100 protein-coding genes, 4 tRNA genes and 3 pseudogenes (1 of these 107 running past the window's edge) are annotated in these 111,905 nt (G+C 72.6%); 51 read left to right on the plus strand and 56 right to left on the minus strand.

Going from position 1 to position 111,905, the window contains the following annotated elements; translation table 11 throughout:
• Positions 1–158: 158 nt before the first annotated feature.
• The 4 genes from ACZ7KX_RS09110 to crcB (ACZ7KX_RS09125) form a co-directional block, all read right to left on the minus strand.
• Complete coding sequence (locus ACZ7KX_RS09110; protein ID WP_470325933.1) at positions 159–2,408, minus strand: DEAD/DEAH box helicase; 2,250 nt, start codon at positions 2,406–2,408, stop codon at positions 159–161.
• A 1,057-nt stretch (positions 2,409–3,465) separates the two neighbouring features.
• Complete coding sequence (gene crcB / locus ACZ7KX_RS09115; protein WP_470325934.1) at positions 3,466–3,840, minus strand: fluoride efflux transporter CrcB; 375 nt, start codon at positions 3,838–3,840, stop codon at positions 3,466–3,468.
• The gene (locus ACZ7KX_RS09120; protein WP_470325935.1) at positions 3,837–4,259 is read right to left on the minus strand and encodes a DUF190 domain-containing protein; all 423 of its coding nucleotides are present in this window, start codon (positions 4,257–4,259) and stop codon (positions 3,837–3,839) included. The genes crcB (ACZ7KX_RS09115) and ACZ7KX_RS09120 overlap by 4 nt, the downstream gene beginning before the upstream one ends.
• Positions 4,256–4,795, minus strand: coding sequence for a fluoride efflux transporter CrcB (gene crcB / locus ACZ7KX_RS09125; RefSeq protein ID WP_470325936.1), 540 nt, complete (start codon positions 4,793–4,795; stop codon positions 4,256–4,258). The genes ACZ7KX_RS09120 and crcB (ACZ7KX_RS09125) overlap by 4 nt, the downstream gene beginning before the upstream one ends.
• Before the next feature lie 70 nt (positions 4,796–4,865).
• Between crcB (ACZ7KX_RS09125) and ACZ7KX_RS09130 the strand changes: the two genes are divergently transcribed.
• The 6 genes from ACZ7KX_RS09130 to ACZ7KX_RS09155 all read left to right on the plus strand — a co-directional run bounded on the left by ACZ7KX_RS09130 (position 4,866) and on the right by ACZ7KX_RS09155 (position 7,255).
• On the plus strand, positions 4,866–5,207 hold the full coding sequence (locus ACZ7KX_RS09130; protein ID WP_350526321.1) for a metallopeptidase family protein: 342 nt from the start codon (positions 4,866–4,868) through the stop codon (positions 5,205–5,207).
• A 148-nt stretch (positions 5,208–5,355) separates the two neighbouring features.
• A tRNA-Glu gene (locus ACZ7KX_RS09135) sits at positions 5,356–5,428 on the plus strand.
• A gap of 63 nt (positions 5,429–5,491) precedes the next feature.
• A tRNA-Asp gene (locus ACZ7KX_RS09140) sits at positions 5,492–5,565 on the plus strand.
• Positions 5,566–5,591: 26 nt separating this feature from the next.
• Positions 5,592–5,665, plus strand: a tRNA-Phe gene (locus ACZ7KX_RS09145).
• 227 nt (positions 5,666–5,892) lie between these two features.
• Positions 5,893–6,438, plus strand: a complete 546-nt coding sequence (locus tag ACZ7KX_RS09150; RefSeq protein WP_470325937.1) for a Uma2 family endonuclease — start codon at positions 5,893–5,895, stop codon at positions 6,436–6,438.
• Positions 6,439–6,745: 307 nt separating this feature from the next.
• On the plus strand, positions 6,746–7,255 hold the full coding sequence (locus ACZ7KX_RS09155; RefSeq protein ID WP_470325938.1) for a DUF3995 domain-containing protein: 510 nt from the start codon (positions 6,746–6,748) through the stop codon (positions 7,253–7,255).
• On the opposite strand, the gene ACZ7KX_RS09160 is transcribed toward ACZ7KX_RS09155, so the two are convergent.
• Positions 7,185–8,291 (minus strand): alpha/beta hydrolase family protein, encoded by a 1,107-nt coding sequence (locus ACZ7KX_RS09160; protein WP_470325939.1) that lies wholly within the window; start codon positions 8,289–8,291, stop codon positions 7,185–7,187. The two genes, ACZ7KX_RS09155 and ACZ7KX_RS09160, sit on opposite strands and share 71 nt — an antisense overlap.
• A gap of 75 nt (positions 8,292–8,366) precedes the next feature.
• Positions 8,367–9,287, minus strand: coding sequence for a zinc-binding dehydrogenase (locus tag ACZ7KX_RS09165; RefSeq protein ID WP_470325940.1), 921 nt, complete (start codon positions 9,285–9,287; stop codon positions 8,367–8,369).
• A gap of 157 nt (positions 9,288–9,444) precedes the next feature.
• Between ACZ7KX_RS09165 and ACZ7KX_RS09170 the strand changes: the two genes are divergently transcribed.
• From ACZ7KX_RS09170 to ACZ7KX_RS09180, 3 genes are all read left to right on the plus strand, one after another.
• Positions 9,445–10,404: a LysR family transcriptional regulator gene (locus tag ACZ7KX_RS09170; protein ID WP_470325941.1), complete on the plus strand. Its 960-nt coding sequence runs from the start codon at positions 9,445–9,447 to the stop codon at positions 10,402–10,404.
• Between the two features lie 201 nt (positions 10,405–10,605).
• The gene (hrpA, locus tag ACZ7KX_RS09175) at positions 10,606–14,589 is read left to right on the plus strand and encodes an ATP-dependent RNA helicase HrpA (RefSeq protein ID WP_470325942.1); all 3,984 of its coding nucleotides are present in this window, start codon (positions 10,606–10,608) and stop codon (positions 14,587–14,589) included.
• 131 nt (positions 14,590–14,720) lie between these two features.
• A tRNA-Asp gene (locus ACZ7KX_RS09180) sits at positions 14,721–14,794 on the plus strand.
• A gap of 349 nt (positions 14,795–15,143) precedes the next feature.
• Here ACZ7KX_RS09180 and bldC read toward each other — a convergent pair.
• Positions 15,144–15,350: a developmental transcriptional regulator BldC gene (bldC, locus tag ACZ7KX_RS09185; protein WP_014137253.1), complete on the minus strand. Its 207-nt coding sequence runs from the start codon at positions 15,348–15,350 to the stop codon at positions 15,144–15,146.
• A gap of 487 nt (positions 15,351–15,837) precedes the next feature.
• The gene (locus ACZ7KX_RS09190; RefSeq protein ID WP_470325943.1) at positions 15,838–16,773 is read right to left on the minus strand and encodes a DUF8083 family protein; all 936 of its coding nucleotides are present in this window, start codon (positions 16,771–16,773) and stop codon (positions 15,838–15,840) included.
• A gap of 207 nt (positions 16,774–16,980) precedes the next feature.
• On the opposite strand from ACZ7KX_RS09190, the gene ACZ7KX_RS09195 reads away from it, so the two are divergent.
• Entirely contained in the window at positions 16,981–18,138 is a 1,158-nt protein-coding gene (locus tag ACZ7KX_RS09195; RefSeq protein WP_470325944.1) for a Glu/Leu/Phe/Val dehydrogenase dimerization domain-containing protein, read from the plus strand.
• 384 nt (positions 18,139–18,522) lie between these two features.
• On the plus strand, positions 18,523–18,780 hold the full coding sequence (locus ACZ7KX_RS09200; RefSeq protein WP_350523757.1) for a DUF3073 domain-containing protein: 258 nt from the start codon (positions 18,523–18,525) through the stop codon (positions 18,778–18,780).
• A 158-nt stretch (positions 18,781–18,938) separates the two neighbouring features.
• On the opposite strand, the gene purM is transcribed toward ACZ7KX_RS09200, so the two are convergent.
• From purM to ACZ7KX_RS09215, 3 genes are all read right to left on the minus strand, one after another.
• Positions 18,939–20,027, minus strand: a complete 1,089-nt coding sequence (purM, locus tag ACZ7KX_RS09205; RefSeq protein WP_470325945.1) for a phosphoribosylformylglycinamidine cyclo-ligase — start codon at positions 20,025–20,027, stop codon at positions 18,939–18,941.
• Positions 20,028–20,126: 99 nt separating this feature from the next.
• Entirely contained in the window at positions 20,127–21,710 is a 1,584-nt protein-coding gene (purF, locus tag ACZ7KX_RS09210; protein WP_470325946.1) for an amidophosphoribosyltransferase, read from the minus strand.
• Positions 21,711–21,952: 242 nt separating this feature from the next.
• The gene (locus ACZ7KX_RS09215) at positions 21,953–22,798 is read right to left on the minus strand and encodes a diacylglycerol kinase family protein (protein WP_470325947.1); all 846 of its coding nucleotides are present in this window, start codon (positions 22,796–22,798) and stop codon (positions 21,953–21,955) included.
• Between the two features lie 126 nt (positions 22,799–22,924).
• Here ACZ7KX_RS09215 and ACZ7KX_RS09220 point away from each other — a divergent pair, with 126 nt between their 5' ends.
• Both ACZ7KX_RS09220 and ACZ7KX_RS09225 read left to right on the plus strand, forming a co-directional pair.
• Entirely contained in the window at positions 22,925–24,208 is a 1,284-nt protein-coding gene (locus tag ACZ7KX_RS09220) for an adenylosuccinate synthase (RefSeq protein WP_350523753.1), read from the plus strand.
• A 150-nt stretch (positions 24,209–24,358) separates the two neighbouring features.
• A complete protein-coding gene (locus ACZ7KX_RS09225) occupies positions 24,359–24,961 on the plus strand; it encodes a GNAT family N-acetyltransferase (protein WP_470325948.1) in 603 nt (200 codons plus the stop codon).
• A 107-nt stretch (positions 24,962–25,068) separates the two neighbouring features.
• Here ACZ7KX_RS09225 and ACZ7KX_RS09230 read toward each other — a convergent pair whose 3' ends face one another.
• Positions 25,069–25,224 carry a hypothetical protein gene (locus ACZ7KX_RS09230; protein WP_470325949.1) on the minus strand — a complete coding sequence of 52 codons (156 nt, stop codon included), beginning with the start codon at positions 25,222–25,224 and terminating at the stop codon, positions 25,069–25,071.
• 325 nt (positions 25,225–25,549) lie between these two features.
• Between ACZ7KX_RS09230 and ACZ7KX_RS09235 the strand changes: the two genes are divergently transcribed.
• The 3 genes from ACZ7KX_RS09235 (at position 25,550) to metG (ending at position 28,468) form a co-directional block, all read left to right on the plus strand.
• The gene (locus tag ACZ7KX_RS09235) at positions 25,550–26,398 is read left to right on the plus strand and encodes a helix-turn-helix domain-containing protein (protein WP_470325950.1); all 849 of its coding nucleotides are present in this window, start codon (positions 25,550–25,552) and stop codon (positions 26,396–26,398) included.
• Positions 26,395–26,595: a DUF397 domain-containing protein gene (locus tag ACZ7KX_RS09240; RefSeq protein ID WP_470325951.1), complete on the plus strand. Its 201-nt coding sequence runs from the start codon at positions 26,395–26,397 to the stop codon at positions 26,593–26,595. Before ACZ7KX_RS09235 ends, ACZ7KX_RS09240 begins: the two co-directional genes overlap by 4 nt.
• Before the next feature lie 139 nt (positions 26,596–26,734).
• Positions 26,735–28,468: a methionine--tRNA ligase gene (metG, locus tag ACZ7KX_RS09245; protein ID WP_470325952.1), complete on the plus strand. Its 1,734-nt coding sequence runs from the start codon at positions 26,735–26,737 to the stop codon at positions 28,466–28,468.
• 117 nt (positions 28,469–28,585) lie between these two features.
• Here the strand turns inward: metG and ACZ7KX_RS09250 are convergent, their stop codons facing one another.
• Complete coding sequence (locus tag ACZ7KX_RS09250; RefSeq protein WP_470325953.1) at positions 28,586–30,613, minus strand: serine hydrolase domain-containing protein; 2,028 nt, start codon at positions 30,611–30,613, stop codon at positions 28,586–28,588.
• A 254-nt stretch (positions 30,614–30,867) separates the two neighbouring features.
• Between ACZ7KX_RS09250 and ACZ7KX_RS09255 the strand changes: the two genes are divergently transcribed.
• On the plus strand, positions 30,868–32,211 hold the full coding sequence (locus tag ACZ7KX_RS09255; protein ID WP_470325954.1) for a sensor histidine kinase: 1,344 nt from the start codon (positions 30,868–30,870) through the stop codon (positions 32,209–32,211).
• Positions 32,175–32,825 (plus strand): response regulator transcription factor, encoded by a 651-nt coding sequence (locus ACZ7KX_RS09260; protein ID WP_350523745.1) that lies wholly within the window; start codon positions 32,175–32,177, stop codon positions 32,823–32,825. The genes ACZ7KX_RS09255 and ACZ7KX_RS09260 overlap by 37 nt, the downstream gene beginning before the upstream one ends.
• Positions 32,826–32,843: 18 nt before the next feature.
• On the opposite strand, the gene cutA is transcribed toward ACZ7KX_RS09260, so the two are convergent.
• Both cutA and ACZ7KX_RS09270 read right to left on the minus strand, forming a co-directional pair.
• Positions 32,844–33,173 carry a divalent-cation tolerance protein CutA gene (gene cutA / locus ACZ7KX_RS09265; RefSeq protein ID WP_470325955.1) on the minus strand — a complete coding sequence of 110 codons (330 nt, stop codon included), beginning with the start codon at positions 33,171–33,173 and terminating at the stop codon, positions 32,844–32,846.
• Between the two features lie 114 nt (positions 33,174–33,287).
• Positions 33,288–34,181: a class I SAM-dependent methyltransferase gene (locus tag ACZ7KX_RS09270; protein ID WP_470325956.1), complete on the minus strand. Its 894-nt coding sequence runs from the start codon at positions 34,179–34,181 to the stop codon at positions 33,288–33,290.
• A 349-nt stretch (positions 34,182–34,530) separates the two neighbouring features.
• Between ACZ7KX_RS09270 and ACZ7KX_RS09275 the strand changes: the two genes are divergently transcribed.
• Complete coding sequence (locus ACZ7KX_RS09275) at positions 34,531–35,586, plus strand: aldo/keto reductase (protein WP_470325957.1); 1,056 nt, start codon at positions 34,531–34,533, stop codon at positions 35,584–35,586.
• A 76-nt stretch (positions 35,587–35,662) separates the two neighbouring features.
• Here the strand turns inward: ACZ7KX_RS09275 and ACZ7KX_RS09280 are convergent, their stop codons facing one another.
• Both ACZ7KX_RS09280 and ACZ7KX_RS09285 read right to left on the minus strand, forming a co-directional pair.
• Positions 35,663–36,232 (minus strand): GNAT family N-acetyltransferase, encoded by a 570-nt coding sequence (locus ACZ7KX_RS09280; RefSeq protein ID WP_470325958.1) that lies wholly within the window; start codon positions 36,230–36,232, stop codon positions 35,663–35,665.
• A gap of 23 nt (positions 36,233–36,255) precedes the next feature.
• Complete coding sequence (locus tag ACZ7KX_RS09285) at positions 36,256–37,083, minus strand: NAD(P)-dependent oxidoreductase (protein WP_470326296.1); 828 nt, start codon at positions 37,081–37,083, stop codon at positions 36,256–36,258.
• A 178-nt stretch (positions 37,084–37,261) separates the two neighbouring features.
• On the opposite strand from ACZ7KX_RS09285, the gene ACZ7KX_RS09290 reads away from it, so the two are divergent.
• Positions 37,262–37,609: a winged helix-turn-helix transcriptional regulator gene (locus tag ACZ7KX_RS09290; RefSeq protein ID WP_470325959.1), complete on the plus strand. Its 348-nt coding sequence runs from the start codon at positions 37,262–37,264 to the stop codon at positions 37,607–37,609.
• Between the two features lie 51 nt (positions 37,610–37,660).
• On the opposite strand, the gene ACZ7KX_RS09295 is transcribed toward ACZ7KX_RS09290, so the two are convergent.
• On the minus strand, positions 37,661–38,083 hold the full coding sequence (locus tag ACZ7KX_RS09295; RefSeq protein ID WP_350523740.1) for a DUF350 domain-containing protein: 423 nt from the start codon (positions 38,081–38,083) through the stop codon (positions 37,661–37,663).
• A 139-nt stretch (positions 38,084–38,222) separates the two neighbouring features.
• The gene (locus ACZ7KX_RS09300; RefSeq protein ID WP_350523739.1) at positions 38,223–38,711 is read right to left on the minus strand and encodes an LURP-one-related/scramblase family protein; all 489 of its coding nucleotides are present in this window, start codon (positions 38,709–38,711) and stop codon (positions 38,223–38,225) included.
• 129 nt (positions 38,712–38,840) lie between these two features.
• On the opposite strand from ACZ7KX_RS09300, the pseudogene ACZ7KX_RS09305 reads away from it, so the two are divergent.
• The 4 genes and pseudogenes from ACZ7KX_RS09305 to ACZ7KX_RS09320 form a co-directional block, all read left to right on the plus strand.
• Positions 38,841–39,341: pseudogene (locus ACZ7KX_RS09305) on the plus strand (GNAT family N-acetyltransferase); the annotation flags it as partial.
• A 307-nt stretch (positions 39,342–39,648) separates the two neighbouring features.
• Positions 39,649–39,789, plus strand: a complete 141-nt coding sequence (locus tag ACZ7KX_RS09310) for a thioredoxin domain-containing protein (RefSeq protein ID WP_224281159.1) — start codon at positions 39,649–39,651, stop codon at positions 39,787–39,789.
• 21 nt (positions 39,790–39,810) lie between these two features.
• Positions 39,811–41,346: a recombinase family protein gene (locus ACZ7KX_RS09315; protein WP_470325960.1), complete on the plus strand. Its 1,536-nt coding sequence runs from the start codon at positions 39,811–39,813 to the stop codon at positions 41,344–41,346.
• Positions 41,347–41,970: 624 nt separating this feature from the next.
• A complete protein-coding gene (locus ACZ7KX_RS09320; protein WP_470325961.1) occupies positions 41,971–42,558 on the plus strand; it encodes a recombinase family protein in 588 nt (195 codons plus the stop codon).
• Between the two features lie 297 nt (positions 42,559–42,855).
• Here ACZ7KX_RS09320 and ACZ7KX_RS09325 read toward each other — a convergent pair whose 3' ends face one another.
• Complete coding sequence (locus ACZ7KX_RS09325; protein ID WP_470325962.1) at positions 42,856–43,029, minus strand: hypothetical protein; 174 nt, start codon at positions 43,027–43,029, stop codon at positions 42,856–42,858.
• 55 nt (positions 43,030–43,084) lie between these two features.
• Positions 43,085–43,297 (minus strand): hypothetical protein, encoded by a 213-nt coding sequence (locus tag ACZ7KX_RS09330; RefSeq protein WP_470325963.1) that lies wholly within the window; start codon positions 43,295–43,297, stop codon positions 43,085–43,087.
• Positions 43,298–43,591: 294 nt separating this feature from the next.
• On the opposite strand from ACZ7KX_RS09330, the gene ACZ7KX_RS09335 reads away from it, so the two are divergent.
• Positions 43,592–44,335 (plus strand): XRE family transcriptional regulator, encoded by a 744-nt coding sequence (locus tag ACZ7KX_RS09335; RefSeq protein ID WP_470325964.1) that lies wholly within the window; start codon positions 43,592–43,594, stop codon positions 44,333–44,335.
• 3 nt (positions 44,336–44,338) lie between these two features.
• Complete coding sequence (locus tag ACZ7KX_RS09340) at positions 44,339–44,809, plus strand: NUDIX domain-containing protein (RefSeq protein ID WP_470325965.1); 471 nt, start codon at positions 44,339–44,341, stop codon at positions 44,807–44,809.
• Positions 44,810–44,880: 71 nt separating this feature from the next.
• Here the strand turns inward: ACZ7KX_RS09340 and ACZ7KX_RS09345 are convergent, their stop codons facing one another.
• From ACZ7KX_RS09345 to ACZ7KX_RS09355, 3 genes and pseudogenes are all read right to left on the minus strand, one after another.
• Positions 44,881–45,732: an ImmA/IrrE family metallo-endopeptidase gene (locus tag ACZ7KX_RS09345; RefSeq protein ID WP_470326297.1), complete on the minus strand. Its 852-nt coding sequence runs from the start codon at positions 45,730–45,732 to the stop codon at positions 44,881–44,883.
• Positions 45,733–45,846: 114 nt separating this feature from the next.
• A pseudogene (locus ACZ7KX_RS09350) lies at positions 45,847–46,065 on the minus strand (helix-turn-helix domain-containing protein); the annotation flags it as partial.
• Positions 46,066–46,067: 2 nt separating this feature from the next.
• Entirely contained in the window at positions 46,068–46,874 is an 807-nt protein-coding gene (locus tag ACZ7KX_RS09355) for a hypothetical protein (RefSeq protein ID WP_470325966.1), read from the minus strand.
• 181 nt (positions 46,875–47,055) lie between these two features.
• Between ACZ7KX_RS09355 and ACZ7KX_RS09360 the strand changes: the two genes are divergently transcribed.
• Entirely contained in the window at positions 47,056–48,876 is a 1,821-nt protein-coding gene (locus ACZ7KX_RS09360; protein WP_470325967.1) for an NHL domain-containing thioredoxin family protein, read from the plus strand.
• 72 nt (positions 48,877–48,948) lie between these two features.
• Here ACZ7KX_RS09360 and ACZ7KX_RS09365 read toward each other — a convergent pair whose 3' ends face one another.
• Positions 48,949–50,256: a M18 family aminopeptidase gene (locus tag ACZ7KX_RS09365; protein ID WP_350523737.1), complete on the minus strand. Its 1,308-nt coding sequence runs from the start codon at positions 50,254–50,256 to the stop codon at positions 48,949–48,951.
• A gap of 415 nt (positions 50,257–50,671) precedes the next feature.
• Positions 50,672–52,501 (minus strand): acyl-CoA dehydrogenase, encoded by a 1,830-nt coding sequence (locus tag ACZ7KX_RS09370; protein WP_396551164.1) that lies wholly within the window; start codon positions 52,499–52,501, stop codon positions 50,672–50,674.
• A gap of 213 nt (positions 52,502–52,714) precedes the next feature.
• On the opposite strand from ACZ7KX_RS09370, the gene ACZ7KX_RS09375 reads away from it, so the two are divergent.
• Both ACZ7KX_RS09375 and ACZ7KX_RS09380 read left to right on the plus strand, forming a co-directional pair.
• A complete protein-coding gene (locus ACZ7KX_RS09375; RefSeq protein ID WP_396551162.1) occupies positions 52,715–53,218 on the plus strand; it encodes an SseB family protein in 504 nt (167 codons plus the stop codon).
• 196 nt (positions 53,219–53,414) lie between these two features.
• Positions 53,415–54,374, plus strand: a complete 960-nt coding sequence (locus ACZ7KX_RS09380; protein WP_396551161.1) for a pirin family protein — start codon at positions 53,415–53,417, stop codon at positions 54,372–54,374.
• 130 nt (positions 54,375–54,504) lie between these two features.
• Here the strand turns inward: ACZ7KX_RS09380 and ACZ7KX_RS09385 are convergent, their stop codons facing one another.
• The 3 genes from ACZ7KX_RS09385 to ACZ7KX_RS09395 form a co-directional block, all read right to left on the minus strand.
• Complete coding sequence (locus ACZ7KX_RS09385) at positions 54,505–55,326, minus strand: protein phosphatase 2C domain-containing protein (RefSeq protein ID WP_350523734.1); 822 nt, start codon at positions 55,324–55,326, stop codon at positions 54,505–54,507.
• Between the two features lie 318 nt (positions 55,327–55,644).
• On the minus strand, positions 55,645–56,262 hold the full coding sequence (locus ACZ7KX_RS09390; RefSeq protein WP_470325968.1) for a TIGR03086 family metal-binding protein: 618 nt from the start codon (positions 56,260–56,262) through the stop codon (positions 55,645–55,647).
• Positions 56,263–56,276: 14 nt separating this feature from the next.
• Positions 56,277–57,170, minus strand: a complete 894-nt coding sequence (locus ACZ7KX_RS09395; protein ID WP_470325969.1) for an alpha/beta hydrolase — start codon at positions 57,168–57,170, stop codon at positions 56,277–56,279.
• Between the two features lie 175 nt (positions 57,171–57,345).
• Here ACZ7KX_RS09395 and ACZ7KX_RS09400 point away from each other — a divergent pair, with 175 nt between their 5' ends.
• Positions 57,346–57,987 carry a TetR/AcrR family transcriptional regulator gene (locus ACZ7KX_RS09400; protein ID WP_470325970.1) on the plus strand — a complete coding sequence of 214 codons (642 nt, stop codon included), beginning with the start codon at positions 57,346–57,348 and terminating at the stop codon, positions 57,985–57,987.
• Here the strand turns inward: ACZ7KX_RS09400 and ACZ7KX_RS09405 are convergent.
• The 3 genes from ACZ7KX_RS09405 to ACZ7KX_RS09415 form a co-directional block, all read right to left on the minus strand.
• A complete protein-coding gene (locus tag ACZ7KX_RS09405) occupies positions 57,984–59,291 on the minus strand; it encodes an amidase (protein WP_470325971.1) in 1,308 nt (435 codons plus the stop codon). The genes ACZ7KX_RS09400 and ACZ7KX_RS09405 overlap by 4 nt on opposite strands.
• A 23-nt stretch (positions 59,292–59,314) precedes the next feature.
• A complete protein-coding gene (locus ACZ7KX_RS09410; protein ID WP_350523729.1) occupies positions 59,315–59,545 on the minus strand; it encodes a hypothetical protein in 231 nt (76 codons plus the stop codon).
• Positions 59,546–59,630: 85 nt separating this feature from the next.
• Positions 59,631–60,266: an ATP-binding protein gene (locus ACZ7KX_RS09415; RefSeq protein WP_470325972.1), complete on the minus strand. Its 636-nt coding sequence runs from the start codon at positions 60,264–60,266 to the stop codon at positions 59,631–59,633.
• A gap of 230 nt (positions 60,267–60,496) precedes the next feature.
• On the opposite strand from ACZ7KX_RS09415, the gene ACZ7KX_RS09420 reads away from it, so the two are divergent.
• From ACZ7KX_RS09420 to ACZ7KX_RS09470, 11 genes are all read left to right on the plus strand, one after another.
• Positions 60,497–61,345, plus strand: coding sequence for a hypothetical protein (locus ACZ7KX_RS09420; protein WP_470325973.1), 849 nt, complete (start codon positions 60,497–60,499; stop codon positions 61,343–61,345).
• 199 nt (positions 61,346–61,544) lie between these two features.
• Positions 61,545–62,300, plus strand: coding sequence for a YcnI family copper-binding membrane protein (locus tag ACZ7KX_RS09425; RefSeq protein ID WP_470325974.1), 756 nt, complete (start codon positions 61,545–61,547; stop codon positions 62,298–62,300).
• 77 nt (positions 62,301–62,377) lie between these two features.
• The gene (locus tag ACZ7KX_RS09430; protein ID WP_396551147.1) at positions 62,378–63,055 is read left to right on the plus strand and encodes an SCO family protein; all 678 of its coding nucleotides are present in this window, start codon (positions 62,378–62,380) and stop codon (positions 63,053–63,055) included.
• Positions 63,055–63,561, plus strand: a complete 507-nt coding sequence (locus tag ACZ7KX_RS09435) for a copper chaperone PCu(A)C (RefSeq protein WP_470325975.1) — start codon at positions 63,055–63,057, stop codon at positions 63,559–63,561. The genes ACZ7KX_RS09430 and ACZ7KX_RS09435 overlap by 1 nt, the downstream gene beginning before the upstream one ends.
• 12 nt (positions 63,562–63,573) lie before the next feature.
• Positions 63,574–65,583 carry a copper resistance CopC/CopD family protein gene (locus ACZ7KX_RS09440; protein ID WP_470325976.1) on the plus strand — a complete coding sequence of 670 codons (2,010 nt, stop codon included), beginning with the start codon at positions 63,574–63,576 and terminating at the stop codon, positions 65,581–65,583.
• Positions 65,584–65,597: 14 nt separating this feature from the next.
• Positions 65,598–66,929: an iron uptake transporter deferrochelatase/peroxidase subunit gene (efeB, locus tag ACZ7KX_RS09445; RefSeq protein ID WP_470325977.1), complete on the plus strand. Its 1,332-nt coding sequence runs from the start codon at positions 65,598–65,600 to the stop codon at positions 66,927–66,929.
• A 135-nt stretch (positions 66,930–67,064) separates the two neighbouring features.
• Positions 67,065–68,000 carry a prephenate dehydratase gene (gene pheA, locus ACZ7KX_RS09450; RefSeq protein WP_470325978.1) on the plus strand — a complete coding sequence of 312 codons (936 nt, stop codon included), beginning with the start codon at positions 67,065–67,067 and terminating at the stop codon, positions 67,998–68,000.
• Between the two features lie 517 nt (positions 68,001–68,517).
• A complete protein-coding gene (serS, locus tag ACZ7KX_RS09455; protein WP_470325979.1) occupies positions 68,518–69,792 on the plus strand; it encodes a serine--tRNA ligase in 1,275 nt (424 codons plus the stop codon).
• Between the two features lie 86 nt (positions 69,793–69,878).
• A complete protein-coding gene (locus ACZ7KX_RS09460; RefSeq protein WP_470325980.1) occupies positions 69,879–70,736 on the plus strand; it encodes an HAD family hydrolase in 858 nt (285 codons plus the stop codon).
• 271 nt (positions 70,737–71,007) lie between these two features.
• The gene (locus tag ACZ7KX_RS09465) at positions 71,008–71,739 is read left to right on the plus strand and encodes a FadR/GntR family transcriptional regulator (RefSeq protein WP_350523718.1); all 732 of its coding nucleotides are present in this window, start codon (positions 71,008–71,010) and stop codon (positions 71,737–71,739) included.
• Positions 71,740–71,802: 63 nt separating this feature from the next.
• Positions 71,803–73,041 (plus strand): CynX/NimT family MFS transporter, encoded by a 1,239-nt coding sequence (locus ACZ7KX_RS09470; RefSeq protein ID WP_470325981.1) that lies wholly within the window; start codon positions 71,803–71,805, stop codon positions 73,039–73,041.
• A gap of 168 nt (positions 73,042–73,209) precedes the next feature.
• Here the strand turns inward: ACZ7KX_RS09470 and ACZ7KX_RS09475 are convergent, their stop codons facing one another.
• The 6 genes from ACZ7KX_RS09475 to ACZ7KX_RS09500 form a co-directional block, all read right to left on the minus strand.
• Positions 73,210–73,926 carry an ABC transporter permease gene (locus ACZ7KX_RS09475; protein ID WP_470325982.1) on the minus strand — a complete coding sequence of 239 codons (717 nt, stop codon included), beginning with the start codon at positions 73,924–73,926 and terminating at the stop codon, positions 73,210–73,212.
• Between the two features lie 43 nt (positions 73,927–73,969).
• Complete coding sequence (locus ACZ7KX_RS09480; protein ID WP_470325983.1) at positions 73,970–74,887, minus strand: ABC transporter ATP-binding protein; 918 nt, start codon at positions 74,885–74,887, stop codon at positions 73,970–73,972.
• An 11-nt stretch (positions 74,888–74,898) separates the two neighbouring features.
• Positions 74,899–75,798, minus strand: a complete 900-nt coding sequence (locus tag ACZ7KX_RS09485; RefSeq protein WP_470325984.1) for an ABC transporter permease — start codon at positions 75,796–75,798, stop codon at positions 74,899–74,901.
• Positions 75,782–76,795, minus strand: a complete 1,014-nt coding sequence (locus tag ACZ7KX_RS09490; RefSeq protein ID WP_470325985.1) for an ABC transporter ATP-binding protein — start codon at positions 76,793–76,795, stop codon at positions 75,782–75,784. Before ACZ7KX_RS09490 ends, ACZ7KX_RS09485 begins: the two co-directional genes overlap by 17 nt.
• A gap of 219 nt (positions 76,796–77,014) precedes the next feature.
• Complete coding sequence (locus ACZ7KX_RS09495; RefSeq protein ID WP_470325986.1) at positions 77,015–77,611, minus strand: hypothetical protein; 597 nt, start codon at positions 77,609–77,611, stop codon at positions 77,015–77,017.
• Between the two features lie 140 nt (positions 77,612–77,751).
• Positions 77,752–78,639, minus strand: a complete 888-nt coding sequence (locus ACZ7KX_RS09500; protein ID WP_470325987.1) for an LLM class flavin-dependent oxidoreductase — start codon at positions 78,637–78,639, stop codon at positions 77,752–77,754.
• A 79-nt stretch (positions 78,640–78,718) separates the two neighbouring features.
• On the opposite strand from ACZ7KX_RS09500, the gene ACZ7KX_RS09505 reads away from it, so the two are divergent.
• The 4 genes from ACZ7KX_RS09505 to ACZ7KX_RS09520 all read left to right on the plus strand — a co-directional run bounded on the left by ACZ7KX_RS09505 (position 78,719) and on the right by ACZ7KX_RS09520 (position 81,651).
• On the plus strand, positions 78,719–79,033 hold the full coding sequence (locus ACZ7KX_RS09505) for a hypothetical protein (protein ID WP_470325988.1): 315 nt from the start codon (positions 78,719–78,721) through the stop codon (positions 79,031–79,033).
• A 31-nt stretch (positions 79,034–79,064) separates the two neighbouring features.
• Positions 79,065–80,309, plus strand: coding sequence for a hypothetical protein (locus ACZ7KX_RS09510; RefSeq protein ID WP_470325989.1), 1,245 nt, complete (start codon positions 79,065–79,067; stop codon positions 80,307–80,309).
• 236 nt (positions 80,310–80,545) lie between these two features.
• On the plus strand, positions 80,546–81,193 hold the full coding sequence (locus tag ACZ7KX_RS09515) for a DUF433 domain-containing protein (protein ID WP_470325990.1): 648 nt from the start codon (positions 80,546–80,548) through the stop codon (positions 81,191–81,193).
• Complete coding sequence (locus tag ACZ7KX_RS09520; protein WP_470325991.1) at positions 81,190–81,651, plus strand: DUF5615 family PIN-like protein; 462 nt, start codon at positions 81,190–81,192, stop codon at positions 81,649–81,651. Before ACZ7KX_RS09515 ends, ACZ7KX_RS09520 begins: the two co-directional genes overlap by 4 nt.
• 65 nt (positions 81,652–81,716) lie before the next feature.
• On the opposite strand, the pseudogene ACZ7KX_RS09525 reads toward ACZ7KX_RS09520, so the two are convergent.
• Positions 81,717–81,959 (minus strand): annotated as a pseudogene (locus ACZ7KX_RS09525) (LLM class flavin-dependent oxidoreductase); the annotation flags it as partial.
• 90 nt (positions 81,960–82,049) lie between these two features.
• On the minus strand, positions 82,050–82,961 hold the full coding sequence (locus tag ACZ7KX_RS09530) for a serine/threonine-protein kinase (protein WP_470325992.1): 912 nt from the start codon (positions 82,959–82,961) through the stop codon (positions 82,050–82,052).
• A gap of 116 nt (positions 82,962–83,077) precedes the next feature.
• On the opposite strand from ACZ7KX_RS09530, the gene ACZ7KX_RS09535 reads away from it, so the two are divergent.
• The 5 genes from ACZ7KX_RS09535 (at position 83,078) to ACZ7KX_RS09555 (ending at position 88,940) form a co-directional block, all read left to right on the plus strand.
• Positions 83,078–83,593, plus strand: a complete 516-nt coding sequence (locus ACZ7KX_RS09535) for an RNA polymerase sigma factor (RefSeq protein ID WP_350523708.1) — start codon at positions 83,078–83,080, stop codon at positions 83,591–83,593.
• Positions 83,590–84,450 (plus strand): hypothetical protein, encoded by an 861-nt coding sequence (locus ACZ7KX_RS09540; protein ID WP_470325993.1) that lies wholly within the window; start codon positions 83,590–83,592, stop codon positions 84,448–84,450. The genes ACZ7KX_RS09535 and ACZ7KX_RS09540 overlap by 4 nt, the downstream gene beginning before the upstream one ends.
• A 94-nt stretch (positions 84,451–84,544) precedes the next feature.
• Positions 84,545–85,222: a hypothetical protein gene (locus ACZ7KX_RS09545; protein WP_470325994.1), complete on the plus strand. Its 678-nt coding sequence runs from the start codon at positions 84,545–84,547 to the stop codon at positions 85,220–85,222.
• A 123-nt stretch (positions 85,223–85,345) separates the two neighbouring features.
• Positions 85,346–85,990 (plus strand): SIMPL domain-containing protein, encoded by a 645-nt coding sequence (locus tag ACZ7KX_RS09550; protein ID WP_470325995.1) that lies wholly within the window; start codon positions 85,346–85,348, stop codon positions 85,988–85,990.
• Positions 85,991–86,279: 289 nt separating this feature from the next.
• Positions 86,280–88,940 carry a S53 family peptidase gene (locus ACZ7KX_RS09555; protein ID WP_470325996.1) on the plus strand — a complete coding sequence of 887 codons (2,661 nt, stop codon included), beginning with the start codon at positions 86,280–86,282 and terminating at the stop codon, positions 88,938–88,940.
• Positions 88,941–89,039: 99 nt separating this feature from the next.
• Here ACZ7KX_RS09555 and ACZ7KX_RS09560 read toward each other — a convergent pair whose 3' ends face one another.
• Positions 89,040–89,228: a hypothetical protein gene (locus ACZ7KX_RS09560; protein ID WP_470325997.1), complete on the minus strand. Its 189-nt coding sequence runs from the start codon at positions 89,226–89,228 to the stop codon at positions 89,040–89,042.
• 230 nt (positions 89,229–89,458) lie between these two features.
• Between ACZ7KX_RS09560 and ACZ7KX_RS09565 the strand changes: the two genes are divergently transcribed.
• Positions 89,459–90,325, plus strand: a complete 867-nt coding sequence (locus ACZ7KX_RS09565; RefSeq protein WP_470325998.1) for an HAD family hydrolase — start codon at positions 89,459–89,461, stop codon at positions 90,323–90,325.
• 6 nt (positions 90,326–90,331) lie between these two features.
• On the opposite strand, the gene ACZ7KX_RS09570 is transcribed toward ACZ7KX_RS09565, so the two are convergent.
• The 15 genes from ACZ7KX_RS09570 to ACZ7KX_RS09640 form a co-directional block, all read right to left on the minus strand.
• Positions 90,332–91,237, minus strand: coding sequence for a phosphate ABC transporter ATP-binding protein (locus ACZ7KX_RS09570; RefSeq protein WP_350523700.1), 906 nt, complete (start codon positions 91,235–91,237; stop codon positions 90,332–90,334).
• Between the two features lie 23 nt (positions 91,238–91,260).
• Positions 91,261–92,175 carry a class E sortase gene (locus ACZ7KX_RS09575; protein WP_470325999.1) on the minus strand — a complete coding sequence of 305 codons (915 nt, stop codon included), beginning with the start codon at positions 92,173–92,175 and terminating at the stop codon, positions 91,261–91,263.
• Positions 92,172–94,010: a substrate-binding domain-containing protein gene (locus ACZ7KX_RS09580; RefSeq protein WP_470326000.1), complete on the minus strand. Its 1,839-nt coding sequence runs from the start codon at positions 94,008–94,010 to the stop codon at positions 92,172–92,174. Before ACZ7KX_RS09580 ends, ACZ7KX_RS09575 begins: the two co-directional genes overlap by 4 nt.
• A gap of 38 nt (positions 94,011–94,048) precedes the next feature.
• Positions 94,049–95,290 (minus strand): phosphate ABC transporter permease PstA, encoded by a 1,242-nt coding sequence (pstA, locus tag ACZ7KX_RS09585; RefSeq protein WP_470326001.1) that lies wholly within the window; start codon positions 95,288–95,290, stop codon positions 94,049–94,051.
• 64 nt (positions 95,291–95,354) lie between these two features.
• A complete protein-coding gene (pstC, locus tag ACZ7KX_RS09590) occupies positions 95,355–96,386 on the minus strand; it encodes a phosphate ABC transporter permease subunit PstC (RefSeq protein ID WP_470326002.1) in 1,032 nt (343 codons plus the stop codon).
• Between the two features lie 133 nt (positions 96,387–96,519).
• On the minus strand, positions 96,520–99,201 hold the full coding sequence (locus tag ACZ7KX_RS09595; protein WP_470326003.1) for a hypothetical protein: 2,682 nt from the start codon (positions 99,199–99,201) through the stop codon (positions 96,520–96,522).
• A 233-nt stretch (positions 99,202–99,434) separates the two neighbouring features.
• Positions 99,435–100,031, minus strand: a complete 597-nt coding sequence (locus ACZ7KX_RS09600; RefSeq protein ID WP_470326004.1) for a hypothetical protein — start codon at positions 100,029–100,031, stop codon at positions 99,435–99,437.
• Positions 100,032–100,136: 105 nt separating this feature from the next.
• Positions 100,137–101,171, minus strand: coding sequence for a PstS family phosphate ABC transporter substrate-binding protein (locus ACZ7KX_RS09605; protein WP_470326005.1), 1,035 nt, complete (start codon positions 101,169–101,171; stop codon positions 100,137–100,139).
• A gap of 404 nt (positions 101,172–101,575) precedes the next feature.
• Positions 101,576–101,980, minus strand: coding sequence for a hypothetical protein (locus ACZ7KX_RS09610; RefSeq protein WP_470326006.1), 405 nt, complete (start codon positions 101,978–101,980; stop codon positions 101,576–101,578).
• Positions 101,970–102,383, minus strand: coding sequence for a hypothetical protein (locus ACZ7KX_RS09615; protein WP_396551096.1), 414 nt, complete (start codon positions 102,381–102,383; stop codon positions 101,970–101,972). Before ACZ7KX_RS09615 ends, ACZ7KX_RS09610 begins: the two co-directional genes overlap by 11 nt.
• Before the next feature lie 179 nt (positions 102,384–102,562).
• Entirely contained in the window at positions 102,563–104,386 is a 1,824-nt protein-coding gene (locus ACZ7KX_RS09620) for a sensor histidine kinase (RefSeq protein ID WP_470326298.1), read from the minus strand.
• Positions 104,387–104,455: 69 nt separating this feature from the next.
• Positions 104,456–107,986, minus strand: a complete 3,531-nt coding sequence (gene cydD, locus ACZ7KX_RS09625; RefSeq protein WP_470326007.1) for a thiol reductant ABC exporter subunit CydD — start codon at positions 107,984–107,986, stop codon at positions 104,456–104,458.
• Between the two features lie 4 nt (positions 107,987–107,990).
• On the minus strand, positions 107,991–109,016 hold the full coding sequence (gene cydB, locus ACZ7KX_RS09630; RefSeq protein WP_470326008.1) for a cytochrome d ubiquinol oxidase subunit II: 1,026 nt from the start codon (positions 109,014–109,016) through the stop codon (positions 107,991–107,993).
• A gap of 50 nt (positions 109,017–109,066) precedes the next feature.
• The gene (locus tag ACZ7KX_RS09635; protein WP_470326009.1) at positions 109,067–110,611 is read right to left on the minus strand and encodes a cytochrome ubiquinol oxidase subunit I; all 1,545 of its coding nucleotides are present in this window, start codon (positions 110,609–110,611) and stop codon (positions 109,067–109,069) included.
• Positions 110,612–110,995: 384 nt separating this feature from the next.
• Positions 110,996–111,905 carry the 3' portion of an oxygenase MpaB family protein gene (locus tag ACZ7KX_RS09640; RefSeq protein WP_470326010.1) on the minus strand. Its footprint extends 455 nt past the window's final position, so only the last 910 of its 1,365 coding nucleotides appear in the window; its start codon lies beyond the right edge, outside the window — the gene reads right to left on this strand; its stop codon occupies positions 110,996–110,998.

Here is a 111,905-nt window from a genome sequence, read left to right on the forward strand (position 1 = left end):
ACCCCCCACAACGACGAACGCCGGTCTCCGAGACAAGTCTCGGAGACCGGCGTCACTCAGCGCAGCCGATCAGTCACATTCGCCAACAGCGTCCGTCCAGCGGAGCGGGCCCTTCGTACGATCAGCGCGGCCGGCGGTCGATCACCGCCGGCGCGGCGTCAGTTCTTCCAGCGCGGCTTGCGGTCGTCGCGGTTGAAGCCGCCACGGTCGCGGTCGAAACCGCCGCGGTCACGGTTGAAGCCACCGCGGTCGGCCTGCGGACGGCCACCGGAGCGGTGGTCGTCGCGGCGCGAGAACGGACGGCTGCTGCCGCCGCGCTCGTCGCGGTCCCGGCCGAAGGCCGGACGGTCGCCGAAGGAACGGGCCGGACGGTCACCGAAGGAACGGCCGCCGCGGTCGTCACGGTCGCGGTTGAAGCCGCCGCGGTCGCCACCGCGGTCACGGTCGAAGCCACCCGAGCGACGGTCGTCACGGTCACGGCCGGCGAAGCCGCCGCGGTCGCGGTTGAAGCCGCCGCGGTCGCCACGGTCGCCACCGCGGTCACGGTCGAAACCGCCCGAGCGACGGTCGTCACGGTCACGGCCGCCGAAGCCGCCGCGGTCACGGTTGAAGCCGCCGCGGTCGCCACCGCGGTCACGGTCGAAACCGCCCGAGCGACGGTCGTCACGGTCCCGGCCGCCGAAGCCGCCGGAGCGGCGGTCGTCACGGTCGCGGTCCCGGCCGAAGCCGCCGGAGCGGCGGTCGTCGCGGTCCCGGTCGCCACCACGGTCGCGGTCGCGGTCCCGGGCGAAGGCCGGACGCTCGGTGCGCGCCTCGCGGTACGACGGGGTGCGCTCCTCGGCCTGCGGCGCGGCGGGCGCCTCGGCGGCGGCCGGAGCGGCCTCGGCCGCGGCGGACTCGCCGGTCTCCTCGGCGGCCGGCTCCTCGTCCACGATGCCCAGGTCGGCCCGCTCGCGCGCCGCACGGGCGGCCAGGCGGTCGGCCTCCTCGCGCAGCTCGGTGGCGCGGCGCTGCGCGCGCTCCAGCTGGCGGGTCATGTCGGCGATCTCGCGCTCGGCGGCACCGGCGATGTTGGCGGCGCTCTCGGCCTGGACCTCGGTCAGCGAACGGGCGCCGGTGATCTTGGCGACCTCGGCGTCGAAGGCGTGGTCCAGGATGTGGCGGCTGGCGTCGACGCCCGCGTCCTCCATCAGGCGGAAGACGCCGCGGCGCTGGTGCGGCAGCACCAGGGTGACGACGGCGCCCGAGCGCCCGGCCCGCGCGGTGCGGCCGGAGCGGTGCAGGTAGTCCTTGTGGTCGCCGGCCGGGTCCACGTTCAGGACCAGGTCGATGCCGTCGACGTGGATGCCGCGGGCGGCGACGTCGGTGGCCACGACGACGTTGGTGTAGCCGTCCTTGAAGTCGCCGAGGACGCGGGTGCGGGCGCCCTGGGTCATGCCGCCGTGCAGCGCGTCGGCCTTCACACCGGCCTCGATCAGCTGCTCGGCGACGCGGTCGGCGCCCATCTGGGTGCGGACGAAGATGATCGTGCGGCCCTTGCGGGCGGCGATCGCGTTGGTGATCGGCGCCTTGTCCTTGGGCTTCACCACGAGGATGTGGTGGGTCATGGTGGTGACGGCGCCGGCCGACGGGTCGACCTCGTGGGTGACCGGGCTCTTCAGGTAGCGCTTCACCAGGGTGTCGATCTCGTTCTCCAGGGTGGCGGAGAACAGCAGGCGCTGGCCGCCGGCCGGCACCTGGTCGAGGATCTCGGTGACCTCGGGCAGGAAGCCCATGTCGGCCATCTGGTCGGCCTCGTCGAGCACGACGGTCTGGACGTCGGCGAGCTTGGCGCTGCCGCGGTTCAGCAGGTCGCGCAGACGGCCGGGGGTGGCGACCAGGATGTCGACGCCACGCTCCAGCGCGTAGATCTGGTTCGACATCGAGGTGCCGCCGCAGACGACCTTGAGCTTGAGGCCGAGCACCGAGCCGAACGGCTCCAGGGCGTCGGCGACCTGCATGGCCAGCTCGCGGGTCGGGACCAGGATCAGGCCGCGCGGGTGCTTGGGCTTGGTGCGCTCGCCGTCGGCGAGGCGGGTCAGCAGCGGGAGGCCGAAGCTGAGGGTCTTGCCGGAGCCGGTGCGGCCACGGCCCAGCACGTCCTTGCCAGCCAGGGCGTCCGGGATGGTCGCGGCCTGGATCGGGAACGGGGTGGTGACGCCGCGCTTGGCGAGGGCACGCACGACGTCGTCGTGCAGGCCCAGGTCGCCGAACGTGATCGTGGGCTCGGCGGCCGCCTCCTCGGTGGCCTCCACGGCCTCGGCGATCACCTCGTCCGCGGCGGTGTCGAGGGTGTCGATGGAGTCGGTGACATCGGCGGCGGCCTCGTTCGCGGGCATGGCGAAGCGGGCGTCGTCAACGAGAGACATGCAAAACCTTCCGGAAGTGGCACGCGCCAAAGTCCGGGGTTCTGTTTCACAACCGCCTCTATGCGGTCAGCCACGGATCGCCGGAACGCGCCAAGGGCGCCAGATGGGTGTAGGGCGCCAATCAAATGAATCAAACGAACGATCTACCACCATAGAGGACCCTGGGGATCGGAGGCAAATGCCCTGGACAGGACGCTAATGCCCACCGGCACGCGGGCTCGGTGCCGAGGAACCGGAGCTGCCCGACGAGGGCTCCGGGAGCGGCGGCACGGTCACGGGGGGCGAACTGTGCTCCGGCTCCGGAGTGTTCGACGGGCGGCTGCTCGGCGTGGCCGACGGCGAGCCCGCCGAACCGCCCGAGCGGCCCTCCCCGGTACCGCCCGCCCCGCCCGTACCGCCGGCGCCCGCCGTGCCACCGGAGCCGGTCGGCCCGCCGCCGCCCGGGTGCGGCGCCGGGCTGGTGTTCACGCCGCCCGCCGAACCACCCCCCGGCTCGGCGTCGGGCGGCCCCGGCACCGGGACCACCCCGGCCACCGTCCCGGTCGCCCCGGGCAGCACCTCGCCCGGCGCCGAGGTCGTGGGTCCGCCCGGCGCGCTCTCGGCCTGCAGGCCGCCCGGCCGCTCCGGGCGCCCCGACGCACCGCCCGGGTGCCCGGCCCCCGGCGAGGCCGAGGGCCCGCCCGTCGCGCCCGGCCGGCCCGCCGGACCGGCCTGCCCGACCGGTGCCACCCCGCCGTGCCGCTCCTCCGCCGCCGGACCGACCGACATGCAGCCCGTCAGCCCCAGCCCGGCCACCGTCAGCACCGCCGCCGCCCGCACGGCGCGCGAGCGCAGGACCGCCGCGTTCCGTGCCCGAACCGCCCGTACCGCTCGCACTGCCCGAACCGACCGCACTGCCCGAACCGACCGCACCGACCGCACCGAAGCCACCGAGGTCCCTCTCTACCGCCCCGCCCGGGCCGCCCGCTCGCGGCCGCTTTCGGTGCCCAACGCGCGCCCGGCCCGGCGGGACACGGGCGCGGCGGCAGTTGGCCCGGCCGGCGCCCCGGCCGCCGACTCAGCCCCAGAGGGCCGAGGCCAGCCCCGCCCCCGCGTAGACCGCGGCCAGCCCGGCGGCCACGCTGCCGGCCGCGTTCGCCAGCGCGTACCGCCCGGCGCCGGTCTCGGCCAGCCGCAACGTCTCGTACGAGAAGGTCGAGTAGGTGGTCAGTGCACCGCAGAGCCCCGTCCCCAGCAGCAGTTGGACCCGCGAGGACGCCGCGCCCACCGCCACCGCGCCGGTCACCGTCCCGAGGATCAGGCAGCCGACCACGTTCACCGTGAAGGTGCCCCACGGGAAGACCGAGTCGTGCCGGGACTGCACCGCCCGGTCCGTCAGGTACCGCAGCGGAGCGCCGACCACCGCGCCCGCCACCACCAGCAGCCAGTTCACTCCGCCGACGCTCCCCGGCCCGCACCGCCGCCGGGCCCACCGCCCGTGCCGCCGCCCGGCCCGCTGTCGGCGCCGCCACCCGGCCCGCGCCCGGTGTAGGTCACCACCTCGCACCGGTCCAGCAGCACCAGGCCCTCCGCCACCAGCCCGTCCAACTGCGGCAGGAACGCCCGCACCCGCTCCTCCTCGTCCACGATCACCACCGCCACCGGCAGGTCCTCGCTCAGCGACAGCAGCCGCGTGGTGTGCACCATCGACGACGCCCCGAACCCCTCGATCCCCCGGAACACGCTCGCCCCGGCCAGCCCGGCCGCCCGCGCCCGGTGCACGACCTCGCTGTACAGCGGGCGGTGGTGCCACCGGTCGCTCTCCCCGACCAGCACCGTCAGCCGCAGCGCCGGCCCGGACAGCCGGGTCACCGCACACCCCCGCCGGCCGCCGGGCCGCCCCCGGCCGCCCCGCGGCGGACCGCACGGTGGATCAGACGCCTGGTCAGCCCCGCCGCCGCCCACACCGCGACCAGCGCGCCCAGCAGCGTCAGCCCCAGGTACGCCAGCCCCGGCCCGAGCCGGCCCGCCTCCAACAGCCGGCGGACGTCCACCGCGTACGTCGAGAAGGTGGTGAACCCGCCGAGCACGCCGGTGCCGAAGAACGGCCGCACCAGCGGGTGCGCCTGGCGCCCCTCGGTGATCACCACCAGGAACACCCCGATCACCGCGCAGCCGACCACGTTGACCAGCAGCGTCGTCCACGGGAAGGCTTTCGGCCCGGTCTCCCAGCCGAGGCCGGCCGCGTACCGGGCCACCGCCCCGATCGCCCCGCCGACCGCGACCACCGCCACCGCCGGCCCCTGCCCGCGCAGCACCGGCGGCCGGTGCCGCACCCGCGCCGCGGCCGGCGGCGTCCCGGGCGGCCCGCCCACCGTGTCGCCCAGGGCGCCCTCCGAGGTCGTCATAGCCCCATCAAACACCGGCGTCCGCCACCTGGCACACCGTCACCCCAGACCCGACAATGATCCGGTGGAGATGACCCGGGAAGAGTTCGAGACGCTGGTCAGCGACGCGCTCGACCAGATTCCCCCGCAGCTCGCGGCCATGATGGACAACGTCGCGATCTTCGTCGAGGACGAACCCGAACCGAGCGACCCCGAGCTCCTCGGCCTCTACGAGGGCACCCCGCTCACCGAACGCGGCGAGTGGTACGCGGGCGTCCTGCCCGACCGCATCCTGATCTACCGCGGCCCGACCCTCCGCCACTGCGAGACCCGCGAGCAGGTGGTCGAGGAGGTCCGCACCACCGTGATCCACGAGGTCGCCCACCACTTCGGCTTCGACGACCACGAGCTCGACGAACTCGGCTGGTCCTGACCCCCTCCGCGGCCCCGCGCCGCGCCCGCTCCGCCCCGCCCCGCAGGCCGCCCCACCCGCCCGGCCGAAACCCGTTTTGGCGATCCGCCCGGCATCCCATATGCTTCTCGACGTCCCCGAACGCTGGAAACAGCGGGACAGGCCGCAAGCCCTCATCGTCTAGTGGCCCAGGACGCCGCCCTTTCAAGGCGGTAGCACGGGTTCGAATCCCGTTGGGGGCACGCAGTACCGCATTACCGTAGTAAAGTGCAGTGCCGCAAGACCTTAGTGGTTCGCCACTACCAGGTCCCGTGGAGCAGTTGGTTAGCTCGCCACCCTGTCAAGGTGGAGGTCGCGGGTTCAAGTCCCGTCGGGATCGCTCGTCTCGCAAGAGACGCGCAGTACGGCCAGGTAGCTCAGTTGGTACGAGCGTCCGCCTGAAAAGCGGAAGGTCGCCGGTTCGACCCCGGCCCTGGCCACATCGCCTGACCAGGCACGATGCCCCTGAAGCGGATCGCTTCGGGGGCATTTTCATGCCGTTTGACGCCAACGGCACGGCGGACGGCGGTCAGCTGCGGGAACGAGCGAGGCCCCCGCAACGGCCCGAGGATCGGGGTCCACGGCGAGCATCGTGTAGGAGCGCTGTCGGTCCCGGCGCCGGACTACTCTGAGGATGTTGCCCGGCACACCCCAGGAGACACCGCGCATGAACCCGGAGCACTTCGCACTCCTCGAAGAAGCCCGCCGGAGCCTGCCCGACGGATTCAAGGTGGAGATCTCGGGCGACACCATCGTCATGATGGTCAGCACCTCGGGCATCCACCAGCGGAACCTGCTGCTGGTCCGCCGCCAGTTCGACAGGCACGCCCCGGTCGAACTGCTGCCGAGCGAGAACACCGACCTGGTGTCGCCCAATGTCGGCAAGAGCCGCAACCCGGACCTGACCTACCTTCCGAGCGAGGCCTTGGAGACGTCCGACAACCAGGTCCCGTCCGAGCTCGCCGCCGTCGCCGTCGAGCTGGTATCCCCCTCGAACCCGGAGAACGACTGGGTGGGGAAGGTCCGCGACTACCCGTTGATGGGCATCCCGTTGTACCTGCTGGTCGACGCCCGGCAGAAGACCGTCACCCTGTTCAGTCGGCCCGACGGTACGAAGTACCACCGCCGCGAGGACATCGAGTTCGGCGAGACGCTGCACATCCCCGAACCGTTCGGCTTCGATCTGGTCACGAGCGACCTGCTGCCGTACTGACCTGCGCCGGATCGCGTTCGGGGGCATTCCCCTGCCCCGGCGTGGTCTGAAAGCGGAAGGTCGCCGGTTCGACCCCGGCCCTGGCCACAACAGGGAAGCCCCCGTGGCGATTTCGCTACGGGGGCTTCGTCGTTCCCGAGCCCGGCCACTCCGGTCGATGCCCGGGGAGAGCCCTTCGGCTTCGAGCCGGTGACCGACGGGCTGCTGCCGCACTGACCGCCGGTCCGCCCCGGATCCCCCCGCAGGGGGAGGGGGAACCGTCGGCAGGACGATCCGCCGGGGCGGGGCCGGGCGGGACGGTAGGAGCATGGAGACGACGAGGGACACGGGCTGGAACCGGCTGGCGGCGCGGGCCGGGTACGTGGCGGCGGCGTGGGCGGTGGCCTTCGCGCTGGTGCACCTGTACTGGCTGGCCGACGGGCGGCTCGGGCTGCCGGAGGGCCGCTCGGTGTGGAGCAGCACGCCGCTGCTGGTGATCGACGTGATCGCGATCCCGCTGTGCGCGGTGGCCGCGGCGGTGGCGCTGGCGCCGCTGCGGCGGTGGGGCGGGCGGGTGCCGGCGCGGCTGCTGACCGTCGCGCTGTGGGGCACCACCGCGCTGCTGGTGCTGCACGCCGCGCCGTCCGTCCCCGATTGGTTCGCCCTGGCCGTCGGCAGCCGGTCGAGTGCCGGGCTGGACGCGATGGCCCGGTTCGCGACCTTCGGCTACGAGCCGTTCTTCCTGTTCGGCGGGGTCCTCTTCGGCGTCACCGCGCTCGGCCGCCGGGCGTCCCGCCGGCCGGCCCTGCGCCCGGCCGTGCGGACAGCCGTGCGGTGAGCCAGTCGGCGGTGGGGGCGAGCCAGTCCGGCAGAGCGGTGCCGAGCAGGTGGTTGCCGTGCGGGACGAGGAGGAGTTCGGCGTCGGGCGCGTGCTCGGCCAGCACGGTGGCGTCGGTGACGCCCGGGATGCGGTCCTCGCCGCCCTCGACCACCAGCAGCGGGACGGCGATCCGCGGCGCGAGGGCGGTCAGGTCGATCCGGCCGGCGAAGGCTCGGGCCGCCTCGTACCCGCCGCAGCGCTGGGCGAGGGTCGCGGTGACGAACGGGACCAGACCGTCCCAGTCCAGCCGGTACGGGCCGCTGACCACCGCGGCGGCGCACAGCCGCGGCTCGTGGGCGGCGGCCTCGGCGACGTAGTAGCCGCCCAGGCTGAGGCCGATCACGGCGGTCCGGGCCGGGTCCAGGCCGTCCCGGCGGGCGAGCGCGTCGAGGGCGCGCCCGACGACCCGGTGGTACTCGGGCTCCGGCGCGCTGCGGGCGGCCAGCACGCCCTGTCCGGGCCCGTCGACGGCGAGCACCGCGACGCCGCGGGCCAGCAGGGCCTCGGCCACCGCGTGGAACTCCTCCTTGCCGGAGTCCATCCCCGGCACCACCACCACGACCGGCGCCGGCGGGCCGCCCGCCGCCGGGCGGCGCAGCCAGCCCGCGAAGCCCTCGCCCTCGACCCGCTCGGCGCCCGGTTCGAGCAGCGCCAGCGCCCGCCGCATCGCCTCGTCGGCCTCCTCGGCGGCCTCGGCCGCGGCGGCCCGGTCGGGGTGCGGGAGCAGCCCCGCGAAGTGGAACCAGCGGGCGGCGCTCCGGTACGCCTCGCCGGCGGTGACCGTCCGGCCCTCGGCGGCGGCGCGCTCCGCCGTCCCGGTGTACCGGCGGCCGGCGGCGCGGCAGGCGGCCGGCCAGTCGTGCAGGGAGGTCAGCGGGTCGGTGACCCGGTCGTACTCGTAGAGGTCCAGGCCGGCGCCGTGGGCGCGGGGGCGGGTCTCGGCGACGAAGGCGGGCAGCAGGCCGGCGGTGTCGAGGAAGGACAGGTCGGGCACGGCGGGGTTCCCTTCGGGACGGGTTCGAGGCGCGGTTCACGGACGAAGCTCGGGCGCGGGGCTCGGGCGCGGGGCTCAGGAGACGGTCAGCACGGCCTTGCCGCGGATCCGGCGCTCGCGCAGGTCGGTGAGCACGGTGGCGGTCTCGGCCCAGGGCGCGACCCGGCCGAGTTCCGGGGTCAGCCGGCCCCGGTCCGTCAGGCGCACCAGCGCGGCCAGGTCCGCGCCGTCGGGCACGTCGGAGTCGGCGTAGTGGAAGTGCCGGACGACCGCCGACTCCGGGCCCTTGAAGAAGTCGAAGAAGTCGAGCGTGGCGGGCGTCCGGGAGGCCTGGCCGAACCAGATCAGGGTGCCGCGCCGGGCGAGCCGGGCCAGCGCGAGCGGCAGCGCGGCGCCGCCGGTGGACTCCAGCACCAGGTCGTACGGTCCGCGCGCCGCGGCCACGTCGTGGACCACCTCGGCCGCCCCCAGCTCGGCCAGCCGCCGGCCGCGCTCCGGGGAGGCGGTGACGGCGGTCAGCTCGGCCCCGGCCGCGGCCGCCAGCTCGGTGACGTAGTGGCCGACGCCCCCGGAGGCCCCGGTGAGCAGCACCCGCCGCCCGGCCAGGGCCCCCGCCGTGCGGAGCAGCCGCAGCGCGGTGAGGCCGGCGAGCGGCAGCGCGGCGGCCCGTACGGCGTCCAGGCTGTCGGGCAGTTCGGCGAGGGAGGACGTCGGGACGCAGACGTACTCGGCCCACCCACCGGCCGGCGGGTGCGCCACCACCCGTCGGCAGACCGCGGGCCCCGACCCGTCGGCGGCGGCCTGCACCACCAGCCCGGCCACGTCCTTCCCCGGCCGCCACCCGGCCCGGGGCGCCTCCAGCTGGAAGGTCTCGCCCCGGTTCACCGAGAACGCCTCGACCTTCACCAGCGCCTCGCCCGGCTCCGGTCGCGGCTGCTCCACCTCCGCGAACCGCACCGGCTCCGCCGTCCGCCCCGTCGCCACCAGCGCCTTCATCCCCACTCCTCCGTCGGTCACCCCCTCACCACACCGCGCCCCGCCCCGGCCGGTCCAACAACCACCGGACGGCGACGACAACCGGCGGTTGTGGGGCTGCCGGGCGACGGCCGGGACGCCTCCGCGCCGACGGCCCGTCAGGGCCTAAGGTGCCCGGGTGGATCTGGATCTGGCGCAGGTGCGGGGGTTCGTCGTCGCGGCCGAGGAGTTGCACTTCGGACGGGCGGCGGGGCGGTTGGGGATCAGTCAGCAGGGGCTGTCGAAGCGGGTGGCGCGGCTGGAGGCCGCGCTGGGGGTGCGGTTGCTGGAGCGGGACGCCCGCGGGGTGGGGCTGACCGGGGCGGGGCAGCGGTTCCTGGAGCCGGCGCGGCGGTTGCTGGCGCAGGGGGAGCGGGCGGTGGCCGCCGTGGGCTGTGCGGCGCGGCCGCTGCGGATCGACGTGTGGGGGCACCTGTACGCGCCGATGCGGACACTCGCGCAGGCGGTGGACGCGGCGCCGGGGCTGGCGGTGGAGCCGGTGCCCGGCCGGGACCTGCCGTCGGTGGCGGCGGCGCTGCAGCGCGGGGAGTCGGACGCCGGGTTCGGCCGGGTGCACCCGCTGCCGGACGGCGGCGACGCCGGGCTGACGCACCGCCTGGTCCGGCTGGAGCCGGTGGACGCGCTGCTGAGCACCGGCCATCCGCTGGCCGACCGCGACGTGCTGAGCCCGGCGGAGCTGCACGACAGCGCCCTGCGCTACCCGGCGGCGGTGGACCGGCTGGACTTCCTCACCCGCTTCGCGACCCGCTTCGGCGTCGCGCGCCGGGTCGGCTCGACCAACCTGGGTCTGGAGCACTTCCTGGACGAGGTCCGCACCGACCCGTCCTGCTTCTCCCTCGTCCCCGCCGACACCCCGCTCCCCGACCGCCCGGGTGTCCGGACCGTGCCGCTGGCCGACCCGACCCCGCTGTACGCCTGGTCGCTCCTCTGGCGGGAGGACGCGTCCACCGACCCGCACCCGCGGCTCGACGGGCTGCTCAAGGCCTTCACCACCGAGGCGGCCCGCGGCCGCTGGCTGGAGTACGACCCCGCCCGCGACTGGCTCCCGGACGCGGACGAGGCAGCGCTCCAGCCGTAGGGGCGAACGAGGCCGCGCCCCAGCCGTGGCGCACGGCAGCGACGGCGCCACACCGCCGAGCCGCACCTCCTCGCCCCTCCCGGGCCCGCAACGGCCGCGGACCGTTGCCCGCCGTTCGCGAATCGCCACCGGCGGCTGTGACACTGGAGGGGCTCGAAAACCGAGGTGCGCTCCGCCGTGCCTCCTTGCGAACCTAGAGGGATGCCCGCAGTGAGTTCTCCCGCAGTCCAGTCCGCCCCCGCGCCCGCCGAGGGCCCCGGCATCGGCGAGCTGGCCGCCCGCCTGCCCGAGCTGACCCTGCGCGACGAGGTGCGGATCGGGCGCCGGCTGGAGGGGGCCCGCCGGGTCCGCAAGGCCGAGGCCCGGCAGAAGGTCGCCGCCGAGATCGCGGCCGACATCGAGCGCGCCGAGTTGCTGGTCGAGCAGCGCCGGAACGCCGTCCCGACGATCACGTATCCCGCCGAGCTGCCGGTCAGCCAGAAGAAGGACGAGATCCTGGCGGCGATCCGGGACCACCAGGTGGTGATCGTCGCGGGCGAGACCGGCTCCGGCAAGACCACCCAGATCCCGAAGATCTGCCTGGAGCTCGGCCGCGGCGTGCGCGGCCTGGTCGGCCACACCCAGCCGCGCCGGATCGCCGCCCGCACGGTGGCCGAGCGGGTCGCGGAGGAGCTGGACAGCCCGCTCGGCGAGGCGGTCGGCTGGAAGGTCCGGTTCACCGACCAGGTCGGCCAGGACACCCTGGTCAAGCTGATGACGGACGGCATCCTGCTCGCGGAGATCCAGACCGACCGCGACCTGCGCCAGTACGACACCCTGATCATCGACGAGGCCCACGAGCGCAGCCTCAACATCGACTTCATCCTCGGCTACGTCAGGCAGCTGCTCCCCCGCCGCCCGGACCTCAAGGTCGTGATCACCTCCGCGACCATCGACCCGGAGCGCTTCGCCCGGCACTTCGGCGACGCCCCGATCATCGAGGTCTCCGGCCGCACCTACCCAGTGGAGGTCCGGTACCGGCCGATCGTCGAGGACGGCGCCGAGGACGACGGCGACGAGGCGGACCGCGACCGGGACCAGGTCCAGGCGATCTGCGAGGCCGCCCAGGAGCTGCAGGCCGAGGGCCCGGGCGACATCCTGGTCTTCCTCTCCGGCGAGCGCGAGATCCGCGACACCGCCGACGCCCTCAACCGGCTGAAGCTGAGGAACACCGAGGTCCTGCCGCTGTACGCCCGGCTCAGCTCGGCCGAGCAGCACCGGGTCTTCCAGCGCTCCAACAGCCGCCGGATCGTCCTGGCCACCAACGTGGCCGAGACCTCGCTGACCGTCCCCGGCATCAAGTACGTGATCGACCCGGGCACCGCCCGGATCTCCCGCTACAGCCACCGCACCAAGGTGCAGCGGCTGCCGATCGAGGCGATCAGCCAGGCCAGCGCCAACCAGCGCAAGGGCCGCTGCGGCCGCACCTCGGACGGCATCTGCATCCGGCTGTACTCGGAGGAGGACTTCCTCTCCCGCCCCGAGTTCACCGACGCCGAGATCCTGCGCACCAACCTGGCCTCGGTGATCCTGCAGATGACCGCGGCCGGCCTCGGCGACATCGCCGCCTTCCCGTTCCTGGACCCGCCGGACTCGCGCAACATCAAGGACGGCGTCCACCTGCTGCACGAGCTGGGCGCGCTGGACCCGGACGAGAAGGACCCGCGCAAGCGCCTCACCCAGCTCGGCCGCAAGCTCGCCCAGCTCCCGGTGGACCCCCGGATGGCCCGCATGGTGCTGGAGGCGGACCGCAACGGCTGCGTCCGCGACGTCATGGTGATCGCCGCCGCCCTGTCCATCCAGGACCCGCGCGAGCGACCCGCCGAGAAGCGCCAGGCCGCCGACGACCGGCACCGCCGGTTCACCTCGGAGACCTCGGACTTCCTCTCCTACCTGGCGATGTGGCGCTACGTCCGCGAGCAGCAGAAGGAGCTGTCCTCCTCGGCCTTCCGCCGGATGTGCAAGGCGGAGTTCCTCAACTACCTGCGGATACGGGAGTGGCAGGACATCTACACCCAGCTGCGCACCGTGGCGAAGCAGTTGGGCGTGACGATCGAGGAACCGCACCCCGACGCCGAGCCGGACGCCGACCGGATCCACCAGTCCCTGCTGGCCGGGCTGCTCTCCCACATCGGCCTGTTCGACGTGGAGAAGCGCGAGTACGGCGGCGCGCGCGGCGCCCGCTTCGCGGTCTTCCCGGGCTCCGGCCTGTTCAAGAAGCCGCCGCGCTGGGTGATGTCGGCCGAGCTGGTGGAGACCTCCCGGCTCTGGGCCCGGATCAACGCCAAGATCGAGCCGGAGTGGGTCGAGCCGCTGGCCGGCCACCTGATCAAGCGCAGCTACAGCGAGCCGCACTGGGAGAAGAAGGCCGGCGCGGTGCTGGCGTACGAGAAGGTCACCCTCTACGGGATGCCGGTCGTCGCCCAGCGCAAGGTCAACTACGGGCGGATCGACCCGGAGCTCTGCCGCGAGCTGTTCATCCGCAACGCGCTGGTCGAGGGCGACTGGGAGACCCACCACCGGTTCTTCGCGGAGAACCGCAAGCTGCTCGGCGAGGTCGAGGAGCTGGAGAACCGGGCCCGCCGCCGGGACATCCTGGTGGACGACCAGACCCTGTTCGACTTCTACGACGCCCGGCTGCCCGAGGACGTCGTCTCCACCCGGCACTTCGACTCCTGGTGGAAGAAGGCCCGGCACGAGCAGCCGGACCTGCTGAACTTCGAGAAGTCGATGCTGATCAACGACGCCGCCGACGGCGTCACCGAGGCCGACTACCCGGACCACTGGCAGCAGGGCAAGCTGCGCTTCCAGCTGACCTACCAGTTCGAGCCGGGCAGCGACGCGGACGGCGTGACGGTGCACATCCCGCTGCCGGTGCTCAACCAGGTCACCGCGGAGGGCTTCGACTGGCAGATCCCCGGCCTGCGGGAGGAGCTGGTCACCGCGTACATCAAGTCGCTGCCGAAGGCGATCCGGCGCAACTTCGTCCCGGCGCCGGACTTCGCCAAGGCGGCGCTGCGCGCGGTGAAGGACCGCCAGGAGCCCTTGCTGCCCGCCCTGGAGCACGCCCTGAAGCGGCTGACGGCCGTCACCGTGCCGCCGGAGGCCTGGGACGACGAGCGGGTGCCGGAGCACCTCAAGGTGACGTTCCGGGTGGTGGACGGGCGCCGCAAGCTCGCCGAGTCCAAGGACCTGGAGGAGCTGCGGCTGAAGCTCAAGCCGAAGCTCAAGGAGACGCTGTCCTCGGCCGCCTCCGGCCAGGGCATCGAGCAGGGCGGGCTGACCGCCTGGCCGGAGTCCCTGCCGGTCCTGCAGCGCACCTTCGAGCAGCGCTCGCGCGGCCACTCGCTGCGCGCCTACCCGGCGCTGGTGGACGAGGGGACCGCGGTCGGCATCAAGCTGTTCGACACCCCGGAGGCCCAGACGCAGGCGATGTGGGAGGGGACGAGGCGCCTGCTGATGCTGACCACCAACTCCCCGGCCAAGTCGATCCAGGGCCGGCTGGGCAACCAGGCGAAGCTGGCGCTCTCGCACAGTCCGCACGGCTCGATCGGCGCGCTCTTCGAGGACGTCGTGTCCGCGGCGACGGACCGGCTGATGACCCTGGCCGGCGGCCCGGCCTGGGACGAGGCGGCCTTCGGCAAGCTGCACGACAAGGTGCGCGCGGACCTCTACGAGCTGTCCGCGGACACCACGTTGAAGACGGCCACCGCACTGATCGCCTTCCACAAGGCCTCGACCCGTCTGAAGACGGTGAGCAGCCCGGTGCTGCTGAACGCGGTGAACGACGTCCGGCTGCACCTGGCCTCGCTGGTGCACCCGGGCTTCGTGACCGCGACCGGCTGGCAGCGGCTGCCGGACCTCAAGCGCTACCTGCTGGCGGTGGACCGCCGCCTGGAGGCGCTGCCCAACCACCCGCAGCGGGACGCCCAGCAGCTGCTGAAGGTGCAGCAGGTCCAGCAGGCGTACGGGGAACTGCTGGCAGCGGTGCCGGCCGGGCGGCAGCCCTCCGCGGAGGTGCGGGCGATCCGCTGGATGATCGAGGAGCTGCGGGTCAGCTTCTTCGCCCAGTCGTTGGGCACGCCGAGCCCGGTCTCGGAGAAGCGGATCATGAAGGCGATGGAGGCGGCGCGGGCCGCCCTCTGACCCGGGCCGCGGGGCAGCCCCCTGAGCTGCGGGTGGGCCTTCAGGAGCCAGTTCGACCTGGGGGCCCACCATGGGCTAGAGTCTGTCTTGTTCGCAGCGCGGCAAGCGAGTGAACGAGATCAGAAAACTCTGGTCCCGTGGAGCAGTTGGTTAGCTCGCCACCCTGTCAAGGTGGAGGTCGCGGGTTCAAGTCCCGTCGGGATCGCCGCAGTGCGAGAGGCCCGGAACCGTCAGGTTCCGGGCCTCTCGCTTTTTGCCGTCCGGCCCCACTACCCCGGACCGGCCACGTCCCACAAGTGACGGAGCGCGTGACGGTCGTCACCGGCCCTCCCCGAAAACCGGGTGCGGCACACCCCGCCCAAGGAACCCTTAATTTAATATGTAAAATTGCACTTCTATTCACTGTAAATCCCCCCCGCCCCTCATGCATCAAATCGTTATCCGGAGTTCAGCATTCCGACAGACCGGCGGGCGCGCGCGGGTACGACAAAAGGGGCCGCTTACCGGACCCGGCGGAGTCCGGTAAGCGGCCCCTTTAAAGAGCCTTTGGCCTATCAGGCCTCAGTGCGCTGAGCCGGAATCCCGGCCAGCAGAGCGCGCACCTCCGCCTCACGGTAACGGCGGTGACCGCCGAGCGTGCGAATCGACGTCAGCTTGCCGGCCTTGGCCCAGCGGGTGACCGTCTTCGGGTCCACGCGGAACATGGTGGCAACCTCTGCCGGCGTCAGCAGCGGCTCAGCATCAGGGGTACGAGCGGTCATGAGCGGCCTCCTCGGGAGAACCGAACCAGGGCGGTTCTATCCTTCAAATTCTGCACCTTGGCCCGCGATGCCCGAAATGGCATAGACGGGCCGAGTCGGTTATAGGACGAACGGCTTGTCCTGGTGTCTACAACTACACCATCCGTCCAGCCCTATCGACCAAACCGCCAAAATTGACCCCTCACGGGTTCAAGGCCGACGGATGGCGATGGACCACCCCATAACGGACAGTCACGCGACGATGACGTCCGGTTACGAAGGGACCAGACCCTCCGTTTCCCCGCAAAGCACGCATCGACTCCAGAACCACCCAAAAGTGGGCACGCTCACGTGAAGTTGGGCTGGTTGTCCCATTTTTGCACATAGGGGTAAGTTCGCGTCAACGGTGAGTAGTGTCACGTTCGGCAGCTATTGACCCGAACCGGGACCTTGGTCATCGGCGCTGCGGTCCGTAGGACTCTTACAGTCATACACGGGCGGTCGGACGTCAGTTCGCGTACCGCAACGCCAGCACCCGCCGCCACCGCACCGTCAGTTCCTCGTGGACCCGCAGCGCCTCCGCGGTGTCCCCCGCCCGCAGTGCGCGCAGGCCCTCCTCCAGCTCCCCCGCCGAACGGTCCGCCAACAACCGCTCCGGCCCCAGCAGATGCACCAGCCCCCCGTAGTCCAGTTCCACCAGCGAGCGCGGATGGAACTCCTCCAGCCACCGCCCGACCCGCTCCGCCCCCCGTGCCAGCTCCCCCTCCGGCACCGCCTCGCGCAGCGCCCGGTAGGCCCGCGCCACCCGTCGGCGCGCCTGGGCCATCGGCACCAAGTAGAACAGTGCGGCCGGCCGGCCGCCCCGCTCCCCCTCGCCTCCCGGCACCTCACCGCCCGGCACCCCACCGCCCGGCGCCGCCGCACCGCCGGGCACGAAGCAGCGATCCTCGTCCCCGAACGGCAGGAACCAGCGCACCGGCACCTCCCAGCGGCTGGTGAGGATCCACGGCCGGGCGTCCGGGTGCTCCGCCCGCCAGCGCTCCCGGTCCGCCTCCGCGGCCGCCCGGGTCGCGGGCGGCAGCGCGGTGTCCAGCAGTGCCACCGGCGCCCCGGCCCGCAGCTCCTCCAGCGCCTGCCAGCTGCGCAGCCTGGTCGCCCACGGGCAGACGTACAGCACGCCGTCCACCACCCGCAGGTACGCCCGCCCGCTCTCCCGCTCCGGCAGCGCCCGGGGCGTCCGCGCGACCAGCTCCGCGAGCGCCTCCCGCTGCTCCTCCAGCACCGCCGCCGCGACCGGCTGCGCCGCCTCCCCGGCGTCCGGCCCGCGCTCCGCCGCGTAGACCTGCCAGCGCGCCCGCTCGGGCTCCGGGTAGGCGGCCAGCGGCTCGTAGACCCGCAGGTGGGCGGCGTAGGGCGGCTGTACGGCAGTACGCACGACGGTCACGTCCTGCATGGTCGCACGGGCCGCGCGGGCCCGGGAGGGCGCGACCCCGAACCGTTCGCACCCCGACCGTGCACCCCCTTTCGTCTCACCCCTCGGACAACCGGCACAAGCTCGGACAAGAGGGCGGATCCGAGGCGCGCACCCGACTACGCTTCGCCTTAGGCGCCCGCACCACAGCAGCGGGCCTTCGATACTGGAGTCACCACAGTGACCGACGTACAGACCCCCGCCTCGCACCCCGCACCCGGCGTGCTCAGCAGGATCTTCCGTACCGAACAGGACGGCGCCCCCGGCGACGGCCACGAGCAGGTCGTCCTGTGCCACGACCGCAGCTCGGGCCTGAAGGCCGTCATCGCCATCCACTCCACCGCCCTGGGCCCGGCCCTCGGCGGCACCCGCTTCTTCCCGTACGCCTCCGAGGAGGCGGCGCTGGAGGACGCGCTGAACCTCTCCCGCGGCATGTCCTACAAGAACGCGCTGGCCGGGCTGGACCTCGGCGGCGGCAAGGCCGTCATCATCGGCGACCCGAACAAGGACAAGAACGAGGCGATGCTCCGGGCCTACGGCCGCTTCGTCGAGTCCCTGCGCGGCCGCTACATCACCGCCTGCGACGTGGGCACCTACGTCCAGGACATGGACGTCATCGCGCGCGAGACCGAGTTCGTGACCGGCCGCTCGCCCGAGCACGGCGGCGCCGGCGACTCGTCCATCCTGACCGCCTTCGGCGTCTTCCAGGGCATGCGCGCCACCGCCCAGGCGCGCTGGGGCCAGCCGACGCTGCGCGGCAAGCGGGTCGGCGTCGCGGGCGTCGGCAAGGTCGGCCACTACCTGGTCGGCCACCTGGTCGCGGACGGCGCCACCGTCGTCGTCACCGACCCCTTCGAGGCCGCCGTCAACCGCGTGCGCGCGGCCCACCCGGACGTGGAGGTCGTCGCCGACACCGACGCCCTGCTCCGGGCCAAGCTGGACGTCTACGCCCCCTGCGCCCTCGGCGGTGCGCTGACCGACTCCGTCGTCGCCGCGCTGGGCGAGTTCGGCACCTCGATCGTCTGCGGCGCGGCCAACAACCAGCTGGCCCACCCCGGCGTCGAGAAGGACCTCGCCGACCGCGGCATCCTCTACGCCCCCGACTACCTGGTGAACTCGGGCGGCGTCATCCAGGTCGCCGACGAGATCGACGGCTTCAACTTCGAGCGCGCCAAGAACAAGGCCACCAAGATCTTCGACACCACCCTGGAGATCTTCACCCGGGCCGCCGCCGACGGCATCCCGCCGGCGGTCGCCGCCGACCGCCTGGCCGAGAAGCGGATGCGCGAGATCAGCGCGCTGCGCACCGTCCTGCTCCCGGGTGCCCGCCGCGGCTGATCCCGCCGCCGCGACCGACCCCGGATGCGCGGGGGGCTGCCACCGCGGCCCCCCGCGCATCACGATGTGGAACCGGATTCTCACTTCTGCGCCCGATCGGGTGATCCGACGCCCCCTAAGGGGGGATAATCGGTCCTGGAACGACGGACCCAAGACACCTCTGGACAGCGCGCAAATCGCCGCAAAACCTCCCCTGACCTGGGAAGACCTGGTCTCGGGTGCGGTCGGTGCGCGCCACGTCACACCGACGACGTACCGTCCAGCGGCGGAAACAGGTACCGTTAATGCTCCAAGGGACGGTCCTCCCATTCGGGCAGGCCGGTCCTGATCATGAACACGTGTCAGACTCGGGGCCGTGAGCCCCATCGTTGAGGGGGTCGACCCATGGGGCGCGGCCGGGCCAAGGCCAAGCAGACGAAGGTCGCCCGCGAGCTGAAGTACAACAGCGGCGGGTTCGACGCTAACCGTCTGTCCAACGAGCTGGGCGTATCGCCGTCCACCGCTTCGATCGACCCTGAGCCGATCGAGGAGGAGGAGGACGACGACCCGTACGCGGAGTACGCCGCCCGCTACGCCGACCTCGACGACGAGGACGACAACGAGCCGGGCACCGGGGCCTCGCAGGCCTCCCGCCGCTCGTAACAACCGCTTCGCCGGACCGGTCCGGGCGCCTGGGCGCCGGGCCGGTCTTCGGCGTTCCCGCTGACGGGAAGGGTCCGCGCCGGCCGTCGGACGACCTCCACGGGATGCGAGAGGGCCCCTCCGGCGACCGGAGGGGCCCTCTCGTCGTCCGGTCCGGATCAGACCGTCCGGAAGCCCTCGTAGGCGTTGTAGAGGGCCGCGCCGCCCTCGTGCTCGTCGGTGCGCTCGACGATGTCGCCGAGCAGCCAGGCCTCGACGCCGCGGTCCTCCAGGATCGACAGCACGGCGTCCACCGAGTGCGGCGGGACGACCGCGACCATGCCGACGCCCATGTTGAGCGTCTTCTCGATCTCCAGGGTGGCCACGTTGCCGACCTCGGCGACGGTCCGGAAGACCGGCAGCGGGGTCCAGGTGCCGCGGTCCAGGCGGGCGTGCAGGCCGTCCGGGATGACCCGGGCCAGGTTGGCCGCCAGGCCGCCGCCGGTGACGTGCGAGAACGCGTGGACCTCGGTGGCGCGGGTGAGCGCCAGGCAGTCCAGCGAGTAGATCCGGGTCGGCTCCAGCAGCTCCTCGCCGAGGGTGCGGCCGAACTCCTCGACCTTGCGGTCCAGCTTCCAGCCGGCCTCGTTGAGCAGCACGTGGCGCACCAGCGAGTAGCCGTTGGAGTGCAGGCCGGAGGCCGCCATCGCGATGACCACGTCGCCGGCCCGGACCCGGTCCGCACCGAGCAGCGCGTCGGCCTCGACGACACCGGTGCCGGCGCCCGCCACGTCGTACTCGTCCGGGCCCAGCAGGCCGGGGTGCTCGGCGGTCTCGCCGCCGACCAGGGCGCAGCCGGCCAGCGCGCAGCCCTCGGCGATGCCCTTGACGATCGAGGCGACCCGCTCCGGGACGACCTTGCCGACGCAGATGTAGTCGGTCATGAACAGCGGCTCGGCGCCGCACACCACCAGGTCGTCGACGACCATGCCGACCAGGTCGTGGCCGATGGTGTCGTGCTTGTCCATGGCGGCCGCGATGGCCACCTTGGTCCCCACGCCGTCGGTGGCCGAGGCCAGCAGCGGGCGCTCGTAGTTCTTGAAGGCGGAGACGTCGAACAGGCCGGCGAAGCCGCCGAGACCGCCGACCACCTCGGGGCGGTTGGCCTTCTTCACCCACTGCTTCATGAGCTCGACGGCGCGGTCGCCCGCCTCGATGTCGACACCGGCGGCGGCGTAGGTGGCGCCGTTCTGGTTGGAGCTGGTCACTGCGGTGCGGCCCTTCCGGGTCAGGTGGGGGGGGTGGTTCGGAACAGCGGGGGCTGGAACGACGGTGGGGCCCCGGGTTCCGGGACCCCACCTGAGTCACTACGGGCGGCGCAGCGCGTCGGCCGCGCCCGCCCCGCCGAGCAGCGACTGGACGCCGTCCAGGTCGCTGCCGCTGGTCGGCTTGCCGCGGACGGCCGGCTGCTGCTGGCCGCCCTTGATCTCGGCCTCCAGCAGGAGCTTCCCGAGCAGCGCCGGGTCCGGCAGCTCCATCGGGTACTCGCCGTCGAAGCAGGCCCGGCAGAGCTTGTCCTTGGGCTGCTTGGTGGCCTCGATCATGCCGTCGATCGAGATGTAGGAGAGCGAGTCGGCACCGAGGGTGCGCCCGATCTCCTCGATGGTCATGCCGTTGGCGATCAGCTCCGCGCGGGTGGCGAAGTCGATGCCGAAGAAGCAGGGCCACTTCACCGGCGGCGAGGAGATCCGGATGTGCACCTCGGCGGCGCCGGCCTCGCGCAGCATCTTCACCAGCGCGCGCTGGGTGTTGCCGCGGACGATCGAGTCGTCCACGACCACCAGGCGCTTGCCCTGGATGACCTCGCGCAGCGGGTTGAGCTTGAGGCGGATGCCGAGCTGGCGGATGGTCTGGCTGGGCTGGATGAAAGTGCGGCCCACGTATGCGTTCTTCACCAGGCCGGAGCCGTACGGGATGCCGCTGGCCTCGGCGTAACCGATCGCGGCGGGGGTGCCGGACTCGGGCGTCGCTATCACCAGGTCGGCCTCGACCGGGGCCTCCTTCGCCAGGCGGCGGCCCATCTCCACGCGGGAGAGGTGCACGTTGCGGCCGGCGATGGAGGTGTCGGGGCGGGCCAGGTAGACGTACTCGAACACGCAGCCCTTGGGCTTGGCCTCCGCGAAGCGGGAGGTGCGCATGCCGTTCTCGTCGATGGCGATGAGCTCGCCGGGCTCGACCTCGCGGATGAAGGAGGCGCCGCAGATGTCGAGCGCCGCCGTCTCGGAGGCGACCACCCAGCCGCGCTCCAGCCGGCCGAGCACCAGCGGGCGGATGCCCTGCGGGTCGCGGGCGGCGTAGAGGGTGTGCTCGTCCATGAAGACGAGCGAGAACGCGCCCTTGACCTTGGGCAGCACGACCTTGGCCGTCTCCTCGATGGAGAGGTCCGGGTGGCCGGCGAGCAGCGCCGTCACCAGGTCGGTGTCGTTGGTCGCCGCCGTCCGGCCGGAGCGCGAGACGTGCTCCTCGCCGGGCAGGTCGGCGACCATGGCCGCCAGTTCGGCGGTGTTCACCAGGTTTCCGTTGTGCCCGAGGGCCAGCGAACCGTGCACGGTCGCCCGGAAAGTCGGCTGGGCGTTCTCCCAGACCGAGGAACCGGTGGTCGAGTAGCGGGCGTGTCCGACGGCGATATGCCCGTGCAACGACCCCAGGGAGGCCTCGTCGAAGACTTGGGAGACGAGTCCCATGTCCTTGAAGACGAGAATCTGGGAGCCGTTGCTCACTGCGATGCCCGCGGATTCCTGACCGCGGTGCTGCAGGGCGTAAAGGCCGAAGAACGTGAGCTTGGCGACCTCCTCGCCGGGAGCCCAGACACCGAAGACGCCGCAAGCGTCCTGGGGGCCTTTCTCGCCGGGAAGAAGATCGTGGTTGAGTCTTCCGTCACCACGTGGCACGCCTTCGAGTCTAGGGCAGTTGGCACGGGCTTCCGGAACCCGGGATGCCGGGATTGTCGGGCGGTCGACGAGTAACGCGCGTAGACAAAACCCCTTACGGGGTGGGGATTTCGGCCCGGCGGAATTCCTGCGGGTGGCGGTTGGCCTTGTGGTTCGCGCCTGTTGGGGAGTTCCGTGTGCGGAGCGGCGGGTATCGGGGTGCAGCGGAACGTGAGCCTGCTCACCCGGCGTTCACCGGGGCTTCACGCGGCCGGGAGCAGCAGTCCCCAGGCGCCCGGGCGCACCGTCCAGGTCCGGGCGCGGACCGGGCCGACCGGGTGGCCGTCCGCCTCGTAGCCGAATCCCCGGCCGGCCACCGAGACGCTCGCCGCCCGGGCGCGCACCAGGGCGCCGGAGACCCGGACCACGACCTCCATCTCGCCCGTGCCGTCCGAGGCGCCGGACGGCAGGCTGACCTGGACCAGCCGGACCGGGCGGTGGACGTCGGCGAGCAGCCGGCCGTCGGCCTCGACCCGGACCCGCGGGCTGCGGTCGGCGCTCTCCGGAGTGAGTGCGTTCGCCTGCTCGGCCGCAGCCAGTTTCGCCCATAGCGAACGCCAGCCACCCGTACGGCTCACCAGCCGGCGCGCGCCGCCGCCGGTGATCCGCACCCCGCCCAGCGCCACCCCGCCGCCGTCGTCCACCAGCAGGTCCAGCCGGCGCGGCGCACCCGACAGCACCGCCCGCGCGGCCCGCACCGGCTCCCCCGGCACGCCGAGCGCGCGGGCCGCCGCCAGCTCCTCCGTGCGACCGACCGGAACCATCCCCACCGGTTCCGCGCCCAGCTCACGCTGCCGATGCAGCGCCTGCAGCACCCGCTGCAACGCGAGGTCGGAACCGATCACCACCGGTCGCCGCCGACCCCGGTGCGAAAGCACCCGGTCGAGTTCGGAAGAGTTCTCCGGGTAGACCACCTTGACGTCCGCGCCCCCGCAGAGCACGTCCCTCGCGATCCGCACCGACTCGCCGTCGGTCTGCCGGGCCACCGGGTCGAGGAGCAGCAGGAGCGGCTCGGAGCCGCCGGTAGCAGGCGTGGACAGGGACGACACGACCGGTCCTTCCTCAGGTAATCTCTCGGTGCAAGAGCCCCTTGCGCCATTGCGCCAGGGGCTTCGTCTATCTCGGGGCAGACTGCGGCCTACGCAGGATGCCCCAACCGGAAGGGGTGTACGCCTGTGCCGGCACTCGTGCTCGTTGGCGCTCAGTGGGGGGACGAGGGCAAGGGGAAGGCCACCGACCTCCTCGGCGGCTCCGTCGACTACGTCGTCCGCTACCAGGGCGGCAACAACGCCGGACACACGGTGGTCATCGGCGACCAGAAGTACGCCCTGCACCTGCTCCCCTCCGGAATCCTCAGCCCGAACGTCACGCCGGTGATCGGCAACGGCGTCGTGATCGACCCGGCCGTGCTGCTCTCCGAGCTGGCCGGCCTCAACGAGCGCGGCATCGACACCTCCAAGCTGCTGGTCTCGGGCAACGCCCACCTGATCACGCCGTACCACCGGACCCTGGACAAGGTCACCGAGCGCTTCCTCGGCAAGCGCCGGATCGGCACCACCGGCCGCGGCATCGGCCCGACCTACGCGGACAAGATCAACCGCGTCGGCATCCGGGTCCAGGACCTGTTCGACGAGTCGATCCTGCGCCAGAAGATCGAGGCGGCGCTGCACGACAAGAACCAGATCCTGGTCAAGCTGTACAACCGCCGCACCATCCCGGCCGACCTGGTGGTCGAGGAGTACCTGGGCTACGCGGAGAAGATCAAGCCGTTCCTCGCCGACACCACCCTCGTCCTGGACGAGGCGCTGAAGGCGAACAAGGTCGTCCTGCTGGAGGGCGGCCAGGGCACCCTGCTCGACGTCGACCATGGCACCTACCCCTTCGTGACCTCGTCGAACCCGACCGCGGGCGGCGCCTGCACCGGCGCCGGCATCGGCCCCACCAAGATCGACCGGGTCATCGGCATCCTGAAGGCCTACACCACCCGCGTCGGCTCCGGCCCGTTCCCGACCGAGCTGTTCGACGCGGACGGCGAGGCGCTGCGCCGGATCGGCGGCGAGCGCGGTGTCACCACCGGCCGCGACCGCCGCTGCGGCTGGTTCGACGCCGTCATCGCGCGCTACGCGACCCGGGTCAACGGCCTCACCGACTTCTTCCTCACCAAGCTCGACGTGCTGACCGGCTGGGAGCAGATCCCGGTCTGCGTCGCGTACGAGATCGACGGCAAGCGGGTCGAGGAACTCCCCTACAACCAGTCGGACTTCCACCACGCCAAGCCGATCTACGAGACGCTGCCGGGCTGGAGCGAGGACATCAGCAAGGCCAAGTCCTTCGCCGAGCTGCCGAAGAACGCCCAGGCGTACGTGAAGGCGCTGGAGGAGATGTCGGGCGCGCCGATCTCCGCCATCGGCGTCGGCCCGGGCCGGGACGAGACGATCCAGATCAACTCGTTCATCTGAGCCTGATCGCCCGAGCCTGATCGCCGCTCGATCACCGGAGGGCCCCGCGGGATTCGTCCCGCGGGGCCCTCTGCTTTGCCCCACGCCAGGGCGTTTGCACTAGTGCATAAACCTATTGCATCTAGTGCAGAGCGGCGCTACGTTCGGATCATGACCGCGAAGCTGCCCACGCCCGTCACCCTCACCGGCCGCCACATCCGCCTGGAGCCGCTGGAACGCCGCCACCTCGCCGACCTCTGGGCCACCGTCGGCTCCGACCCCGAGGTCTGGCGCTGGACCATGACCCTCCCGCCCGCCTCCGAGGAGGAGCTCGGCAGGATCCTCGACGCCCGCATCGCGGAAGCCGCCGCCGGCACATCGGTGCACTTCACCGCCGTCGACCTCGCGAGCGGCACCGCCGTCGGCATCACCGGCTACCACGACTTCAGCGCCGCGGACGAGTCCGTCGAGATCGGCGGCACCCTCTACGCCCGCTCGGTGTGGCGCACCGCGGTCAACACCGAGGCCAAGCTGCTGCTGCTCACCCACGCCTTCGAGGACCTGGGCACGGGACGCGTCTTCTGGAAGACCGACGCCCTCAACGAGCGCTCCCGCACGGCGATCCTGCGCCTCGGCGCACAGTTCGAGGGCGTCCTCCGCCGCCACCGCCTGCGCCCCACCGGCACCTGGCGGGACAGCGCCTACTTCTCGATGCTCGCCGACGAGTGGCCGCCCGCCAAGTCCCGCCTGGAGGACCGGCTTTCGCGGGGCTGACCGCTGGGCCGACGACGGGACCGCCGGCCGGACCGACGGCGGATCAGGCCGCCGGCAGGGCGGTCAGGGTGCCGTCGTCGGCGAGGAACAGGGCGGCGGACCGGCCGCTATTTCCGCTCGCCGCCGACGGAATGGCCGGCCGCGATCCCGCGCTTCGCCGGGCGGGGTTCGCGGGGCTGTTGGGTGACCAGCCAGACCAGCCAGCCGACGAAAAGGACGGCGAGGAGGAGTACGGACAATGCGGCGACCAGGAGCGCATTCACGGGGATACGGAAATGCGGCGGGAAGGGTGGGGACGTCGGGGAAGACGGAGAGGCGAGGGAAGGGGCATGGCTGTCTCCGGTCGGTGATGTCGGGTGCCGTGACCATGCATCTGGTGTGTAATTACGGCTGATTGGCGCTTGTTTAGACGGCAACAAGTCAGTGAGTGACACGGACGACCATAGGGTCAGGGTGCCAGAGTTGCTACCGAGCGAGAGAACGTTCACTCCATCGTGGGGTATCCCCCATTTCGGTAGCTAGGCCCCGGTATGCGCGGCACACTTCACCGGAAGCATCGACCGCAGCCGCGATCCGGAGAAGAGAGTCATGCCACCCCGCTTGTCGCCGACCGTGCGCCAGCAGCGCCTCGGGATCGAGTTGCGCAAGATGCGCGAACACGTGGGCGTGACGCCCAAGACCCTGGCCGCCACCATCGGCACCGACCTGCCCAAGATCTCCCAGATGGAGAACGGGAAGTCGGGCATCAGCGCCGAGCGCCTGCGGATCTGGGCCCACACCTGCGGCTGCGAGGAGGGCCCGTACCTCGACGCGCTGCTCGCGATGACGCAGGACCGGCGCAAGTACTGGTGGGACAGTTACCGCGGCCGGCTGCCCAGCGCGATCATCGACATCGCGGAGATGGAGCACCACGCGGCCTCCCTGTCCATCCTGAACAGCACCTTCATCCCCGGCCTGTTGCAGACCCCGGCGTACGCCGCCGCGGTGTTCGAGCGCCTCCCCCCGCAGTACCGGCAGGAGGCGGACGTCCGGAGGGCATTCCGGATTCGGCGCCAGCAGATCTTCGTCGACCACCCGAAGCCGTACAGCGCATTCCTGCACGAGTCCGCCCTGCGCATGCAGTTCGGCGGTCCGGAAGTGCTGCGCGAGCAGTTGCGCAGCCTGTCGGAGAATTCCGAGCGGCCCGGGGTGGAGATCCGGGTGATCCCGTTCAGCGTCCCCACCTACACGGGGTCCGGGGAGAGCCTCTACCTCGCCCGCGGGCCGGTCCCGGAGCTCGACACCGTCCAGATCGACCTCTCCCACGGTCCGAAGTTCGTGCACTCCGAAGCGGAATTGGACTCCTACCGCCGGATCAAGGAGAAGACCGCGGCGATCGCGCTCGGGCCGGACGAGTCCCGGGACTTCATCCGGACCTTACGGAAAGACTTCTCATGAGCATGTGGCGCAAGGCGTCGGCCAGCGGAGAGAGTACCGACTGCGTCGAGGTCAGGGCGGCGGGCGGGCTGGTGGAGATCCGCGAGTCGGACCTGCCCGAGGTGGTCGTGCGCACCACGCCGCGCAAGTGGGCCGCCTTCGTGCGCGGGGTGAAGGCCGGGGAGTTCGACCGGTACGGCGACCTCTCCCGGCCGTGACGCCGGCCGTCGACCCGGACGTGACGGCGGCCGTCCGGACCCGCGGCGGCGGTAGGCTTGGCAGCCCACAGTGGACCCCTGCGCCTGGCACAGCACCCCGGGTGGGGTGCGCGTGCGGGAGAAATCGGAGCATCCGAGGATGGCTCGGCACCTGATCACCAGCGCCCTTCCCTACATCAACGGGATCAAGCACCTGGGCAACATGGTCGGGTCCATGCTCCCGGCGGACGTCTACTCCCGCTACCTGCGCCGGCGCGGCCACGACGTGCTGTTCATCTGCGCCACCGACGAGCACGGCACCCCCGCCGAGCTGGCCGCCAAGGACGCCGGGCTGCCGGTCGCCGAGTTCTGCGCCCGGGCGCACGACGCGCAGAAGGCGGTGTACGACGGCTTCGGGCTCTCCTTCGACCACTTCGGCCGCAGCTCCTCGCCGCAGAACCGGGAGATCACCCAGGAGATCGCCCGCGAGCTGCAGCGCAACGGCTTCATCGAGGAGCGCGCGATCCGCCAGGTGTACTCCAACGCCGACGGACGCTTCCTGCCGGACCGCTACATCGTCGGCACCTGCCCGCACTGCGGCTACGACAAGGCGCGCGGCGACCAGTGCGAGAACTGCACCCGGGTGCTGGACCCGACCGACCTGCTGGAGCCGCGCTCGGCGATCAGCGGCAGCTCCGACCTGGAGGTCCGGGAGACCAGGCACCTGTTCCTGCTCCAGTCGAAGCTGACCGAGGAGGTCGAGGCCTGGGTCGCCGCGCACGGTGACGAGTGGCCGGTGCTGGCCTCCTCGATCGCCCGCAAGTGGCTGACCGAGGGCCTGCAGGACCGCGCGATCACCCGCGACCTGGAGTGGGGCGTCCCGGTTCCCGCCGACGTGTGGCCCGAACTGGCCGCCGAGGGCAAGGTGTTCTACGTCTGGTTCGACGCCCCGATCGAGTACATCGGCGCCACCAAGGAGTGGGCGGACGCCGCCCCGGCCGGGCAGCTGCGGGACTGGAAGTCCTGGTGGTACGAGGCCGACGAGACCGTCCGCTACACCGAGTTCATGGGCAAGGACAACGTCCCGTTCCACACGGTGATGTTCCCGGCGACGATCCTCGGCTCGCGCCGCCCGTGGAAGACGGTCGACTACGTCAAGGCCTTCAACTGGCTGACGTACTACGGCGGGAAGTTCTCCACCAGCCAGAAGCGCGGCATCTTCAGCGACGTCGCACTGGAACTGCTGCCCGCCGACTACTGGCGCTACTTCATGATGGCGCACGCGCCCGAGTCGGACGACTCCAGCTTCACCTGGGACCTCTTCGCCTCGGTGGTCAACAAGGACCTCGCCGACACCCTCGGCAACTTCGTCAACCGGGTGCTCACCTTCAGCCGCAAGCGCTTCGGCGACGACGTCCCCGGCGGCCACCCGGCCGGCGATGCCGAGCAGCGCCTCGGCGACCAGGTCGCCGGGCTGCTCGCCGAGTACGAGACGCAGCTGGACGCCCTCAACTTCCGCAAGGCGGCGCAGGCGCTGCGCGCGCTGTGGAGCGCCGGCAACGCCTACCTGGACGAGAAGGCGCCCTGGCTGCAGGTGAAGACCGACCCGGAGGCGGCGGCGCTCACCCTGCGCACGGCGATGAACCTGATCCACCTGTACGCGGTGGTGTCCGAGCCGTTCATCCCGGCCGCGGCGGCGGCCATGCGCGGGGCGTTCGCGCTGCCCGCGGACTCCCCGGCGGCCACCCGCAGCTGGGTGGGCCGCGAGGAGGCGCGGGCACTGGACCTGGTGCCGGCCGGGACGGCGTTCACCGTGCCGCCGGTGCTGTTCGCCAAGATCACGGACGAGGACCTGGCGGCCTGGACGGCGCGCTTCGGCGGCTCGGAGGCCTGAGGACGGCACGACGCGGCGGGGCCCGGAGGATCACCTCCGGGCCCCGCCGCGTCCGGTGCGGCCTCCACCCGGGCCTCCTCCCGGCTGCGACCTCCGTCCGAAGGCGCGACCGGCCGGTCAGCCGATCAGGTCCAGCGCGCCGGTCCCGGTGAGGTCGTACGCCCCGGCGAGGAGCAGGAAGAGCAGCGCCGACAGCGTCAGCCCGGTGTAGTGCAGCCGGCCGAACAGGGTCCACCAGCGCCCGCGCCAGGCCAGCACCGCGCAGAGCGCCATCCCGAGGGTGAGCACCAGGGCGGTCACGACCAGCACCGGGACCACGGTCAGCAGCGGCGAGTCGGCCAGGAACAGCGTCTGGTTGAGCGCGTTGGAGTCCGCCGTCAGCAGGGCGAAGCAGCCGGTGGCGGCGACCAGCAGCGCCCCGGCGGCCCAGCCGAGCAGACGGACGGCGGGCCGGTCGGCGCGGCCCCTGCGCCGCACCAGGCGGACCGCCGCGGCCACCGGCCAGCCGATCAGGGTCAGCACGAGGACGGTCAGGCTGCCGACCGCGATCAGCCGGTGCAGACCGGGCGCCTGGTACCAGGAGAGCCGCTCGAAGGCGATGGTCGGGTCGGAGTCGGTGAGCAGGGAGACGATGTCGCCGTCGGAGCCTGCCCGGAAGGCGATCCGCGCCGTGCCGCCGACCTCCTGGAACAGGCCGGGCTCGATCTGCTCCCAGTGCGTCTCGCTCACCTGCGGGTCGCGGCCGACCGGACCGGTGACGGTGAGCCGGCCGTGCTCCGCGGTGACGTGCAGGGAGGCCGTCAGGGCGGCGGCCCTGGTCAGTTCGGAGTGGCTGGTGCGGGTGGAGCGGTAGTCGCCGGTGTAGGCGTCCAGCCCGCCGGTGACGGGCGCGGTCGCGGCGGCCGGGGCGGCCGGGTAGAAGCGGTCGACGAAGGCGTTGAGCACCTGCTGGGTGGCCCAGCCGCCGGTCGAGTCGGTGCCGTCGCCGTTGAGCGTCACGTAGAGGCCGACGCCGCGCTGCGGCAGCAGCGCCAGGTTGCTGTGGAAGCCGGGCACGTCACCGTCCTTGACCAGCAGCTGCTCGCCGTTGCGGGTGCGCTGTTCGAGCAGGTAGGCCATGCCGGACAGCCGCGGGTCGGGGCCGTAGTGGCGGGCGAGCAGCTGGGCGGCCATCGCCGGGTCGAGGATCCGCCGGCCGTCCGCACCGCCCTGCGGGAGCTGGGCGACCAGCAGCTTGGCCATGTCGGCGGCGGTGGTGACGGCGGCGGCGCCGGTCGGGGTCCAGGGGCCGTAGAGCCCCTTGGTCTCGGTCTGGCCGTCGCCCTCGGGGCGGTAGCCGTGGGCGAGTTCGGCGTCGACGGCGGCCGGGTGGGGCTGGGTGAAGGTGGTGCGGTCCATGCCGAGGGGCTGCAGGAGGTGCTCGGCGACGTACTGGTCGAAGGGCTGTCCGGAGACCACCTCGACCAGGTAACCGGCGAGCGCCACACCGTAGTTGTCGTACGCCGCGGCGGTGCCGGGGGGCCGGACCCGGTCGGGCTGGTGGGCGGCGAGCGAGGCGCCGAGGCTCCCGGTGTGCTCGGGGCCGGCCTCGGCGAGGCCCATGAAGGTGTCGTCGAAGCCGCCGGTGTGGGTGAGCAGGTTCTCCACGGTGACCGGCCGGCCGGGATAGCCGTCCCTGATCCGGAAGCCGGTCAGGTAGCGGTTGACGTCGGCGTGCAGGTCCAACTTCCCTGCCCCGACCTGCTGGAGGACGGCGATCGCGGTGAAGACCTTGGCGTCGGAGCCCATGAAGAAGGCGGTCCGGGCCGGGTCGACCGGCTTGCCGGTCCGCACCTCGGCCACGCCGTAGCCGCCTGAGAAGACCTCGTGCCCGCCGGCCACCACGGTCACCGCGGCGCCCGGGATCCGGTGGTCGGCGAGCAACTGCGGGACGAGCCGGTCGAAGAGGGCCCTGACCGCGGCGGTGTCCGGCGGTGCGGGTGCACCGGAGCCACCCGTCGCCGAACCGGCGCCACCCGCCGCCGGCCCGGCGCCGGACCCGCCGGCCGCGTGGGCCGGGGTGAGGCCGTAGAGGAAGAGGCCGAGGGCGGCCAGGACCAGGATCAGGCGGATCAGCGGACGACGGGCGGCGGGGCGCTTGGGCATGGCGAACTCCATGGACGGAAGGCGTGGTTGTGGAAGCTCGGAGACCCCGTGGCGGGCCGCTTCCCGATGCCAGGACACTAGGCCGGGGGCCGGAAGCCGTGGCATGGTCCCTGGGCGTCGATCGGGGGGTGTACCCAGGTACCCCCGACAGGGGTCCGGGGACCAGTGATCCCCCCCGGGGGAGTACGGCAGTCTGGGTGACCGAAGGGCAGGGACGGCGGCCGCGAGGCCGGCACCGAGGGGGAGGAACGGTCATGGACGGCACCAACGGCACCACGGTCGGGAACGACGAGCGCGACACCCGGAGGGACCCGATCGACTTCCTGCGCAGCGGCGTACGGGACATGCTGCGCAGCGCGGCGCTGTCCTGGTTCGCACTCCCGCAGCTGCTGCTGTCCGTCGCCGTGTCCGTCACCGCGAGCCTGCTGGGCCTCGGCGTGGGCGCGCTGCTGGTGGTGCCGACCGCGATGCTGGTCCGCCGGCTCGCCGGGATGCGGCGGGAGCTGGCCGAGCGGTGGTCCGGCGTGCGGATCCCCGACCCGTACCTGCCGCAGCCCGAGGCCGAACCGGGCTTCCGCGGCGACTGGAAGCGCTGCCTGGCGCTGCTGGCCGACCCGGCGACCTGGCGGGACCTCGCCTGGCTGGTGGTCGACCCGGCGATCGGCGCCGGGCTGGCGCTGGTCCCGATCGGGCTGGTGCTCTGGGGTGCGTTCGGCCTGCTGCTGCCGTGGCTCTGGGAGCCGATCGTCTCGGCCGGCGGCAGCACCTGGTACCTGTGGATCCACGTGACCGACGCCGCGAGCGGCCGGCTCTCCGCCGTGTTCGCCGTCCCGCTCGCGCTGGCCGGCCTGGCCGTCGCGCCCGCCGTGCTGCGCGCCCACACCGCGCTCGCCAAGTCCCTGCTCGGTCCGAGCCCCCGTGCCGAGGCCCTGGCCGCCCAGCGCAAGGTCGCCCACCTGACCGAGACCCGGCGCGACGCGCTGACCACCCAGGCGGCCGAACTGCGCCGGATCGAACGGGACCTGCACGACGGCGCGCAGGCCCGGCTGGTGGCCATGGGGATGAACCTGGGCGTCGCCGAGCGGCTGGTCGAGCGCGACCCGCAGGCCGCCAAGCAGCTGCTCGCCGAGACCAGGCAGGCCTCCGCCAGCGCCCTCGACGAACTGCGCGACCTGGTCCGCGGCATCCACCCGCCGGTCCTGGCCGATCGCGGACTCGCCGACGCCGTACGGGCGTTGGGCATGAACAGCCCGCTGAACGCGACGGTCTCCGCCGAACTGCCGGGCCGCGCCGAGCCGCCGGTCGAGTCGGCCTTCTACTTCGCCGTCTCCGAAGCGCTCACCAACGCCGCGAAGCACTCCGGCGCCGCCCGGGTCGACGTCCAACTCTGGCACGAGGACGGGCTGCTGAAGGCCCAGGTGACCGACGACGGCGCCGGCGGCGCCGACCCCTCGCGCGGCACCGGACTGCGCGGCATCGAACGGCGGCTTGCTACCTTCGACGGCGTCCTGGCCGTCCGCAGTCCGCTCGGCGGCCCCACGACCCTGACGATGGAGCTGCCGTGCGAGTTGTCCTCGCCGAGGACCTCTTCCTCCTGAGGGACGGTCTGGTCCGGCTGCTGCAGGCCTACGACTTCGAGGTCGTGGCCGCGGTGGACACCGGACCGGACCTCCTGCAGGCCCTCCTCACCGAGCGCCCGGACGTGGCCGTCGTCGACGTGCGGCTGCCCCCGACGTTCACCGACGAGGGCCTGCAGGCCGCCCTGGAGGCGCGGCGGCGGATCCCCGGGCTGCCGGTGCTCGTGCTCTCCCAGTACGTCGAGCAGCTCTACGCCAAGGAGTTGCTCGCCGACGGCAGCGGCGCGATCGGCTACCTGCTGAAGGACCGGGTCTTCGACCCCGACGAGTTCGTGGCGACGGTCCGACGGGTGGCGGCCGGCGGCACCGCACTGGACCCGAAGGTGATCGCCATGCTGGTCAGCAACACCGAACGCACGAAGCCGCTGGACCGGCTGACGCCGCGCGAGCGCGAGGTGCTGGAGCTGATGGCCGAGGGCCGCTCGAACGGGGCGATCGCCGAGCGGATGGTGATCACCGAGCGGGCGGTGAAGAAGCACACCGCCAACATCTTCCTCAAGCTCGACCTGCCGCCCTCCGAGGAGGACCACCGGCGGGTGCTCGCGGTGCTGGCCTTCCTGGACGTCGCGCCCTGATCCGGCGCGTGAGCCGCGCTACCCGGCCGTCTCCGCGGCCAGCCAGTCCAGGTAGCCGGGACTGCCGGCCACCACCGGTACGGCAATCACCTCGGGCGTCGCGTACGAGTGCCGCCCGGCGACGAAGTCGCCGAGCCGGTCGGCCAGTCCGGCCCGGGTCTTGAGGTCGATCCGCCACTCCTCGGCGTCCTGCACCTCGCCCTCCCACCAGTACACCGACCGCACGGGGTACACCTGGGCGCAGGCCGCCAGCCGCTCCCGCACCACGGCGGACGCCAGGGCCCGGGCCTGCTCCTCGCTCTCGTGGGTGGTGGTCACCACGACGAAGCGCTGCTCGCTCGCTGTCATGCCCCGACGGTATCCCGGCCCCCGCCGGCCGGAAGGCCCGTGCGGAGCGGCCGTCCGGTGGTGGCGGCCCGGTGGCGGCTGCCCTTCGGGGCGGCCGCCACCGGGCGGCGGCGGTCAGGCCCGGCGGGCCGTGTGGACGGTCATGGCGGAGAGGTAGAAGGCGTCCGGACGGTGGAGGATGCCGGTGGGGGCCTCCTCGTCGAGGAGGGCTTCGAGGGTGTCGCGGTCCTCCGGGAGGAGGCTGTCGGCGAGCTGGTCGTGCAGGCGGCGGAGCTGGGTGTGCAGGTACTCCCGGGTGGGGCGGTCGAGCGGGGCGGGGCGGTCGACCAGGAAGGTACGGGTGCCGCTCGGGGTCAGACCGGCGCGCTCCAGCATGGCCGGCCAGTCCTCGATCTCCGCGGTGCTGCCCGGCAGTTCGGCCCGCATGGTGCTGAAGCCGTCCTCGTGCGCCGCGTCCAGCCGGGCCTGGAACCCGGGCCGGCCGAGGCCGAAGTCCCGGGGCAGGAAGCGCGCGGGCAGGCCGCGCTCGGCGACGGCGAGCAGTCCGCCCGGCCGCAGCACCCCGGCGAGGGAGGCGAGCGCGGCCTGCTGGTCGCCCAGGTGGTGGATCGCGTTGCCGGACCAGATCAGGTCGGCCTCGCCGAGCTTGTCGAACTCGGCGGGCAGATCGACCTGCCGGGTGCCCAGCCGGCCGCCGGAGCGGGTCCGGGCGCGCTCCAGCAGGGCGGCCGACTGGTCGACGGCCACCACCTCGGCCGTGGTGAAGGTGTCCGCCAGGATGCCGGCGATCACCCCGGGCCCGCTGCCGACGTCGAGGATCCTCCGGACGGCGCCGGCCGTCCCGTCGCCGGCCAGGCCGGACAGCCACCGCGCGGCCTCGGTGACCGCGCCGGCGCGCAGGTCGGCCTCGTGCTCCAGGTGCGCGGCGAGCGCGTCCCAGTCGAAGTCGGCGGCGGGGACGTTCCCGTGGCCGTGCCGGTGTCCGTGCTGGTGGTGGTGCGAGGTCATGTCCGATCTCTCCGTTCGTGGGTGCCGAAGGCCTCCCCCGCTCACGCGGGCACCGCGGCGCCGGACGCGCGGTGGGGGCGCGGTGCCCGTCCGCGGCCCTCCTCCGCCAGGCTGCGACCACCCCCCACCCGACGGCAAGCTTTGTTGCCACCCCAGCAAATCGGGTCGTACGCCGCCCCACCCCGGCGACCACCCGGCCCAGCCGGGCCACGCCGAACAGCGCCGCCCCGCTGAACGCACCACCAGCAGAGCGATCCGCCGACACCCCTTGCCTTGGAGCGCACTCCAACTCCTAGTCTCTGACGGATCACTGACGCACCACCGACCCACCACAAGGGGGAGCCCCACCATGCGCTACCGCGTCCTCGGCGGCACCGGCATCGAGGTGAGCGCCTACTGCCTCGGCACGATGATGTTCGGCTCCATCGGCAACCCCGACCACGACGACTGCGCCCGGATCATCCACACCGCGATCGACCGGGGGATCAACTTCATCGACACCGCCGACATCTACTCGGCGGGCGAATCCGAGGAGATCGTCGGCAAGGCGCTGGCCGCCCGCGGCGACCGCGACGGGATCGTGCTCGCCACCAAGGCGCACTTCCCGATGGGCGAGGGCCGCAACCGGGGCGGCAACTCACGGCGCTGGATCGTCCACGAGGTCGAGGAGAGCCTGCGCCGGCTGCGGACCGACCGGATCGACCTGTACCAGATCCACCGGCCGGACCACACCACCGACATAGAGGAGACCCTCTCCGCCCTGGGCGACCTCGTCCGGGCGGGCAAGATCCGCGCCTTCGGCTGTTCGACCTTCCCGGCCGAACAGATCGTGGACGCGCACCACGTCGCCGAGCACCGCGCGCTGCCGCGCTTCCGCACCGAGCAGCCGCCGTACTCGCTGCTCGCCCGGGGCGTCGAGCGCGACGTGCTGCCGGTGGTCCAGCGGCTCGGCATGGGTGCGCTGACCTGGGGCCCGCTCGCCGGCGGCTTCCTCACCGGCCGCTACCGCAAGGGCCGCCCGGTGGACCTCACCCAGGGCCGCGCCGCCATCAACCCGGGCCGCTTCGACCCGGAGCTGCCCGCCACGGCCGCCAAACTGGAGGCCGTCGAGGCCTTCACCGCCCTCGCCGAGGAGCTCGGCCGCACCCTGCCCGAGCTGGCCGTGGCCTTCCCCCTGGCCCACCCGGCGGTCACCTCGGTGATCATCGGCCCGCGCACCGCGGAGCAGCTCGAATCCGGCCTCAAGGCCGCCGACCTGGTCCTGGACGACGCCGTCCTCGACCGGATCGACGCCATCGTCCCGCCCGGCACCGACCTCTACCGGGCCGACGGCGCCTGGCAGCCCCCGTCCCTGACCACCCCGGCCCTCCGCCGCCGTCCCGTCTCCGACCGCTCTGCCGCCTGACCGCGTCCAGCCCGGCCGGAGCGGCCGGGCGGGACGGACGGGCGGGACGGACGGGTCGGCCACGGCCGGGCGGGTGCTACCCCCGCGGGGCGGCGAAGGAGTGGACGGTGACCGTGCGGCCGGAGGGCCACTGCTGCTCACCGCTGCCGAGGTGGGTCCAGCCGAGGCGGCGGTAGAGGGCCACGGCCGCGGTGTCGGTGGCCAGGACGTCGAGGACGGGGTGCAGGCCGAGCGCCCGCGCGTGCGCCACGGCGCAGGCGAGCAGGCGGGCGCCGATGTGGTGGCCGCGCGCCGCGGGGTCGACGAAGAGCCGGCCGATCACGGCGGCGAGTTCCGGACGGCCGCCGGTGCGGTGGCTCCACCGGGTGGGGGCGAGGTCACCCGGGGCGCTGCGGGTGAGGCCGACGTGGCCGGCGAGCCGGCCGTCCGACTCGGCGATCCAGGCGGCCAGCAGGCCGTCCGGGGTGAGCCAGGCGCCGGGGCGGTCGGGCCATTCGACGGGGTACCCGTCGGCGCGGTGGACGTCGTCCAGCACCCGGACGCAGGCGACCAGGTCGTCACCGCGGCGCGGTCTGACCAGCACTCCCGCCCCGGACTGCGGAGAGTCGGACGCGACGACACTGGCGCGTTCTTCGAGGTCTGTCATGCCGGTACGTTACCGGCCGCCCCTCACCGTCGCAGCAGGTCGACGACCCCGGTCAGGTCCTCCTCGCCGACGCCGACCGCCAACCGGCGCTCCATCAACCGGAAGTAGGGCTCCAACAGTTCGGCGCTGACGCCCTGCTCCTCGGCGGTGCGCAGCAGCGTGCCCTTGCCCGCCACCTGCATCGCCAGGCCGGACACCACGTCCTTGGTGTAGTCGCCGCTCTCCAGCTGCTCCGCGGTCCTGGCCACCGAGCCGGACATCGCGGTGAGCCAGCTCGCCAGCAGCGGCGCGAGGTCACCCGGCGCCACGGCCTCGCCGCGGACCAGCGCGAAGGCGTGCGCGACCCCGGCGAACATGCCGTACATCGCGCTGAGCAGCGCCACGTCGTGCAGGGCCGCGTGCCCGGCGTCCGCGCCGACGTACCGGGTGCCGGCGGGCACGGCGAGGACGGCCCGGTGCTCCTCGAACAGCTCGGACGAGCCGCTGTAGAAGACGTACGGCCCGGCCGCCGGGACGCCGATCATCGGCGGGACGGCCATGATCCCGCCGTCCAGGTAGCGGGCGCCGCGCCGCTCGGCCCAGGCGGCGCGGGCCCGGGCCTGCTCGGGGGTGCTGGTGACGAGGTTGACCAGGTCCTTGCCGGACAGGTCGGCGCCGGCGAGCGCCTCCTCGACGGAGTCGTCGTCGAGCAGGCAGACGACGACCAGGCGGTTCGCCGCGACGGCCTCGGCGGCGCTGCCGGCGACGGCGGCACCGCGGACGGCGAGCGCGTCGGTGCGGGCGGCGGTGCGGTTCCAGACGGTCAGCGGGTGCCCGGCGGTGAGCCAGGCCCCGGCCAGGGCGGCGCCCATGGCGCCGAGGCCGAGCAGGGTGAGCGGGGCGGACGGGTTCTCGGCTGCGTTCTCAACGTGGTTGCGGTTCACGGGAATCAGCCTCCGCGCCACCCCCGGGAACGATCAAGTACGCACTTCGAAGTGGGTGGTTACCCTGGGGTGAGCGACGAGGTCACAGCGGTCGGGAGGGGTGGGCATGGCGAGCGCGCCGAGGCCGGGGGCGTACATCTGCGGGACGGACGCCGCGATGGACGTGATCGGCGGCAAGTGGAAGGTGTCGATCCTCTGGGCCCTGGGCGAGCGCCCGAGGTGCCGCTTCGGCGAGCTGCGCCGGCTGCTGCCGGGCATCACCGAGAAGGTGCTGGCCGCGCACCTGCGCGAGATGGAGGCGCACGGCATCGTGCACCGGGAGGCGTACGACGAGGTGCCGCCCCGGGTCGAGTACGCGCTGACCGGGGCGGGGCAGCGCCTCAACACGGCGCTGGGGCCGCTGGGGGACTGGGGGCGGGAACACGTCCTGGGCGGGGCACCGCACCCGTCGTAGCGCGGCGGGGCACCCGTGGTGGCGCGGCCGGGCCCCGCCCGGCCGCAACTGCTACGCGATCGCGGCCGACACCACCGCCGCCACCGCGATGTTGCAGCTCGCCGACACCCACACCGCCGGGTGCGGCTCCGGCTCGACCAGGATCGCGCCGAGCTTGCCGGGCGTCAGCAGGTCCACCAGCCAGAACGCGACGGCCATCAGCACCAGCCCGAGCACGCCGTAACAGGCCGTCGAGATCAAGCCCTTGGCGAAGTCGGCGTAGGTGTACATGATCGCGGTGAACACGATGCCGCCGATGCCGAGCAGCGCAGAGCTGAGCAGGACCGCGGCGTTGCGGTTGCGCTCGACCCAGATCTGGTGGCCGAGCCGGCCGGGCGTGAGCACGTCCACCAGGCCGACGCCGAGGAGCAGCAGCACCACCCCGAGGGCTCCGTAGGCCGCCGCCGCGCCCAGCCCGTGCAGGATGTCGTTCATCGTGGTTCCAGCCCCCGGTCCGCTCTCGCCGTACGCCCTCGACCGGCGGTCAGGGCCCCTCGACCGGCCTGGTCAAGGGGTGGCAAAAGATACCCCACACGGGTGAGAGGCGGACCGGGATCCGGAAACCCGGGACGGGTCAGTCCTCCTCGTGCGCCAGGTGGTCGACGCAGGCCGCGACGGCCAGCAGCAGCCCGGTGTCCGCACCGTCCGCGATCTCCACCCCGTAGGTGTCCCGGATCCGGAACCACTTGCGGCTGATCCGGGCCAGCTCGTCGCCGTGGTCGTTCTCGATCCGGTAGTCCTTGTCGATCAGGTTGCCGTGGATCTTCAGCTCGCCGCCGGAGGCCAGGTCCACCAGGTACTTGTCGCGGAACGGCGTGAACAGCTTCTCCCGGACGGTCGCGATCACCTCGCCGTCGGCGTCCTCGATCTTCATCGCGTCGCGGACGGTGAGCATCTTCTCCTTGACCACCGCGACCACCCGGTCGTTCGCGTCCCTCAGCTCGAAGGTGTGCCGCAGCCGCAGCACCTTGCCGTCCACCAGGTACGCCTTGTGGCCCCGGTCGTCCTCGATCCAGTAGTCGTCGCCGACCGCGAACAGCTTCTCCCTGACCAGATACCGCACCGCAGGACCTCCTCCGTGTTGACGTCGGCCCCATTCGACCCCGATCCCCCGCCCGGCGAAAAGCACCGCCACGAAGCACCCGCCGAAAACCCCGTCGCACGGCGGCACCCGCTCGCGTTCAATACCGCCATGAGCCCCGATCCGACCACCGTCCCGCTGCACGGCGAGCGCCTCGACCTGCTGCCGATCGCCGCCGAGCACGCCGGGGAGCTGGCGGCCGCGCTCGCCGATCCGGCCCTGCACGCCTTCACCGGCGGCCGACCGGCGACGGCGGAGGAGATGCGCGCCCGCTGCGCCCGGCTGGCCGCCGGCTCCCCCGATCCGGCCGAGCGCTGGGGCAACTGGGTCCTGCGGCTGCGCGCCGACGGCGCCCTCGTCGGCTACGTGCAGGCCACCGTCCGCCCCGAGGAGACCGAGGTCGCGTGGGTGGTCGGCACGCCGTGGCAGCGCCGCGGCCTGGCCACCGAGGCCGCCCGCGCCCTGCTGGCCCACCTCACCGCCGCCGGCGTCACCACCGCCGTCGCGCACATCCACCCGGACCACCGCGGCTCCCGCCGGGTCGCCGACGCCCTCGGCCTGCGTCCGACCGCCCACGTCCAGGACGGCGAGACCCGCTGGCAGGCCGACCTCACCCGCCCCGACCTCTTCCCGGACGTCATCGGCATGACGTTCGAGCACGCCGCCCGGCTGACCGCCGTCACCGAGGAGTGCCGCCCGCTGCTCGCCGAGCAGGGCATGGAGGCGGTCCAGCGGCTGCTCGTCGAGCGCGGGGTGAGCATGATCTCCGCGATCCGGGTCACCCGGGCCCTGCTCGGCCCGTCCGGGGTCCCGCTCCACGCGGCCCGGGAGGCGGTGGAGCTGAGCGCCGCCCGGCAGCCGGACTTCTGAACCCGGTGGGCCCGGAATGCGGACCCGGGCCGTGCGGTTTCATTGGGGCATGGCATCTCGTGCACGTGTACGCGCCCCCGAACTCGTCGGGGCAGGCGGTTGGCTGAACACCGGCGGCAAGGAGCTCACGCTCGCCGACTTCCGGGGCAAGATCACCATCCTGGACTTCTGGAAGTCCTACACAATGTAGGGAACTCCAGAGGGGGCGTACGTGCACCACCACACCCTGTGCGACCTGTACCTTCGGCTGTCCTTGGACCGGGACGGCAAGACGGCAATCGAACGGCAGGAAGCCGACTGCCGGGCTTGGGCCGAGCGGAACGGCCTCACGGTCCGCAAGGTCCACATCGACCGGGGGCGGTCCGGCTTCAAGGACGTCGAGCGCAAGGGGTTCGACTCGGCCCTTGCCGCCGTCACGGCGGGAGTCGTCGGCAGCCTGATCGTCTGGAAGCTGGACCGGCTCTCCCGGAAGGGCATCGGGCAGGTCGGCAAGGTCCTGGACGACATCGAGAAGGCGGGCGGCCGTCTGGTCTCCGTCGTGGACGGTCTCGACACGTCGAACGACTCGGCCCGCATGGTCGTCGCCATGCTGGCCGAACTCGCCCGCTCCGAGTCGAAGAACCTCGGCACCCGCGTGGCCCACGCGAAGCGCCACCTGCGTCGACAGGGTCAGTGGATCGGCGGACAGCCCCCGTACGGGCTGCTGGTCGACCCCGCCACGAAGAAGCTGACGCACGACCCCGAGACAGCCGTCTACGCCCGCCTCATCGCGGATGACGCGCTGGCCGGCAAGTCCCTGGTGCAGATCGCCCGGCTGCTCAACGAGTACGACATCCCCTCGGCTCGCGGTGGCCAGTGGAACGCCGCGAGCATCATGAACCTGGTCAAGTCCCCTGCCTTCGCCGGTCTCATGCCCGAGACCGAAACCATCGAAGCCGAGGACGGCAGCAAGAAGTTCACGAGCCGCGTGTTCCCGTACCGGGACCCCGAGACGCTGGACACGGTCAGCATCGGCGAGGGGATCATCACGGTCGGCGAGCGCGAACGGATCATCCGGCAGCTTGAATCCCGGACCCGCGTCCACGCGGGCAAGCGAATGCCGAAGCCGAACGGCACGGCGCTGCTCACCAGCCTGATCTTCTGCGACGTACCGGGGTGCGGTCGTCGGATGCACAAGGTCGGCAACAGCTACCAGTGCATGGCCCGCCGAGCGGGCAACCAGTGCCCCGGCGCCAGCGCCATGGCCGACCGAGTGGACGCCTACGTGTCCGAGCGCTTCCTCTCCCTGCTCCCCGCCCTGGAGTTGGATGACCCGCTGTTGGTGACCATCGCTGACCGATGGGTGAAGCGAACCGACCCCGAGACCTTCGCCAAGCGAGACGCCGTAGCCGACGAGATCAACGACCAGGAAGCCCGGTTGGCTGATCTGGAAGACGCACGCTACGTCCGTGGCGAGTTCGACCGCCCCGGCGCACTCGACCGCTACGACCGCCTCGCCACCCGACTCCAGAGCCGCATCGACGGCCTGCGCGCCGACCTCGCCAACATCCCACTCCCCGCCGTCGACATCACTCCGATGCTGGACAGCGAATTGCTGTACCCGGCTTGGGAGGCTTCGACGCAGAATGAGAAGCGGGACCGCCTGTCCCTGGCCATAGACGGCGTGTTCATCAGCAAGGGCGAACGTGGGAAGCGCTTCATCCCGGAGCAGCGGGTCCGCATCAAGTGGGCCGAGATCAAGGAATAGTCTCCACCGCCACAGCGTGGCCGATGGTGGTTTGGTGTTTTGACGCCCCTTCTCAACACACCATAGAGATTTCTAAGGGAAGCCAGGATCTACGTCCCAAACACCAAACCACCACTGGAAGGGCTTGCGCTCCAGACGGCCGGAGCCGCCGCGCATGGAGAGACACGGACACGGGACGTCGTCACGGTACGTCATGACTCTTCCGGCATCGTCACTCCTCGTAGCGCCAGGGGCGAAAGTGCCGAAATTTTGGGTCTTTCCAGATTTCTTCTTACTCGTGTTAAGAGGTTTGAAAATAAGGGGTTAGTCGGGCACTTTGGCCACTCCGGGACCAGGGGGGGGAGGGGGATGACCCCGACGATGCATCCCGGCGACCGCCTAGATGCTGGTCCTCCCAAGCCGTACGAGTCTGGGGAGGGTTGTCGCTCCCAAGACACCCGCATGAGTCGCCTACCATGTCGGCCTCCGTGACGCTGGGTCACCACCGGAAGCCGTCTCAGAAACGATGGTTTGTGAGACGGTCCGCCAACGACGTGCAGCGGCCCCGCTTTGGTGTTCAAAACCCGTCTCAAAATCCTCTCGAAACCCCTGCTGTTATGAGACGAGTTCTGAGACAGTTGAGGCATGACGACGCCCAAGAGCACCGGCCACCTGATCGGCTACGCGCGAGTCTCCACCGACGACCAGGAGGCGCAGCTCCAGCGTGACGCACTCACCGAAGCGGGCTGCGCCCGGATCTTCACCGACAAGGCCAGCGGGAAGAACACCGCCCGACCGGAACTGTCGGCCGTCCTGGACTACCTCCGCCCCGGCGACACCCTGTGCGTGTGGAAGTTGGACCGCTTCGCCCGGTCGCTGATCGACCTCGTGACCATGGTGGACGCGCTGTCGGCACGTCGGATCGGCTTCAAGGTCCTCACGGGTGCGTTGGCCAGCATTGACCCGAACACTCCGGATGGGCGGCTCATGCTCCAAGTGGTGGGTGCGATGGCGGAGTTTGAGCGATCGTTGATCAAGGACCGGACCGGCGCCGGGCTGGAAGCGGCCAAGGCTCAGGGGCGGACCGGTGGGCGACCGTCCGTGATCAGCGAGGACAAGCTGACCATTGCCCGCGCCCGCCGCGCGAAAGGAGAAAGCGTGAGCAGCATCGCGAGGGCGCTCGGGATCAGCCGGGCGACGCTGTACCGCCACCTGGAGAACGCCGAGTCGTAGCCGCTATGCCTGTCGTGAGAGTCGTCTGCCCCGCTGCGGGTGGGCGGCTTTCGCTGTCTCCGGGGTCCAGGGGCGTAGGCGCTGTGAAAGTTCACAGCCCGTGGCCGTTGGCGATCCCAGCCCCAGCTCGCCACACGTACCCTGGGTGTACTGCTGATTTCCTTCCCCCACGGTGACCAACTAGCCATTTATGCCAGTGACTTCGCATTGAGGGACATAGGGAAACAGGATTGCGAAGACCCCTCTGGCCGTCGTTAGCGGATACTCAAAGCGCTCGAAGCGAGTCCGTGAGGCACGTCAGCGCCACGGGTGGTTGGCTTCCCGCAGCCTGGCGAGCAGATCCGCCCGCCGGTCGCGTTCCTCGGGCGTCAGCGGGGCTTCGCTGAACTCCTCCGGGGAGAGAACGGGGCGGGGCTCAGCGGCCCGCCCCGGGGGCCAGGGGTGAGCTTTCATCCACCCGAACGGGTCCATGGGCGCAGCATCCCCACACGGGCCCTCCACGGGCTCCTGTGGCGCTCCCTGAGCGTCACCCGTCATTGCGCACCGCCAGGCACTCCCCGTCGTCCATGTGCTGGGCACGCCACTTGGCGACCTTGCGCAGGATCGTCGGGTTGTCCGGGTACTGCGCTGCCATGCCGTCGAAGAGTTCGCACCCGGGACACTGGCCGGCGTCCGGGGCGGTCTCCGCGTTGATCGGCAGGATGCGCTCGACCAGCGCCATCCGGCTAACGCCCGTCACAGGACACCGCCGTATCGCCAGGAGCCCCCTGGGTGACCACCAAAGCCGACACCTCGGCGCCGTGGTCGCTGAGAACGCAGAAGGACGCCAACGCCCCGCTGCGCGCCTCCTTCCACTCGGAGAACGTCCGCATACCCCGGTTCTTCGCCTTCATCGGCCTCCTCCCGTTGAACTGTCACCAAGATCTGACAAGCGCCCGGGACGGTGAAACCTCGCACAAAGGACACTTCAGAACGTCCCTCGGGCGGTACAACGTCCCTACAAGAGTCCGGACTTTGCGGGGAGACACGCGACATGCCGAACGAGAGACTGAAAGCCGTTATGGCGTCGGGTGGTTGGACGTGCGCCGCCCTGGCGGACAAGGCCGGCGTCGACACCAAGTCGGTTGAGCGCTGGGCCAATCAGAACCGGACGCCCCGGTTGGGGACGGCCCGTGTGGCTGCCGAAGCGCTGGGAGAAGACATGTTCGCACTGTGGCCGAGCCTGCGGCAGCCACGTGCCGCCCGAGCGATAAGCCCCGAGCTGGTGGCCCTGTACGAACAGCGGGCCGACCTACCGGTGTCCGTCATCGTGGACTCGCTGGAGAAGGCAACCCAGCGCATCGACGTGTTGGTCTACGCCGCTGTCTTCCTCCACGAGGCCTACCCCCGGCTCAACGATCTGCTTCAGGAGCGCGCCGCCGAGGGCTGTGCGGTCCGAATCGCCATCGGCGACCCCGACAGCGAGAACGTGAGGCAGCGCGGGGAGGAAGAGAAGTTCGGTCACGGCATCGAGTCCCGATGCAGGCTTGCCCTCATGCACTACCGACCGCTCATCGGAACGCCTGGCATCGAGGTTCGCACGCACGGGACCACGCTCTACAACAGCCTCTACCGGGCCGACGACCAGTTGCTGGTGAACGCCCACGTATGGGGCGTGAACGCCTTCGGAGCGCCGGTCTGGCACCTTCGACGGACAGGTGCGAGAACGCTGTTCGACACCTACGCTTCGAGCTTCGATGCGGTGTGGAGCACCGCCCGACCGGTCGAGGAGAGCTGATCCATGGCACGGACCGAGTACTACGACGATCCCGACGCTCCCAAGCCCAACCGACTGGTGGTCGCAGCGTCCGCCGTCGTGACGGACGAGGCCGGGCGCATCCTGCTCCAGCGACGGGTCGACAACGGTCTGTACGCCCTGCCTGGCGGGACGATGGATCTGGGCGAGTCTCTTCCGGGCACGGCCGTGCGGGAGGTCTTCGAGGAGACCGGCCTGGAAGTCGAGATCACCGGCCTGGTCGGCACATACACCGACCCACGCCACGTCATCGCCTACTCGGACGGCGAGGTGCGGCAGCAGTTCAATGTCTGCTTTACCGCCCGGGTGACAGGCGGCACGCTGCGCATCTCCGACGAGTCCACCGATCTGCGCTTCGTACTCCCCAAGGAAATCGCCGACCTACCGATGCACCACACCCAGCAGCTACGGCTCCGCCATTTCCTAGAGCAGAGACCTTCCCCCTATCTCGGCTAGACCGGCGGCCCGAACCCCAGCACACGCCGGCAGAAATAAATTCTTCGGAAATATTGGTCGCACAACATAAATCACCTAGCCTCTCCCCGGGACAGAATGGAGACCACTCCGCTCGGAAGCGAGTCAATCTCCGGAGCGCCTGCGAACGCACCACTCAATGAAGCCTGGGGCGTTCGCGAGACAATCGTCTCAAATAGGGAGACTGGCACTCGGGCCTCATAGGCCAATCCATCCAGAACTGCGCCATCCTCCTCTAGCAGCCCCACAGCCTGGGCCAGTAGAGACGGCTGCTCAACCGCCGGCATTACGCCCGGCTCCTGCCTGCGCCAGCCTTTCGCAGACAAGAAGGAGACGGCGTTCCTATATGTCACCTCTCCCATTACCCCCAGCCGACGAGCACGATAAAGGAGTGCTTGAAGACTGACCCCCCAGGTTTGCTTGATCTGAGCAAGCCGGGCCCAATCCGCCGACGACGGCAGCAGGTCTTTCATCACATCGGCAGGCATCAGAAGCTCGGCAGCAAAATTGTGCGCCTGATCCTCAACCTTACGGCCACCAGGCTCCGAGTCCGCATGCATCACTAGGTGGCCGATTTCATGCGCTACATCAAATCGCTGCCTAAAGTAATCTCGCTTCGTCGGGTTCAGCACAATGACGGGCCGAACCCTGCTGTCAAATGAATAGGCATCTACCGAAGAGGTCTGCGGCGGACTGAAAACGATGAGAATTCCATGGTTCTCTGCAATGCGGACTAGGTGACCAACGGGGCCCTCCGAAAGATTCCAGAGCTTTCGGAGTTCGCGAGCGGCTCTTTCCGGTGATTCCTCCAGCTCCGATTCGACATCAACCGGCACGCTAGGAAGGTCTACCTCGGGAAATTCAATGTGCCGCTCAAGCGAGGCAGCCGCGTCAATGGTGGCCAAGCCGTAGGCCGTGGCTTGATCGCGAGAGATCTGCGTCGTCGATCTAAGCGATCGAAAATGGGGAACACGGTCAGAGAAATCAATCTCTCCGGGGCCTGACAAGAAGAACGCCGGGTCTACACCCAATGAGAGACACAGCTGAGCCACTGTTGCCGCCGCTGGCCGCTTACTTCCATTCTCGTATGAAGCTACTGCCGTCGGCGTTTTGCCGATCATTGCGGCGAGAGCGTTCTTACGGAGGCCCGCCAATTGGCGGGCCAACCGAAGACGCCTGCCGTCAAACAGGCGCGCTACATCACCGACCTGAGGTGCCGGACGGTGAACGGTGTGCATGTCTATCCAATCGTGTCTCGGGTAGGCGCTTCCATCGGCTGAACACGCCGACGAACAGGCGCGTCGGGAACAACATGAGGAGTGGGCGCCAGGGGTGCCGGCTGCGTCGTGACGGGAGCATAGCCACCGACGCCAGGAGCGCTCTTCAGCAGGTCATACTTCCACCACCAGGCCGCTCCCCCGCCCTTGTTCATTCGCGGACGGCCGATGAAGAACTCACGAACGCGAAACTCCGGGTGGACGCTGTGCGCAACCACGAGGGTTCTGGCCGTCACAGCCTCCACATCCAGCTCCAGAACCTCCGGCTGGAGCGAGATGTCCTCGAACATCTCAATCTCCTCGAAGGGCAGCATCGGAACGTCAGGACTCCGCTGGGCAGCAACCTTGCGCTTGGTCGGGCTCTTCTGCTGCCAATGGATCTTGTCCACATTCCCGTGCCGAAACGAAGTCAGCAGCCATCGCCACTCGCCCGACAGCCAACCCGGAGAGCCGTTCAGGTCGGAGACCGATGCCACCCCGGCCGGAATCCTGGGCATCGAAAGGTAGCTGTCACCCAGTCCGTTTGCCACGACATCCATGCCCGCGTCGGCCTCACCCGCGCCGACGGCGTAGGGGCCGCACGAGAAGACCCGGTGAAGCCGGTCCTTCAGGAACAAGTGCGCCGTTCCGCCGATCCACCCCTGATCATGGCCCGTCGCGGGGTCATAGTCCTCCAGCAGCCGGCTGTACGCGGACTCGCCGGCCCAACGAATCGCGTCGAGGGCACCAGAGCCCTCAAGATCGCCAATGGCGTCCTCTTCCTCGCTCATGAGCCAGAGCATACTCCAATCCAGTAACTCGCGCGTGAAACTGAACCATGTGTCGCCTATGCTGCCGCCCGATGAACCTGACGCCTAATCGAACATTTATCGAACACTATAGCGGTGGACTGACACACGACCAGTGCCCGGACGTGAAATGCGGCAGCACCCTCTGCGGTTAGATGAGGACATGGCTTCTCGTGCACGTGTCCGCGCCCCCGAGCTGGTCGGCGCCGGTGGATGGCTCAACACAGGCGGCAAGGAACTCAAGCTTGCCGACCTGCGAGGTAAGTGTGTCGTACTAGACTTCTGGACCTTCTGCTGCATCAACTGTCTGCACGTCCTGGACGAGCTGCGGGAGCTGGAGGAGAAGCACCGCGACACCGTGGTGATCGTCGGGGTGCACTCGCCGAAGTTCGTGCACGAGGCCGACCACCAGGCCGTGGTGGACGCCGTCGCGCGGTACGAGGTGCACCACCCGGTGCTGGACGACCCGGCGCTGGCCACCTGGAAGCAGTACGCCGTCCGCGCCTGGCCGACGCTGGTGGTGATCGACCCGGAGGGCTACGTCGTCGCCCAGCACGCCGGTGAGGGCCACGCCCACGCGATCGCCCGCCTGGTCGAGGAGCTGGAGGCCGAGCACACCGCCAAGGGCACGCTGCGCCGCGGCGACGGCCCGTACGTGGCGCCGGAGCCGACCGCGGGGGACCTCAAGTTCCCCGGCAAGGTGGTCCGGCTGCCGGACGGCCACTTCCTGGTCGCCGACTCCGGCCACCACTCGCTGGTCGAGCTGGCCGAGGACGGCGAGACGGTGGTGCGCCGGATCGGCGACGGGCAGCGCGGCCTGGTGGACGGCACCAGCCCCCGGTTCAGCGAGCCGCAGGGCCTCGCGCTGCTGCCGGAGGGCCACCCCCATGACTACGACGTGATCGTCGCCGACACCGTCAACCACGCCCTGCGCGGCCTGCGGCTCGCCGACGGCAGCGTGACCACCCTGGCCGGCACCGGCCGCCAGTGGTGGCAGGGCTCGGCCACCACGGGCCCGGCCCGCGAGGTGGACCTCTCCTCGCCGTGGGATGTCGCCTGGTTCGACGGCCGGGTGTGGATCGCGATGGCGGGCGTGCACCAGCTCTGGGCGTACGACCCGGCCACCGGCGAGGTCGGGGTCGCGGCCGGCACGACCAACGAGGGCCTGGTGGACGGTCCGGCCGCCGAGGCCTGGTTCGCCCAGCCGTCCGGCCTCGCGGTCTCCGCCGACGGCGGGAAGCTCTGGGTCGCCGACTCCGAGACCTCCGCACTGCGCTCGGTTTCACGTGAAACCGGGACGGTCGAGACCGCCGTCGGCACCGGCCTGTTCGACTTCGGCCACCGCGACGGCGCGGCCGACCAGGCCCTGCTCCAGCACCCGCTGGGCGTCACCGTGCTGCCGGACGGCTCGGTCGCCGTGAGCGACACCTACAACCACGCGCTGCGCCGCTACGACCCGGCGACGGGCGAGGTCAGCACGCTGGCCACCGACCTGCGCGAGCCCTCCGGCGCGGTGCTGGTGGACGACGACATCGTGGTGGTCGAGTCGGCCCGGCACCGGCTGACCAGGCTGCGGCTGCCGGAGGAGGCGGTGCGGGTGGAGTCCGTGGCGCACCGCACCCAGCGCGCGGCCACCGAGGTCGCGCCGGGCGCCCTCCGGCTGGACGTGGTCTTCTCGGCCCCGAGCGGACAGAAGCTGGACGAGCGCTACGGCCCGTCCACCCGGTTGCTGGTCAGCGCGACCCCGCCCGAGCTGCTGGTCTCCGGCGCCGGCGCGGACAGCGACCTCTCCCGCGAGCTGGTGCTCTCCGACGAGGTCGCCGAGGGCGTGCTGCACGTCTCGGCGATGGCGGCCTCCTGCGACGACGACCCGGAGATCGAGTTCCCGGCCTGCCACGTGCACCAGCAGGACTGGGGCGTGCCGGTGAAGCTGGTCGCCGACGGCGCCCGCCGCCTCCCGCTGGTCCTCGCCGGGATGGAGTGACCCCGGCCCGCGACGACGACGGGGCCCGGCGGAGCGTTCTCCGCCGGGCCCCGGTCGTACCGGAGGTGGGGCTCAGCCCTCCAGGAAGGCCTTGATCGCGCTCGCCAGCAGGTACGGGTCCTCCGCGCCGCACAGCTCGCGCGCCGAGTGCATGGAGAGCGCCGCGATGCCGCAGTCCACCGTCCTGATGCCCAGCCGCGCCGCCGTGATCGGGCCGATCGTCGTACCGCAGGGCATCGCGTTGTTGGACACGAAGCTCTGCCACGGCACGCCCGCCTTCTCGCAGGCGGCCACGAACACCGCCCGGCCGACGCCGTCGGTCGCGTAGCGGTTGTTGACGTTGACCTTGAGGATCGGCCCGCCGTTCGGCAGCGGGTGGTGGCCCGGCTCGTGCCGCTCGCTGTAGTTCGGGTGGACGGCGTGGCCCATGTCCGAGGAGAGGCAGACGGTGCCGGCCAGCGCCCGGGCGCGGTCCTCCAGGGAGCCGCCGCGGGCGTGGATCGTGCGGTCCAGGACGTTGCCGAGCAGCGGGCTCTGCGCGCCGGTGTCGGACTCGCTGCCGGTCTCCTCGTGATCGAAGGCGGCCAGCACCGGGATGTACGGCAGCTCGGTGGCGTCGGCGGCGGTGGCGACGGCGGCGAGCGCCGCGGTGGCGGCGTGCACCGAGAGCAGGTTGTCCAGGCGCGGGCCGGCCAGCAGCTCGCGGTCCCGGCCGAGGTAGGAGGCGGGCTGGACGTCGTGCGTCATGAGGTCCCAGCCGACCACGTCGTCGACGGCCAGGCCGGCCCGCTCGGCGACGTAGGAGATCAGCGCGCCCTCGTCGACCGGGCCGAGGCCCCAGATCGGGGTGAGGTGGCGCTGGCGGTCCAGCTTCATGCCGTCGTTGACCTGGCGGTCCAGGTGGATGGCGAGCTGCGGCACGCGCAGCAGCGGCTCGTCCAGCTGGACGAGCCGCGCGGTGCCGTCCTTGAGCGCGAGTCTGCCGGAGATGCCGAGGTCCCGGTCCAGCCAGCTGTTCAGCGGTACGCCGCCGTAGATCTCCACCGCGACCTGCCGCCAGCCGGCCGAGCCGGTGTCCGGCAGCGGCTTGACCCGCAGGTTGGGCGAGTCGGTGTGGGTGCCGACGATCCGGAACGGGGTCTCGGGGCCCGCGCCCTCGGGGAGGTACCAGGCGATCAGCGCACCGCCGCGGATCAGGTAGCGCCCGCCGGCGGCGCCGTCCCAGGCGTCCGTCTCGGCGACCTGCCGGAAGCCCGCCTTCTCCAGCCGCTCCGCGGCGCTCGCGACCGCGTGGTACGGGGACGGCGAGGTACCGAGGAAGGCGATCAGATCGTCGCTGTGCGTCCGGTCGAAGAATGCCTGTCGGGCGGCGGTCGACATACTGCTCCTGGGTCGAGGGAGGGCCGAAGCCGGATGGGGAGTCGGCTTCGCACCTTGAGCATATGCCCGTACACGGACAGGGCATTCGGAAGCATCCCAACCGTTCTCGACCGCGCACGGGCCACAACACCCGGTGTCCGCACGGCGGATAGTCCCTGGTCGCGCACGGTCGTCGGAGCGCGAGCAGGGCGCCGACGGGGCGCCGGCAACGCGTCTGCGGGGCGCCGGCAACGGGTCGGCGGGGCGGCTCCGACGCGGCGGCACGGCGCCGGCGACACGGCGGCCGGGCGCGCACCGGGGCAGGTGACGGTCCGGCGGAAACGGCCGGGCGCAGCCCCGGGGAACACCGAAGGGCCCGGTGGCAGCCGGGCCCTTCGGTGTGAGGGTGTGTCAGGCGGTCGGAAGGGTGGTGGCCTTAGAAGGCCTCCTCCGCCAGCTCCATGATCTCGTTGTCGATGCCCTCGGCGATCACGCGCTGCGGCGCGACGGTCGGCAGGACGTTCTTGGCGAAGAAGCGGGCGGCCGCGACCTTGCCCTGGTAGAACGGGACGTCCTTCTCCGAGGCGCCGGCCTCCAGCTTGGCCAGGGCCACCGCGGCCTGGCGCAGCAGCAGCCAGCCGACGACGACGTCGCCGGAGACCATCAGCAGGCGGGTGGTGTTGAGGCCCACCTTGTACATGTTCTTGACGTCCTGCTCGACCGAGGTCAGGTCGGCCAGCAGCTTGCCGACGATGGCCTCCAGGTCGCCCGCGGCCTTGGCGAGCAGCTCGCGCTCGGCGGCCAGGGCGTCGCCGCCGGCGGCGGAGCCGAGGAACTTCTGGATCTGCTCGGACAGCGCGGTGAGCGCCTGGCCGCCGTCCTTGACGATCTTGCGGAAGAAGAAGTCCTGGCCCTGGATGGCGGTGGTGCCCTCGTACAGGGTGTCGATCTTGGCGTCGCGGATGTACTGCTCGATCGGGTACTCCTGCAGGTAGCCGGAGCCACCGAAGGTCTGCAGGGACTGGGCGAGCTGCTCGTAGGACTTCTCCGAGCCGTAGCCCTTGACGATCGGCAGGAGCAGGTCGTTCAGGCGCTCGGCGGCCTCGTCGTGCTCGCCGCGCAGCTTGGCGGCCATCATGTCGTCCTGGGTGGACGCGGTGAACAGCACCAGCGCGCGCATGCCCTCGGCGTAGGCCTTCTGGGTCAGCAGCGAGCGGCGCACGTCCGGGTGGTGGGTGATGGTGACGCGCGGGGCGGTCTTGTCCAGGAACTGCGAGATGTCGGCACCCTGCACGCGCTCCTTGGCGTACTCCAGGGCGTTCAGGTAGCCGGTGGAGAGGGTGGCGATGGCCTTCGTGCCGACCATCATGCGGGCGAACTCGATGATCTTGAACATCTGGCGGATGCCGTCGACCTTCTCGCCGAGCAGCCAGCCCTTGGCCGGGTGCTTGGCACCGAAGGTCATCTCGCAGGTGTTCGAGGCCTTGAGGCCCATCTTGTGCTCGACGTTGGTGGCGTAGACGCCGTTGCGCTCGCCGAGCTCGCCGGTCTCCCAGTCGAAGTCGAACTTCGGGACGATGAAGAGGCCCAGGCCCTTGGTGCCCGGCTTGCCGCCCTCGGGGCGGGCCAGGACCATGTGGATGATGTTCTCGGACATGTCGTGCTCGCCCGAGGTGATGAAGCGCTTCACGCCCTCGATGTGCCAGGAGCCGTCCTCCTGCTGGATCGCCTTGGTGCGGCCGGCGCCCACGTCGGAGCCCGCGTCGGGCTCGGTGAGGACCATGGTGGAGCCCCACAGGCGGTCGGTCATCCGCTTGGCGACCTCCAGCTGCTCCGGGGTGCCCTCCTCGGCGATGACGCCGGCGAAGGCCGGGCCGGAGGAGTACATCCAGATGGCCGGGTTCGAGCCCAGGATCTGCTCGGCGAAGGCCCAGATCAGCGAGTTCGGGGTGACCTGGCCACCGATCGACTCCGGGATGCCCAGACGCCACCACTCGGCGTCCATGAAGGTCTGGTAGCTCTTCTTGAAGGTGGCCGGGATCGGGGCGGTGTTGGTCTCGGGGTCGAAGACCGGCGGGTTGCGGTCGGCGTCGACGAAGGACGCGGCGAGGTCGTTCTCGGCCAGGCGCGAGATCTCGCTCAGGATGTTCTTCGCGGTCTCGACGTCCATGTCCGCGAACGGTCCGGTGCCGTAGACCTGCTCGCGGCCGAACACCTCGAAGAGGTTGAACTCCACGTCCCGCAGGTTGGACTTGTAGTGACCCATGGCCGTTTTCTCCGGTTCGTCGCTTCCGGGAGACCGCCGCGTTCGGGCGCCCCGTACCCACCAGTAGGCATCATGATGCTACCCAGCGGTAACTTGGGCAAGCCCTCGGCGGTGAATCCGCTATGAACGTGGTCACGTCCCACAGTCGGGGCGACCACTCCTTGTCAGGATCGGCGCCAGCGCGGGCGGGTGCGCTCCCGCTAGCCTGTCCGTGTGTACGGATATGACCAGAACGCATACCCGGGAGACCCCTACCAGCAGCAGGCGGGTCCGCAGCCGGGCATGAACGGCATGCCCGGACCCGACGCCTACGGCGCGCAGGCGCCGGGGTCGCAGCAGTCCCTCTACCCGGAACCGTCCCCGCCGTCGCTGGCGGACGCCGTCCGGGCCTTCACCACCGGCTCGATGGCGGTCGAGGACTTCCAGGCGATCTTCATCACCTCGAAGGTGCACTGCCCGCGCGGCGACCGCCCCGGCTTCCTCGCACTGCACAACACCCCGACGCCGGTGATCCCGATGTTCAGCTCGCTGAAGGAGCTGCGCCGCTACGCCGGCAAGGACTCCAAGCACTTCACCGTCACCGGCGCCGAGGTCCTGGACCTGCTGCCGACCGGCTACGGCTTCGCGCTGGACATGGAGGGCGAGCACCGGATGGTGTTCGACGCCAAGGCCGTCGAGCAGATGGTCGACTTCACCATGCGCCGCATGTACGGCTGACGGCCGCCCCCGGCCGACGACCGCCCCGACGCACGGCCGGCCCGCGGTGCGCCGGACCCACGCCCGACCCATCCTGGAGAAGGAGGAGCCGCGCTCCTCCGTCGACATATGGTTCAACTTTCAACTTGCTTGTTGTTGAGGATTGAACTAATCTCGTGGACGTAGGCCGCAGAACACCCCCTCGAAGGAGGCCGACATGCCCGCCGTGACCGTCGACAACCCGCTGACCCTCCCGCGCGTCACCACGCCGGACGCCGCCGTCACGAGCGCCCGCCCGGTCCGCACCGTGGTCACCGCCCCCGAGGGCTACGAGGGCGAGGGCTTCCCCGTCCGCCGCGCCTTCGCCAAGATCGACACCAAGTACCTCGACCCGTTCATCATGATGGACCAGATGGGGGAGGTGGACTACGCGGCCGGAGAGCCCAAGGGCACCCCCTGGCACCCGCACCGCGGCTTCGAGACCGTCACCTACATCATCGACGGCACCTTCGTGCACCAGGACTCGCACGGCGGCGGCGGCGTCATCACCGACGGCGACACCCAGTGGATGACGGCGGGATCCGGCCTGCTGCACATCGAGACCCCGCCGGAGTCGCTGGTGATGTCCGGCGGCCTCTTCCACGGCCTCCAGCTGTGGGTGAACCTGCCCGCCTCGGACAAGATGATCGCCCCCAAGTACCAGGACATCCGCGGCGGCAGCGTCAAGCTCCTCAGCACCGAGGACGGCGGCGCCCTGCTGCGGGTGATCGCCGGCGAGCTCGACGGCCACCAGGGGCCCGGCGCCACCCACACGCCGATCACCATGATCCACGCCTCGGTCAGCCCCGGCGCCCAGATCACCCTGCCCTGGCGCTCCGACTTCAACGCCCTCGCCTACGGCCTGGCCGGCAAGGGCTCGGCCGGCGCCGAGCGCCGCCCGTTCGGCACGGGCCAGGCGGTCCTGTTCGGCGACGGCGACTCGATCACCATCCGCGCCGACGAGAGCCAGGACTCCCGGAACGCCAACTTCGAGGTCGTGCTGCTCGGCGGCCTGCCGATCCGCGAGCCGGTCGCCTGGTACGGGCCGTTCGTGATGAACAGCCACCGCGAACTGCAGCAGGCCATGGAGGACTTCCAGGCCGGCCGCCTCGGCACCGTCCCGGCCTCCGGGAAGTAGGCCCGACCGGTGGCTCCGGCCACCGGCACGGCGGGCCGGCCGAGGGTCCCGCCTTCGGCCGGCCCGCCGTCGCGTCGTTGCGCGGACCCGCCGCCGCGACGGCCCGGCCGTCGCGGCGGCCGGGCGCGGTCTACAGCAGCGCGTACACGGCCGAGGCGTCGTCGTGGGCCTTGCCGCGCGGCCAGCGCTCGCAGGCGGCGTCCGCCCGTTCCACCGCGCGGACCTGGGCGATCAGCTCGCCCGGGCCCGACTCCGCGAGCAGCCGCAGCACATCGCCCCAACTTCCCAGCCCGAAGCGCTCGGTGAAGCGCGAGGCGCCGTCGGTGAGGGCGGCCAGCGCGTGCAGCCGGTCGAGCCGGACGAAGCCGGTCTCGGCGTGCTCGGCCGCGCGCGGGCTGGCGGCCGCGATCCACGGGCCCTTGCCCCGGTTGCGGGCGGCGCGGACGGCCAGCGCGTACTCCAGGTGCAGCGCCGCCCGCTCGGCCGAGCCGGGCACGGTCGCCCAGATCTGGCGCCGCAGCTCCTCCCCGCCGGGGAAGCGCTGGTTGTCCCCGATCACCTTCGGCGGGCCGTCCTTGAACTCCAGCACCAGCAGCGAGTCGCCGAGCACCAGGTACTCCAGCGCCTCGCCGTGCCGCCGGGCCGCGACCACCATCGCGGCGGGCGTGTTGGCGTGGGCCAGGTCGCAACGGCCGCCGTGCAGCGCGGCCGTCTCCGCGATGGCGTCGGCCAGGCACTCGGCGATCGAGCGGTCCGCCCGGTCGGTGAGCCGGGCGAGCAGGTGCACGCCCAGTCGGCGGACGTACCAGGCCGTCCCGTGCCGGCACCCGGACTCCAGGCCGGCCGGCGAACTCGCGCCGTCCAGCAGGACCAGCGCCTCCGGCGAGGCCGCCGCGAAGTCCTCGCTCTCGCGGTCGGGCCGCCGTGCTTCCCCTGCGAGCTGTAGCTGCATCCCGACAGTGTGGCCGCCGCCACCGGCCCGCGCCCAGACCCCTGCGCCGGTGGGCGCCGGGCCGGGGCCCGGCGCCCGGTGGCAGCCGGGGTGATTCGGCCATACCGTCGGAAAGTGACCGGACAATTCGGCCAATCGGGGCGGGTCGGGTTTGGGATCACCTTCGAGTGCCCGGGCGGCCCGTGACTGACGAGGAGCGGAAGATGTTCTGGCAGTTCATCGTGCTGGTGGCCGCCTCGCTCGGCTTTCCGACGGCCGCACTGCTGTACCTGATCGGCGGCCCGCGCTTCCCGGACGAGCAGCGCGACCGGAGCTGACCTACCCCTTCCAGGCGGGATCGCGGCCGAGCAGCGCCAGCACCCGCTCGAACCGGCCCGTGCCGTCGCCGGGCCGCAGGCCCGGACGGAAGGCCCGTCCCGGCGCCCGCGCCTCCGGGGTGTCCGGGACGGCGTCCGTCACCGCTTCCAGCACCGACAGCAGTTCCCCGTCGCCCTCCACCCGCTCGACCAGCCGGTCCTGCGTGCCGAGCGCGGCGGCGAGGTCCCAGCCGTGCACCAGGGTGTCGAGCAGGTGGAAGCCCACCGCCCGGTCGAGCGGGAAGGGGCCGCCGTCGCGGATCTCGGGCAGCCAGAGCGCCCGGCCCGCCGCGGCCGCGTCCCGGAACGCGGCGGTGAGTTCGGTGCCCGTCCGGCGCACGGTGCCCGCCGGGTCCGGTCCGACCGGGACGGGCGCGAAGAGCGCCGGATCCGGGCCCGCCCCGCGCGCGGCCGCCGCGAAGCCGTGGCGCTGCCCGATCTCGTGCGCCAGCAGGTGGCGCAGCGTCCAGCCGGCGCACGGGGTCGGCAGGTCCAGCTGCTCCGGCCGGACGCCGTCGACCACCCCGGCGGCCAACTCCAGTGAGCGTGCGTGCAGTTCGACGAGCTCGACGATCTCCATGCGGTCGAGGGTACTCATCCGGCTGCGACCTCCAGGCCCGCGGCCAGGAATCCGGCCACCCGGTCGACGACGGTCGGCTCCGCGATGATCCGACGGTGGCCGAGCCCCCGGGTGACCACGAGGTCGAGCCGCTCCCCGTACGCCCTCCGGAGCCGGTGCGCCTGGCCCAGCGGGACGACGTCGTCGTCCTCGTCGTGCACCACCAGGACCGGCAGGTCGACCTCCGCCGCCCGGCGGGCCGCGTCGTAGCGCTCCCAGCCACCGGCGTCCCCGCCGAACAGCTCGCGCTCGATCCGGGCCCGCAGCGCCCCCTCGACCTCCGCGTTCAGACCGAGCCCGGCGCAGAACGCGGCCGGGAAGAAGCCGACCCGGGACACCCCGGCGACGGCCGCCAGCCGGCCCGCCCGCAGGCCGTCGGCCAGTGCCCCGAAGGCGGCGCAGACGCCCAGCGAGTGCGCGACGACGGCCTCGAACGGCCCGTACCGCTCCTGGAGCCGCAACGCCAGCTCGCGGAACTCCGGCACGCCGGTGGTCCGGCCTCCGGAGTCGCCGTGGCCCGGCGCGTCGAAGGAGACGGCACTGAGGCCGAGCTCCTGCAGCCGGGGCACCAGGGGCGCGTACCGGGAGGCCCGGGAGCGCCAGCCGTGCAGCAGCAGGACCGGCCGCTCGCCGCTGCCCCAGCGGTAGCCCACCACCGGCTTGCCGTTCACGGTGAGCCGCTCGGTGACGGCCCGTCGGTGGACCTCCGCCTCCGGGGGTCGCACCCGGCTGCGCCGCAACGGGTGCACGAACAGCTGGTAGGCGGCCCGCCCGGCCGCGCCGGGGGCGATGCGGGCGGCGGGGTTGAGGACGGTGCGGATCAGTGCCTTGGGTGCCTTCGGTGCCATCGGTGCCTGGGCCGGGGCCATCGGGTCTCCCTGTCGTACGGACGGGTGTTCCTGGCGGGGTGGGGCCGTGGTGCTCGTGCTCGCGGCGAGATATTAGCACGACCGTTCGTGCAGTTTTGGGAACAGTTCCACGGCCGCGGACCGGCCCACGCACTACCCTGGGCGACACGCACAGCGACGAGAACGGGGGCGGACGATGGCCCGAACGACCACGGACGGACGGGTCCTGCGCGGCGAGGAGACCCGCCGGGCGGTCCTGCACCGCGCCGTCGGCATCGCCTCCGTCGAAGGCCTCGACGCGCTCTCCATCGGCCGGCTCGCCACCGACCTCGGACTCAGCAAGAGCGGCGTCTTCGCCGGCTTCGGCTCCAAGGAGGAGCTGCAGCTCGCCACCGTCCGCGCCGCCCGCCGGATCTTCGCCGACGCCGTCGTCGCCCCGGTCGCCGACACCCCGCCCGGCCTCCCCCGGGTCCGCGCCCTGTGCGAGGGCTGGCTCGGCTACTCGCGCGCCCGGGTCTTCCCGGGCGGCTGCTTCTTCCACGAGGTCACCGCCGAGTTCGACGCCCGCCCCGGCGCCGTCCGGGACGCCCTGGCCGGCTGCGCCCGGGAGTGGTCCGACACGATCGTCGAGGCCCTCGCCGAAGCCCGCACCGCCGGCACCCTGCGCCCGGACACCGACCTCGGGGACCTCGCCTTCGCCCTGATCGCGGTCCTGGAGGCGGCCAACTCCCAGGCCGTGCTGCACGACGAGACCACCCCGTACGAACGGGCCGGCCGCCTCCTGCTGCGCCTGCTGCGCGCCGCGGCCACCGACCCGGCCGACCCGGCGCTCGCCTAACGCTCCGCCAGCACCCGCTCCAGCTCCGCCGCCTGGGCCAGCAGGCGCTCGTCCCCGCCCTCCGCACCGACCACCTGGAGGCCCAGCGGAAGCCCGCCCGGAGTCCGCCCGGCCGGCAGGCTCAGCGCCGGCCGGCCCAGGAAGCTCCACGGCAGCGACATCACCGCGTCGCCGGTGCCGTGCAGGCCCTCCGGCGCCCCGCCGGTCGCCGAGGGCGCCAGCCACAGGTCCACCCCGGCCTCCGCACCCGCCCCGGCCACCCGCTCGCGCAGCCGCTCCCGGAACCGCAGCCCGGCCGCCCGGTCCTCGGGCGCGACGCCCCGGCCGACCCGGATGCCCGCCACCGTCTCCGGCCGGTAGAGGCCGCCGAACCGGGCGAACCAGTCGGCGTGGCTCCGGGCCATCTCGAAGCGGTTGACCGCCTGCAACCGCCGGCCGACCTCGGCGAAGTCGGGGAACAGCTCGACCCGGCGCACCGTCAGCCCGGCCCGAGCCAGCCGCTCCAGCTGCTCCTCGAAGGCGCGCAGCGCGGCCGGCTCGGCGTGCTCCAGGTACGTCCCGTCCGGCACCCCGAGCACGGGCCCGGCACCGTCCGCCGCCGGCCGCCAGTCGTCGCAGAGCAGCGGGGCCGCCAGCGCCGCGCCCGCCAGGTCGGCGGTGAACACCCCCAGGGTGTCGAGGCTCGGCGCGTTCGGGATCACGCCGTCGACCGGGATCCGCCCGTACGTCGGCCGGAAGCCCACCACCCCGCAGTACGCGGCCGGGCGGATCACCGAGCCGACCGTCTGGGTGCCGACCGCGAGCGGCACCAGCCCCGCCGCGACGGCCGCCGCCGAACCGCTGCTGGAGCCGCCCGGCGTGTGCCCCGGGTGGTGCGGGTTGCGGGTCGGCCCGGGGGCGCTCGCCGCGAACTCGGCGGTCACCGTCTTGCCCGCGACCAGCGCGCCCGCCGCGCGCAGCCGGTCCACCACCGCGGCCTGCGGCCCGGCCAGCACCCCGGGCGGCAGCGCCGACCCGCCGTGCGTGGGCAGCCCGTCCACGTGCACGACGTCCTTGACCCCCACCGCCACGCCGTACAGCGGCGGCCGCCCGGCCGGGTCCGGGTACCGCGCGGCCAGCTCCCCCGCCTGCGCCCGCAGCCGGTCGTGGCGCCCGGGCTCCGGCACGAACGCGTGGATCAGCGGGTCCACCCGCTCGACCAGCGCACAGAAGCGGTCGACGTACTCGGGCAGTTCCGGGCGGCCCGCGCGCAGCCCGGCGGCGTCGCCGGCCAACGACCGCGGCCGGACGAGGGGCTCCTCCATGCCGGGCACCTCCGGACCGGCGGCTACGGGTGCTCGGCCGACAGGTACGGCGCCTCGCGCAGGAAGTACGCCCCGCAGGTGTGGCAGCACAGTTCCGGAGTCTTCCCCCAGTCCACCGCGTCCCGCACCGGCGCCTGCGGATCGAGCTCCCGGCCGCACATCGCCACGCTCTCCTCGCCCCGGACCACGTGCCACAGCCGTACCCCCTCGGCCGCACCGCCGGCGCCGTACTCGGCTCGCATCTGGTGCTTCATGCCCCCCATCGTCCGGCTCGCTCAAACCCCCGGCAACCCGGGAGGAGGACGCCCCGCCGACGCCCGCGGGGGCCCGCGAGCGCGCTCAGGACGCGGCCCGCAGCAGCGCGTCGTCCTGCCACTTGAGGATCTTGTCGAAGCTCACGATGGCCCCCCGCAGGGGGTGGTTGCGGAGCTGCACGTGGTCGGTGAGGGCGTGGATGAGGAAGAGGCCCCGGCCGGATTCGGCGGTGAGGTCGGGGAGGGTGTCGAGGTCGACCGGGCGGAGGGTGGGGGCCGTGGGGCGGCGGGGAAGGACGTGGGTGTCGTACGGGTGGTCGTCGCGGCGGGGGCGGTGGCCGGTGAGGACGCGGGCCGGGACGGTGGCGCGGCCGCGGCGGGAGCGGCGGGGCGCTCGGCCCGTCGCGGCCGGGCGGCCCGGGGCGGCGGCCGGGCGCCGGACCGGCGGGGCCGCGGGGGCGGGCAGGCCGGGCCCGGAGTCGGTGACCTCGATCCGCAGCCGGTCGCCGCTGATCGACGCGGTGACCTGGAAGCCGTCGTCGGGCCGCCCGGTGGCGCCGTGCTCGACCGCGTTGGCGCAGGCCTCGCTGAGGGCGACGCCGAGGTCGTCGGCGATCTGCGGGTCGACGCCCGCCGTCGCCATGGCACCGAGCAGGATGCGCCGGGCCAGCGGCACGCTGGCCGGATCGCGCTTGAGGTGCAGAGTCCACCAGATGTCCACGGGAGGTCCCTCCTGGCTGCGGCTCCACATACAACTAGGTATCTCCGGGCGATTCGGCGGTGAACCGTGCCCGGGGGCCGCTACCGCCCGTTCGGCGGATGGACTGGGGGACGGGGTCTGTGCCGAGCGGCGCACACCCCGTCCTGCACGCCGCCGCCGAAAGGGGCATTCGTAGGGATTTCCCACCCTGCCGGTGTCGGCGGCGTACGCAATGAGAGGATGGCCCGGCCATGACTGCCCTCGCCGCCGCCCCGTCCCCGGGCGCCCCCGGACCGGCCCAGCCGGCGGGGTCCGCCGCCTGGGACCTGCGGCTTGCCCGGGCCGTCCCGTTCGCGCTGGTCTGCACGCTGATAGCGGCCGCCGGGCACGCCCTGGCCGGTGGCGGGAACGTGCCGGTGACCGCGCTGGCGGCGGGTTTCGCCGCGGTGCTGGCGTTCGCCGCGGCCTGCGGCGGCCGGGAGCGTTCGCTGGCGGGCATCGCCGGGGCGCTGGGCGCGGGGCAGCTCGGTCTGCACGTCCTCTTCCACGGCTTCGGCGGCTTCGGCGGCTTCACCGGCCTCACGGGCTCCTCCGCGATGTCGGGCATGCACCACGGCGCCTCCGGCGCGATGACCGTTCCGCAGGTGGCCGGTCGGCTGATCTGCAACGAGGCCCGTCCGGGCACGCTGGTCGGCCTGCCCGGCAACCCGACCCCGGAGCAGCTGGTCTCCTCGGCCGGCCTGGACCCGCACGCGTTCGCCACCGCACCGTGGTGGCAGACCGGCGTGTTCGGGATGACCCCGGCGATGCTGGCCGGGCACCTGGCCGCCGCGCTGGTGGCGGGCTGGTGGCTGCGGCGCGGCGAGGCGGCGCTGTGGCGCCTGCTGCGGGTGGCGGCGACGGCGGCCCGGGAGCACTGGGCGGCGCCGCTGCGGTCGGCGTTCGCGCTGGTGGCCGTGCTGCTGCGCGGTCTGTTCGGCGTGGCCGGCCCGGTCCGCCGGTTCGGGGCCCGGGGCGGCGAGAGCCCGCTCCCGGCGGGTGCCGTGCTGCGGCACAGCGTGGTGCGGCGCGGTCCGCCGTGCGGGGCCTTCGCGTACTGATCCGCGATCCCCGGTGGCCTGCGGGCCGTGCCGGGCGCGGGTGTGCGCACCGTCCGGGCCGTTTCCCGACCACCGGGTCCGGCCCGAGGCTCTGCCCCCACACGTCCCCACGCGCGGCACCACAAGCGCGGCCGAGGCGCGGCCCGGTCCGTCGCCCGGCCCCGGCCTGCCGCCGAACTCCGATCGGAGACCCCGCATCATGCGTTCCCTTCCCGCCCGTCGTCTCGCCGCCGTCGCCCTGACCGCCGCCGCCTCCGTGGTGGCGCTGGCCGGCCCCGCGTTCGCGCACGTCACCGTGAACCCGGGTGCGGCCCCGCAGGGCGGCTACACGGCCGTGGACTTCCGGGTGCCGAACGAGAGCGACACCGCGAGCACGGTGAAGCTGGAGGTCAACCTCCCGCTGGACCACCCGCTGGCCTCGGTCCGGACCCTGCCGATGCCGGGCTGGACGGCCACGATCGAGAAGTCGAAGCTCGACAAGCCGATCAAGGTGCACGGCAACGACGTCAACGAGGCCGTCTCCAAGATCACCTGGACCGCGGACGCCGGCGTCAAGATCGCCCCCGGCCAGTTCCAGGAGTTCCGGGTCTCGCTCGGCCCGCTGCCGACCGACTCGGACAGCCTGGTCTTCAAGGCCCTGCAGAGCTACGACAACGGCGACGTCGTCCGCTGGATCGACGAGAGCAAGGACGGCCAGCCCGAGCCGGCCAAGCCCGCGCCCGTCCTGAAGCTCACCAAGGCCGCCGCCGGCGACGACGCCCACGGCGTCACCGCCTCCCCCGCCCCGGGCGCCCACGGGGACAGCTCGGACCACGCCGCCTCCTCGGACAGCGGCAGCAAGGCCAGTGACTCCACCGCCCGCACCCTCGGGGTGGTCGGCATCGTGGTCGGCGTGATCGGCACCGCCGTCGGCGTGCTCGGCCTGCGTCGCAAGAACGGCGGCTCCGCCTCCTGACCCCCGCGCCGGCGGGGCCGTACCCCCACCACGGGTACGGCCCCGCCGGCGGCCCACCGCGCACGATCGGAACCCGCATGTCCCGCACCGCCCGTCCCGCCCGCACCGCCCGCCTGGCCGGCGCGGCCGCCCTCGCGCTGACCGCCGCCCTGACCCTGTCCGCCTGCGGCTCCTCCGGCGGCGACTCCACCGCCGCGAAGGTCACCCAGCAGAAGGAGAACACCCCGTACCAGGGCACCAAGCTTGCGAAGAACTTCGAGAAGCCGGACCTCCAGCTGACCGACACCTCCGGGCAGCCCTTCGACCTGCGGCAGCAGACCAACGGCAAGGCCACCCTGCTGTTCTTCGGCTACACCAGCTGCCCGGACGTCTGCCCGACCACCATGGGCGACATCGGCGTCGCGATGAAGGCGCTCCCCGCGGAGGACCGGCAGAAGATCAACGTCGTGTTCGTCTCCACCGACCCGCAGCGCGACACCCCCAAGGTGCTGCGCACCTGGCTGGACTCGATGGGCAGCGACTTCATAGGCCTCACCGGTGACCTGGCCAAGGTGAAGACCGCCGCCAAGTCGCTCGGCATCATGATCGAGGACCCGGTGGTCAACGCGGACGGCACGGTCACCTCGACCCACGGCGCGCAGGTGCTGGCCTTCCTCCCCTCGGACGACAAGGCGCACGTGCTCTACATGAGCGGCACCGAGGAGAAGACCTACGAGCACGACCTGGCGCTGCTCGCCAAGGGGGTCGCGGCGTAATGGCGGGCAACGGAACGCACCGCTTCCGGCGGACCGCCCTCACGGGTGCGGTGCTGGCCACCGTCCTGGGCGGCGGCGCCATCCTGGCCGCCTGCGGAACGGGCGGCCAGGGCGACCCGAGCGGTGCCGGCAGCGGGCCGGCCAGGCTCAGCGTCGCCGACTCCTACATCCCGCTGCCCCCGGCCGGCGGCATGGCCGCCGGCTACCTGACCGTCCGCAACGACGGCGGCCGGGACGAGCTGGTCAAGGTGACCAGCCCCGGCGCCGAGTCGGTCACCATGCACCGCTCGACCCCGTCGAGCATGGAGCAGGTCGACAGTCTGGACGTGCCCGCGCACGGCGCGCTGCAGTTCGCGCGCGGCGGCACCCACCTCATGATCATGGGCTGGCAGAAGGCCCCCGCACTCGGCGACGAGCTCGAACTGGACCTCACCTTCGCCAAGTCCGGCACCATTGCGGTGAAGGTGCCGGTCAAGGAGCTCACCTACCGCCCCGGCCAGAGTTAGGGGACCGTCACCATGCAGTCGGCCGGCCTGGAGAAGGCCTCGCACCGCCGGATCGCCGGGGTGCTCGGAATGCTCGGCGCGTTGCTCGCGCTGATGCTCGCGGGCGCCGGACCGGCCTCCGCGCACGCCACCCTGGATTCCACCGACCCCCGGCAGAACTCGGTGGTCGCCACCGCCCCGGCCGAGGTCACGCTGACGTTCAGCGAGTCCGTGTCGCTCTCCTCGGACTCCGTGCGGGTGCTCGACCCGGCCGGCAAGGCCGTGGACACCGGCAACCCCGCGCACGCCGACGGCAAGGGCAACACCGCCCGGGTCGGCCTGAAGGGCGGGCTCGCCAACGGCACGTACACCGTCGCCTGGCGGGCCGTCTCGGAGGACTCGCACCCCGTCGGCGGGGCGTTCACCTTCTCCATCGGCGCGCCCTCGGACACCTCGGTGTCGGCCGGCGCGCTGCAGGGCGCCAAGGCCGACGGCCTGGTCGCCGCCCTGTACGGCACCGGGCGCACCGTCGCGTACGCGGCGTTCGCGCTGCTGGCCGGCGTCGCCGCCTTCGTTCTGATCTGCTGGCCGGCCGGCACCGCCCGGCGCCCGGTGCAGCGGCTGCTGATGACCGGCTGGACGGCGCTGCTGGTCTCCACCGTCGCGGTGCTGATGCTGCGCGGGCCGTACGAGCGCGGCTCGGGGATCGGGCAGGCCTTCGACCTGTCGCTGGTGCGCGCCACCCTGGACGAGCGGATCGGCACCGCACTCGCCGCCCGGCTGCTGCTGCTCGCGGCGGGCGGGGTGTTCCTGTCCCTGCTGGTCGGCCAGCTGGGGCAGCCGCCGCGGCCGCTCCCCGCCGAGCCCGCCGAGGACCGGCGCGCCGACGGCGGGGGCGAGGACGCCGAGGCCGCCGAGCTGCGCGAGCTGGAGCAGCGGGCCGCCGAGCGGCCGCAGCGGGAGGCCCGGCTCGGCCTCGGGGTGGCCGGGCTGGTGCTGGCGGTCGCCCTCGCGGCGACCTGGGTCGGCGCCGACCACGCCTCGGTGGGCATCCAGGTCTGGCTGGCGCTGCCGCTCGGCATCCTGCACCTGATCGCGATGGCGCTCTGGCTGGGCGGGCTGGCCGCACTCCTGGCCGCGCTGCGCGAGGGCGTGGGCGCCGACGTGGTGGACCGCTTCTCCAAGATCGCCTTCGGCTCGGTGGCCGTGCTGGCCGTGACCGGGATCTACCAGTCCTGGCGGGGCCTGGGCAGCTGGAGCGCGCTGACCGGCACCGAGTACGGGCGGCTGCTGCTGGTGAAGAGCGGCTGCGTGGTCGTGATGCTCGGCGTCGCCTGGATCTCGCGCAGCCGGCTGGCCCGGCTGCGGTCGGCCCCGGCCGAGGCGGCGGAGGTCGAGCAGGCCGAGGTGCCGGAGCCGGTCGGCGTCGCGGCGCACAGCGAGGACCCGGTCCGCCGGGCGCAGCTGGACCGCCAGCGGGCCGCCCGGGAGAGCGCCGGGCGCGAGCGCGGGCTGACCCCGAACCGGGCCGGGCTGCGCCGCTCGGTGCTGGTCGAGGCCCTCGTCGCGGTGGCGGTGCTGGTGGTCACCACGATGCTGACCAACTCCCCGCCCGGCCGGGTGGCGGGCGAGATCACGGCCGGGGCCGCCGCTCCGGCCGCCGACGGGGCCGCGGCCGCGCCGCAGACCGAGCCGGGACGCACCGTCGAGCTCAAGCTCCCGTACGACACCAAGGGCCGGACGCCGAACGCCAAGGGCACCGCGACCGTCACCCTCAACCCGGCCCGGACCGGCCCGAACGAGGTGAAGCTCGCGCTGGACGGCGCGGACGGGCAGCCGGTGGACGTCCCCGAGGTGCAGCTGGCCTTCACGCTGCCGGACCGCGACCTCGGCCCGCTGCCGGTGGCGCTCACCCCGGAGGGCACCGGCCGCTGGAGCGGCACCGCGCAGCTGCCGCTGGCGGGCACCTGGGTGGTGTCGGTGCAGGTCCGCTCCTCGGAGATCGACCAGACCACCCCGACCCAGCAGTTCAAGATCGGCTGACGGCGGTGGACGACGTGACGACGACGGAACCGGCCGCGGCCGAACCGGCCCCGGGCGGACGGACGGCGGACGGGCGGGCCCCAGCCGAGCAGGCCCCGGCGGACCGGGCGGGCTTCACCCGGCGCGCCCTGCTCGGCACCGCCGGCGCCGGACTGCTGGTCGGCGCGGGGGCCGGCGTCGCCGGGGCGGTCGCCCTGGACCGGGCCGACCGCACCACCGGCGCGGCGGCCCCGGGCGGCGCGCTCGGCGCCGCCCGGGTGCCGTTCCGCGGCGAGCACCAGGCCGGGATCCTCGAACCGCAGCAGGCCCGGGTCCAGCTGGCCGCCTTCGACCTGGTCGAGGGGGCGGGCCGGGACGGGCTGCGCGCCCTGCTGCAGCGCTGGACGAAGGCCGCCGAGCGGCTGACCGCCGGGGAGCCTGCCGAGGAGTTCGACAACCAGGTCGCGCTGGACGCCGGCCCCTGCTCGCTCACCCTCACGGTCGGCTTCGGCGCCGGGCTCTTCGACAAGGCCGGACTGGCCGACCGCCGCCCGCCCGGGCTCGAACCGCTGCCCGCCTTCCCCGGCGACGCGCTCGACCCGGCCCGCGGCGACGGCGACCTGTTCGTCCAGATCGGCGCCGACGACGCGCTGGTGGCGGTGCACGCCCTCCGGGTGCTGCAGCGGCTGGCGGCCGGGGCGGCGGCGCTGCGCTGGCAGTCGGCCGGCTTCGCCCGCACCCCCGGGGCCGCCGCGCAGCCGGTGACCGGCCGCAACCTGATGGGTCAGGTCGACGGCACCAACAACCCGAAGCCCGGCGAGGACGGCTTCGCCGCCAAGGTGTTCTGCGCCGCCGGCGGCGACCAGCCGGGCTGGCTGGCCGGCGGCTCGTACCTGGTGTTCCGGCGGATCCGGATGCTGCTGGACCACTGGGAGGCGCTCCCGGTGGACCGGCAGGAGCGGGTGATCGGACGCCGCAAGGCGGACGGCGCCCCGCTCGGCACGCCCGCCGGGGCCGGCGAGCACGCCCCGGTCGACCTGTCCGCGCAGGGCCCGGACGGCGCGTTGGCGATCCCCTCCGACGCCCACATCCGGGTCGCCGCGCCGGCGGCCAACGGCGGGGCGGCCATGCTGCGGCGCGGCTTCTCGTACCACGACGGGCTGCTGCCGGACGGCTCGCCGGACGCCGGGCTGCTCTTCGTGGCCTTCCAGGCCGATCCGCGCAAGGGCTTCACCCCGGTGCAGCGCAAGCTCTCCCGGGGCGACGGCCTCTCCCGCTTCCTGCGGCACGAGGCGAGCGGCGTGTACGCGGTGCCCCCGGCCGCGCCGGTCGGCGGCCACCTCGGCCAGCAGCTGCTGGACGGGTAGCGCCCGGCGGCCGCGCGGCCGCTACCACAGGTGGTCCCGGCCCGTGGAACGCTTTCCTGCCGGGGCCGCGGAATCGTTAGGGTGACTGTTTCGGCACCACCCGTCCAGGCAGCACCGAGTTCCCACGGAGGCGTCATGTCGGCCACCCGCTACACCTACCTCGGCCCGGCCGGCACCTTCACCGAGGCGGCCCTGCACACCCTGCCCGAGGCGGCGACCCGCGAGCTGGTGCCGCTGTCCTCGGTGGCGCTGGCGCTGGACGCGGTGCGCTGCGGAGAGGCCGCCGGGGCGTTCGTGCCGATCGAGAACTCGGTGGAGGGCGCGGTCACCGCGACCAACGACGAACTGGCCTCCGGCGCACCGCTGATGATCTACCGGGAGGTGCTGCTGCCGATCGCCTTCGCGCTGCTGGTCCGGCCGGGCACCGAGCTGTCCGGGATCAAGACGGTGACCAGCCACCCGGTGGCCCAGCCGCAGGTGCGCCGCTGGCTGGCGGCCAACCTGCCGGAGGCGACCTGGGAGTCGGCGGCCTCCAACGCGGACGGCGCCCGGCTGGTCGCCGAGGGCCGCTACGACGGGGCCTTCGCGGGCGAGTTCGCGGCGCCGATCTACGGGCTGGACCCGCTGGTCAAGGACATCGCGGACGCCAAGAGCGCCGCCACCCGGTTCGTCCTGGTCGGGCGCCCGGGCCGGGTCTCCTCGCCGACCGGTGCGGACAAGACCTCGATGGTGGTATGGCTGCCGGACGACCACCCGGGCGCGCTGCTGGAGCTGCTGCAGGAGTTCGCGGTGCGCGGGGTCAACCTGATGCGGATCGAGTCCCGGCCGACGGGTGAGGGCCTGGGCAACTACTGCTTCCTGATCGACTGCGAGGGCCACCTCTCGGAACGCCGGGTGGCCGAGGCGATGATGGGGCTCAAGCGGATCTGCCCCCAGGTGCGGTACCTGGGCTCCTACCCGCGCGCCGACCGGCAGGTGTCCACCCACCGGCGGCCGGGGACCTCGGACGAGGATTTCAGCTCGGCGGCGGACTGGCTCTCCCGTGCGCTCGACGGGCGCGGGGACATCTGAGACACCCGAGCGACACCTTCCGTCTTTCCGACCTTTTCCGACCGTTTTGGATCGGTCCGATCAGGCGGGGCGGACGACCGCACCCGTCATCCACAGGCCGGTCCGACGACGGCGGCCGCTGTCCACAGGCCTCCCCGCTGTCCACAGCCGGAAGTTATCCACAGGTCTGGGGACGAGTCGACAAACCGGTATAGCCATTACCCAGAACCGGTCGGACCATCGGTTTGCGTCGCAGAGATGACTAATCGGACCAGAGTCACCCGGTTGCCAGCAAATCACCCGTCTGAGTGCTTCAATTCCCTCACTCGGGAAGGTCCAATGAGGTTTGAAACCTCAATTCGCTGGTTCGATCGCGCGGAGGGTGACCCTCCCCTTCGATCCACAGCCCCTACCCCCAGCCTGTGGATAACCCGCCCCGGGAGAGTTCCCCACAGAAGTTATCCACAGGTTCGGGGCGGTTATCCCCAGGGGAAAACCGGTACCGGTGGAGGAACTCCCGCCCGGTACGCTTGGGCCTGTGATTGACCTTCGCCTGCTCCGTGAGGACCCTGACCGAGTGCGCGCCTCGCAGCGCGTCCGTGGCGAGGACGTCGACCTGGTCGACGCCCTCCTCTCCGCCGACGAACGGCGCCGGTCCTCGGGCAGCCGCTTCGACGAACTGCGCAGCGAGCAGCGGGTGCTCGGCAAGCAGGTCGCCCAGGCCAAGGGCGACGAGAAGACCGCCCTGCTCCAGCGCACCAAGGACCTGGCCGCCGAGGTCAAGGCCGCCGACGCCGAACAGGGCGCCGCCAAGGAGGAGGCCGATCGCCTGCTCCGCTCGCTGGCGAACCTCATCGACCCGGCCGCCCCGGTCGGCGGCGAGGAGGACTTCGTCACCCTCGAAGAGATCGGCACCCCGCGCGACTTCGCCGCCGAGGGCTTCGAGCCGCGTGACCACGTCGAGCTCGGCCAGATCCTCGGCGCGATCGACACCGAGCGCGGCGCCAAGGTCGCCGGTGCCCGCTCCTACTACCTGACCGGCGTCGGCGCGCTGCTGGAGCTCGCCCTGGTCAACATGGCGATCGCCCAGGCCACCGCGGCCGGCTTCACCCCGATGATCACCCCGACCCTGGTCCGCCCGGCCGCCATGGACGGCACCGGGTTCCTCGGCCAGGCCGCCGAGAACGTGTACCACCTCGCCGAGGACGACCGGTACCTGGTCGGCACCAGCGAGGTCCCGCTCGCGGCGTACCACATGGACGAGATCCTCGACGCCGACAAGCTGCCGCTGCGCTACGCCGGCTACTCGTCCTGCTTCCGCCGCGAAGCCGGCACGTACGGCAAGGACACCCGCGGCATCATCCGCGTCCACCAGTTCGAGAAGGTGGAGATGTTCGTCTACACCACGCCCGAGGACGCCGAGAACGAGCACCGCCGCCTCCTCCAGTGGGAGAAGGACTTCCTCAACGCGCTGGAGCTGCCGTACCGGGTCATCGACGTCGCCTCCGGCGACCTCGGCGCCTCGGCCGCGCGCAAGTTCGACATCGAGGCCTGGATCCCCACCCAGGGCAAGTACCGCGAGGTCACCTCGACCTCCAACACCACCGAGTACCAGGCCCGCCGCCTGTCGATCCGGATGCGCGAGGAGGGCAAGACCCGCCCGCTCGCCACCCTGAACGGCACCCTGGTCGCGATCCCGCGCACCATCGTGGCGATCCTGGAGAACCACCAGCAGGCCGACGGCTCCGTCGTCGTCCCCGAGGCACTGCGCCCGTTCCTCGGCGGACGGACCGTCCTCCAGCCGGTCAAGTAGACCGGCCCCCGGGCTCCACTCGCGGGGAGCCGCCGCACCACCCGCACCACCCGCTCCACCCGCAACTCCCGGGAGACGACCGGCCCATGAGCACCACCAGCCCCAGCCCCGTCTCCCCGGAGGACACCCGCGACGGTGGCGACCTGCCCTACCGGCTGGTCGCCACCGACCTCGACGGCACCCTGCTGACCAGCGAGGAGACCGTCTCCGAGCGCACCCGCGCCGCCCTGGCCACGGCCACCGGCGCGGGCGCGCTGCACATCATCGTCACCGGCCGCTCGGCAGTCTGGGCCCGCCCGGTCTTCGACGAGATCGGCTACACCGGGATAGCCGTCTGCGGCCAGGGCGCCCAGGTCTACGACGCCGGCGCGCACAAGCTGCTCACCTCGCTCACCCTGGACCGCCGGCTCGCCGCGCTCGCCGTCGAGAAGATCGAGGCCGAGACCGGCCCGCTCGCCGTCGCCGCCAACCAGGACGGCCTCGACGGCCAGGTCCTGGCCGGCCCCGGCTACGAACTGCTCATCGGCTCCGACCTGCCCGTCGTCCGGGTCGACCGCGGCGGACTCCTCGCCTCCCCGGTCAGCAAGCTCTACATCCAGCACCACGCGCTGACCGACGACGCCCTCGCCGAAGCCGCGCGCCGCGCCGCCGGAGACCTCGTCGGCGTCGTGATGGCCGGGCCCGGAGTCGTCGAACTGCTCCCGCTCGGCCTCTCCAAGGCCACCGGGCTGGCCGTCGCCGCCCGCCGCCTCGGCCTGCGCGCCGCCGACACCATCGCCTTCGGCGACATGCCCAACGACGTTCCGATGTTCGGCTGGGCCGCCCACGGCGTCGCCATGGCCAACGCCCACGAGGAACTCCTCGCCGTCGCCGACACCGTCACCGCCGGAAACGACGAGGACGGCGTCGCGGTCGTCCTGGAGCGCCTCTACCCGCCCCGCTGACCGGGCCTGGCGGCCCGGGGAACCGGGGTGGGGAACCGGGGCGCGAGGCACGTTCGCGTCGGTGGTCTTCCGCTGCGCGCAGTTCCCCGCACCCCTTTCGGGGCGGGGAACTCGGGTTGGTCGCAGCGGGTGGTGGCGTCGGGCCCGCGGTCCGACGGGTCGGTGGTCGGGCGTTCACGGAGTGTTCTTTCGTCGGTTGTAGGATGACCGGGCAAGTAGTTGTAGGATGACCTACGACTGGTGTGGACGTGTGCGAGGGAGGGAGTCCGGAATGAGCGGCGAGGGCAACGGCCTGCAGGCGGCCGGGCGGCGATCCCTGGTGGACACCGCGATCGACCAGCTGCGGGAGCAGCTGGCCGGCGGGGTCTGGCCGGTGGGGTCGCGGATCCCCACCGAGCACGAGCTGGCCGAGCAGATGCAGGTCGGGCGGAACACCGTGCGGGAGGCCATCCGGGTGCTGGTGCACGCCGGGATGCTGGTCTCCCGCCAGGGCGAGGGGACGTTCGTCCGCTCGACCAGCGACCCGGCCTCCGTCCTGCGCGGCGTCCAGCGTTCGGGCATCCGGGACGTCCTGGAGGTCCGCGCGGCGCTGGAGACCGAGGGCGCCCGGCTGGCCGCGCTGCGGCACACCCCCGAGGACGTCCGGCGGATGCGGGCCGCGCTGGCCCGCGAGGCCGAGGTGTTCGCGGCGCACCCCGAGCGGGCGAGCCGTGAGGCCACCGTCGAGCACGACCTGGAGTTCCACACCGCGGTCGTCGAGGCCGCGCACAACCCCGCGCTGACCGAGGTCTACCGCTACTTCGGCGCCTCCGTCCGTGAGGCGATGACCTCCGCCTTCGGCGACCACGACATGCCCGAGGCGGTCGTGGCCACCCACGAGGCGCTGGTCGACGCGATCGAGAGCGGTGACCCGGACCGGGCCGAGGCTGCGTGTCGTTCGCTGCTCGCCGGCCCGACCGCGGCCGTCGAGCAGCTGCTCGCGGCCATCGCGGCCCGGAAGTAGGACGGCGCGAGCCTCCGCCTTCCCGCCCGCACCCACGCACATTCAGGAAAGAACAGCACACCCATGGCCGTCACCCGTGCCCGGCAGCCGGTTGTCACCACCCCTGCCCCGCTCCCCGTCCGCTCCCGGCTGGCCCATCCGGTCCTGCTGCTGACCGGCATCGTGCTGGTCGCGCTGAACATGCGCGCCTGCCTGGCCGCGATCTCCCCGATGGTCAACGAGATCCAGCGGACCCTCGGTCTCTCCGCGACCGCGAGCGGCCTGATCACGACCGTGCCGGTGCTGTTCCAGGGCGTCGGCGCCCCGCTCACCCCCCGGCTGACCCGCCGGTTCGGCGCCGAGCGGGTGGTGCTGGGCGCGGTGCTGGTGCTGGGCGCGGGCGTGCTGCTGCGGGTGCTGCCGTCGGTGACGGCGCTGTACGCCGGCTGCGTGGTGATCGGCGTGGCCATCGCGGTGCTGAACGTGTCGATGCCGGGCCTGGTCAAGCGGGAGTTCCCGGACCGCGCGGCCACCATGACCGGCGTCTACTCGACCACCATGCTGGTCGGGGCGACTCTCGCGGCCGGCACCTCCGTCCCGCTGGAGCACGCGCTCGGCGGCGGCTGGCGGGCCTCGCTCGGCGCGTGGTCGCTGCTCGCGCTGGTCGCGGCGGTGGCGTGGCTGCCGCAGGTGTTGCGCAGCCGTCAGGAGCGGGGCGCGGCGGCTGCGCCGACGGCGCCGAGCAAGCCGGTAGAGGGCATCTGGAAGTCCCCGCTGGCCTGGCAGATCAGCCTCTTCATGGGCATCTCGTCGCTGCTGGTCTACACCCTGGTGGCCTGGATGCCGACCATCCTGGCCGACCACGGCATGGACCGCGGCCAGGCCGGCCTGGTCTTCGCCTTCTCCAACCTGGTGCAGGTGGCCGGCGCCTTCCTGGTGCCGCTGATGGCCGGCCGGATGACCAGCCAGCGCGCCCTGGCAGTGACGATGGCGGCCCTGAACGGGCTGGGCATCGCGATGCTGCTGGTCGCGCCGGTGTCCGCGGCGTGGGTGTCGGCGACCGTCCTCGGCGTGGCCCAGGGCGGCTCGCTGGGCCTGGGCCTGGCGTTCATCGTGCTGCGCACCGGCAGCGCGGCCGGTGCCGCCCAGCTGGGCGGGATGTCGCAGGCGATCGGTTACCTGGTCGCGGCGGCCGGCCCGGTCGGCGCCGGTGCGCTGCACCAGCTCACCGGCGGCTGGGAGACCACCCTGGCGCTGATGCTGGTGCTGGTCGTGGTGGTCGGCGCGGCCGGCTGGGGCGCGGGCCGCAACCGTACGCTCTGAGCCTCCCGGGACCTCCGTACGGCGCTTCGACGGCGCTCCGGCCCGCTGGACTGCGGGCCGGAGCGCCGTTCGGCTTCCTGCCGGACGCTCCGTCGGTGCGCCGCTCAGTCGGCACGCGGCTCCGTCGGCACGCAGCTCCGTCGGTGCGCCGCTCAGTCGGTGCGCGGCTCAGTCCTCGCCGGCCAGGGTCAGCCCGGCCAGCTTCACCGAGGCCAGCACCGTCGCCCCGACGGTGACCGCCAGCAGCAGCGGGACGGCCGCCCCGAGCGAGACGTCGGCGCCGATCGCGGTGTCCCCGGCGACGGCCTCGGCCACCGCCCGGCCCCACTGCTGGACGCTCAGCGTCCGGGCGCCCTCGACGAAGTTGCCGACCACCGACTCCCAGATCAGTGCGTAGCCGAGCCCGGCCACCACGGCGTGCCGGGTGACCACGCCGAGCAGCAGGAACAGCGCGCTGTACGCGGCCCCGGCGACCATGACCGCCACGGTGTAGCCGAGCACCGTGTTGTCCCGGTTGCCGTACAGGATCAGCCCGGACAGCATCGTCGGGACGACCGAGAACAGCCAGGTGACGCCGATCGCGACGGCCAGCTTGGTGGTGATGATCCGCCAGCGCGGGAGCGGCTTGGCGAGCAGGTAGACGATCGAGCCGTCGTCGATCTCGGTGGCGATGGCGCCGGTGCCGACCACCAGGCCGAGGATCGGGACCAGGGTGCCGAGGCCGAGCTGGCCGAGGATCTTGACGGTCAGGCCGTGCGCGTCGGCGGTAGACCCGCTCGCGACGGCGGAGACGAGCAGCAGCAGCGCGGGGACCACCAGCAGCAGGAGGCCGCGGCGGCGGCCCAGCAGCCCGCGCAGGGTGAGCCTGGCGACGGTGGGGTTCATGGTCGGTCGGCCCCTTCCTGGGCAGCAACGGTCACGGCGGCGGTCATGCGGAGACCAGGTACGAGAAGACGCTCTCCAGCGACTCGTCGGCAGGGGAGACGGTGTACAGCCGGATGCCGGCTTCCCGGGCGACCTTGGGGAGCAGGGTGGTGAAGCCCTGGAAGTTGACCGCCTCGATCCGCAGCGCCCGCTCGCGCTCGTCCACCTCGATGCCGGTGGTGGAGCCGTCGGCGATCAGCGCGGCGGCGAGCCGGCGGTCGTCGCTGGAGCGGACCAGGTAGCGGTGGGGGCGGTCGGTCATCAGCCGGCGGATCCTGCGGAAGTCGCCCGAGGCCGCGTGCCGCCCGGCCACCACGACCTCGATGTGCCGGGCGAGTTGCTCGACCTCCTCCAGGATGTGCGAGGAGAACAGCACCGTGCGGCCGTCCGCGCCGAAGCGGCGCAGCAGCTCCATCAGCTGGAGCCGCTGGCGCGGGTCCATGCCGTTGAAGGGCTCGTCCAGCAGCAGCACGGACGGGTCGTGGACCAGCGCGGAGGCCATCTTGACCCGCTGCTTCATGCCCTTGGAGTACGTCCCGGTGCGGCGGTCCTTGGCGTGGGCCATCTCCACCAGGTCCAGGGCCCGGCGGGCGGCGGCGCCCGGCTGGGGCAGGCCGTGGAGTTCGGCGTTGGCGAGGACGAACTCCCAGCCGGTCAGGTAGTCGTACATCGACTCCCGTTCGGGGACCAGGCCGATCTGCCGGTACACCTGCTGGTTGCGCCAGATCGGCGCGCCGTCCAGGGTGACCGAGCCGCTCGACGGGGCGAGGAAGCCGCTCATCATGTGGATGAGGGTGGACTTGCCCGCGCCGTTGGGGCCGAGCAGGCCGGTGATGCCGGGGCCGACGGCCATCGTGATGTCGTTGACCGCGACCACGTTCCCGAACCAGCGGGACACCTTGTCGATGCTGATGGTGGCCATGCCGCCCTCTCTCAAACCTTCTTGTAGCGGCTCAGCAGCAGCCGGTACGAGCCGACCACCAGGGCCGCGGCCACCAGTGCGAACACCGTCAGGCCGAGCCCGCCCGGGGCGTGCCGGCGGTCGAGGCCGGTGCCGAGGTCGAACAGCTCGTTGACCAGGGACTCCACCAGGTTGGTGGGCGAGATCAGCGACGTCCACTGCGCGCCGTCGGAGCCGGTGGTGCCCGGGTCGCTGATGCCGACCGCGATGCCGGCCACCGCGGCGCTGATCGCCAGGTAGCCCATGACGGCGGCGACCCCGAAGCCCCGGCGCGGGGTGGCGGCCGCGATCACCAGCGCCACCGAGGTCGGCACCAGGGCGTACAGCACGGCCGCGAACAGACCGTAGAGGAAGTGCCCGGTGTTGTACGAGAAGTCCATCCCGCCGAGCAGCGCACCGGCGTACAGCACCAGCAACGGCGCCGTCATCAGGAGCAGTTGGGCGCAGACCATGGCCGCGAACTTGGCCCGGACGTAGTCGGTGCGGGTGATCGGGCGGGAGAAGTAGAGCGGCACGGTCTGGTACCGCAGGTCCCGCGAGAGCAGCACCGGCGCCTGGGAGGCGAGGAAGACCGAGATCACCAGGTTGAGGCTGGCGAGGTAGCCCGCGTACTCGACGGGCAGTTCGTCGCGCTTCAGGGTGATCGCGATCGCCACGAAGATCACGGCGGGCACCGTGACCACGCCCAGCACCAGCATCGGCAGCACCTTGGACTTGCCGGAGCGGCCGAGGCCGTACGCGGCGCGCAGGCTCTGGGTGAAGAGCGCGCGGGTGGCGTAACCGCGGCCGAGCCGGGGGCCGGTGTAGCCGCGGTAACCGATGTCGTGGATGACGCCGGTGTCGGCGGGCCTGGTCTCAGGAGGCAGCGACATCGTCCGAACCTCCCCTGCTGTCCTGGGCGTTCCGGCCGGCCGGGTCGTCACGGTCGGCCGGGTCGTCACGGTTCTCGGTGAAGAGTTCGGCGACCCGGTGCCGGCGCTGTTCGAGCCGGACCAGGCCGAGGCCGAGTTCGGCGACGGTGTCGCGGATGGTGTCGTACGTCGATTCGTCGGCCAGCCGGACCAGCACCAGGTGCGAGCCCTCGGGCTGGACGTCGACGCCGGCCGCGGCGAGGCGTTCGCGCACCGCCGCGGCGGGCTCGACCGCGTGGTCCTCCGGGTGGTCGGTGACCTCGACCGCGAGCACGGCCGTCGCCTCGGTGAAGGAGGCGGTGGAGGAGGAGCGCAGCAGCTTGCCGCCGTCGATGACGACCAGGTGGTCGCAGGTGCGCTCCAGCTCGCCGAGCAGGTGGGTGGTGACCAGCACCGAGATGCCGAAGTCGCTGTGCACGCGGCGGATCAGGCCCAGCATCTCGTCCCGCCCGGCCGGGTCGAGGCCGTTGGTCGGCTCGTCCAGCAGCACCAGCTTGGGGTCGTGCACCAGCGCCTGGGCGAGCTTGACCCGCTGCTTCATGCCCGTCGAGTACCCGCCCATCGGCCGGTACCGCTCCTCGTAGAGGCCGACGTGCCGCAGGGTGTCGGCGGTGCGTTCACGGGCGGCGGTGGCCGGCAGGCCCGCCATCCGGGCCATGTGGACGACGAACTCGGTGGCGGAGACGTCCGGCGGCAGGCAGTCGTGCTCGGGCATGTAGCCGACCCGCTCCCGGATCTCGGAGCCCCGGGTGGCGATGTCCAGGCCGAGGACCTCGCCGCGGCCTGACGTCGCCGGGGCGAGCCCGAGCAGGATCTTGATCAGTGTGGACTTGCCCGCACCGTTGGACCCGACCAGCCCGACCACCCCGGGCCGCACCTCGACGGTGAGCTGGTCGAGGGCGGTGACCCGGGGGAACCTCTTGGTGAGGCCGTCCGTCTTGATGACAGCAGTGGACACGCCCATCAACGTAACGGCCTTGCGCGGTACGGGTCATGAGCTGGAATGACGAGCCCCTCTGCTGCTGCGGTATGACGCCGGGGCCCCTCTCCCCTAGGGGTCGGCGGAACCGGAGGCCGCCCACCACCGCGCCCGCCGCCGGGAAGCCGCTCGGGTGCGCGAAGGGCGCCGGGCGGCTCGACCTGAGGTGAGCGGGCCCGGCGCCGTGTCCGACCCGGCTCAGGAGTGCGCGCGCTCCCACAGCTCGGTGACCTTGCCGGAGGCGTCGATCGCCACCTTGTAGTCGCCGCCCGAGCAGGGGTACGAGCCCTTCTGGTTGTCCGGGTTGGCGATGCACTCGTTGACGTGCTTCACCAGGTCGGCCAGGTTGACGTCCTTCGGCGCGGTCAGCACCGAGCTCAGGTGGCCCTTGGCGGTCGGCGCGAACGCGGCGGTCTTGTCGGCGCCCACCGGCTGGAAGACGACGTCGTTGACGCCGCAGGCGTCCTTGGTCTCCTTGTAGACCAGGGTCGTCGTGGTGGTGCCCTTCGCCGGGTAGATCCACTTCTGGCCGGCCGGCAGCGGGTCGTGGGTGCAGAAGCCCTCGGGCTCGCCGGAGGCGCCGGGGGTGCCGGTCGGCGCGGCGGGCTTCCCGGTGCCGCCCGGGGCGGCGGTGGGCGACGCCGGGGCCGGAGACGCGCCGGTCGGGGCGGCCGTCGCGGTGGCCGGGACGCCACCCGCACCCTGGTCCGACGAGTCGTCCGGTCCGCAGGCCGCGAGGCCGAACGCGGCGGTGGCGACCAGAGCGGTGGCGAGCAGTCTCCTGGAAACGGACATGGCGAAGGAACCCCCGTTGTAACGCATGATCAGATTGGCGGTGCGGCGGACAGACTAGCGCCTCGCCCCGACGCCGATCCCGGGGATCACCGCACCGCCCGCCGGGGCGCCCGGCGGCACGGCGCCCCGGCGGAGCGGGATCAACCGAGCTGCGCCAGGCCCTCGGTGGCGATCCGCTCGAAGACGGCGAGGTCGTTCTCGAAGATCGAGTCCGGGACCGGCCAGTGGATCACCAGCTCGGTGACGCCCAGCTCCCGGTACGTGCCGGCCCAGTCGACGAAGGCGTCCAGCGACTGCAGCGGCTTCTCCGCGGTCGAGCCCTGGAGCAGCATCTTCTCCAGCGTGGCCACGTCCCGGCCCTTCGCCTCGCAGGCCGCCGCCAGCTTCTCGATCTGCTTCGCGATCACCCCGGGCGCCTGCTCGACCGGCACGTCCGCCGGGCCCTTCGGGTCCCCGTACGTCACCCAGCCCTGCCCGTACTCGGCCGCCAGCTTCAGCCCGCGCGGGCCGGTCGCGGCGACGTAGAACGGCACCCGCGGCGTCTGCACGCAGCCGGGGATGTTCCGCGCCTCGACCGCCGAGTAGTAGGTGCCCTCACGCGTCGTGGCGTCGGTGCGCAGCAACTCGTCCAGCAGCGGGAGGAACTCGCCGAACCGGTCCGCCCGCTCCTTCGGCGACCACGCCTCCTGCCCCATCGCCGTCGCGTCGTAGCCCGTCCCGCCGGCCCCGATCCCCAGCGTGACCCGGCCGCCGGACACGTCGTCCAGCGTGATCAGGTCCTTCGCCAGCGTCACCGGGTGCCGGAAGTTCGGCGAGGTGACCAAGGTCCCGAGCCTGATCCGCTCGGTCGCGCACGCCGCCGCCGTCAGCGTCGGCACCGACCCGAACCACGGCTCGTCACGGAACGACCGCCACGACAGGTGGTCGTAGGTGTACGCGGCATGGAACCCGAGCTCCTCGGCCCGCCGCCAGATCTTCTGTCCCTCGGCCCACCGGTGGATGGGCAGGATAACGGTACTCAAGCGCATGCAGTGACGATACGCGCGGTATGCGGCGGGGCTCGGACCGCCCGCACATCGGCACTGGCGTGGCGGCTAGCGTGGCGCCATGGGCACGTTGAGCAGGCGGGAACTGGTCGCGCTGGTCGAGGAAGCGACGGTCGACACCTACGACGAGTACGAGGAGGTGTCGGGTCTGTTCGCCGCCGTCGAGGAGAACCTGGCGGTGCCGTTCAGCACTTCGGTGCTGGGCGTCGAGGTGACCGTGCGCGGCGTCGACCTCTCGCGGGACGGCAGGATCGTCGCCCTGTGCACCCGAGGTGGGTTCCGGCAGACGATCGGGCTGCTGGACCTCCCGTTGCCGGACCCGGCTCCGGACGGGGCGGAGTGGGTCGAGGCGTACCGCTACTACTGGGCGCAGTGAGCGTCGGACCTTCGAGATCGAGAGGGCCTGCATGGCTGTCGTGGTTCGGAACGAGGACGAGGCGTCGTTGCTGGATCTGATCGAGCGAAGCTCCGAACTGAAGGGCGAGCTCGTCGCCTTCGCCCAGAGCGCGCGCTTCGACCGGTGGCTGACGCCCCTCCTCCTGGAAGCCGCTGGGCCCCAGCGGCAGCTGGATGAAGGCGATGCGATCCGGATCACCGACCACTTCATCCTGCGACACCGCCTGCCGGACGGTTCGACCGTGGTGGACCGGTTCGTCGCCGGACGACGGGACTTGACCGAAGCCGACCGGGCGATGCTGCTCGGCTGGCGTGACCCGGTCGAGGGCATCTTCGAGGTCCGGCGCAAGGACGGGGGCGCCGTCGTCCTGCTGAACCTGGTCGACGACCTGGAGTACCGCACCTACTCGAACGTCGGGCGGGCGGCCTTTCGCAGCGTGTCCAAGGGTGGATTCCTCCACACCTGCCTGGTGCCCCTCCGCTCGGTCGACGGGGCATGGCTGATCTCAGGCGCGATGTCGCACTACCCCAGGTCCAGCGCCACCGAGATTGCCCGGGCCGCACTCCAACTGGCCACCAGCCAACCCGAACTGGTCTTCCGCAACCCCGAGAAGATCGAGCAGGGATGGGAGTCGATGCGGGAGGACCGAACCGCGTTCATCGAGTTCTGCGGCAGCGACGAACTGGTCCTTTCCCCTACCGAAGCCGAGGACCGGCTCAACGCCTACTACCGGTACCGGCAGGAGGCCGCAGTCGCCGAGCATCCCGACCGGGCCCGGGGCAGGCGGCTCCCCGGCCTGGCCTTCCCGGCCTTCGAACTGCCGCGAGGACTCGCCGAATCGGACACGGTCGGCGTCATCTACGACGAGGTCGACGGTCTCAACTTCTACGCCGACTACGGGATGCTGCGGGACCTCTTCGCCGATCCGGCCCTCGCGAGCCGCAGGCAGTACCAGGAGGTGCTGCGCGCGTACCTGCGCGAGGAGTCGATCGCGCCACTACCGATCCGCCGCTTGGCCGCCGCCTACCCGGAGACGGTCGACGCGGTGTTCCGGAAGCTGCTGCGGAAGCCAGGATTCACCTGGGGCGAGCACGGTGAGGAACTGCTGCGCCGGCGCAAGCCCTGGTACTACGCGCAGGAGCCCCGTCCCGGCGTCTCCGTGGTCGGCGAGCGCCTCAGCGAGCTCGCCGCCGGCACCGGACGGCAGAAGTTCACCACGGCACGGCGTGTGCCGCGTCAGCCCGACCATCCGTAACCGCGAACGCCCGCTTTCGCTGATCAGTAGCAACCCATGTGCGCATGACCTTCTCCGCCAGCTGAGTGATCGGCTGTGCTTTCGGCAGGTCTCCCCTGACCTCCTTGGGGGCGGCCAGCGGATTTTCGGTCTCTGGCGAGTCCCCGGTCGGGTGAAATCCTGGCGGGCGCGCCGGCTGTAAGAGACCATGAAGTACGGTTCGGTACGCCGTCGTGTGAGCTGTGGGAGGTGCCGCCGTGTCTTACGAGCCGAAGCTCGCTGCCGCGCTGTCCGGCGCCACCCTGCGCCAGCTGTCTCACTGGCGCAGGGCCACAGGCCCGCGTGGTGCCGTCCTCGTGCCCGAGATCTCAGGCTCCCGGCCGATCCTCTACTCATTCCGGGATGTCGTCGCGCTTCGCATCTGCGTGAGGCTTCGGGAGGAAGCGTCGCTCCAGAAGATCCGCCGTGCTCTGGGCACCTTGCGCGACGATCTCGACGAGCGCGAGCATCTGTCCAGCTACCGGCTCGTGGCGGGTGACGGCACGATCTATCTGGCAGATCCAGACCACGCCGTCGACCTCGTGCGCAAGCGGGGCAACGTGGTCATCCACGAGATGCTCGATGTGCTTCGGCCGTTCTATCGAAACGGCCGACAGATCCCGAACCTGCTGCGTCCCAGGAATCATCTGTCCGTTGATCCCCTGGTTCGGGGTGGTGAGCCGGTGATCGAAGGAACGCGGATTCCCGCTTCGGAGGTCGCGGCTCTTCTGAGGGACGGCATCCGACCCGAGTCGATCAGGGACTTCTACCCCGGCGTCACCCCCGAAGCAGCTCGTGATGCGGCCGACTTCACCGACTATGTCGACAGTTACTCGGACGAGGGCCCCCGGCAGGCCGCCTCTTGAGGATCCTGCTCGACGAGAATGTCCCCTTGCCATTGGCTCATATGGCTCGATTGCTACTGAAGCAACACGAGCTTCAGCACGTGGCAGAGATCGTCGGCTGGGCAGGCACCAAGGATGTCGACCTCTACGCGCGGGCCGCTTCGGCCGGCTTCCAGGTCGTGATCACCAACGACACCAAGCAGATGGCTCGCCCACTGGAGGTCGCCGCGATCGCCGAATCGGGGCTGCACCGGATTGAGTACCGCCACAATCACAAGCATGGTGGCCTCGTCGGTCTGGGTGCGGCTGTCGCGACCGTCTGCGCCGGCCTGCCACATGCGTTGACCGAACTCGAACGCGCAACGGGCCAACTTCTGATATCCCTCACCTCGATCGACCCGTCACATCAGAGCCGATTGCGGATAGTGGATCCCTCCACGGTTCCTCCGAAGCACTGGCCCACATCCGGGAGTGCCTGAGGAGCAGGGCTTCCCCCTGGACAAGCCGCTCGTCGAACAGGCGTGAGCGCAGTCTTGCCCGGTCAGACTGTGATGGGTGAACGAGGCTTGACCGAGGTGACCAGCGTTCCCAGCCGCAGCCGCTCGGTCGCCGTCGCGGCCGCGGTCAGGGTCGGCACCGACCCGAACCACGCCTCGTCCCGGAAGCTCCGCCAGGACAGGTGGTCGTACGTGTACGCAGCGTGGAAGCCGAGGTCCTCGGCCCGCCGCCAGATCTTCTGCCCCTCGCTCCACCGGTGGATGGGGAGGATCACCGTGCTCAGTCGCATGTGCTCGACCCTACGGTAGCCGTCAGCGGCCGGCGCCCCGTGACGTGACGACCTCCTTCCGCCCCGGAAGGAAGCCTCGTCGACGCGGGTTCAACGCAACAGCCAGCCCAGCAGGGTCGTCGCCGTGAACACCGTGCCCGACGCCAGACAGACCGCGCGCGGGGTCAGCCACCCGGGGCCTTCCGCGGGCCGGGACTGCGGAACCGGAGCCAGCAGCGCGTCCGCGAAGGCCTGGGCGGTCGGCGGTCGGTCCGCCGGCTCGACGGACATCGCGGTCCGCAGCAGCAGGGCGACGTTCGGTGGGAGCTCCGCTCCGGCCGGGAGCGCCGGCAGCGTCGAGGCGGCCGGCCAGTCGGTCATCAGGGCTGTGGCGCGCCCGCCCGGGCCGAACGGCTTCTGCCCGGTCAGCAGTTCGTAGGCCACCACGGCCAACGCGTACACGTCGGCCCTCCCGTCGAACCCGCCGGTCTGGAAGGCCTGTTCCGGTGCCATGTAGGCGGGCGTGCCCGTGGTCACCGTGAGCCCGGATGCGTCCGCCAGTTGCTTGGCGCTGCCCAGATCCGCCACCAGCACCGCGGCGGGCGCAGGGCCGGCGGCGAGCAGCAGGTTGGACGGCTTGACGTCGCGGTGCACCACGCCGGCCTCGTGCAGGACCTGGACCGCGTAGCCCGCCTCGGCGGCCAGTCGCAGCGCCTCCTGCGGGTCGCACTGCCCGACCCGGTCCGCCAGGGTGCCGCCGCGTACGTAGTCCATGACGAAGTAGGGGCGGTCCTCCTGCACCCCGACGTCGTGCACCCGGACCACCCGCGGGCTGGCGATCCGGCGCAGCAGCCTCGCCTCCGCCAGGAACCGCTCGCGCACATCCGCGTTGGCGGCCCAGTTCTCGGCCAGCACCTTCACCGCGACCTCGGTGTCGAGCTCCGGATCGTAGGCCTTCCAGACCGTCGCGAAGGAGCCGGCTCCGAGCCGCTCCACGAGGAGGTAACGGCCGAGCTTGCGCATGTGGCAGCATTCTGCCGGAGTCGGGGGGAGTGCGGAACTCCCGCCCGGCGGGCGGGCTGCAGGCGGGACGAAACGGGGGGATCCGGGTGTACGAGGACGGTGAGCTGGAGGGGCTCGTGACGGCCGCTCAGGCGGGTGACCCGGAGGCGCTGGAACACCTGCTGGCCAGGCTGCGACCGGTGGTCCTGCGCCGCTGCTCGCGCTTCCTGCCCCACCACGCCGACGCGGAGGAGGCCGCGCAGGACGCGCTGCTGTCCATCAGCACGCACCTGGGCCGGTACGGCGGCCACGGCTCCTTCCAGGGCTGGGTGACGGTGATCGCCTCGAACGCCGCCCGGTCCACCTACCGCTCGATGCGCCGGCGCGCCGAGGACAGTCACGCCGACCTCCCCGAGTCCGTCGACCCGCGCACCACCAGCGTCATCGCCGGGACCCGGCTCGACGTGATGGAGGCGCTGACCGCGCTGGAGGAGCAGCACCCCGCCCTGGTCGAGGCGTTCGTGCTGCGCGACCTGGGCGACCTGACCTACGTCCAGGTGGCCGAGGAGCTGGACGCCCCGTTGAGCACGGTGAAGGACCGTATCGACCGGGCCCGCCACTTCATGCGCGCGCGTCTGGTCACCGGCCCGTGAACGACGGTCCCACGGCGGGCGGCGGCCGCACCGTCGTCCGGCGCCGGTCCGCCGTCGCCGCCGTGGTGGCAGCCGCCGCGCTCGGGCTGGCGGCCGGCCGGTTCGTGCTGCCACCGCCCCCCGGCGCCACCGCGCACCCGGCCGCACGGTCGAGTGCCGCGGCCGGCGGGGCGTCCCAGGGCGCGTCCGCTCCCGCGACGCCCGGCGGGTCCGTCCCGACGCCCGGGTCCCCGGCCTCCGGCTCCGCCTCGCCGACCGGTGTGACCGGTGCGACCGGGCCGGTGACGACCGCGAACCTCCTGGACCCGGCGGCGTTCGACCCGGACGTCGGCAGCGGGCGGATCCACGTCAGCGACCGGTACGGCGACGGGGCCTACGCCAACGCGGCCTGCTCCGGCGAGAAGACCCTCACCCAGACCCTGGGTGGGCCCGGTGCCCACTTCCGCGGGCTGATGACCACCCCCCGCACCAACCCGGACGACACCACGCTGGCCGCCACCGGCCACGCCGACCAGGTCGCCCGCGAGGTCGCCGCCGACGCCCGGACCCCTTCCCTGGCGCAGAACTTCACCGACCGCCTGCTGCTGGAGGAGGTGCCCTGCCAGGAGGAGGTGCCGGGGCACTGGGTCTACGGAAAGACCACGACGGTGCGGCTCGCTCCGGACGTCGTCGGGAACTGGATGGGCTCCTACCGGGGGGACCTCAACACCACCGGCACGGCGCCCGAGGGCACGGAGCCCTGCGGCGGCATCGCCGTGCTGCGCAGCGGCACCCACTACGGGGTGCTGGAGGTCGACGCCTGCCTGGGCACGGCCGCGATGGACCGCGTCGTCAGGGCCGCTCTGTCACAGCTGTGAAACAGCGGGCCGGGGCTCCGGCTTTCCTTCCCCCGGCGGCATCTCCCCGGTTGTACGAGGACGCAGCGGGCGTCCCGACCAGCAGGGGGACCAGATGACCGAGAACCAGACCGTCCAGCAGAAGTCCGTTCGCCGCAACCGGGTCGCCGCCGCGGCCTGCGCCGCCGCCGCCCTGATCACGGTCGGCGTCGTCGGCGCCCAGTCGGCCGCCGCCGACGGGGCCGCGCACAACGCCGGCCGCCCGGCGGCGGTCACCGCGCCCGGCCTCGGCTCCGCCGACCTCGTCCAGAGCGAGGACTTCCGGCAGGGCCTGAACCCGGTCGGCGCGACCATTGCCCTGACCGGACGCCAGGGGCTGTCCGCGTGCTCCGGCGAGGAGACGATGCGCGACCTGACCAAGGACAAGGCCACCGCGTACGCGTCCGTGACCTGGACCTTCGACACCGAGGGCCTGCTGACCGAGTCGGCCGCGAGCGCCCCCACCGGGACCACGGCCGACACCTGGGAGAAGCAGCTCGTCGCGCTCGTCCAGGACTGTCAGGACGAGCCCGCCGGCCACTGGTACTACGGCGCGGCCCACACCCTGACCGCCACCGGCGGCACCGCCCGCTGGTACCCGGCCTACAACGGCGACGGCACCGCCACCGGCGGGGTCGCGGTCCTGCGCAGCGGCACCCGGGTCGGCATCGTCGAGCTCACCGGCCGGCCCACCGAAGCCCCGGGCCAGGTCGAAGGCGTCGTCACCGCAGCGCTGAACCGCCTCCACTCCTGAACGACGGCCCCGCTCCGCCCGCGCCGGCCGGGCGGAGCGGACCCCGCCGCAGCGGGCGGCCCCCGTCCCCGCCCCGGAACAACTCACCTGCCCGGCACGAGGCCTCGTGGTTGACTGCGCGCCATGCAGACAACGATCAAGTCCCCGTGGGGAGTCACCGGCTACGGTGCGGCCAGTGTGCAGGCGGCGCCGGACCTCGCCCGGGTCCGGCTCGGCGTGGAGCGGACCGAGCCGTCGCCGCAGGAGGCCTTCGCGGCCGCCAGGACGGCGATAGCCGGCCTGCGCGAGGCGATGCGGGCCCACGGCGTGCAGGACGCGCAGGTGTCGGCGTCGCGGCTGGACCTGCAGACCGCGTGGAGCGGCTACGGCGCGGACCGGACGTTCACCGGCTACCGCTGCCACGCCGCGTTCGCCATCGAGTACCACGACCTGGACTCCCTCGAACCGTTCCTGATCGCGGCGGTGGACGCCGGGGCGAACGAGCTGGACGGCGTCGACTTCGACGTGCGGAACAAGCCGGAGCTGCGGGCGAGGGCCCGCGAGAGCGCCGTACGGGCGGCCAGGTCCAAGGCCGAGCTGTACGCGGCGGCGGCGGGCGTGAAGCTGGGCGCCGTGGTCCACATCGAGGACGTCGATCCCGAGAGCATCGGTTCGGGACGCTACCGGGGCCACGGCTCCGCGGACAGCGTCTCGGAGGCGGACCTCGCGCCGGGCGCCGTGGTGGTCTCGGCCGCGGTGATGCTGGGGTTCGCGATCGCGGCCCCGTAGCGCCGGGCGTCCGGTCCGCTCCGGCGGTGCGAACTCTTCTGCCGGGGACGTGTGGTGACGCTCTCACAGCAACGCCGGCCCAGGGTCGCCGGGCTCGGGGCCGGAGGCGTCCGCGCTGGTCCGGGGCGGTGCTCGGTCGCATGCCGACGGCCCTGTGGGGGCCGCCCCGGCGGCCCCCCTGCGCGCTCAACCGGGTATTCCCTTGCGGAGGTGTCGGCCCGACCTGATAGAACTCCCGTCGGACTCTCGTTCGAGAGACCATCGGATCATCAAATTGGGGGGAGCGCGGATGTCCCATCCGACGCCACACGCCCGGCCGCAGCGCGCGAATCCGCTGTCGCGCGCGGCCACCCTGGCCATAGCCACCGCGGCCGTGGTCACCTACGCCGGCCTGCCGGCCGCCCACGCCGACGCGCCGACCACGCAGCGCGTCGGCAGCGTGCCGACCGCGATCCCGGCCGACGCGACCAAGACCGCCGCCCCGGCCGACGACACCCCGGTGCAGCTGAGCGTGCACCTGAAGTCGCGCGACGAGGCCGGCGCCAACGCGCTGGCCGCCGCGGTCAGCGACAAGACGTCGCCGCAGTACCACCGCTTCCTGAAGACCGGTGAGTTCGCGAAGCGCTTCGGCGCCGACCCGGCCACCGTCGCCAAGGTCAAGCAGGCCCTCACCGCGCAGGGGCTGAAGCCCGGCGAGCTCGACGCCGACGGCCTGACCATCCCGGTCTCCACCACCGTCGCCCAGGCCAAGAAGTCCTTCGACGTGGACCTGGCCGGCTACACGACGCCCGACGGCCGGACCGGCTTCCTGAACACCGCCGCCCCCGCGGTGCGTTCCGACGTGGCCGGCGCGATCACCGGCGTCGTCGGCCTGAACACCCTGGCCCAGGCGCACAGCAGCCACGTGGTCGGGGCCACCGGCCAGGCCGGCACCGGCCTCGCGCACCCGGCCGCGACCGCCGCCGCCGGTGCCTACCCGGCGATGTGCGCCGGCGCCGCCTCGGCGTTCCCCGGCAAGTCGGACAGCAAGGACTACTTCAGCCCCTCCGCGCTCGCCTCGGCCTACGGCCTGAACGGCATGACCGACGGCGGCTTCGGCACGACCGTCGCCGTCTTCGCCCTGGAGGACTACTCGGACGCCGGTCTGAGCACCTTCCAGTCCTGCTTCGGCACCAACGCCTCGGTGCAGCGGGTCCGGGTCAACAGCGGTTACCAGGCTCCGCCGACCAACAACGGCGTCGGCGTCGAGACCGCCCTGGACCTCGACACCGTCATCGGTCTCGCGCCCCGCGCGAACGTGCTGGTCTACCAGGGCCCGGACGCCTCGCGCGCCACCCAGGCGGACATCCAGAACACCTACCGCCAGATCGTCTCGGACAACCGCGCCCAGGTGGTCACCACCAGCTGGGGCGTCTGCGACCAGGTCATGGCGACCAGCGACCTCACGGCCGAGCGGGACATCTTCCTGCAGGCCGCGCTGCAGGGCCAGACCGTGGTGGCGGCTTCCGGTGACGACGGCTCCAGCGGCTGCAACTACCTGAAGAACATGGGCGCTCCGGCGAACATCACCAACCTGCTGAGCACCTCCGACCCGGCGAGCCAGCCGCTCGTCACCGGTGTCGGCGGCACCACGCTGAGCAGCAACGGCGGCGTCGTCTCCGAGTCGGTGTGGAACCGCAACGGCGGTGCGAGCGGCGGCGGCGTCTCCCGCTGGTCGCTCAACGGCACCTCCTACCAGGCCGGTTTCTACGGCCCGGGCTACACCAATCAGTGCCAGGGCGCGGCCGGTACGACCTGCCGTCAGGTCCCCGACGTGGCGGCCAACGCCGACCCGTCGACCGGCTACGTGGTCGCCACCGGCGCCGGCTCCTGGATGATCGTCGGCGGCACCAGCGGCGCCGCTCCGCTCTGGGCCGCCATGACGGCGCACCAGAACAACCCGGGCTGCTCCGGCCGCGTGGGCTTCGTCGCCCCGGCGTTCTACTGGGCCGCCAAGCACGGTCTCGGCGCGCTGCGCGACGTCACCTCCGGCAACAACGACATCGGCATCCAGGGCGGCCTGTACTGGGCCGGGTCGGGCTACGACATGGCCACCGGCCTGGGCACCCCGAACGCCGAGAACGTCATGAAGCTGGTCTGCAACCCGGACGCCGGCATGGACCGGACGATCGAGGCCGTGGAGAACGGCCAGCTGCACGAGGTCTACACCGACACCACCGGCTGGCACGACGGCACCGTCCCGGGCGTCACCGGCGTCTCGGCGCTGAGCTTCGTCTACAACGCCAACGGCAACCGGGTGATCGAGGCCATCGAGAACGGTGAGCTGCACGAGATCTACACCGACGCCACCGGCTGGCACGACGGCGTGATCCCGGGCCTGTCCGGCATCACCGCGCTGAGCTTCAGCTACAGCCCCTCGGGCGCCCGCGTCATCGAGGCCATCAAGGGCGGCGAGCTGCACGAGATCTACAGCGCCGCCGACGGCTGGCACGACGGCGTGATCCCGGGCCTGTCCGGCATCACCGCCATGAGCTTCAGCTACAACGCCGCGGGCGACCGCGTCATCGAGGCCATCAAGGGCGGCGAGCTGCACGAGATCTACAGCGCCGCCGACGGCTGGCACGACGGCGTGATCCCGGGCCTGTCCGGCATCACCGCGCTGAGCTTCAACTACAACGCCGCGGGTGTCCGCGTGATCTCGGCCGTCAAGAACAACCAGCTGCACGAGGTCTACAGCGCCTCCGACGGCTGGCACGACGGCGTGATCCCCGGCATCGGCGGCAACATCACCGCGCTGTCGGGCAAGATCAACCCGCACAACGACCGCGTGATCGAGGCCATCGTCGACGGCCAGCTGCACGAGGTGCACAGCGCCGACGGCTACTGGTTCGAGGGCGCGCTGCCCGTGCCGAGCTCCAACACGACGGCCCTGTCGCTGGCGCTCCACTAAGGACGCCGCGGGAACCCGTGAAGGGGGCCTCCCGGCAGCTCGCACCGCGGGCTGCCGGGAGGCCCCCGGCGTTTTCACGGCACCACGGGGCCGGGGCCGCTACGGGTGCGGGCGGGTGCGCTGGGCCGGGAGGGCGGGGGCCTCGGTGCGGCGGGCGAGGTCCGCGAGGGTGTGGAAGAGGACGTCACCGAGCAGGACCGGCTCGCGCGACCCGTCGGTCGGGTCCGGGCCGGCGGAGTCGGGGCGGACGGTCGGGAGCGGCTGGTCACGGAGCTGGCGTGTGGGCATGGCTCTTCCTGCCGACGGGGTGGCCGTGGGCAGTACCTGCCCGCCGGACGGGCCGGAACACCCCGGGCGGGGGCCCATCGGCCGGAAACGGCGTACGAAGGGCCGGATCGGGCCGCGCAGGGCCCGGGAACGGCGGGGATCGGCCCCGGAGCGCCCGGGGAGCGCCCGGGGAGCGCCCGCGGAGCCGGCCCCACGGCGGCCACGACCGCGCCGGTGACCGGGCGGCGCCGATGGGCGAAGATGGACCGGTGACCGAACCCCGTACCGCTCCCCGCCTCGTCGCCACCGATCTGGACGGCACCCTGCTCTGCTCCGGCGGCACCGTCACCGACCGCACGGCCGCGGCGCTGGCGGCGGCCGAGGCGGCCGGGGTGCAGGTGGTGTTCGTGACCGGGCGGCCGCCGCGCTGGATGCAGCAGGTGAGCCCGCACATCGGCGGTCACGGGGTGGCGATCTGCTCGAACGGCGGCGCGGTGGTGGACGTGCGGCGCGGCGAGCTGCTGGAGTCCTTCCCGCTGCCGGCGGAGACCACGCTGGCGGTGGTCGAGGTGCTGCGGGCCAAGCTGCCCGGCACCGCGTTCGCCTTCGAGTACCCGGGCGGCTGGGCCCGCGAGGACGGGTACGCGGTGCCGATGTGGGGCGACGAACTGGAGCACGCGGTCGGCTCGGCGGAGGAGCTGCTGCGCGCCGGCGGGCCGGTCCGGGGCCTGTTCAAGCTGCTGGCCAAGCACCCGGAGCTGGACCCGGACACCTTCCTCGCCGAGGCCCGCTCGGCGGCCGGGCACCTGGCCGAGATCACCCGCTCGGCGCCGATCGCGCTGCTGGAGATCAGCGCGCCCGGCGTCACCAAGGCCAGCACGCTGGCCCGCTGGTGCGCCGGGCACGGGATCGACCGCAGCGAGGTGGTGGCCTTCGGCGACATGCCGAACGACCTGGAGATGCTGGCCTGGGCCGGCACCGCGTACGCCGTCGCCAACGCGCACCCGCAGGTGCTGGCGGCGGTGCCGCTGCACACGGTGAGCAACGAGCAGGACGGCGTCGCGGCGGTGCTGGAGGGGCTGCTCGGCCTCGACCGGCCGAGCAGCCCCCGCTGCTGATCCCCCTTAGCCGAAGCGCCCGTTGACGTAGTCCGAGGTCCGCTGGTCGCGCGGGCTACCGAAGATCTGCTCGGTCGGCCCGGCCTCGACGATCCGGCCCGGGGTGTCGTGGGTGGCCAGGAAGAACGCGCAGGTCTGCGAGACCCGCTGGGCCTGCTGCATGTTGTGGGTGACGATCACGATGGTGAGCCGCCCCTGCAGCTCGGCGATGGTCTCCTCGACCCGGCGGGTGGAGGTCGGGTCCAGCGCGGAGCACGGCTCGTCCATCAGCAGGATGTCCGGCGAGACGGCCAACGACCGTGCGATGCAAAGGCGTTGCTGCTGCCCGCCGGAGAGCGCGCCGCCCGGGGTGTGCAGCCGGGTGGCCACCTCGTCCCAGAGGCCGGCGCGCCGCAGGCTGGTCTCCACCAGGTGCCGGCGCTCCTCCTTGGACACCTTGATCCCGGCCAGCTTGAGCCCGCTGGAGACGTTGTCCTGGATGGACATCGCCGGGAAGGGGTTGGGCCGCTGGAACACCATGCCGATCCGGCGCCGCACCTCGGCGGGCCGGCGTCCGGGCCGGTAGACGTCGTCCCCGTCGAGCAGCACCTCGCCGGAGAGGGCGGCGCCGCGCACCATCTCGTGCATCCGGTTGAGGATCCGCAGGTAGGTGGACTTGCCGCAGCCTGACGGGCCGATCAGCGCGGTGACCCCGCCGGCTGGCATCGCCAGCGAGACCCGCTCCAGCACCTTGCGGCTGCCGAACCAGGCGGACACGTCGCGGGTCTCCAGCCCGGCCAGCGGTTCGCCGCCGGGGTGCCGCGGGTCGGCGTACGGGGCGGCGGGGACCGGGGGGAGGGTGAGGGTGTCGGCCACCGGGTCGGTCGCGGGGGCGTCGGCCAGTGGCACGTCGGTCAGTGGTGCGTCGGTCATCGGTACGGTCCTCCGGGCGCGCGTCAGTAGAGGTTGGGCAGCAGGGCGGCGGCGTTCTCGTAGACCGCCCAGAGCAGTGCGCCGACCACCGGCGCGAGGCTCAGGTACGCGGCCGAGCGCCGCCAGTACCGGGCCAGCACCAGCGCGCCGAACACCGCGCCGAGCAGACCGAGCGACCACAGCTGCAGCGTGGCCAGCGCGCCCTTGTCCGCGGCCAGCGCCTTGTCGTACGGGACGGTCGCGGGCCGGCCGCCGGGGTTCTGCGCGGGGGCGCCCTCCAGCCGGGCGCCGATCAGCACGGTCGAGCCGGGGACCCAGTCGGAGTCGCCGGTGACCAGGACGAGGCGGTCGCGGGCCGGGTCGCCGATCGGGTGGTCGCCGTCGCCGTACGTGGTGACGGTGTAGGTGAACTTGCCCTGCCCGGTGGTGGCTTCGATCTTGTCGCCGACCCGCAGCCCGGACAGCTCGGCGAAGGGCGCGCCGAAGGTGGCGCCCCGGCCGAAGACCACCGAGACGCCGCTCTGGCCGGGCAGCGCGGTGTCCCGGCGGTGGCCGGGGCCGCGCATCAGGTCCCGGCCGGTGGTGCCCTCGACCACGACCGCCTGGTGCAGGCCGATCGCCGGGATGTCCAGCAGCGCCACCGGGTCGCCGTCGGCGGCCGGGCCGGTCGGGGCGACGGCCCGGGCCAGCTGGTCGCGGAAGGTCTTGTACGCGGTGGACTGGTAGTGCTTCTCCTGGAGGTGCGAGAGCGTGAAGAGGTAGCCGACGAAGCCCAGCACCAGGACGGCCGCCAGGCAGGCCGCCCAGGCGCCCTGGAGGAACCGCCGCCGTGCGGGCGGCGCGGCGGGCCGGTCGGGGGCGGCCCCGCCGGCGGCCGGCCGCGGCGCACCGGCCGGGGCCGGCCGCGCGGCGGGCTTCTCCAGCACCGGCGCGGTCACGAGGTGCCGTCCGAGCCGTTGCGGCGGCGCAGCAGGCGGCGGCCGAGCAGCGGCGGGACGAGGACCACGGCGAGCAGTTCCACCGCGGTGAGGGTGGACAGCGTCCAGTCCTCGGGCTTGCCGCTGACCTCGACCACGTCGGCCGCCACCTGGCTCGCACCGCCGCGGCCGCGGGCGACGACCTGGCCGGTCTGCGGGTCGATCACGTCGCCGGTGCCGTCGTCGGCGCCGGGTCCGTTCGGGTCGCCGGCGGCCGCACCGCCGGGCGCGTTCGGGTCGCCGCCCGCCGCGCCGCCGGCACCGCCGGCGCCACCGCCCGTACCGGCGCCGCCCGCACCGCCCGTCCCGCTGCCGTCGGCGCCGCCGCCCCCGGACCCGCCGGTGCCACCGGTGCCGCCGGTACCGCCCGCTCCACCGGCCGCGCCGCCCGAGCCGCCGGTGCCGCCGGTGCCGCCGGCGGAACCGGTCGACACCGCCTTGCCGCCCTGCACCACGCAGTTGAGCGGCGCGCCCTGCTTGTCGCACTCGCTCGGCATCGGGGCGTTCTTGAGGACGGTCAGCTCACCGGCGGAGTTGAAGGTCGGGTTGGCGCAGTTGGCGAGGGTGTCCGGGTTCACCGGGCCGGCGTTGCCGGGGATGGACTTGGTCTGCAGCAGACCACCGCGGACCAGGCCGCGCGGGATCGGCGAGTACCCGAGGTCGTCGGCCTTGCCCTGGCCCTCGCACAGCACGTAGGAGAGGAAGCGGCTGAGCGCGGAGCCCTTGTCGTTGTTGAACCGCGGCGGCGGGGGAAGCGCCGCCCCGGCGCGCGGCACGATCAGGTAGCTGTAGCTGGAGATCGGGTAGGCGCGCGGGTCGTTCATGGTGTAGACGCCGTCGAGGTTCTGCTGCAGGTAGTTCGGGTCGTTCGGCGGGGTGCTGTCGTCCACGCCGCGGATCCTGGCGGCGGTGAGCGCGACGGCGACGTTGGAGGCGGTCGGCAGCGCGTAGTAGCCCGCCGCGTTGAGCACCTTGACGACCGGCCAGTTGCTGCGCTTGGCGAAGGCGTACTCGTCGTAGCCGATGGTGCCCTGGTTGCCAGGGGACTTGATGTAGCCGGCCACCACGTCGGAGCCGTTCTGGGCGGTCATCCGGCCGGACTTCGGGAAGAACTCGGTGTAGTCGCCGCAGCTCACGCCGTTGACGGACGTGCAGTAGGCGTCCCACTGGTCCTTGTGGGTGTGCTCCATCCAGCGGGTGAACTGCGCGGTGGCGCCGGAGCCGTCGGAGCGGATCACCGGGGTGATCGGCAGGTTGGGCAGGGCCTTGCCGTAGTCGGCGGTGATCTTCGGGTCGTTCCAGTTGGTGATCTTGTTGGTGAAGACGTCCACGATGGTCTGCGGGGAGAGCCGCAGGTCGGTGACCCGCTTGCCGCCGACGACCAGGTTGTACATGAAGGTGGTGCCGCCCGCGGTGATCGGGACGTAGGAGAAGCCGTAGGTCGGGTTCTCCTTGCCGCCGCCGCCGGCGGCCTGACCGCCCTGGCCGAGGCCGGTGTCCTGCCCGGAGCGGAAGGGCACGTCGGAGGCGGTGAAGTCGTCCTGCCCGATGGCCCACTGGGTGCGGCCGGCCGCCGAGCCGACCGGGTTGAAGTTGATCTGGATGCCCTGCGGCGACACGTCCTGGCGCCACTGGTCGATGGCGGGGCCGGCCCAGCTGGAGCCGTCCGCGCTCAGCGAGACGGAGGCCGCGTGGGCCGGGGTCTGCCCGAGCAGCAGGGAGGCCGTGGCGAGCGACAGGGACATCGCCCCCGCGAGCAGCCGGGCCATGGAGCGCCTTGCGGCCTCCCGGAACATGTGAACTCCTCTGGGACGGACGGTGGTTGGACGGGACATCACGGCTGCCCCTGCGGCCGGAGGGGGTACGGGCGGGCGGCCGCCTCCAGGCGGCGGGCCTCCCGGTCGATCCGGCGCCGCTGCGCCCGGGTCAGCTGTCCGGGCCGGCGGCCGCCGATCACGCGCGCGGTGACGAAGAGGACGAGCACCACGCCCATCAGGGTCAGGCCGGCCGCGAAGCCGCGCGCGATCATCCCGTCGTACGGCTGCTTGACGTAGTTCCAGATGTACAGCGGCAGCGAGACCTGGTGCCCCTCGAACGGGTTGCCGTTGAACTGCGAGGTGAAGCCGGAGGTGAGCAGCACCGGCGAGGTCTCGCCGACGCCGCGCGCCATGCCGAGCACCACCGCGGTCACCAGCCCGGGCCGGGCGGTCGGCAGCACCACGTTCCACACCGTGCGCCACTGGCTGCCGCCGAGCGCGTACGAGGCCTCGCGCAGGGTGCCGGGCACCAGGCGGATGACCACCTCGGCGGCCCGGGTGACGATCGGCATCATCATCACGGTGAGCGCGAGCGAGGCCGCGAAGCCGCTCTTCTCGAAGCCGAAGGTGATGATCACGACGCCGAGGATGAACAGGCCGGCCACGATGGACGGCAGCGCCGTCATCGCCTCGACCAGGGTGCGCACCGGCCGGGCCGCCCGGCCGCCGACCTCGGACATGAAGACGGCCGCCGCGATGCCCAGCGGGACGGCGAACAGCGTGGCCAGGCCGAGCTGTTCGAGGGAGCCGACGATGGCGTTGAGCGCGCCGCCCGAGGTCAGCCGGTCGAGCGGGCCGGTGTGCTCCATGGACTCGGTGAAGAAGTTGAGGTGCTGGGCGGCCTCCCAGCCCCGGCCGGCGACGTAGCCGATCTGGTCGGCGATCAGCGCGACCACCAGCAGCCCGGAGCTCCAGGCGACCACGGCGACCAGCCGGTCCCGCACCATCATCGGGTTCCACTGGATCCGGCCGAGGACGGAGTAGCCGGCCAGGAAGAACAGGTACCAGCAGATCAGGAAGCCGAAGGCGCCGCTGAACGGCAGCACCCGCTCGTACAGCACCCAGTCCAGCGCCAGCGAGCCGGCCGCCGCGCCCGCCACGGTGAGGACGTCGTCGCGGGTGACGCCGCCGATCCGGAGCTTCTTCTCGGGGCGCGGGGCGCCGGTCGCGTCGGTCGCGTCGGTCGCGGCGGGCTCCGCGGACGCGGGGGCCCCGGCGGGCCCGGACGGCGCGACCGGCGGCAGGTCGAGCGTGGTCATCGGAAGGTCCCTTCACGGTTCGGGCGGCGGGCTGCCCGGCAGGCGTGCCGGCGTTGCGTCGTGGTCAGTCCGCCGTCGCGGCGCCGGAGCGCGAACGGTTGATGACGATCCCGGCCAGCACGTTGACCAGCAGGGTGAGCGCGAACAGCACCAGACCGGCGGCCATCAGCGCGGAGAGCGACAGCGAGTCCGACTCGCCGAAGCGCAGCGCGATCAGCGCGGAGATCGAGTTGGCGCCGTTCTCCAGGATGTGCGTGATGGCCTCGAAGTTCGGCGAGATGATCAGCGCGACGGCGATGGTCTCGCCCATCGCCCGCCCGAAGCCCAGCATCACGGCGCCGATCACGCCGCCCTTGCCGAACGGCAGGACGACCGCGCGGACCATCCCCCAGCGGGTGGAGCCCAGCGCGTACGCGCCCTCCCGCTCGCCCTGCGGGGCCTGGGAGAAGACCTCCCGACTGAGCGAGGTGATGATCGGGATGATCATCAGGGAGACCACCACGCCGGCGATGAACGTCGAGGAGGTGTACGAGGTGTTGATGTCGCCGATCCGCACCTTGAGGAAGGGGATGGTGTCGCCCAGGTGGTTGGCCGTCCAGCGGACGAAGCCGATGATCCGCGGCTGAAGGAAGAACAGGCCCCACAGGCCGTAGACGATGCTGGGGATGGCCGCCATCAGGTCGATGAGCGAGACCAGCGCGGCGCGCAACCGCACCGGGGCGTACTCGGAGATGAAGATCGCGGTGCCGATCGCCACCGGGACGGCGATGAACAGCGCGATCACCGCGATCAGCAGGCCGTTGGGCAGGACGGCGGCGATGCCGAAGTTGTGCGCGGCGGTCTGCCACTTCTGCTCGGTCAGGAAGGACCAGCCGACCGTGCGCAGCGCGTCGGTGCCGCGCAGGATCAGGAAGAAGGCGATCAGTCCCATGATCGCGAAGACCGAGAAGCCGGCCAGCCGCAGCACGCCGCGGAACACCCGGTCGCCCGGGGTCGCGGGGGCGGTGATGGCGCGCGGCACGTCCTGGTCGGGCCCGTGGTCGGGTTGGCGCGGCACCCCGGCGTACGGTGCCGCGGGCTCAGCGGCGGATGTCATGGTGTGCTCTCCGTGCTCGGGAACGGGCGTGCTCGGTGAGGGTCCGGGGCGCAGCCTCGGCGGGCGGGAAGCGCTCGGCGGGCGGGAAGCGCTCGGCGGGGCCGTGACGGCGGCCCCGCCGAGCGCGGGCTTCCTACCTGCGGCGCAGCCGCGACCACTGGGCGCGGGCGCCGGCCAGCACCTTCGCGCCGGCCGGGGTGCCGCCGAGGAACAGCGCGGCCGGTCCGCCGACCAGCAGCACCAGGCCGGCGATCAGCGCGACGGGCAGCAGCAGCCGGGCAGTGCCGGGCCGGTCGGGCACCGGGGTGCCGACCGGGGCCGCGGCGAGCGGGCTCCCGGACGGGGCGCCGGAGGGGGCCGCGGTGGCGCCGGGCTTGGCGGCGGCCGCTTGGGGGCCGGGTGCCGCGGCGCCGGCCGCGACCGTCCCGGTGGAGCCGGTCGAGCTGCCGGAACCGCCGGAACCGGTGCCGGACAGGCCGTCGGAGGAGCCTGCGCCGCTGCCGCCGGAGTTGCCGTCCGCGGTGGCGGCGGCGTTGCCCGCGCTGCTCCCCGGGCTCGTCCCGCCCTCGGTGCCGCCGGTGGTGGCGCCCGCCGTACCGCCGGCCGTGCCGCCGTTGCCGCTCTGCGGAGTGCCCGGGTCGGTGCCCGGGGTGGTCGGCGCGGTCTGGTTGCCGGGCAGTTTGCCGTCCTGCGCCTCCACGTGCTGCACGGCGTCCTGGGCCTGCTGCCGCTGGGCGCCGGTCAGGGCGAGGTAGCCCGGGGCGAGCCGGCCCGGCGAGATGCCGTAGGTCTGCCCGTCGGTGGTCACCGTCCTGAGGAAGCGCGCGATCGCGGCGGCCTTCGGGGCGGCGGCCCCGCCGGTGGGCACCATCGCGTACTGCACGTAGCTCAGCGGGTAGGCCCGCTGGTCGCGCGAGAAGGCGGTGTCGGGCGTGCCGTAGGGCAGCTGCTGCACCCCGGTGGTCGCGTCGGTGGGCATGTCGGCGACGGCGGCCTGGAAGCCGGCCGTGCCGGGCGACACGTAGGAGCCCGCCGGGTTGAGCAGCGCGGCCTCGGGCAGCGAGAACGCCTTGGCCTGGGCGGTGTCCATGACGGCGAGCATCGCGCGCTGGCCGACGGCCTGCGCGGCGCAGGGCTTGTGACCGTTGGTGACGGGGTCGATGTTCGGGTCCTGGCAGTTCGGCTGGCTCTGCATCAGGTTGCGGGCCACCCGCCCGAGGCCGTCCAGGGACGGGTTCCACTCGTACTGCTTCCAGTGCCGGAGGTCCGCGGTGGTGCTGTCCTTGTCGAGCCCGGTGAAGTCCTGGGTCTGGAAGGCCTCCGCGGGGTAACCGGCGAACTTGGGCTTCAGGTAGAAGCTGTCGACGCGCATGCCCCACGGGTCCGGCTCGCCGTCGAGGAAGCGGGCCGCGTCCGGGTCGGCGGCCACCCACGAGGTCAGCAGGTAGGTGAAGTCGGTGGTGCCGCCCGGGACGCCGGGGTAGATCGTCAGGACCGCGCCGCAACTGGTCGGCCAGTGGATCCCGTTGGCCGCGTTCTCTGGGTTCAGCTGCTTGAACTCGGGGTCGGTGAACAGGCAGATCGGGTTGCCGGCCACGGAGGGGATCGACGCGCCCGGCGACGCGTAGGACTGGGTCAGCAGTTTGGCCAGCAGCCGGGCGTTCAGCTTCATGTCCCGGATCTGCCGGCCGGTCGTCGGATCGTCGATCAGGTACGCCACCGAGATGCCGGTCGTGGCGAGCGGCGCGTAGACGTACGGGCGCGGGGGCGGTGACGGGTCCGCCCGCGCGGTCAGCGCCACGTCCGTGGTGCTGCTGCCCGCCAGGAACGCGGCGCGGGCCTGCGGCTCGCCGCCGGCCGGGACATAGCCCACGGTCATCGGCGAGTCGCCCAGGCACAGGCCGGCCCGCCACTGCTGCATGGCCCGGTTGGCCATCTCCAGCCCGGCGGCGCCGAAGGCCTGGTCGCTCGCGGCGCAGGAGTCCGGCGTGGGGGCGAAGCCGAGCGGGACCACCGTCCGGTGCTTCCAGGCGCACTGCTCGCTGGTCCGGTTGCCGGTCTTCCAGTTCTGGAAGGCGGGACCGGGCTTCATGATCCCGTCGGCGGCGGTGTAACCGTCCGGATCGTCGTCCAGGTCGTGGAACTCGCAGTCGGCCCCGCCGTCCTGGACCTGGAAGAGGTCCAGCGGGTCACCGCCGTAGTTGGGCTCGACCACCAGCGAGCAGGGGTGGGTCGAGTCGCAGCCGAGCGTGGCGCTCTCCTTGGCGCTCCACACCTCGATCGAGGCGGTGCCCGAGCCGTCCGGGCCGGTCGCGGCGATCACCTGGTTGGAGGGCCACTCCGGCGTCTCCATGCGGGTGGGGCGGGGCGGCTGTTCGAAGCCCTTCGACCCGTCGCCGCCGTAGAGCGTGCTGCCGTAGCAGTCCGTCACCGCCGGGTCGGTCCCGCGGCACTGGTAGATCCGGACCGCGTAGAGGATGCTGTTCGACTCCTTCACCGCCACCGGGACGGGAGTCTTGGCGTACAGCGAGACGGTCGGGGTGAAGCCGGTCCAGGAGACCTGGAGGACCTGGTTGGTGAGGTTCGCCGTCTGGGAGACGGTCACGCTGCCCTCGGGACCGTACTGCTTGGTGGCCGGGATCCAGACCTTCGGACCCTTCACCGTCACGGCCGAATCGGCGTGCGCCGGCGGCGCCGCGCCCAGCCCGATCGGGACGACGGCGAGCGCCGCCACCACGGCCTTGACGAGCGCCAGGGCCGGTAGTCGGCGACGCCACCGCCCGCTGCCTCTCGGGTCGGGTACGCGGTTTCTCATGGCGGGGCCTCCGGGAGGTGCGGGGCCGCCGAGGGAGGCGGCACGCGGGCGTCGAGCGCGCTGGGGACGGACGGTTCCGTGCGTACTATTCGGCCAGCCGGACATGGCGGGATCCGGTCGGCCAGGTGTACGAGACCACAACGCGGCGACTCCGCACCGGAGTTGGGAACTCCGCAAGCGGCGGGCCCGCGCCGAGGCACGGGCCCGCCGGTCTGCGGTCAGGTGCGGCGCGGTCAGTGCGCCGGGGTGTAGGACAGCGCGAGCGAGCCGATCTGCTGGCCGGCGGTGAAGAAGGTGGTGCCGAGCTTGGTGTCGAGGAACTTCGCGCCCTCGGCGTCCACCTGGAAGCTGGAGGAGCTCAGGCCCTGGGTGAGGCCGTTGCGGTTGATCACGTTGTCGCCGGCCGGGTCCAGCAGCGGCACGGGCGCCGTCGAGCCGTTCGGCACCGCGGTGAAGTAGCCGTTGGCGACGGAGAAGTCGAACTGCTTGAAGGTCACGCTCCTGCCGGTGGCGAGGTTCAGGAAGAGCAGCCCGCCGCCGAACTGCACGTCGCCGTAGAAGCCGGGGATGTTCGCCTCGCCACCGCTCACCGGGAGCGTCACGGTGAGGCCGGCGTTCGGGTCGAACGTCGGGTTGGCGGGCTGGAGCGGAATGACCACGATGCCCTTGAGCGCGGCACTCGTCAGGAAGTTCACGTCGGTCGTGATCACGGCCTGGCCCGCGGCCGGCGTGGCCGGGGTGGTGTCGGCGACAGCCGCACCGCTCACGGCGGTCAGAGCGAGGACGACGGCGGCACCGGTCGAGGCCAGGCGCGCGCTGATGCGGGACATGCCGAACTCCTTGGGAGAGGGAGGGGAGGGGTGGTTTCCGGCCGTGCGGTCGGGCCGGCGGCCGCAGGGCGAGGCCCCTGCGGCCGCCGGGTGGTGCGGGGTGGCTCAGGAGTGGGTGACGCTGCCGCAGGCGAAGGAGGACAGCGGCAGGAAGCCGAAGCTCTTCAGGTCGGTGGCACCGTTCTTGCAGATCCAGCCGGTCCGGCTGAAGATGGCGCGCAGCGCGTTGCCGTGCGCGTCGGTGGCGGTCCATTCGGCGTCACGGAAGACGTTGTAGACCACGCGGGAGTACGCGGTGGCCGCGAACGCGGAGCTGATGGTCTTGTTCACGGTGTCGACCGGCGCGACGCCGTCGACGGAGCGGATGGTCAGCGGGCCCTGGACGTCGGCGCCGCTGCCCTTGCCGAAGTAGACCTGGCCGATGTAGTGGGCCACGGAGTACGGGACCAGGGCGTTGACGTCGGCCAGCTTGGAGTCGCTGCCCTGGTTCTCCTGGACGCTGCTGTCCACGCAGGCGCCCGGGGTGACCGCGGTGCCGCCACCGATGGTGGTGAGGAAGAACGAGCGGGTGCCGGAACCGGTCTGCGGCAGGAAGGGCTTGATGGTGGCGTTCGGCAGCGACGGGTTGATCTGCGTCCAGTTGGTGACGGCGCAGGTGTAGATGTCCTTCAGGTTCGCCGTGGTCAGGTTCGCCGGGGCGTTGCCGGCGGACGGCGCTGCCCAGGCGACGGCGTCCTTGGCCATCGCGACGAAGTCGTCGGTGGTCGGGTCGGTCGGCTGCGGGGAGCGCGAGGAGCGGGCGAAGTCCACGGTGGCGCTGGTGTTGGCGTTCAGCGCGGAGATGCCGGCGCCGGAGCCGTTCGGGCGGGTGATCGGGGTGGCGCCCGACTTGGTGGTGATGGTGCCGGCCGGAATCGCGTCCCAGCTGTACAGGTGCGGGTCGCTCGGGTTGACCAGCGTCGCGTTGTAGTCGGCGGCGATCTGGTTCAGCACGGCCTGGGTGGTGTCCGAGCCGACGCCCACGATGTCCTGGGAGTTCGGCAGGCCGGCCGGGTCGGCGACGGCGGTGCCGGCGAATACGGTGGCGACCGAGGTCGCCAGCGCGGCGGCGGCAAGCAGGTTGGCAGCGGTCTTACGCATGTTTCTCTTCCTCCGGTGGGAGAGACGTCCATCGCGTGACCCGCACTCCGTTCGGGAGTCCGGGGCCGGTGACCGCGTCCGCTGCGGCCCTTCCGGCAGTGCAGATCCTGTCCGGCGGGCAGGTTCCGCCGGAAGGGAGGTCGAGCCCGGCCGGGGAATGTCGACTCATCGGTTCAGCGAGGTTTAGGTACTGGTCAGCGTGGACGCGACAGGGTCGTGACCGGGCCTCCGAACGGCGTCGACGTTCTTCTCCAGGAAGCTGCTCGGGGTGTTGCCGGAAACCTGGACTTCACCGAAGGCGCACGAACGGAAGGCCGCGAACGATCCGGGGCGGACGGGGCCCGGGCAGCACGGACCGACGACGGGACCGGTGCCGGAATGCGGCGGCGGGATGCGGCGACGGACTACAGCGGTCGGCGGCCGTCGCGCCCGGAACGGCGCAACTCCTGTCCCACCCATTGCAGTCCGGCCAGGAAGCCCTCGATCCCCGCCTGGCACTGGTCGCGCCGCAGGTACCCGCGTGCGCTGCGGGCCACCGGAACGACGGAGGCCGCCCCCGGCCGGGTGCTGCGCACCGGCAGGTAGGCGGCCCAGACCCACTGGCGCCCCTCGGACTGCCCGATCGAACATCGCAGCGCGGTCCGCTCGATCAGCAACTCCCGCACGGCGTCGGCGAGTTCATCCTCACTCCGGTAGGTCTGCGCGCCGATGCCGAGCGGCCTGCCGTTGGCCGCCCGCAGCGCCCAGCCGACGCAGCGGTCGGCCGCCGGTACGACCAGCAGCCGCGGACCGCGCCGCTCAGCGACCATCGGTGCGTCTCAACGGCACTGCGCGCTCAGGCAGTTCGCGCGGCGGCTGCTTGGCGAGCAGCACCACGAAGCGGCGGAAGGCGTTCTGGCAGGTCGCGTACCGCTCGTACGCGCGGCTGGAGCGCACCTCGGGGAGGTTGCGCGAGCCCGGGACGACCCAGACCCAGCCGATGCCGTCCCGGACGTGGGTGATGCGGGCGGTCAGCCCGTCCGCCCCGGCCCGCAGGCCGTCGAAGCCCCGCTCGGCCTCGCCGGCCGTCTCGAACGCGGCCGGGGTGATCGCGACGACCCGGCCGTTGGGCGCCTTCAGTTGCCAGCGGTAGCGCCCGTCCGCGGCTCGTTCGGCGCGGAATCCCCCTCGACTTGCCCCTGCTGCGGTGTGACCGCGGCCGGAAGCGTCCACTGCCCCCTCCGTCCGGTTACCTTCCGGTTTCCCCTCCGAGACGGAGCAAAGCTATGTGTGCACACAGAGCCGCCGAAAGCCCAGAACGTTCACAACTTGCGCCGTTGGTCGGGAAGTTCTCTCTCGTTTAACTTTCACTTGTCTTTACCGGAGGCTCCGGTTCCAGCCGGTGGACACCCTCAGAGCCGGGCCGTCCAGCGCACCGTGGTGCCCTTCCGGTAGGGCCCGCTCTCGTGCCAGGCGTCGCCGCCGAGCGCCTCGGCGCGCCGGGTGAGGTTGAGCAGTCCGCTGCGCCGGCCGCCCTCCGGGATGCCCACGCCGTCGTCGGTCACCGACAGCAGTACGCCCGGCCGGCCGCCCCGGTCCAACGACTCCGGGTCGCCGCCCACCGGCCGCCCGTCGTCGCCCAGGTGGACGGTCGCGTCGATCTCCACACCGACCCGGGAGGCCCGCGCGTGCCGCGCCGTGTTGGAGAGCATCTCCCGCAGTGCGGCGAGCAGTTGACGGCCGGTCTTGTCGCCGACCAGGCTCTCCACCGGCCCGACGAAGCTCACCGAGGGCTTGAAGCCGAGCGCCGCCGCGGCCTGGCTGGCCTCACGCAGCACCCGGGTGCGCAGGGTGTCCGGCGCGTCGCCGTGGTTGTCGTGCTGCAGGGCGTAGATGGTGGTGCGGACCTCCTGGATGGTGGCGTCCAGCTCGTCCACCGCCTTGCCGATGCCGGTCCGCACCTCGGGGACGACCGCCCGGCGGGCCGCGCTCTCCAGCATCATCCCGGTGGCGAAGAGCCGCTGGATCACCAGGTCGTGCAGGTCGCGGGCGATCCGGTCACGGTCCTGGAAGACGGCGAGGCGCTGCTGGTCGCGCTGGCCCTCGGCGAGCCGCAGGGCGAGCGCGGCCTGCGAGGCGAAGGTCTCGGCGAGCTGCTTCTCGCTCTCGGTGAAGGGCAGCGCACCGCACGGCCGCCAGACGCAGAGCCCGCCGAGCACCCGCCCGGCGGCGACCATCGGCACCGCCATCGACGGGCCGAAGCGGCGGGCGAGCCGCATCACCACGGTCGGGTCGCGGGACATGTCGTCCAGGTAGACGCTCTCCCCCGCCAGCAGCCGGGCCGCGAAGCTCTCCTTGGGCAGCAGCTCGCCGCGGACGAACTCGGCCACCTCGCCGGAGGCGTGGGCGACCCGCATCTGCCCGTCCCCCTCTCCCTCCGGGCCGGTCGGCAGCAGGATCATGCCGAGCGCGGCGTCCGCCAACTCCCGTACCTGCTCGGCCGCGACGGTCAGGGCCGCCTCGGCCTGCTCGGCGGAGAGCAGGGCGGTGGTGACGGCGGCGGCGCCGGCGATCCAGCGCTCGCGGCGGCGGCCCTCCTCGTACAGCCGGGAGTTCTCGATGGCGACGCCGGCCGCGGCGGCGAGGGCGTGCACCACCTGCTCGTCCTCGGGGGTGAAGGCGCCGCCGCCCTTCTTCTCGGTGAGGTAGAGGTTGCCGAACACCTCCTCGCGGACCCGGATCGGCACGCCCAGGAAGGTCTTCATCTGCGGGTGCCGGGACGGGAACCCGGAGGAGCGCGGGTCGGCGCCGAGGTCGGCCAGCCGCAGCGGTTCGGGGCGGTCGATGAGCACGCCGAGGATGCCGCGCCCGGCGGGCAGTTCGCCGATCCCGGCAGCGGTCCCGTCGTCCACGCCGACGTGGATGAAGTCGGCCAGTCCGGTGCCGCCCGGGGCGATCACGCCGAGCGCCGCGTAGCGGGCGTCGACCAGCTCGGCGGCCCCGGTGGCGATCCGCTGCAGGGTGGCGTGCAGGTCCAGCCCGGCGCCGATGGAGACCACCGCCTCCAGCAGCCGCTGCATCCGGTCGGTGACGGCAGCGGCCGACTGCAGGCGCTCGGCGACCTCCGTGACCAGGGTGTCCAGGCCGAGCGAGGCGATCTCGGGCACCCGATGGGGTGTCGGCTCGGGGGCGGCCTCGGAGGGGTCCGGCCTGGTGTCCGGCGCGGGGTCCGGCATGGGGTCCATGAAGAAAGACTAGTTTGTACGGTTTTCAGACGGCGGGTACCGGGACCGGCGCCGGCACGGCTAGCGGGTCTCCCCCACCGGCTCCGGCAGGCCCACCGGCTCCGGCAGCTCGTCCGCCTCCAGCAGGCCGTCCGCCTCCCGCTCCCGCCACCACATCGCGTGCAGCCGCCCGTCCCGGTCGGCGACCAGCTCCGACCAGCGGCCCCGCTCGGCCACCCGGCCGCCGTCCAGCACCAGCACCTCGTCCACCGTGGTGTCGTCCAGCCCGGCCAGCCGGTGGGTGATCAGCACGGTGGTGCGCCCCTCCGTGGCGGCCAGCAGGTCCGCGGTGAGCGCGTCGGCGGTGGGCAGGTCGAGGTGCTCGGCGGGCTCGTCCAGGACCAGGACGGGGAAGTCCGCGAGCAGGGCCCGGGCGAGCGCGAGCCGCTGGCGCTGGCCGCCGGAGAGGCGGGCGCCGTGCTCCCCGACCATGGTGTCCAGGCCGTCCGGCAGCCCCTGCGTCCAGTCCAGCAGCCGGGCCGCGGCCAGCGCGGCGCGCAGCTCGTCCTCCCCCGCGCCGGGCCGGGCCAGCCGCAGGTTCTCCCGCAGCGAGCTGTCGAAGACGTGCGCGTCCTGCGCGCAGAGCCCGATCACCCGGCGGACGTCCTCGCCCGCGAGCGCGCGGCTGTCCACAGCCTGTGGACGACCGGCGGCGAAGGTGACGGTGCCGGCACTCTGCTCCAGGAAACGCAGCAGCGCCTGGGCGAGGGTGGTCTTGCCGGAGCCGGACGGGCCGACCACGGCGATCCGGCGCCCGGCGGCCAGGTCGAGGTCCACCCCGGCGAGCGCGTCCACCGCCTGCCCCGGGTGCCGTACGGTCAGCCCGCGCACCGCGACCGGCATCGGCTGCTCGGGCAGGGCGCGGGGGTCGGCGGGCTCGGCGACCGGCGCCGGGGCGGTCAGCACCTCGTCCAGCCGGGCCCGCGCGGCGCGGCTGCGCTGGCGGGCCTGCACGGCGAGCGGCATCCCGGTGACGGCCTCGAAGGCGGCCAGCGGGGTCAGCACCACCACCGCCAGGCAGACCGGCGCCAGCACCCCGGCCCGCACCCCCTGGACGCCGACGGCCGCCGCGGCGGTCACGGTCAGCCCGGTGAGCAGCGCGATCAGCCCGGTGCCGAGCGCCGTGGTGGCGGCCGAGCGGGCGGCCAGCCGGGTCAGCGCGGTGTCGGCGGCGCGGACGGCGGCCAGCCGGCCGGGCAGCGCGCCGGCCACGGTGAGTTCGGCGGTGCCGGTGAAGGCGTCCACCACGGTGGTGGCCAGGTGCCCGCGTGCCGGGGCCTGCCGCCGCTCGGCGCCGGCCGACCAGCGGGCGGCCAGCGCGGGCACCACCGCACCCGCGAGCAGCAGCCCGAGTCCGAGCACCGCCCCGGCCGCGGGCAGGAAGGCGGCCAGCGCCAGCGTCGAGCCCAGCGCGACGACGCCGCCCACGGCGGCCGGCAGTCGCCAGCGCAGGTAGTGGTCCTGGACCGCGTCCACGTCGGCGACCAGCCGGGAGAGCAGGTCGCCGCGCCGGAAGGCGGGCAGTCCGGCCGGGGCGAGCGCGCTCAGCCGGCGGTGGACGTCGGCCCGCAGGGTGCCGAGGGTGCGCAGCACCGCGTCGTGCGAGACCAGCCGCTCGGCGTAGCGGAAGACGCTGCGGCCGATGCCGAAGGCGCGCACCGAGGTGACGGCCATCATCAGGTAGAGGACCGGCGGCATCTCGGAGGCGCGGGAGATGAGGTAGCCGGAGGTGGCCATCAGGGCGACGGCGCAGCCGAGCGCGAGCGCGCCGAGCAGGACGGACAGCGCCAGCCGGGGCGTGCTGCCGCTCCCGGCCTCCGGCTCCTCGGGGACGGCGGGGGCGGGCGTCGGCCTCCCGCTGTGGGCGAGCGGGGTGACGGGGGCACCGGCCACGGCGGCGGCCGGCCCGGCCAGCCGCACCCGCTCGTCCGCGACGGCCAGCAGCGCGGGCCGGTGCGCGACGATCAGCACGGTGCGCGCCGGGTCCTCGGCGAGGGTCCGGACGGCGTCCACGACGGCGGACTCGGAGGCGCCGTCCAGGTTGGCGGTCGGCTCGTCCAGCAGGACCAGCGGCCGGTCGTCGGCGAGCAGCACCCGGGCGAGCGCGAGGCGCTGGCGCTGGCCGGCGGAGAGCCCGGCGCCGTCCTCGCCGAGCCCGGCGGCCAGGTCGGTCACGAAGTCGAGCGCGTGGGCGGCGTCCAGCGCCGTCCACAGCTGCTCGTCGGTGGCGTCGGGCCGGTGGAGCCGCAGGTTGTCGGCGACCGTCCCGGCGAACAGGTGCGGGTGCTGCGGCACCCAGGCGATCTGCCGCTGCCAGCTGCGCGGCTCCAGCTCGGCCAGGTCGTACGAGCGGCCGTCGGCGGCGGTGATCCGGACGGTGCCGGCCTCGGGGGCGGTGAGGCCGAGCAGGACGGCCAGCAGGGTGGACTTGCCGGCGCCGCTCGGGCCGGTCAGGGCGGTGGTGGTGCCCGGACGCAGGGTCAGCCCGGCGCCGTCCAGCGCGGGCTCGGTCCGTCCGGGGTGGCGCACGACCAGCCCCTCGGCGCCGATCACGGCCCCGGCGAGGGCGGGAGCGGGCACCGTGCCGGCGGCGGGCAGTGGGGTCTCCAGCACCCGGAACAGCTCGTCGGCGGCGGTCAGCCCCTCGACGCTGGAGTGGTAGAGCGCGCCGACCTGGCGGATCGGGAAGTACACCTCGGGGGCGAGGACCAGGATCAGCAGACCGGTTTCCAGGTCGAGCGTGCCGTCCACCAGCCGGAAGCCGACGGTGACCGCGACCAGCGCGACGGACAGGGTGGAGAGCAGTTCCAGGGTGAAGGAGGAGACGAAGGCGATCCGCAGGGTCCGCAGGGTGGCCCGGCGGTAGTCGGCGGTGATCCGGGCGATGGTGGCGGCCTGGGTGCGGGCCCGGTTGAACACCTTGAGGGTGGGCAGCCCCGCGACGACGTCCAGGAAGTGGTGCGAGAGCCGGGCCAGGGTGTCCCACTGCCGGTCCATCCGGGACTGGGTGGCCATCCCGATCAGCACCATGAACAGCGGGATCAGCGGCAGCGTCCCGGCGATGATCGCGGCCGAGGTGAAGTCGGCGCCGACGATCCGCAGCAGCACGATCACCGGGACGACCACGGCCAGCGCCAGCTGCGGCAGGTACCGGGCGAAGTAGTCGTCCAGCGCGTCGATGCCGCGGGTGGCGAGGGTGGTGAGTTCGCCGGTGCGCCGGCCCGCCAGGTAGGACGGGCCGAGCGCGGTGGCGTGGTCGAGCAGCCGGCGCCGCAGGGTGGACTTCACCCGGGTGACGGACCGGTGCGCGGTGAGCTCGGTGAGCCAGCCGACCAGCCCGCGCCCGACGGCCGTCAGGGCGAGCAGCAGCAGCGGCGCGGTCAGTTCGCCGAGCGTCGCCCCGCGCTGGAAGGCACGGACGACGATCTCGGTGATCAGACTCGCCTGGGCGACCACCAGGGCCGCGCCCGCCGCGCCGAGGAGCACGGATCCGGCGAGGAAGGCCCGGGTGGTGCGGGCGTACCCGAGGAGTCGGGGGTCGACCGGCTTCATCGCGTCAGACCCGGTCGAGCGGGGCGGCCGGGGCGTGCCCGGGGATGTGCTGGACGCCGATCCGCTTGCGGAACACCCAGTACGTCCAGCCCTGGTAGAGCAGCACCAGCGGGGTGAACACCGCCGCCACGACGGTCATCAGCTTCAGCGTGTACGGCGAGGAGGCGGCGTTGGAGACGGTCAGGCTCCAGCCGGCGTTCAGGGTGGACGGCATGACGTTCGGGAAGAGCGCCAGGAAGAGCATCGCCACGGCGGCCACGATCGTCGCCCCGGAGAGGACGAACGCCCAGCCCTCGCGGCCGAGCTGGTTGGCGACCAGGGCTCCGGCCAGGGCCAGGACGGCGATCACCAGGGCGGCGAGGCTGCGGCCGTTGCCGCTGTCCGCCTGGGTCCAGAGCAGGAAGACCAGCGCCAGCACGGCGGTGGCCAGGCCGGCCTGCAGGGCGGCCCGGCGGGCCCGCTCGCGGATCTCGCCGACCGTCTTGAGCGCGGCGAACACCGAGCCGTGGAAGGTGAACAGGGCGAGCGTCACCAGGCCGCCGAGCAGCGCGTACGGGTTCAGCAGGTCCCCGAGGGTGCCGACGTAGTTCTTCTGCGCGTCGATGTCCACGCCGCGCACGATGTTGGCGAAGGCCACGCCCCAGAGGAAGGCCGGCAGGAGGGAGGTCCAGAAGATGGCCTCCTCCCAGTTCCGCTGCCAGCGGGCGCCGTCGCGCTTGGCCCGGTACTCGAAGGCCACGCCGCGCACGATCAGGCAGACCAGGATCACCAGCAGCGGGACGTAGAAGCCGCTGAAGAGCGTCGCGTACCAGTCCGGGAAGGCGGCGAAGGTGGCGCCGCCGGCGGTCAGCAGCCAGACCTCGTTGCCGTCCCAGACCGGGCCGATGGTGTTGATCAGGACCCGTCTCTCGGCGGTGTCGCGGGCCAGGCCCTTGGTCAGGATGCCGATCCCGAAGTCGAAGCCCTCCAGGAAGAAGTAGCCGATCCACAGGACCGCGATCAGCACGAACCAGACGTCGTGGAGTTGCATGTCAGATCCTCAGTTCCGCAGTGGTCCTCAGTGCCCCGTGTCCCGGTGCCTCAGTAGGCGAAGGCGAGCGGCTTGTCGGCGTCCTCGTCCGAGGACGGTCCGCGCAGCGAGGGGACCTCGGTGGGCGGCTCCTCGGTCACCACCGGTCCGGCCTTGGCGTACTTGACCAGCAGTCGGACCTCGACGACCGCGAGGACCGCGTACAGCGTGGTGAAGGTGGCCAGCGCCCCGATCTGGGTGCCGACGCCGACGTTGGGGGAGACCGCGCTGGAGGTGGTCATCAGGCCGAAGACGGCCCAGGGCTGGCGGCCCATCTCGGTGAAGATCCAGCCGAAGCTGTTGGCGATCAGCGGGAAGCCCATGGTCAGGATGCCGATCCGCCAGCTCCACGTGGTCAGCAGCGGGCTGAGTTCGCGTCCGGGGGTGAGCATCAGCCGGGGCACCTCGGTGTCGCCGGTGCGGAACGCGGGGCGCAGGAAGAGCTTCTTCCGGGTGGTCCAGAGGCCGATCAGGCCGGCCACGAAGGAGGTCATCCCGAAGCCGATCATGAGGCGGAAGCCCCAGTAGGTGACGAAGATGCTCGGGATGTAGTCCTTGGGGTCGCCGCCGTGCAGCGCGGCCTCGGCGGCCGCGGTGTCGTTGATGCCGGGGACGGAGGAGCTGAAGTCGCTGTGGGCGAGGAAGGACAGCACCCCGGGGACCTCCAGGGCGACCGAGTTGTGGCCCTTGCCGACGTCGCCGACCGCGAAGACGGAGAACGGCGCGGGCGACTGGGTGTCCCACAGGGCCTCGGCGGCGGCCATCTTCATCGGCTGCTGCTCGAACATGACCTTGCCCAGCTCGTCGCCGCTGAGCGCGGTGCCGGCGCCGAAGACCACGGCGAGCACCAGGCCGAGCCGCAGCGAGGTGCGCATCGAGGCGGTCTTCCTCGCGTCGGCGGTCTCCGGCCTGCGCTTGGCCTTCCAGAGGTGGAAGGAGGAGATGCCGACCATGAAGGCGGCGCCGGTGAGGAAGGCGGCGGTCAGGGTGTGGGCGACGACGGTGAGGGTGGTGTTCTGGAACAGCACCTTGGTGATGTCGGTCAGCTGCGCCTTGCCGGTGGCCGGGTCTATCGCGTACCCGACGGGGTGCTGCATCCAGGAGTTGGCGGCCAGGATGAAGTAGGCGGAGAGCACGGTGCCCAGCGCGACCATCCAGATGCAGGCGCAGTGGATCTTCCTCGGCAGCTTGTCCCAGCCGAAGATCCACAGGCCGATGAAGGTGGACTCGAAGAAGAAGGCGATCAGCGCCTCCATCGCGAGCGGGGCGCCGAAGACGTCACCGACGAAGCGGGAGTAGTCGGACCAGTTCATGCCGAACTGGAACTCCTGGACGATTCCGGTGACGACGCCCATCGCGATGTTGATGAGGAAGAGCTTTCCCCAGAACTTGGTCGCGTGGAAGTACTTCTCCTTGTTCGTCCGCACCCAGGCGGTCTCCAGACCGGCCACGACCGCGGCCAGGCTGATCGTGAGCGGAACGAAGAGGAAGTGGTAGACGGTGGTGATGCCGAATTGCCATCGCGCAATGGTCTCGTGAGCGATTGCCAGTTCCACGTCGCCCTCTCTCCCAACCGGCCCGCACGTTCGACGGGCGTATTCCGGACGAACTTCTTGTGTAGCCGTAGACCGTCGCCAAGCCGTGCAAGCTTGTCCGCTTGTGAACGTGAACACGTTCACAAGGGCCAGTATCCACCATCCTTACGGGGGAACTGCAGGTGGGGTGGGGTTGACGGACCTGTGCGGTGCGTCACGGTTTGCCGCGCGGTGCGCACAGTCTGCGGACCCGGCCCCGGCCGGGGCAACGAACGACCGGGCGGATGCGGACGGGCTCTTGGCCGAACCGGCGCTTGACAGGCGGACGGCCCGTTTGCCACCGCGAGCGAAGCGAGCTAGGACCCCCGCCCGGTCGGGCGGGGGCCGAGGGCGCGGTGGCCCCGGTCAGGCGCGGCCGAGGAGCTGGGTGCCCGAGGTGGAGTCGGCGCGGACGGTGAAGAACTCGGTGAAGCCGTGCAGGAACTCCTCCCGGGTGATCCGGCCGTCCCCGTCCGTGTCCAACTGGCGGAAACCGTGCGACAGCTCTACCGGGTGCACCCGCGGGCCGCCGAACACCGCGCGGTACTCGTCGAACTCCAGGAAGCCGCTGCCGTCGGTGTCGGCGGCGGTGAACACCGCCCGCAGCGCGGGCAGCAGCCCCTGCTCCAGGTAGGCCCCGTCCCGGTCGCAGCCGGCCACGGTGGCCGCCACGAACTCCTCCCGGCTGACCTTCCCGTCGCCGTTCGCGTCCATCCCCGCGCGCAGCTGCTCCCACCAGCCCTCGAAGGCCTCGTGCACCCGGGCCTCACCGGCCTCGTCCAGCTCCAGCCGCCAGCAGACGTTGTGCGCCATCGCCCGCAGGTCGTGCACGGTGACGAAGCCGTCGCCGGTCTGGTCCAGCACCTCGCGGAAGAACCGGTCCAGCCGGAGCCCGCGGGTGTCTCGCTGCGGGCGGTAGCGGCGCTTGCCCGGATCTGCCCGTTCCGCGGAGCGGTAGCGCAGCCGGTCCGGGAGCCGGGCGACGAGCATCCCGGCACCGCGGTGCAGCACCAGGGACAGCAGCGCGCCGCGCCGGGTCGCGGCCAGCCCGAACCGCTCCCGGACCACCGGTGGCAGGTCGGCCACCGTCAGCTCGGTGATCACCCGGGCGACGACGCCCCGGACCACCCGCCAGCCGGCGTCCCCGAGGAACCACAGCCGCCGCGGCCTGGGCGCCTCGCGCAGCAGGTCGCCCATCAGGTAGCGCGCCGCCTCGGTGAACTCCAGCTTCTCGCGGGCGTACCGGGCGAAGTAGGCTGGCAAGTCCTCCGCCGTG

Source organism: Kitasatospora sp. NPDC038210 (assembly GCF_055600605.1).

Excerpts from the sequence above, each read along its gene's own strand:
- ACZ7KX_RS09110 (WP_470325933.1), bottom strand. The coding sequence starts at position 2,408 with ATGTCTCTCGTTGACGACGCCCGCTTCGCCATGCCCGCGAACGAGGCC.
- crcB (WP_470325936.1), bottom strand. The coding sequence starts at position 4,795 with ATGACGACCTCGGAGGGCGCCCTGGGCGACACGGTGGGCGGGCCGCCC.
- ACZ7KX_RS09130 (WP_350526321.1), top strand. The coding sequence starts at position 4,866 with ATGACCCGGGAAGAGTTCGAGACGCTGGTCAGCGACGCGCTCGACCAG.
- ACZ7KX_RS09150 (WP_470325937.1), top strand. The coding sequence starts at position 5,893 with ATGAACCCGGAGCACTTCGCACTCCTCGAAGAAGCCCGCCGGAGCCTG.
- ACZ7KX_RS09155 (WP_470325938.1), top strand. The coding sequence starts at position 6,746 with ATGGAGACGACGAGGGACACGGGCTGGAACCGGCTGGCGGCGCGGGCC.
- ACZ7KX_RS09165 (WP_470325940.1), bottom strand. The coding sequence starts at position 9,287 with ATGAAGGCGCTGGTGGCGACGGGGCGGACGGCGGAGCCGGTGCGGTTC.
- hrpA (WP_470325942.1), top strand. The coding sequence starts at position 10,606 with ATGCCCGCAGTGAGTTCTCCCGCAGTCCAGTCCGCCCCCGCGCCCGCC.
- bldC (WP_014137253.1), bottom strand. The coding sequence starts at position 15,350 with ATGACCGCTCGTACCCCTGATGCTGAGCCGCTGCTGACGCCGGCAGAG.
- ACZ7KX_RS09200 (WP_350523757.1), top strand. The coding sequence starts at position 18,523 with ATGGGGCGCGGCCGGGCCAAGGCCAAGCAGACGAAGGTCGCCCGCGAG.
- ACZ7KX_RS09225 (WP_470325948.1), top strand. The coding sequence starts at position 24,359 with ATGACCGCGAAGCTGCCCACGCCCGTCACCCTCACCGGCCGCCACATC.
- ACZ7KX_RS09235 (WP_470325950.1), top strand. The coding sequence starts at position 25,550 with ATGCCACCCCGCTTGTCGCCGACCGTGCGCCAGCAGCGCCTCGGGATC.
- ACZ7KX_RS09240 (WP_470325951.1), top strand. The coding sequence starts at position 26,395 with ATGAGCATGTGGCGCAAGGCGTCGGCCAGCGGAGAGAGTACCGACTGC.
- metG (WP_470325952.1), top strand. The coding sequence starts at position 26,735 with ATGGCTCGGCACCTGATCACCAGCGCCCTTCCCTACATCAACGGGATC.
- ACZ7KX_RS09250 (WP_470325953.1), bottom strand. The coding sequence starts at position 30,613 with ATGCCCAAGCGCCCCGCCGCCCGTCGTCCGCTGATCCGCCTGATCCTG.
- ACZ7KX_RS09255 (WP_470325954.1), top strand. The coding sequence starts at position 30,868 with ATGGACGGCACCAACGGCACCACGGTCGGGAACGACGAGCGCGACACC.
- cutA (WP_470325955.1), bottom strand. The coding sequence starts at position 33,173 with ATGACAGCGAGCGAGCAGCGCTTCGTCGTGGTGACCACCACCCACGAG.
- ACZ7KX_RS09270 (WP_470325956.1), bottom strand. The coding sequence starts at position 34,181 with ATGACCTCGCACCACCACCAGCACGGACACCGGCACGGCCACGGGAAC.
- ACZ7KX_RS09275 (WP_470325957.1), top strand. The coding sequence starts at position 34,531 with ATGCGCTACCGCGTCCTCGGCGGCACCGGCATCGAGGTGAGCGCCTAC.
- ACZ7KX_RS09280 (WP_470325958.1), bottom strand. The coding sequence starts at position 36,232 with ATGACAGACCTCGAAGAACGCGCCAGTGTCGTCGCGTCCGACTCTCCG.
- ACZ7KX_RS09285 (WP_470326296.1), bottom strand. The coding sequence starts at position 37,083 with ATGGGCGCCGCCCTGGCCGGGGCCTGGCTCACCGCCGGGCACCCGCTG.
- ACZ7KX_RS09290 (WP_470325959.1), top strand. The coding sequence starts at position 37,262 with ATGGCGAGCGCGCCGAGGCCGGGGGCGTACATCTGCGGGACGGACGCC.
- ACZ7KX_RS09295 (WP_350523740.1), bottom strand. The coding sequence starts at position 38,083 with ATGAACGACATCCTGCACGGGCTGGGCGCGGCGGCGGCCTACGGAGCC.
- ACZ7KX_RS09310 (WP_224281159.1), top strand. The coding sequence starts at position 39,649 with ATGGCATCTCGTGCACGTGTACGCGCCCCCGAACTCGTCGGGGCAGGC.
- ACZ7KX_RS09320 (WP_470325961.1), top strand. The coding sequence starts at position 41,971 with ATGACGACGCCCAAGAGCACCGGCCACCTGATCGGCTACGCGCGAGTC.
- ACZ7KX_RS09325 (WP_470325962.1), bottom strand. The coding sequence starts at position 43,029 with ATGGACCCGTTCGGGTGGATGAAAGCTCACCCCTGGCCCCCGGGGCGG.
- ACZ7KX_RS09335 (WP_470325964.1), top strand. The coding sequence starts at position 43,592 with ATGCCGAACGAGAGACTGAAAGCCGTTATGGCGTCGGGTGGTTGGACG.
- ACZ7KX_RS09340 (WP_470325965.1), top strand. The coding sequence starts at position 44,339 with ATGGCACGGACCGAGTACTACGACGATCCCGACGCTCCCAAGCCCAAC.
- ACZ7KX_RS09355 (WP_470325966.1), bottom strand. The coding sequence starts at position 46,874 with ATGAGCGAGGAAGAGGACGCCATTGGCGATCTTGAGGGCTCTGGTGCC.
- ACZ7KX_RS09360 (WP_470325967.1), top strand. The coding sequence starts at position 47,056 with ATGGCTTCTCGTGCACGTGTCCGCGCCCCCGAGCTGGTCGGCGCCGGT.
- ACZ7KX_RS09365 (WP_350523737.1), bottom strand. The coding sequence starts at position 50,256 with ATGTCGACCGCCGCCCGACAGGCATTCTTCGACCGGACGCACAGCGAC.
- ACZ7KX_RS09370 (WP_396551164.1), bottom strand. The coding sequence starts at position 52,501 with ATGGGTCACTACAAGTCCAACCTGCGGGACGTGGAGTTCAACCTCTTC.
- ACZ7KX_RS09380 (WP_396551161.1), top strand. The coding sequence starts at position 53,415 with ATGCCCGCCGTGACCGTCGACAACCCGCTGACCCTCCCGCGCGTCACC.
- ACZ7KX_RS09385 (WP_350523734.1), bottom strand. The coding sequence starts at position 55,326 with ATGCAGCTACAGCTCGCAGGGGAAGCACGGCGGCCCGACCGCGAGAGC.
- ACZ7KX_RS09390 (WP_470325968.1), bottom strand. The coding sequence starts at position 56,262 with ATGGAGATCGTCGAGCTCGTCGAACTGCACGCACGCTCACTGGAGTTG.
- ACZ7KX_RS09395 (WP_470325969.1), bottom strand. The coding sequence starts at position 57,170 with ATGGCCCCGGCCCAGGCACCGATGGCACCGAAGGCACCCAAGGCACTG.
- ACZ7KX_RS09400 (WP_470325970.1), top strand. The coding sequence starts at position 57,346 with ATGGCCCGAACGACCACGGACGGACGGGTCCTGCGCGGCGAGGAGACC.
- ACZ7KX_RS09405 (WP_470325971.1), bottom strand. The coding sequence starts at position 59,291 with ATGGAGGAGCCCCTCGTCCGGCCGCGGTCGTTGGCCGGCGACGCCGCC.
- ACZ7KX_RS09410 (WP_350523729.1), bottom strand. The coding sequence starts at position 59,545 with ATGAAGCACCAGATGCGAGCCGAGTACGGCGCCGGCGGTGCGGCCGAG.
- ACZ7KX_RS09420 (WP_470325973.1), top strand. The coding sequence starts at position 60,497 with ATGACTGCCCTCGCCGCCGCCCCGTCCCCGGGCGCCCCCGGACCGGCC.
- ACZ7KX_RS09425 (WP_470325974.1), top strand. The coding sequence starts at position 61,545 with ATGCGTTCCCTTCCCGCCCGTCGTCTCGCCGCCGTCGCCCTGACCGCC.
- ACZ7KX_RS09430 (WP_396551147.1), top strand. The coding sequence starts at position 62,378 with ATGTCCCGCACCGCCCGTCCCGCCCGCACCGCCCGCCTGGCCGGCGCG.
- ACZ7KX_RS09435 (WP_470325975.1), top strand. The coding sequence starts at position 63,055 with ATGGCGGGCAACGGAACGCACCGCTTCCGGCGGACCGCCCTCACGGGT.
- ACZ7KX_RS09440 (WP_470325976.1), top strand. The coding sequence starts at position 63,574 with ATGCAGTCGGCCGGCCTGGAGAAGGCCTCGCACCGCCGGATCGCCGGG.
- pheA (WP_470325978.1), top strand. The coding sequence starts at position 67,065 with ATGTCGGCCACCCGCTACACCTACCTCGGCCCGGCCGGCACCTTCACC.
- ACZ7KX_RS09460 (WP_470325980.1), top strand. The coding sequence starts at position 69,879 with ATGAGCACCACCAGCCCCAGCCCCGTCTCCCCGGAGGACACCCGCGAC.
- ACZ7KX_RS09465 (WP_350523718.1), top strand. The coding sequence starts at position 71,008 with ATGAGCGGCGAGGGCAACGGCCTGCAGGCGGCCGGGCGGCGATCCCTG.
- ACZ7KX_RS09470 (WP_470325981.1), top strand. The coding sequence starts at position 71,803 with ATGGCCGTCACCCGTGCCCGGCAGCCGGTTGTCACCACCCCTGCCCCG.
- ACZ7KX_RS09475 (WP_470325982.1), bottom strand. The coding sequence starts at position 73,926 with ATGAACCCCACCGTCGCCAGGCTCACCCTGCGCGGGCTGCTGGGCCGC.
- ACZ7KX_RS09480 (WP_470325983.1), bottom strand. The coding sequence starts at position 74,887 with ATGGCCACCATCAGCATCGACAAGGTGTCCCGCTGGTTCGGGAACGTG.
- ACZ7KX_RS09485 (WP_470325984.1), bottom strand. The coding sequence starts at position 75,798 with ATGTCGCTGCCTCCTGAGACCAGGCCCGCCGACACCGGCGTCATCCAC.
- ACZ7KX_RS09495 (WP_470325986.1), bottom strand. The coding sequence starts at position 77,611 with ATGTCCGTTTCCAGGAGACTGCTCGCCACCGCTCTGGTCGCCACCGCC.
- ACZ7KX_RS09500 (WP_470325987.1), bottom strand. The coding sequence starts at position 78,639 with ATGCGCTTGAGTACCGTTATCCTGCCCATCCACCGGTGGGCCGAGGGA.
- ACZ7KX_RS09505 (WP_470325988.1), top strand. The coding sequence starts at position 78,719 with ATGGGCACGTTGAGCAGGCGGGAACTGGTCGCGCTGGTCGAGGAAGCG.
- ACZ7KX_RS09510 (WP_470325989.1), top strand. The coding sequence starts at position 79,065 with ATGGCTGTCGTGGTTCGGAACGAGGACGAGGCGTCGTTGCTGGATCTG.
- ACZ7KX_RS09530 (WP_470325992.1), bottom strand. The coding sequence starts at position 82,961 with ATGCGCAAGCTCGGCCGTTACCTCCTCGTGGAGCGGCTCGGAGCCGGC.
- ACZ7KX_RS09545 (WP_470325994.1), top strand. The coding sequence starts at position 84,545 with ATGACCGAGAACCAGACCGTCCAGCAGAAGTCCGTTCGCCGCAACCGG.
- ACZ7KX_RS09550 (WP_470325995.1), top strand. The coding sequence starts at position 85,346 with ATGCAGACAACGATCAAGTCCCCGTGGGGAGTCACCGGCTACGGTGCG.
- ACZ7KX_RS09555 (WP_470325996.1), top strand. The coding sequence starts at position 86,280 with ATGTCCCATCCGACGCCACACGCCCGGCCGCAGCGCGCGAATCCGCTG.
- ACZ7KX_RS09560 (WP_470325997.1), bottom strand. The coding sequence starts at position 89,228 with ATGCCCACACGCCAGCTCCGTGACCAGCCGCTCCCGACCGTCCGCCCC.
- ACZ7KX_RS09565 (WP_470325998.1), top strand. The coding sequence starts at position 89,459 with ATGGGCGAAGATGGACCGGTGACCGAACCCCGTACCGCTCCCCGCCTC.
- ACZ7KX_RS09570 (WP_350523700.1), bottom strand. The coding sequence starts at position 91,237 with ATGACCGACGCACCACTGACCGACGTGCCACTGGCCGACGCCCCCGCG.
- ACZ7KX_RS09580 (WP_470326000.1), bottom strand. The coding sequence starts at position 94,010 with ATGTTCCGGGAGGCCGCAAGGCGCTCCATGGCCCGGCTGCTCGCGGGG.
- pstA (WP_470326001.1), bottom strand. The coding sequence starts at position 95,290 with ATGACCACGCTCGACCTGCCGCCGGTCGCGCCGTCCGGGCCCGCCGGG.
- pstC (WP_470326002.1), bottom strand. The coding sequence starts at position 96,386 with ATGACATCCGCCGCTGAGCCCGCGGCACCGTACGCCGGGGTGCCGCGC.
- ACZ7KX_RS09595 (WP_470326003.1), bottom strand. The coding sequence starts at position 99,201 with ATGAGAAACCGCGTACCCGACCCGAGAGGCAGCGGGCGGTGGCGTCGC.
- ACZ7KX_RS09600 (WP_470326004.1), bottom strand. The coding sequence starts at position 100,031 with ATGTCCCGCATCAGCGCGCGCCTGGCCTCGACCGGTGCCGCCGTCGTC.
- ACZ7KX_RS09605 (WP_470326005.1), bottom strand. The coding sequence starts at position 101,171 with ATGCGTAAGACCGCTGCCAACCTGCTTGCCGCCGCCGCGCTGGCGACC.
- ACZ7KX_RS09610 (WP_470326006.1), bottom strand. The coding sequence starts at position 101,980 with ATGGTCGCTGAGCGGCGCGGTCCGCGGCTGCTGGTCGTACCGGCGGCC.
- ACZ7KX_RS09620 (WP_470326298.1), bottom strand. The coding sequence starts at position 104,386 with ATGCCGGACCCCGCGCCGGACACCAGGCCGGACCCCTCCGAGGCCGCC.
- cydD (WP_470326007.1), bottom strand. The coding sequence starts at position 107,986 with ATGAAGCCGGTCGACCCCCGACTCCTCGGGTACGCCCGCACCACCCGG.
- cydB (WP_470326008.1), bottom strand. The coding sequence starts at position 109,016 with ATGCAACTCCACGACGTCTGGTTCGTGCTGATCGCGGTCCTGTGGATC.